The sequence below is a fragment of the Allobosea sp. CCNWLY174 genome (assembly GCF_037120455.1).
Lineage (GTDB): Bacteria > Pseudomonadota > Alphaproteobacteria > Rhizobiales > Beijerinckiaceae > Allobosea > Allobosea lupini.
Genome location: NZ_JBBBBQ010000001.1, coordinates 163,828 through 277,157 on the forward strand (window position 1 = coordinate 163,828; position 113,330 = coordinate 277,157).

Below are 113,330 nucleotides of genomic sequence, written 5' to 3' on the forward strand. Positions count from 1 at the left end.
CCCGAATTCTCCTATGAGCGGGTGCTGGACGGCGCGCTCGGCGAGGCCGAGGCACAGTGGGATTCGCAAGCCAGGCGGCTGCTGCTTCCGGAAGCGGTGTTCCAGGCAGCCGAACGCGGCGAGGGCAGGGCGCTGATGACGGTTGCGCACGAGGTCGGCCATGCGCTGCTCGGCCATGAGGGCAGTCTGAACCGGGGGCCGGCCGGCGGACGGGCCGAGCGGGTTTCGGCGAAGCTCCGGTCGATGGAATATCAGGCGCGGCGCTATGCGGCCGCCTTCCTGATTCCGGACACCCCGGCGGTGCGCCGGCTCGACGCGACCGCGCTCAGCGAGCGCTACCGGGTCAGCATGAGCGCCGCGATCGTGCGCCATAGCGAGCTGAAATCCGGCGAGAGCGCACGAGCCCTGTCTTCGCGGCAAGGCTCGCTCGACCTCTGAGCCGCTTGCGGTCGGCGCGCCCGCAGGGCATGGCTCGGGCAACGTGACTGCTATCGAGGACGCCATGACCATCGCCGCTACCGGCCTGCCGCCGGCGCCGAAGCCCGCGCAACGCGCGCAGGGCGTTTCGCCCTTCATCGTCATGGACGTGATGAACGCGGCCGAGGCGATCGAGCGGCGCGGCGGCTCGGTCGTGCACATGGAGGTTGGTCAGCCTTCAGCGGCGACGCCGGCCAGCATCCGGGCCGCCGCGGCGCGGGCGCTGGAGCATGGCCGCATCGGCTATACCCAGGCGCTCGGCATCGGCTCGCTCCGGGCCCGGATCGCGCGGCACTATCGCGACACCTACGGCGTCGAGGTGCCGCCCGAGCGCGTCGTGGTGACGACCGGGTCCTCCGGTGGCTTCATCCTTTCCTTCCTCGCCTGCTTCGAGCCGGGCGCGCGCATCGCGATCACCGCGCCGGGCTATCCGGCCTATCGCAACATCCTGATCGCGCTCGGGCTCGAGCCGGTCGCGATCCCCGTTGGACCGGAAACACGCTATGCGCTGACACCGGAGCTGATCGCCAAGGCCCATGCCGAAAGGCCGCTCGCCGGCGTGCTGACGATGAGCCCGGCCAACCCGACCGGCGTGGTGATGACGCCAGAGGCGATCGCTGCGGTGGCGGCCGAATGCCGGCGGCTCGGCCTCTGGTACATCTCAGACGAGATCTATCACGGCCTGACCTATGAGCGGCCGGCGACGACGGCGCTTGCCGCCGACCCTGACGCGATCATCGTCAACTCCTTCTCCAAGTACTACTGCATGACCGGCTGGCGCGTCGGCTGGCTGGTGGTGCCGGAGCGGCTGGTGCGGGTGATCGAGCGGCTGCAGCAGAATTTTTCGATCTCGGTGCCGATGCTGAGCCAGGTCGCAGGCGAGGCCGCCTTCGACGCGCCCGATGAATGCGAAGCGATCAAGGCTGGCTACGCGGAAAACCGCGCTTACCTGCTGAAGGCGTTGCCGGAGATCGGGCTGGGCGATTTCCTGCCCGTCGACGGCGCCTTCTACATCTATCTCGACATCGGGCGATATTCGAACGATTCCATGAGCTTCTGCCGCGATGCTCTCGAGAATGCCGGCGTTGCGATCACGCCAGGGCTGGATTTCGACGAGGAGCGCGGGGCGAGGACGGTGCGGCTTTCCTTCGCCGGGTCGCTGGCCGAATGCGAGGAAGCGGTGGCGCGCCTGGGGCGCTGGTTGAAGGCGCGCTGAAGCGGGCGCTTGCCAAGGCGAAGCGGTGGACTCAATCTGATCCGGCTTGGGGGCAGGACATGGTCGCGATGCGGAACTGGCTCAAAGCCATGGCGTTGTGCGCGGCGGCGCTGCTGGCTGGCGTCGCCGCGGGCCCGGGCGCTGCGCAGCAGGCCAAGACGGATGCTGCGCCGGTCCTGACGCTGCGCGGCGACGAGACGCCCGAGACGGTGCGGAACCTGGTCGATGCCCTGTCGACCGGCGGACGCAAGGTCGAGATCAGGATCGCAGGCAAGGACGAGGTCAAGGCCCCAGCCGCGCCGGCCGCCGCGGCAGCGAGTTCTGGTGCTACACCGCCAGCCAGTGCTCCCGCCGAAAGCGAAACGCCAGCCGAGGCGTTCTGGGATCATTTCGTCGATGGGGTGTCGCAAGGCCTCGGAGCCTTGCCGCGCCTTGCCCAGATACCGGACGCCTGGCGTGCTGCCTGGGCGCAGAACCGCAATGGTTCGGCCGGCTGGTGGCTTTCGGTGGCCGTTGTACTCGCGTTTGCCGTAGCCTGGCTGTTTCGGCTCGCGACCAAAGATTGGTTCACGCGCCGGCTGCAGCCGCAAGGGCCGGAGTTCACGCCGCGCCTGATCGCGTCGTCCTGGGGCTTGCTGCAGGACCTGGCGACACTCGGGCTCTGGCTTGCAGTGCTGCATGCGGTCCGCAAATTCTGGCTGCCGGAGCCCGACCTTGCCCATATGGTGCTGCGCACGATCGCCAACGGCCTCACCATTGGCTCCGGATATCTGATCCTCGGACGCTTCCTGCTCGCTCCCGGGGCCTCGGAACGTCGGATCATGCCGCTGCCGCGGGCCGAGCGGGCTTTCAAATTCCTGATCTTCTTCGGCATTCTCACACCCGTACTGCTGACGGCGACGGTGTCGATCCAGCATGCCACCGGCCCTGCAACCGTCGTCGGGCTGTTCGCCCTGGTCAGCATTGTCTCGACCTTGTTCAAGGTCTGGTGGTTCATCGATGCACGGCACGATCTTGCGGCGCTCATCCTTGCCTCGGCCCATGAGCCCGGGCCGGCGCGCCGCGTGATCGCGTGGACGACGGGTTGGCTCTATGCAGCGCTCGCCGTGCTGATCTGGATGGTCGGCAATGCCTCCTCGATGATGGAGGGGGGCGCGCGCTGGGCGGAGGCTGCCGCACTGACGCAGTTCATCATCGTGCTGGCACCGATCCTGGCGGTCGGCGTTACCAGCCTGATGGCCTGCCGGCAGGCACATGCGGCGGCGATGGGCGAGAAGGCGCCGCTTTCGCTCGCGGTCGGACATGCGCTGCGGGCTGCCGCCGGCGGCGCGATCTGGGCCGGCGGCTTCTATTTGCTGGCGCGGCTCTGGGCCGGCTTCCTTTTTGGCGTCAGTTCCGATCAGTTCGCCGTGCTGATGCGCCAGGCGGGGGGCGTTGCCGTGCTCGCCTTCGCGGGCTGGGTCGCGATCGTTTTCCTGCGCAGCTTCTTCGACGCCTATGCGCCGCCCCGGGCTGCGGCTGGCCCGGCCGATGAGGATGCGGTTTCGCACGACCATGTGCCGTCACGGCTGGCGACTGTGATGCCGATCCTGCGCGGCGTGGTACTCACCGCCGTGTTCGGTCTGACCGGGCTCGTCCTGCTGTCGCGCCTGGGTGTCGATATCGGTCCGCTGCTGGCGGCCTTCAGCATCCTCGGCCTCGCGATTTCGTTCGGTTCGCAGGCGCTGGTGCGCGACATCGTCTCCGGCTTCTTCTTCATGCTCGAGGACGCTTTCCGCGTCGGCGAATATGTCGATACCGGCCGGCTCAAGGGCACGGTCGAGAAGATCTCGTTGCGTTCGATGCAGCTCCGCCATCAGAGCGGCCAGGTCCACACCGTGCCGTTCGGCCAGGTCCAGTCGCTGACCAATGCCAGCCGCGACTGGGCGACGGTGAAGTTCAACGTCCGCCTCGACCATTCCGCCGACATCGAGAAGGCGCGCAAGACGATCAAGAAGATCGGGGCGGCGCTGCTGGAGGATCCGGAATACGGGCCGCATTTCATCGCCCAGCTCAAGATGCAGGGCGTCGCCGACATCACCGAAGCGGCGATCGTGATCAGGCTGAAATTCACCGCCAAGCCGAACCAGGCCTCGATGCTGCAGCGCGAGGCGCTGAAGCGGGTCTATCGCGGGCTGATCGAGGCCGAGGTGCCCTTCGCTTCCAATGCGGTGACGGTCAAGGAAGGCAGCGGCAAGAGCGCTGCCGCGGCGATCGCGACCATCCCGCCGCCGACGCCGCTCGCACCGGCGGCGGAGTGAAGCAAGTCCCGCTCAGCCGGTCTGCTGCCCGAATTCCAGGATGAGGAAGAAGCCGAAGCCGACGAGAGCCAGCAGAGTCCCCATGCCGGCGGCGAGGCGGGCGGCCGAGAGCTGGCGCTGCCATGCATGGCGCCGATCGGCGCGCTCGGCGTCGTGCTCGCGGCCGTGCTTGCCGAACTGGCTGGCATAGAGATCAGGCGTCATCTGCGGGCCGACCGGCAGATTCCCCTCAAGCTCGTAGCGCACCGCAACGAAAAGGGTGAACAGGCCGATGAGGCCGACGCCGAGCCAGCCGATCGCCTGCTGGGCGATGACGGCCACGCCGATCAAGCCGGCGCAGGCAAGGGCGGCGATCACGACTCGCTCGGCGTTTCGCGGTGGCCGCATATGCTCTCCGCCTAAGGAAAAGGCCGCCGCGATCGCTCGCGACGGCCCTGATATCACTTGCGTCCGGCCAGCTTGTTCCACCAGCCACCGCGCTTAGGCCGGTCCGGATCCGGTGGCGTCAGCACGACCGCGACGGGCTCCTCGACGACCCGTGGAGCAGGCGCCGCTTCGACGACCGGTTCGGGGGCCGGAGCGGCAACGGCTTCAGGCGTTGCCGGCTCGGGAGCAGGCGCGACCTCAGCCGGGGCGGCGGCGACGCCATCTTCGCTGATCGGCACGACCTTCTTGCGCGAGCGGCTCCGCTTGGGCTTTTCCGCCGGCTCGGCGACGCTCTCCGCTGCGCTCTCCACTGCCTTGGCAGCTTCCTTCACAGCCTTCTTGGGGGCTTCGGCGGTTTCAGACTGTGCCTCTGTCTCTGCCTCCGCCTTCTTGGCACGGCCGCGGCGCGCCCGCTTCGGCTTGGCATCGGCCTCCGGCTCCGCAGCAGGCGCTTCGGTCACGGCCGGAGCTTCCTCCTCGGGGGTAGCCGCGACAGGAGCCGAAGCAGTGTTCTCGTCCTCGCCGGAGTCGTCTTCGTCGCTTTCGGCCTGGTCGTCGCCCTCGGCAGCGCCTTGCTGGTCCTGCCCGTCACGCTCGCCACCACGCCGGCGACGCCGGCGCCGACGCCGGCGGCGCCCGTCGCGACTCTCCTGGCTTTCGCCCTCGGCAGCGGCGCGCGGCTCAGCCGCGGTCTCACGTTCGGCCCCGCTTTCAATCTCTGCCTCGGCCTCAACCTCGACTTCGACGATGTCCTCGTCCTCGGGCTCGTCGATGATCGCTTCGGCGCGCATGCTGGAGACCGGCACGACGCGGTTCTCGTTGCCGACGAACTCGCCGCGCTCGACCTCGAAATAGCGGGTGCCGAGCAGGGCCGCGTCGGCCGAGACGGTGATCGTGATGTTGAAGCGCTCCTCCAGGTCGCGCAGATGGGCGCGCTTCTGGTTGAGGACATAGAGCGCGACCTCGGGCCGGGTGCGGACCTCGAGATTATGCGAGGCGCTCTTGATCAGCGCCTCTTCGAGGGCGCGCAGGATCTGCAGCGCGATGGAGGGCGTCGAGCGGACGAGGCCGGCGCCGGCGCAATGCGGGCAGGGCACCGAGGAGCTCTCGAGCACGCCGGTGCGGATGCGCTGGCGCGACATCTCCAGCAGGCCGAAGGCGGAGATGCGGCCGACCTGGATGCGGGCCCGGTCGTTCTTCAGGCACTCCTTCAGCTTCTTCTCGACCGCGCGGTTGTTGCGGTTCTCCTCCATGTCGATGAAATCGATCACGATGAGGCCGGCAAGGTCGCGCAGGCGCAGCTGGCGCGAGATTTCCTCGGCCGCTTCGAGATTGGTCTTGAGGGCGGTGTCCTCGATATTGTGCTCGCGGGTCGAGCGCCCGGAGTTGATGTCGATCGCGACCAGCGCCTCGGTCTGGTTGATGACGATATAGCCGCCCGATTTCAGCGTCACCGTGTTCGAGAACATCGCGTCGAGCTGGCTCTCGACGCCGAAGGCGGCGAAGAGCGGGGTCTGCTCGCGATAGGGCTTCACACTCTTGGCATGGCTCGGCATGAGCATGCGCATGAAGTCCTTGGCCTCGCGATAGGCGCTCTCGCCGGCGACGTGAACCTCGTCGATGTCCTTGTTGTAGAGGTCGCGGATCGAGCGCTTGACGAGGTTGCCCTCCTCATAGACCAGCGCCGGAGCGACCGAGCCGAGCGTCAATTCGCGAACGCTCTCCCACATCCGCATCAGATATTCGTAGTCGCGCCTGATCTCCGGCTTGGTGCGGGAGGCGCCGGCGGTGCGCAGGATGATGCCCATCCCCTCCGGCACCTCCAGCTCCTGGGCGATCTCCTTGAGGCGCTTGCGGTCCTCGGCATTGGTGATCTTGCGCGAGATGCCGCCGCCCTTGCCGGTGTTCGGCATCAGCACCGAATAGCGGCCGGCGAGCGAGAGGTAGGTGGTGAGGGCCGCGCCCTTGTTGCCGCGCTCCTCCTTGACGACCTGGACCAGGATGATCTGGCGGCGCTTGATCACCTCTTGGATCTTGTACTGGCGACGCAGATTGCGCGGGCGCTCGGGCATGTCGTCGAGAGCGTCGCCGCCGCCGAGCTGCTCCGGCTCTTCCTGGGCTTCGTCGCCGCTGTTCTCCTCGCCGTCCTCGTCGTCCTGCGACGGGCGGCGCGCTTCAGCCGCTTCGTCTCCATCCTCGGAGGCCGGCGCCTCGGCGGTGGTCTCGAAGGTCAGCGGCGCGGAATTCTCGGCCGCGTCCTCATTGGCGGATTCGGCGATCTCGGGCGCGAAGCTCTCGCCGAAGGCGGGGGCGCCTTCGTTGACCATGGCCGCTTCCTTGCCGTTGGTCTCGACCAGGTCCCCAGGCTGGGCGGCGCCGGCATCGACCTCGGCGCTGACGGTCTCGCCGCTCTCGGCGGCACGCTTGGGCCGGTTGTCGCGGTCGCGGCGGCCGCGGCGGCCACGGCGCTCGCGCTTCTCCTCGTCGCGCTCCTCTTCGCGCTCGGCGCGCGCTTCCTCGGCGAGCAGGGCCTGCCGGTCGGCGACCGGGATCTGGTAGTAGTCCGGATGAATCTCGGAGAAGGCGAGGAAGCCGTGGCGGTTGCCGCCATACTCGACGAAGGCGGCCTGGAGCGAAGGCTCCACCCGCGTCACTTTCGCCAGATAGATATTGCCGCGGAGCGGCTTGCGGCTGGCTGATTCGAAATCAAACTCTTCGATACGCGAGCCGCGAGACACCACGACCCGGGTCTCTTCCGGGTGGGTGGCGTCGATGAGCATCTTGTTGGCCATGGCACAATTCCATTGGCGCGGCGGCCTCGGCAATCCGCCGGGCCGCGGACATGCGTCCACGGCCGCGGGCAGGGGCACCGCGCGTTTGCCGGCTGAAGCCGGCCTGTTGCAGGGAGAGGAGTTCGGTCTGGGACGGACGACGGAAGCGAGTGGCGGAGCGGGCAATCAGCCCGTCGCCACCTGAGAGGTTTCGACGAAACACCGAAAAGGAGAACGGCGTCGTTTGCTCCGACATCTTACCTTTGACCTGCAGCACGCCTCGAACGGGGCGCACCGCGTTGACACGCTCGCGGACAACAAGACCGGCGCCGATTGCTGCCTGGCGCAAGCCCGTCCGCGGACGATTCCGTTGCTGGCTGCCTTCGCGCCGGCCTGGATCGGGATGATCCGGTCGTTCGGCCAGTTCGCAGGGCGTCAGCGGGCCAGGGACCCGGTTTGCGCGCTGCGGTAGCCTTCGCGATGCAACCGTCTCCATTACAGACAGGCGATGCATTTTTGCAAGCGCGTTAACGGTGGGTGATCGGGCAGGCGCGGTTTCCGCTGTCGGTCGGCCGTGGTAACGGGTTGTCAACGATTGGCGACGCTATGGTTAAGTCTTGTTAAGCGTCGAACCAGCGAATCGAGGAGCTTCCTCCTGCTTCACCGGCTTCGCCTCTCCGCAAAGGGCGTCCCGCACCGCATCGCCATGCCGGCCTTGCGGCTTCTCGCATGTGCGGCACTGCTTCTATCGTCACTCTCTCTCGCAGCTGCGAATTCGCCGGCGCGTCTTGCCGCCACCGACCTTCCGGTCGCCACCGACGCGCGGCTCGAGGTCAATGGCGAGAATGTCCGGTTGAGCATGGCGCTGTCGCGGCCGGTGAGCGCGAGCGCCACGGTCATGGCAGGGCCCGATCGCGTCATCGTCGAGCTGCCCTCGATCAACTTCCAGGTCGACCCGAAACAGGGGCGCAAGTCCGCAGGCTTCGTCTCCGGCTTCCGCTACGGCCTGTTCATGGCCGACCGATCCCGCATCATCCTCGATCTCGCCCAGCCAGCCGCGGTAGCGAGCGTCTCGGTCAAGCCGGTGCGCGGCGGCTTCGGCGAGCTGGTCGTCGAGTTGAAGCGGACGAGTCGCGAGGAGTTTGCCGCGCTCGCCCGCGAAGCGACGGCGAAGACGCAGCTGCCGAGTATCCCTGTCGAGCGCAAGGCCGAGGGCGATTCGCGCCGGATCGTGGTGATCGATCCCGGACATGGCGGCATCGACCCCGGCACCCAGGTCGCGGCGATCGCCGAGAAGGCGGTCGTCCTCGCCTTCGGGCTGAAGCTGAAGGAACAGCTCGAGGCGCAGGGGCGCTACCGGGTGATCATGACCCGCTCGGATGACACCTTCATTTCGCTGAACGACCGTGTCCGTATCGCACGCGGCGTCGAGGCCAGCCTCTTCATCTCGATCCACGCCGATTCGCTGGCGCAGGCCCAGGACGTGCGCGGCGCCACCGTCTACACCGGCTCGGAGCGCGCAAGCGATGCCGAGGCGGCGCGGCTGGCGGCCAAGGAAAACCAGGCCGATGCCGTCGCGGGCCTCGACTCGAGCGAGGACGTGCATGATGTCGCGGGCATCCTGATGGATCTCGCCAAGCGCGAGACCCGCAGCTTCTCGACGATCTTCGCGCGAAACCTGGTCGAAAGGCTCGGTGGCTCGGTGAAGATGCACAAGGTGCCGTTGCGTTCGGCAGGTTTTCGCGTATTGACCGCGCCTGACGTGCCGTCGGTGCTGATCGAGCTCGGCTACATGTCGAGCCCGAAGGATGCCGAGCTCCTGAATTCCGAGGGCTGGCGCACGCAGGCTTCCGCGGCCGTCCAGCAGGCGATCGACCAGTATTTCGAGCGCCTGCAAAGCCCCGGCAAGGCCGCGCAAAGCAAGCCTTGACTGTTCGACGGTCGAAGATGGCGATTTGTGGTCGCAAAGCCACGGTTCCGCCATTTCTGCCGTGATATAGGAATGAGTTGAAAATCAGCCGGGCAGGTCGCGACGCCAAAGGGGGAGGGCGCCGATACTGCCGCTAGCCAGGGTCAAAATTCTCGATGCGGTTCATACTGCGCCTTTTCGGATGGGCGTTCGCCGTCGGTACGATCCTGTTCGTGATCGGCGTCGCGGGCGCGGCCGGCGTGATCTGGCACTACTCCAAGGACCTGCCCGATTCGGCGCAGCTGCGGAATTACGAGCCGCCGGTGATGAGCCGCGTCCATGCCGGCGACGGCAGCCTGATCGCCGAGTTCGCGCGCGAACGGCGGCTCTATCTGCCGATCCAGGCGGTGCCGAAGCTGATCATCGACGCCTTCCTCTCGGCCGAGGACAAGAATTTCTACAAGCATTTCGGCGTCGACCCCGAGGGCCTGGCCCGCGCCGCGGTCTCGAACTTCCGCAATCGCGGCTCCGGCCGCCGGCCGCAGGGCGCCTCGACCATCACCCAGCAGGTGGCGAAGAACTTCCTGGTCGGCTCCGAGCAGAGCATCGAGCGCAAGATCCGCGAGGCGCTGATCGCGCTGCGAATCGAGTCGACCTATTCGAAGGACAAGATCCTCGAGCTCTACCTCAACGAGATCTATCTCGGCGCGCCGGCGCCGGGGCAGGGCAGCTACGGCGTCGCCGCTGCGGCGCTGAATTATTTCGGCAAGTCGGTGCATGAGCTCAACGCGCAGGAGGCGGCCTATCTCGCCGCGCTGCCGAAGGCGCCGACCGACCTGCACCCGTTCCGCAACCGCGAGCGCGCGATCGAGCGCCGCAACTACGTGCTCGACCGCATGGCCGAGAACGGTTTCCTCAAGCGGCCGGATGCCGATGCTGCGAAGAAGCAGCCGCTCGGCGTCAACCCGCGCACGGTCTCGCCGAACCAGATCGCCGCCGGCTATTTCGCCGAGGAAATCCGGCGCGAGCTGCAGGACCGCTATGGCGAGAAGAAGCTGCTCGAAGGCGGCCTCTCGGTGCGTGCCACGGTCGATCCCAAGATGCAGCTGATGGCGCGCAAGGCGCTGGTCGACGGTCTCGTGCGCTTCGACGAGGCGCGCGGCTGGCGCGGCGCGATCCAGAAGATCGACGCCGCGAGCCGCGAATGGGGCCTCGCCATCGCCGAGCTGCCGGTGCTCGGCGACGTCAAGCCCTGGCGCCTGGCCGTCGTTCTCGACGCCAGCGGCGACAGCGCTCGCCTCGGCCTGCAGCCTGTCCGCGAAGCCTCGGGCCAGCTCCGTCCGGAGCGCGAGACGGTGACGCTCGGGCCGGACGGCATCCGCTGGACGCGGCGTACACGCGTGTCGCAGGCCGTCTCGCCGGGTGACGTCGTCTATGTCGAGCCGATCGACGGCAAGCCGGGCCAGGTTCGCCTGCGCCAGATGCCCGAGGTCAATGGCGCGATCACCGTGATGGACCCGTTCTCGGGCCGCGTGCTCGCCATGGTCGGCGGCTTCTCGCATGACCAGTCCGAGTTCAACCGCGCGACGCAGGCGCTGCGCCAGCCGGGCTCGTCCTTCAAGCCCTTCGTCTATGCGACCGCGCTCGACAACGGCTACACCCCGTCCAGCATCGTGCTCGACGCGCCGATCGAGGTCGACCAGGGCGGTGGTCTCGGCATGTGGACGCCGAGCAATTACGACGGCAAGTTCACCGGCCCACGCACGCTGCGCTACGGCATCCAGTTCTCGAAGAACCTGATGACGGTGCGCCTCGCCAAGGATGTCGGCATGCCGCTGATCGCGGAGTATGCCCGCCGCTTCGGCATCTATGACGACATGCTGCCGGTGCTCTCGATGTCGCTCGGTGCCGGCGAAACCACGGTCATGCGGATGACTGCGGCCTATTCGATGCTGGCGAACGGCGGCAAGCGCATTCGTCCGACGCTGATCGACCGCATCCAGGACCGCTGGGGCGCGACGATCTTCAAGCACGACCAGCGCACCTGCGAAGGTTGCGAGGCCGAAAAGTGGAGCAACCAGCGTGAGCCGCGCCTGATCGACAATCGCGAGCAGGTCCTCGATCCGTTGACCGCCTACCAGATGGTCTCGATGCTCGAAGGCGTCGTCAATGCCGGCACCGCGACGGTGGTCAAGTCGGTCGGCAAGCCGCTCGCCGGCAAGACCGGCACGACCAACGACGCCAAGGACGTCTGGTTCGTCGGTTTCTCGCCGGACCTCGCCGTCGGCGTCTATATGGGCTTCGACAAGCCGAAGTCGCTCGGCAACTCGGCGACGGCCGGCCAGTACGCCGCGCCGATCTTCCGCGACTTCATGCAGGTCGCGTTGAAGGACAAGCCGGCGACGCCGTTCCGCGTGCCGCCCGGCATCAAGCTGATCCGCGTCGATCCCCGCACCGGCATGCGCGCCGGCGGCGAGGGCGGCATCCTCGAAGCCTTCAAGCCGGGCACGGCGCCGCCGGACAGCTATTCGGTGATCGGCGCTTCGGACGGCACCGGCGGGGCGATGAGCGTCGCGCCGGCGGGCGGGCGCTCGGTCGGCTCGGGTACCGGCGGTCTCTACTGAGCCGCCGGGCCGAGCGCGGTACAGTCGATCTCAAGATCGAAGGGCTTTGGCCAGGACGCGACCGGGACGAAGGTTCTGGCCGGTGGATCGACCGGGAAGAATTGAGCGTAGACCCGGTTGATCGTGTCGTAATGGCCGGCGTTCGCGGCGTAGACCCGGATCATCAGGACGTTTTCGGCACGCGATCCGGCCGCCGTCAGGCAATGCAGCAAAGCCTCCAGACAGGCCTTGGTCTGGGTGGCGATGTCGCCCTCGCGAAGCTTGCCGCTGTCGAGATCCAGCGGCGGCATTCCCGAGACGAAAACCAGACCGCCTCCGGCCGTCACCGGCGACAACGGCACGTTCATATCCCGGAGTGCCGCAGAGAGTACCGGTACTTTGACGATGCGCCGCGCGCTCACCGGTCCTCTCCCATTGCATGTCGCAACGCCGCCCGAGCGAGCAATCGAGTCGAATCGAGTGTCGGCAGCGCGGAATTATCGTCATCGATGATGAGCGGGATTTCGGTGCAGCCGAGAATGACGGCATCGCATCCCTGACTCTTGAAGTCGTCGATGACGCGCTGGAACGTCAGGACTGAATCCCGGCAGAATTTTCCGTAGACCAACTCGTCCATGATGATCCTGCTTGTCAGGTCGCGATCGGCGGCGGACGGCCTGCGGCACTCCAGGCCGATACGGTCGAGGGCCTCAGGGTAGACTTCGCTGTCGACCAGCCACGCCGTCCCGGTGAGGCCGAGGCGACGACAGCCGCGCCGCTGCGCTTCTGCGGCCACGACTTCGGCAATATGCAGCCATGGACGCGGTGAGCGCCCGGCCAACAGCGAAAATGCCTGATGGATCGTGTTGTCGGGGCAGATCAGAAAATCCGCACCGGCGGACGCAAGCTTATGCGCCGAGGCGAGCATAAGGTCGGCAACGCCGACTAAGTCGCCATGATCGAGGTACGCGACATACTCCGCGAGGGAGGGGGTGTGCAGCGATACTTCCGGGTGGGCATGCGGGCCAAGCAACGCTGCTCCTTCTGAGCAGATCGTGCGGTAGCACAGTGCCGCCCCCTCGGCCGAGCAGCCGACAATACCGATATGCAGCGTCATTCTCCGATCTCCAGACTGGCGCCGTCAAAGTGGTGCCTTGTGTTGCATTATATCGAACAACAGTACAATATAATGCTATTGGTGGGATGCCGGTCAAGAGAATCGGCGGAGCCGCCGGTCAAGAGGGTGTGTCTCATGTCGATCGGAGCCGAGAAGGGGCCGCATCACGGCCCGGCAGAGGACGCAACCGGACCGAGCGCGCTTGTCGCACTCGCCGTACGTCGCGAGCGTGAGCGTCTGGGGCTAACGGCAAGCGATTTGGCGAAGCGCGCTGGCCTTTCGAAATCGACGCTGTCGCAGCTCGAGGCCGGCAACGGTAACCCGAGCATCGAGACTCTCTGGGGACTGGCTGGCGTCCTCGGCGTGCCGGTCAGCCGCTTGATCGAACCGCCGCGACAGGGTGTGACCGTGGTGCGCGCCGGGCAGGGAGCGACGGTACGCGCAGAGCAATCGGATTATGCTGCGACGTTGCTCGCGACGTGCCCGCCCGCGGCGCGACGAGACATCTACAGGCTCGTCGTGCAGCCTGGTCAGCCGCATGAATCCCAGCCGCATCGGCCTGGCACGGTCGAGCACCTTCTGCTCTGTCAGGGGCGTGCCCTGGCCGGCCCGATCGGAAGCGCCGTCGAATTGTCCGCGGGCGATTTCATCAGCTACCCGGCCGACGTCCCGCATCTGTTCGCAGCTCGCGAGCCAGATACCAGCGCGATGCTCATCATTGAAACCATCTGAGGGCCAAGCGATGTTGACCGAAGAGCAATCCCATCAGGCCGCCGAGCTGCTTGTCGAAGCGGAGAGGACGCGCCAGCGCATGCCCCAGCTCAGCATGCTCCATCCCGAGATAACGCTCGACGAAGCCTACCGTATCCAATCGTCATATGTGCGCCAACGCCTCGATGGAGGCGCTCGTATCGTCGGACACAAGATCGGCCTGACGTCACGGGCCATGCAGATCGCTGCCGGGATCGCCGAGCCGGACTATGGTTGCATCCTCGATGACCGGCTGTTCCGCGATGGCAGCCAGATCTCCGCGGCGATGTTTCTGGCGCCCAAGATCGAGGTCGAACTCGCCTTCGTCATGGGCGAGGATCTGACCGGGCCGGGATGCGCGGTTCACGATGTGCTGCGTGCGACCGAGTTCGTCATGCCGGCGCTCGAGATCATAGATTTTCGCACGGAGGCGCCACTCGTCGTGACTGATACGATCGCCGACAATGCCGCATTCGGTGCACTCGTAACCGGCGGGAGGATCGTGCGGCCATATGAGGCCGACCTGCGCTGGATCGGTGCTACGCTGTCGCGCAATGGCGTGATCGAGGAATCGGGCGTGTCGGCGGCGATTATGGGACATCCCGCAGCTGGCATCGCTTGGCTCGCCAACAAGCTTGCAGCTCACGGCGTCACGCTCCGACGGGGCGAGATCGTGCTCTGCGGCTCCTTCACGCGCGCCGTCGACGTGGTGGCCGGCGATGTCTTCCACGCCGATTTCGGCCGACTCGGCGCAATCGGAGTTTCGTTCGCCTGAAGCTTGCTCCGCCGGTTACCGTCGACGATTGAGCATTTACAGCTGGCATCATCCCCCCTATCTCCAGCTGCCAACAGCGACCGAAAGCGGACAACGCGAACCAATCATGCGACCCGAAATCCAGACGCAACTCGACAACGCCAAGCAGTCGATCGGACTGCTGAGGAGGCATCTTTGACTGGGATGTCGCACAACGACGCCTGGCGGAGCTGAACGCGCTCTCCGAAGGCCCCGATTTCTGGAACGACGCGGAAGCCGCGCAGAAGCTGATGCGCGAGCGTACCCAGCTCGAGACGCAGATCGAGGGCATCACGCGGCTCGAGCGTGAGGTCGAGGATGCGCTGACCCTGATCGAGCTCGGCGAGATGGAAGACGACGCGGCCACGATCGCCGAGGGCGAAGCTGCGATCAGGACGGTCGAGGTCGAGGCTGGCCGGCTGCAGGTCGAATCGCTGCTCTCCGGCGAAGCCGACATGCTCGACACCTATGTCGAAATCCACCCCGGCGCCGGTGGTACCGAGAGCCAGGACTGGGCCGAGATGCTGCTGCGCATGTATCGGCGCTGGGGCGAGCGGCGAAAGTTCAAGGTCGACATGCTGGAATACCAGGACGGCGACCAGGCCGGCATCAAATCGGCCACGCTGCAGTTCAAGGGCCATAACGCCTATGGCTGGCTGAAGACGGAGTCGGGCGTGCATCGGCTGGTGCGCATCTCGCCGTTCGACTCCAATGCGCGGCGACAGACGTCCTTTGCGTCGGTCTGGGTCTACCCAGTCGTCGATGACCGCATCGTCATCGACATCAAGGAATCCGACTGCCGCATCGACACCTACCGGGCCCAGGGTGCCGGCGGCCAGCACATCAACACCACCGATTCGGCGGTGCGCATCACCCATATCCCGACCGGTATCGTGGCGGCCTGCCAGCAGGAGCGTTCGCAGCACAAGAACCGGGCCAAGGCCTGGGACATGCTGCGCGCGCGCCTCTACGAGGCGGAGCTGAAGAAGCGCGAGGAGAAGGCCAACGCCGAGCAGGCTTCCAAGACCGATATCGGCTGGGGCCACCAGATCCGCTCCTATGTGCTGCAGCCCTATCAGCTGGTGAAGGACCTGCGCACGGGCGTGACCTCGACGGCGCCCTCCGATGTGCTCGACGGCGATCTTGACCCGTTCATGGAAGCGTCGCTGGCGCAGCGTGTCTACGGCACGAGCGTCGAAGTCGAAGACATCGACTGAGAGCGGGCTCGCTTCGACTGGCTTATCGAATCAAAACAACCGGTTGCAGGTCAATGCTGCAGCCGGTTGTCAGGAGTTGCGCTCGTCGGTCGCGGACTGTCAGAGCTGCCCGGCCAGCTTGTCGCCGGCACGCAGGAAACGATTCGGATCGGCAGGCTCGCCATCGATGCGTGTCTCGTAGTGCAGATGAGGGCCCGTCGAGCGGCCGGTGGAGCCGACGCGGCCGACCAGCGTGCCGGCCGTCACCATCTGCCCCTCGCTGACCAGGATCGCCGACATGTGGGCATAGCGGGTGCTGAGGCCGCCGGCATGCTCGATCTCGACCAAATTGCCGTAACCGCCGGAATACTCGGCCGTCACGACCTTGCCCGGGCCGGTCGCGCGTACCGGCGAGCCGTGCTCGGCACGCAGGTCCATGCCGGTGTGCAGGGCCGCGCCACGCGTGAAGGGATCGGCGCGATAGCCGTAATTGGAGCTCAGCTCGAGTTCTCCCGCGAGCGGCCGGCGCAGCGGCAGCTGCTCGACGAGGCCGCGGAGGCGGAAGACGGTCGCGATACGCGGCTGCAGCGAACTCAGGGTTGCCTCAAACGGCCCCGCTGACGGATCGAGATTGACCGGGACCAAGGGGCCACCGACGCCCTTCGGGGCCTGGACGGCGACAGCGAGCTTGTCGGTGTCCAGGCGGGTTTCGGCAAGGGCGCTGCGCAGCGTCTTCTGGGTATCGCCGAGATTCCTGTCGAGTTCGCGCAAGGCTGCGAGTTGCGTGACCGAGCTGCGCTCGATCGACTGGTCGAGCTGGGTCAAGGCCTCGGCGACGCGCTTGGCCGGCGCGACCGGCGCTTCGGCCTCGCCCGACTGCCAGGGCGCCGGGCGGTCGTCGGCGCCGCGCAGCGGCAGGGTCTCCGGCGCCGGAGTCGGCTTGCCCGGGGCGAAGGGCGCGAAGCTGGTGACGCCGGAGGCGCGGACCGGTTCCTCGGGCTTGATCATGCGCTGGCGCAGCGGGTTCTTGGCCGCCTGCGACACACCGATCCCTGCCGATTGCAGGCTTTCGGCGACAGCGCTGACCAGAGATTGTCGCGATTCGAGCTCGGCCTGGCGCGCGGCGATCTCGCCGACGCGGGCCTCGACGCCGTCCTGGTCAAGCAAGGCGCGGCTGGCGAGCCGGTCGACATCGGCGCGCAGGGCGGCGATCCGATCCTCATAGGCGTATTGGCGGGAGGTCTCGCGGCTGATCAGCCGCGCGGCGAGGTCGTCCTTGCGCAGGATGTACCAGCTCGTCGCGCCGCTCCAGGCAGTGGTCAGCGCCAGGAGGCTGAGACCGAGCACCGCGGTCGAGCGGCGAACGGTGAAGCTGCGGCGGGCAAGAATGCCAGTCACTGCAAGCTCGTGGCCGGCGGCCTGAGCACGGGAATCCAAGGAGGTCATACGCAAAACCGGGAGTGACGCTGCGATAGGATGATTAGACCTCGTTAGGGTTAACCAATCGCAAATCGCAGCGGGTTTTGCGGATCTCCGCGAGCCGGCCTCAGAGCTCCCGGGCGGCCGCGAGCACGGCCTCGGCATGGCCCTTGACCCGGACCTTGGCCCAGACGCGGACGATCTTGCCTGCCTCGTCGATCAGGAAGGTGCTGCGCTCCACGCCCATATAGTGGCGGCCATACATCTGCTTCTCGACCCACAGGCCGTAGGCTTCGATCGCCTGGCGTTCCTCGTCGGAGACCAACGTCAGCTTCAGGTCGTATTTCTGCTTGAACTTGTCGTGGCTCTTCACCGAATCCGGCGAGATGCCGATGACGGTTGTGCCGGCGGCGGCGAAATCGTCCAGCAGCGCGTTGAAGGACAGCGCCTCGTTGGTGCAGCTCGTCGTGTTGTCCTCCGGATAAGCATAGAGCACGACCTTGCCACCACGCAGGCTGGACAGCGTCAGCGAGCCGCCACCATCTGTCGGCAAGGTGAAGTCGGGGGCCTGGATGCCTTCGCTCAATGCCATCTTCGCCTTCCTTTGGTCGCGATCACATGTAACGGCCGGTAGAGCGGTACGCCGCAAGCCGGCTTAGATCACAAACCGGACCCGCTGGGAACGAATCAGCTAGCCTGCCGTTGCTGTACCGCTCCCGGGATCAGGCGCATCATGCGAATGGCTCGGCGGCCCTCGCACCAGCCATCGCATCGATCCGCACGATTCGACCAACAAGACAAGAAGCGATTCGTTGAGCAAGGACAGCAAGATCGACGCGGCCCCAGCACCCGCCAGGACCTCCGAGGCGGAGTGCCAGGAGGTCGCTGCCGTAACCAGGCGCGCCTGGCGTGGGATCGTCGTGGTCGCGGCTGCGGTCTGCATGGCCATGGTGGCCCTAGGGCTCGGCGGCGTCGCCTTGCTGGTGACCGGCGTCGTTCCTCTGCCGGGACTGGAGGGGCGGATCTCGGCAGCGATAGAGGAGCGGCTCGGCCCGAACTGGAAGGTCGAAGCGGGGAATGCCGAGCTCGACCGCGTCGATGGCCGCTCGCGCCTGCGGGTCCGCGAAGTCTCGTTCCGGCATGCCGGCGGCGCATCGTTCCGGGCGCCCGAGGCGGTGCTGGGCTATGAGCCGATGGCGCTCCTGCGCGGCGATATCCGCCTGGTCTCGCTCGACCTGCGCGGCGTCAACATCCGGCTCGGCGTGAGGCAGGACGGCTCGCTGCTGCTGGAGCAGGACGCCCAGCCGGAGCAGTCTCCGAAGGCGCCGGTTGCAGGCGACCCCGTCGATTGGGACGCTTTTGCCGGGGCGATGAACGCGATCGGCGCGCTGGTCTCTAATGAGGGGCTGCTCGGCTCGCTCGAGGTCGCCGGCATCGGCGGGGCGCGGGTGACGCTGATCGACCCGGCCGGACGGCAACGCTCCGGCCTGGAGGATGTGGACATCAAGCTCGAGCGGTTCGGCGGCGGCCAGGCCCGGCTGTCGATGAAGGGGCGGATCGGTCCGCGCTGGAAGGAGCTGGCGATCGACCTTGCGAGCGCGCCGGACGGGACGCGCAGCGCGACCATCGAGATCCAGCGCTTCGAACCGGCGGAGGCGGTAGCGCTGGCCTTCGGCAACGCCATGGTCGCTCTCGATGGCCTGGCGCTCAGTGGCAAGATCTCGATGACCCAGACCGGCGGCGGCGAACGCAGGATCGCCGCAGGGCTCTCCGTCGCGCCGGGGGTGGTCAAGGTCCCCAATGCCGGGTTCGCCCCGGTCGAGATCCAGGGCGCCAAGCTCGACTTCACCAGCGAGGACGGCCTCAAGACGGTCAAGATCGCGACCGCCCAGCTCCAGGCTGGCGAGACCAGGCTCGCCAGCCGCGGCGAGGCGCGCAACGAGAGCGGCATCTGGCGTTTGGCGCTTGAGGGTGCCGGGCAGGTCGCCGGCATCGACAAGGATCCCGCTGTCGTCATTTCGACCTTGCATACGCAGCTGGAGGTCGACCCCGGCGCGGGTGAGATCAGAATGGGCCAGCTCTCGTTCAAGGGGCCGCTGATCAACGCCGAAGGCTCGGGCATGGCGCGCCGGCGCGACGACAAGAATTCGCATCGCTTCCAGATCAGGGCCGTCGATACCGACATGCGCGCGGCGCTCGCCGTCTGGCCGGCCGTGACCTCGCCCGGGCTGCATGGGGCGCTGGTCGAGATGGTGAAGAGCGGGCGGGTCGAGGAGATCGACGTCAGGCTGGCGATGTCACCGGAGGCGAACGCCCGGCTGGCGGACGGCAAAGGCATGGATGACGACGCCGTCGCCGTGAGCCTCAAGGCCTCGCAGGTCAGTTTCCTGCCCAATCCCGGCTTGCCGCTCCTCACCGATGCCCGTGTCGTCGGCTCGACGACCGGCCGCACCGTCGATCTCACGATCTTGCAGGCCACGGCTGAGGTCGGCGAGGGCCGCAAGCTCCAGCTCGGCGAAGGCACCTTCGCCATGTCCGACACCTGGGCGGACCGGCCGCAGGCGCGGATCGGCTTCAAGTCGACAGGCCCGGCCGATGCGCTGGTCGCGCTCCTCAATTTCCCGTCGCTGCGCGAATTCTCGCCGCTCAAGATCGAGCCGGGTGCGCTGCGCGGCTCGATCGATCTCACCAACCAGCTCTCGCTGCCGCTGGTCAACGATCTGACGTTCAATGACGTGCTGATTCGCAGCACTGGCACGCTTTCGAACGTCGCCTCCGACAATCTGCTCGGTGGCGAAAAGCTCGAGGGCGCCAATCTGGCGCTGAACTACGACCGCGGCCAGCTCGCGATCAAGGGCGAAGGCAGGGTCGGCGGCGACAGGGCGCCGATCGAGCTGAGGCAGAATGCAAAGGGCCAAGGCGAGGCGACCGTTTCGCTCAATCTCGACAGTGCCGCGCTGAAGCGGCGTGGCCTCGGCCCCGAGACTGGCCTCAGCGGGGCGATGCAGGTCAAGGTCGTGAAACCGCTCGGCAAGAGCCCCGAGGCGCCGCCGCGCATCGAGGTCGACCTGACCAAGGCGGCGATCGACACCGGCGTGCCCGGCATCAGCAAGCCGGCCGGCCGCGCAGGCAAGGCAGTCTTCACCTATGTCGTCGACGATGACGGTCCGGATCTGGAGGATCTGACGATCGAGAGCGCGCCGCTCCTGGCCAAGGGGCGAATCTCGCTGACCAGGCAGAACGCGTTCGAGAGCGCGAGCTTCTTGCAATTGCGCCTGTCGCCGGGCGACAACCTGACCAAGGTCGAGATCGGCCGCGATGGCGGCCTGACCAAGCTCTCGGTGCGCGGGGCGGTGCTCGATGCCCGGCCCTTCATCCGCGAGCTGTTCGATGCGCCTGCCGCCCCCTCCAGAAGCGGCGCACGCGGCGGCCAGAACGCCGCGTCCGGCCCCGATTTCGACCTCGATCTCGATGTGCCAATCCTGACCGGCTTCAACAGCGAGGCGCTCGGCAATTCGCAGCTCAAACTCTCGCGCCGGAACGGTGCCGTCCGCTCGATCGCTTATCAGGGCCGGATCGGCAAGGCAGACCTTTCGATCAAGCAGGTCAGGCAGGGTGAGGGGCCGGGTTCGATCGTGGTGCAGTCGGAGAACGGCGGCGCCACCTTGCGCTTCCTCGACCTCTATCGTCGTGCCTATGGCGGCGACCTCGTGCTGCAGATCGGGGCCGCCGAGGGGCGCCAGCCGGGCGAGCTGCTCCTGCGCAACTTCACGGTGCGGGACGAGCCGGCCCTGCGCCGCGTCGTCGGCCCGCCGGGCTCTCAGGCGCCGGGCGCGCTCGACAGCACTGGCGCACCAGCCCCGCGCATCGATGCGAGCGATGTCGCCTTCACCAAACTGCGCGCCGAGTTCGTGCGCAGCGCCAGCCGGATCGACATCAACGACGCGGTGCTCTGGGGCCAGCAGGTCGGCTTCACGATCCAGGGAAATGTCGATTATGGGCGCGACCGCGTCGATATCGGCGGCACTTTCGTGCCCGGCTATGCTTTCAACAACGCCTTCGCTCAGGTGCCTGTGGTCGGCATGATCCTTGGTGGTGGGCAGTATGGCGGGCTATTCGCAGTCAACTTCCGCGTCTCGGGCTCTGCCAGCCAGCCGACCATGACGGTGAACCCGCTCTCGGCCATTGCGCCCGGTATCCTACGCCGCTTCGTCGACCCGCTCGGCGGCGGACCGGTGGGGCAAGGGCGACCCGGCGGCAACGCTACCGTGCCAGGAACTCCGGAGCGCTAGAATAGGCGCTCGGTTCGCGATGTGAACCGAGAGCTCCAGCTCGCATTTGCCAAGTGTAGCGGTCACACCGGCCGCAACAGGACGTGCTTTTTCTTGCCGAAAGAGAGCTTGACCGCGCCGTCGACCAGATCGGCCGGCGTCAGCGTCGCGCGCTCGTCCGAGACCTGCGCATCGTTGACGCGCAGGCCGCCGGCCTTGATCTGGCGGCGGGCCTCGCCGGTCGAGGGCACGAGACCGGCGCTGACGAAAGCGCTGAGCACGCCGAGGCCGGCGTTCAGCTCGGCTGCCGGTACCTGGACGCTCGGCAGGTCCTGGGCGGCTCCGCCTTCCTCGAAGGTCTTGCGGGCGGTCTCGGCCGCCGCCTCGGCCGCCTCGCGGCCGTGCAGCAGCGCGGTGGCCTCGGTCGCCAGCACCTTCTTGGCCTCGTTGATCTCCGAGCCGCCGAGCGCGGCAAGCCTGGCGATCTCGGACAGCGGCAGGCGTGTGAACACCTTGAGGAAGCGGCCGACATCGGCGTCCTCGGTGTTGCGGAAATACTGCCAGAACTCATAGGGGCTGAAGAGGTCGCCATTGAGCCAGACGGCGCCGCTGGCGGTCTTGCCCATCTTGGCGCCCGACGAGGTCGTCAGCAGCGGCGTCGTCAGCGCGAAGAGCTGCTTGCCCTCCATGCGGTGCGAGAGGTCGACGCCGTTGATGATGTTGCCCCACTGATCGGAACCGCCCATCTGCAGGCGGCAATCATAGCGGCGGCTGAGCTCGACGAAGTCGTAGCCCTGCATGATCATGTAGTTGAATTCGAGGAAGGACAGCGACTGCTCGCGATCGAGCCGCAGCTTCACCGAGTCGAAGGAGAGCATGCGATTGACCGAGAAGTGCCGGCCGACATCGCGCAGGAACTCGACATAGTTGAGCTTGAGCAGCCAGTCGGCGTTGTTGACCATCAGCGCGTCGGTCGGGCCGTCGCCATAGCGCAGGATGCGCGAGTAGACCTTCTTGATGCTTTCGATATTGGCGTTGATCTCCTCGATCGAGAGCAGCTTGCGCTGGTCGTCGCGGAAGGACGGGTCGCCGACCATCGAGGTGCCGCCGCCCATCAGCGTGATCGGCCGATGCCCGGTCTCCTGGAACCAGTAGAGCATGGTGACCGAGATCAGGTTGCCGATATGCAGGCTGGTCGCGGTCGCGTCATAGCCGACATAGGCCGTCTGCGGCCCCTGCAGGCAGAGCTTGTCCAGCTCCTCAGGATTGGAGATCTGGTGGATCAGGCCGCGCTCGTCGAGCACGCGGAGGAAATCGGACTTGAAGGCGTTCATGACGGGACTCGATGGTTTGGCGGTTCTCGCGTCATGGTCGGGCTTGTCCCGACCATCCACGTCTTCTCTGGTCGCAGGCAGTGTGCAAGACATGGATGCTCGCCACGAGGGCGAGCATGACGGCGTTGGCGCTCAGGCCTTTTCCTGCTCGCTCTTGAGGATCTCGGGGCCGACCTTGCGGTCGAGATAGACGCCGACCTGTTCCATCAGCTGGTCGACGCGGCCGTCGAAGAAGTGGTTGGCGCCCTCGACCACGGCATGCTCGATCTGGATGCCCTTCTGGGTCTTCACCTTCTCGATCACCGCCATCACCTCCTTCACCGGGGCGACGCGATCTTCCGAACCATGCACAAACAGGCCGGAGGACGGGCAGGGCGCGAGGAAGGAGAAGTCGTAGCGGTTGGCCATCGCGGCGATCGAGAGGAAGCCCTCGATCTCAGGACGGCGCATCAGGAGCTGCATGCCGATCCAGGCGCCGAAGGAGACGCCGGTGATCCAGCAGCTCTTGGCCTCGGGGTTCAGGGCCTGCATCCAGTCCAGCGCGGCTGCGGCATCCGAAAGCTCGCCGGCGCCGTGGTCGAACTGGCCCTGGCTGCGGCCGACGCCGCGGAAATTGAAGCGCAGCGCCGAGAAGCCGCGGTTCACGAAGGTGTAGAACAGGTTGTAGACGATCTGGTTGTTCATCGTCCCGCCGAATTGCGGGTGCGGATGCAGGATGATCGCCAGCGGCGCGCCGCGCTTCTTGGCGGGCTGGTACCGCCCCTCGATCCGGCCGGCCGGTCCGTTGAAAATCACCTCTGGCATCACATCTCGCCTTTTGTCGGGCGAGGCACGCAGGCAGCGGGCTGAAAAGCGGCTTTGCTGCCGCCGAAAAGCCTGCCTACCCTTGACGACCCCGCCGCTCGCGCCCTACATCAAGCGCTTAGAATGGTTCTAACAGCCGTGAACAGAACCGGAACGTGCGAGCAAGGTCTGCTTGCGGTTCCGGTTCATCGCGGCTCGGACGGGCGGCTATAGCACGGCGCGGGGGTGCGATTTCAAGCATTTCGTGCCGCGTGTTCGGGCAAACCCGCCAGAGCGGAGCATGAGCGCAGGTGTTCGCGACGACCCGCAGCTATCTCGACCACAACGCCACGACGCCGGTTCGCCCCGTCGTGGCCGAGGCGATGCTGCGGGCCTTGCAGATGCCGGGCAACCCGTCTTCCGTCCACAATGAGGGCCGAGCGGCCCGCGGCGCGATCGAAAAGGCGCGCGAACAGGTTGCGGCGCTTTGCAGCGCCAAGGCGAGCAATGTCGTCTTCACCAGCGGCGGCACCGAGGCCAACGCGACGATCCTGTCGCCCGGCCTCAGCGATTGCAGCGGCGCGCGCGATTGCGTGCGGGCGCCGGTGACGCTGCTGCTCTCCAGCGCCAGCGAGCATCCTTGCGTGCGGGACGGTCATCGTTTCCCGATCGGCCAGGCCGAGACGATCCCGGTCGATGGCGATGGGCTCGTCGATCTCGGCTGGCTGGATGAGCGGCTGTCCCGTTTCGCGGCGGAACGGCCGGACGAGCGTGCGCTGGTCTCCGTCCATCTCGCCAACAACGAGACGGGCGTGCTGCAGCCGATCACCGAGATCGTCGCCATCGCCAGGCGCCATGGCGCGCTCGTACACTCGGACGCAGTCCAGGCCGCCGGCAAGATCGCCATCGATATCAATGCTTTGGGCGTCGATGCTCTGACGCTGTCCGCCCACAAGATCGGTGGCCCCAAGGGCGTCGGCGCGATCGTGTTCCGCACCGGCGCACTCGAACTCGTCGACAAGCCCCTGCGCGGCGGCGGCCAGGAGCGCGGCTGGCGCGCCGGCACCGAGAACATGCCGGGCATCGTCGGCTTTGGCGTCGCGGCGGAAGAGGCGAGCAAGGCGCTCGCCGGGGAAGCGGCACGTCTGACGGCGCTGCGTGACCAGCTGGAGGCACGGCTGATACTGCTCGCGCCCGATACGGCAATCTTCGGCGCTAAGGCTCCGCGCCTGCCCAACACGTCCGCCTTCGCCACGCCCGGCATCAAGGCCGAAACGGCGCTGATCATGCTCGATCTTTCCGGCGTCGCCCTGTCCTCGGGCTCGGCCTGTTCCTCCGGCAAGGTCAGGCGCTCGCACGTGCTGACGGCCATGGGCGTCGACCCTGTCATGAGCGAAGGGGCCTTGCGCGCCTCGCTCGGATGGACCACCTGCGAGGCGGACATCGACCAATTCATCGCGGCCTATGCCAAGGCGCTGGCCGCGAACCCGAACCGGAAGGTTCAGGCAGCCGCCTGAGGCCTTGCGCAAGACCAAGACCGAACCGGCGGGCCTTGAACCCGCGACAGGAGTGTAGACATGGCAGCGGTCCAGGAGACCATCGATCAGGTCAAGTCGATCGACGTGACCGAGTACAAATACGGCTTCGTCACCGAGATCGAGGTCGACAAGCCGGCCAAAGGCCTGACCGAGGACACGGTCCGCTACATCTCGGCCCGCAAGGGCGAGCCGGAATGGATGCTGGAATGGCGGCTCGATGCTTTCCGCCGCTGGAAGACCATGACCGAGCCGACCTGGTCGCGCGTCAACTATCCGCCGATCAATTACCAGGACATCTATTATTACGCCGCGCCGAAGAAGGGTGCCGATCCGAAGTCGCTCGACGAGGTCGATCCGGCGATCCTGGAGACCTACAAGAAGCTCGGTATCCCGCTGCGCGAGCAGGAGATCCTGGCCGGTGTCGCGCCGGAGAACCGCGTCGCGGTCGATGCCGTGTTCGACTCGGTTTCGGTCGTCACGACCTTCAAGAAGGAGCTGGCGGAGGCCGGCGTGATCTTCTGTTCGATCTCGGATGCGATCAAGGAGCATCCCGAGCTGGTGAAGAAGTACCTCGCCACCGTCGTGCCGGTGACCGACAATTACTTTGCAACGCTGAACTGCGCGGTCTTCACCGACGGCTCCTTCGTCTACATCCCCAAGGGCGTGCGCTGCCCGATGGAGCTGTCGACCTACTTTCGCATCAACGAGCAGAACACCGGCCAGTTCGAGCGCACGTTGATCATCGCCGACGAGGGCTCCTATGTGAGCTATCTCGAAGGCTGCACGGCGCCCAAGCGCGACGAGAACCAGCTGCATGCGGCGGTGGTCGAGCTGATCGCGCTCGACGATGCCGAGATCAAGTACTCGACCGTCCAGAACTGGTACCCCGGCGATGCCGAAGGCAAGGGTGGCATCTACAACTTCGTGACCAAGCGCGGCGATTGCCGCGGCAGGAACTCGAAAATCTCATGGACGCAGGTCGAGACCGGCTCGGCGATCACCTGGAAGTACCCGTCCTGCATCCTGCGCGGCGACGGCTCGCGCGGCGAGTTCTACTCGATCGCGGTGTCGAACGGGGCTCAGCAGGTCGATAGCGGCACCAAGATGCTGCATCTCGGCAAGAACACGACCTCGAAGATCATCGCCAAGGGCATCGCCGCCGGAAAGTCGGACTCGACCTATCGCGGCATGGTCTCGGCCCATCGCAAGGCGACCGGCGCGCGCAACTTCACCAATTGCGACTCGCTGCTGATCGGCGACCAGTGCGGCGCGCACACCATCCCCTACATCGAGGCCAAGACCGCGACCGCGATCTTCGAGCACGAGGCGACCACGTCGAAGATCGGCGAGGACCAGATGTTCTACTGCCAGCAGCGCGGCCTCTCCGAGGAGGAGGCGGTGGCGCTGATCGTCAACGGCTTCGTCAAGGAGGTGCTGCAGCAGCTCCCGATGGAGTTCGCCGTCGAGGCGCAGAAGCTGATCACGATCTCGCTGGAAGGCTCGGTCGGCTGAGCCCGTCATGGTCGGGCTTGTCCCGACCATCCACGCCTTTTGTTTGCAATGCGCGCGTCGCGGACGCTCGGCACAAGGCCGAGCCTGACGTGGCAGGAAATCGGAACTGAACGATGCTCGAAATTCGCAATCTCACCGTCAAGATCGCCGACGAGGACAAGCAGATCCTCAATGGTCTCAACCTCACGGTGAACGCAGGCGAAGTCGCCGCGATCATGGGGCCGAACGGCTCCGGCAAGTCGACGCTGAGCTATGTCATCGCCGGCAAGGAGGACTACGAGGTCCTCGACGGCGAGATCCTGCTCAATGGCGAGAACCTGCTGGAGATGGAGGCCGATGCCCGCGCCGCCGCCGGCATCTTCCTGGCCTTCCAGTACCCGCTGGAGATTCCCGGCGTCGCCACCATGACCTTCCTCAAGGCGGCGATGAACGCGCAGCGCAAGGCGCGCGGCGAGGCCGAGCTGCTGACGCCGGACTTCATCAAGCAGGTGAACGCTGCCGCCGACAAGCTCGGCATCAACCGGGACATGCTGCGCCGGCCGCTCAATGTCGGCTTCTCGGGTGGCGAGAAGAAGCGCATGGAGATCCTGCAGATGGCGCTGCTGGCGCCGTCGATGTGCATCCTCGACGAGACCGATTCCGGCCTCGACATCGACGCGCTGCGCATCGTCGCCGACGGGGTGAACGCGCTGCGCGCCCAGAACCGCGGCTTCCTCGTCATCACCCACTATCAGCGCCTGCTCGACCATATCGTGCCCGACACCGTCCACGTGATGTCGAAGGGCCGGATCGTCAGGACCGGCGGCAAGGAGCTGGCGCTCGAGCTCGAGAAGAGCGGCTACGCCGCCTATGGCGAGGCGGCGTGATGGCGATCATCACCCCGCTCAAGACCGCGGCCGAGCAGCAGCTCGTCGAGCAGTTCGCCAGCGTCAAGGCCGAGCTGCCGGGCGCCGGCGCGATGCGCAAGGTGCGTGAGGATGCCTTCGCCGGCTTCGAGGCCAAGGGCCTGCCGCATCGCCGGCTCGAATCCTGGCGCTATACCGATCTGCGCGCGCTCTGGCGCGAGGCGAAGCCGCTGGCGCGCCGCCCGACCCGGCCGCAGGCGATCGCCGACCGGCTGGCGCTGCAGACCATCGCCGGCCGGCGCTTCGTCACAATCGACGGCGTGTTCAGCGCTGCCGATTCCGATCTGCAGGGCCTGCCTGCCGGCATCACGGCGCGCAGCCTTGCCGAGGCGCTGACCGAGAGCCCGGAGGAGATCGCCGCGGCCTTCACGGCGCCGGAGGTGGCACGCGACGACAGCGCCCTGATGCTGAACGCCGCTTTCGCCCAGGACGGCGTCGTGATCGACGTGGCCGATGGCACCGAGCTCGATCAGCCGATCGTTCTCCTGGCGCTCGGTACCGGTGCGAGCGAAGCCTCGATCGTCTCGCGCTCGCTGGTCAGGATCGGCGCCGGCGCCAAGGTCACCGTGGTCGAGCTGCAGGAAAGCGTCGGCCCGGCGCCGGTCCAGGTCAACCATGCGACCTCCTTCGTCATCGGCGAGGGCGCAGAGGTCGAGCATGTGCGCATGGTCTCGCGCCAGCGCGCCGAGACCGTGCAGGTGCAGTCGTTGCTGGTCGAGCTAGGCGGCCATGCCGCTTTCGATTCCGTCGCGGTCGCCGTGAACTGTGGCGTGCTGCGCCAGCAGAGCTTCCTGCGCTATGGCGGCGAGCACAGCCGCGCGGCGCTGCGCGGCATCAACCTGCTGCGCAAGCAGGAGCACTCCGACGTCACGCTGGTGATGGACCATGCGGCGGCCCATGGCGAGAGCCGCGAGCTGTTCAAGACCATCGCCGAGGGCGAAGGCACCGGCGTCTTCCAGGGCAAGGTCATCGTCCGCCAGCATTCGCAGAAGGTCGACGGCAGCATGAAGAGCCATGCGCTGCTGCTGAACGACGGCGCCACCATGTTCAACAAGCCGGAGCTCGAGATCTTCGCAGATGACGTGGTCTGCGGCCATGGCGCGACCGTGGCGCAGGTCGACGCGGAGCAGCTCTTCTACCTGATGGCGCGCGGCCTGCCGCGGCCGCAGGCCGAGGCGCTGGTGCTTGCCGCCTTCGTCGGCGAGGTCTCCGACATGGTCGGCGACGAGGGCGTTCGCGAGATCGTCGGCCGCGAGATCGATTGCTGGCTCGGCCAGCGCGAAGGTGCACCCAAGCCCGGAGCCGCCTGATGCCTTACGTCAACCTGCAGATGACCAAGGGCGCGACCCGCGCGCAAAAGGCCGAGATCGTCAAGGAGTTCACGCAGACGCTGGTCCGCGTGCTCGGCAAGAACCCGCAGGCCACCCATATCGTGATCCAGGAGATCGAGCGCGAGGATTGGGGCCATGCCGGGATCCTTGTTGCCGATCGGCCCACAGAGCCCGCCGGAAAGGCCTGAGATGAACGCGATCGCGAAGCCCTACGACGTCGAGACGATCCGCAAGGACTTCGCGATCCTCTCGCGCGAGGTCTATGGCAAGAAGCTGGTCTATCTCGACAATGCCGCCTCGGCGCAGAAGCCCGAAGCGGTGATCGAGGCGATGACGCGGCTGATGCGCGAGGATTACTCCAACGTCCATCGCGGCCTGCACTATCTCGCCAACGCTTCGACCGAGGCCTATGAGGCGGCGCGCGAGAGCGCCCGGCGCTTCCTCAACGCCGCCCATATCGAGGAAGTGCTGTTCACCCGCTCCTCGACCGGGGCGCTGAACACGGTCGCCTCCTCGCTCGGGCAATATCTCAAGATCCAGGATGGCGACGAGATCATCCTCTCGATCCTGGAGCACCATTCCAACATCGTGCCCTGGCACTATTGGCGCGAGCGCCACGGCGCCGTGATCAAGTGGGCGCCGGTCGACGAGGACGGCAATTTCCTCATCGAGGAATTCGAGAAGCTGATCACGCCGCGCACCAAGGTGGTGTCGCTGACGCATATGTCGAACGCGATTGGCACCATCGTCCCCATCGCCGAGGTCGCGAAGATCTGCCAGGCCTATCGCATCCCGCTGGTCGTCGACGGCTCGCAGGGCGCGGTTCACCTGCCGGTCGACGTGCAGGCGCTCGGCTGCGACTTCTACGCCTTCACCGGCCACAAGACCTATGGACCGACCGGCTCCGGCATTCTCTGGGGCAAGCGCGAATGGCTGGAAAAGCTGCCGCCCTATGAAGGCGGCGGCGAGATGATCGCGACCGTGAGCGAGGATGCGATCACCTATAACGATCCGCCGCATCGTTTCGAGGCGGGCACGCCGGCGATCGTCGAGGCGGTCGGCCTGGGTGCGGCGCTCGATTATATGATGGCGCTGGGACGCGAGAACATCGCCGCGCATGAGGCCAGGCTCAACGCCTATGCGATGGAGCGGCTCGGGCAGATGAACTCGATCCGCATCTTCGGCAAGGCGAAGGAGAAGGGCGCGATCATCGCCTTCGAGCTCGCCGGCGCCCATGCTCATGACGTGGCGACGGTGATCGACCGGGCCGGCGTCGCGGTTCGGGCCGGCACGCATTGCGCCATGCCGCTGCTCGCGCGCTATGGCGTGACCTCGACCTGCCGTGCGTCCTTCGGCCTCTACAATACGCTGGAGGAAGTCGATATATTGGTGGAAGCCCTGCGCAAGGCGGAAGAGCTGTTCTCATGATGCTCCGCCGGGCTGCCAAGCCAGCCTTGCGCCGAATGGAAGTTTTGCGATGACCGAGACCGTTGCCGAAGAGTTCAAGCCGAACGCACCGACCATGGGCGCAAGCTCCGGCCTGCCGCCGGAGGAGATCGACAGGCTGACCGACGACATCGTCGCGGCGCTGAAGACCGTCTATGACCCGGAGATCCCGTCCGACATCTATGAACTCGGCCTGATCTACCGTGTCGACATCGCCGACGACCGGCAGGTGGCGATCGACATGACGCTGACCGCGCCAGGATGCCCGGTGGCGGGCGAGATGCCGGGCTGGGTCGAGAATGCGGTCGGCGCCGTGCCGGGCGTCTCTGGCGTGACGGTCAACATGACATTCGATCCGCCCTGGGACCAGTCGCGCATGTCGGACGAGGCCCGGGTCGCGCTCGACATGTGGTGAGCGCGGGAGCCTCACCCTCCTTGCAGAATAGAAAAGGCCGCTGCGATGCAGCGGCCTTTTTCGTTGTCGTGACGTCGGTCAGAAGCCGAAGTTGAAGCCGGCCTTGACGATGTCGCCAGCGGTGCGGAGCCGCATCGCGGCATACTGGTCCGGCGCCAGCCCGGTATAGTCTTGCAGGAGCAGGCGCTTCTGGCCGAGCTCGTAATGGGTGTAGTCGAGCCGTACCGTCATGCCGGGGGCGATCGCGTACTCGACGCCGCCGCCTACAGCCCAGCCGCCGATCAGGCCCGAGCGCGAGCCGCTGGCGGCCGAGGTGGTCTGGGTGTTGTCGGGCGTGATCGAGCCCTTCTGCTCGACCAGGCCATAGGCATAGCCGCCCGAGCCGTAGATCAGGAAGTTGCCGAGCACGACGCCGGCGCGCACCCGCACCGTGCCGAGCATCGAGAGTTCATTGCTGGAGCGGGTCGTGAACTGCGTGCCGGGATTGATGGAAGTGCTCTTGCTGCCGCCGAGGCGGGTGGCGGAGAGGTCCGCCTCGGCGCCGATCACGATCGCGCCCATCTGGTAGTTGAAGCCGAACTGAGCGCCGCCGACCGCGCCGTTTCCTTCCGGCGTCAGGCTGCGCGGCACGGCGGATGGGTCGATCGCCCAGGAGGCGGCGGTGGGCGTGCCGGGGACGGTGGTGCTCGACGAGTTCGTCGAGGTGTTGGTGGTGGTCGTCGTCGTGTTGGTCGTCGACGTCACGGTCGTCGTCACCGGGATCGAATCCTCGGTCGTCGTAAACGTGTTCGTCGTCGTGGTCGTGGTGTTCGCGACACCGGTCGTCGTGGTGGTCGTGCTGTTGGTCGTGGTGGTGCTTGGCGTGATCGTCGGGGTGCCATAGGGCCCCTGTACGCTCGTGCTGCCGCTCTGGCGGCCGCCACCGAGCGAGCCGCCGACATAGAAGCCGGTCCAGCGCGGTTGGCTGGGCAGGATGACCGGAAGCGGTGGGGCATAAACGGCCGGCGCGGACTGGACCGGGCGCGGCTGCCGCGGTGCGCCCGGCTGGCCCGGCGAACGCGGCGTGTAGTAGGCCCGCCGGACGCGCGGCTCGCTGGCCGGGCAGATCGGACAGGTCTGGGCGACCTGGACACGATTGCGGCTCGGGGCGCTCGTGGCCAGGCGCAGCGCCTCGTTTTCATGCTGCGAGCCGGGATAGAGGCGGGCGAAGAGCTTGAGCGATTCCGCGTCGCCGGCGAGAACGGTCTCGGCCCAGGCAGTCTCCTCGGTCCGCTGCGACAGGAGGCGATGCAGCCTCAGGGCGCTCTGGTCGTCCGGGTTGCTGGCGAGGGCGCTGCGGTAGATGTCGCGGCGATCCCAGGCGATGGCCGTGCGATAGGCGTCAGCTGGCGACATGGCGCGCAACGCCGCTGCGGTCGGGCGAGCCGCGAGCGGGACGGCGCCCGCGGCGGCGGGAGTGCCTGTGGGCTGTGCAGGGGCTGCGCCGGCGGGGCGCTGGAAGAAGCTGACATCGGTGATCAGCGAAGAGGTATCCCAGGGGACCTGGATGCCGCTGGTGGCGTCGTAGACGGCAAGCCGGATGCGGCGGAAGACCTGCTCGATCGGCAGCCCCGGCTCGCGCGCCTCGCGCAGGAAGGCGGTGGTGAACGGGCTGTTGGGGCCGGTGCCGTCGGCCGCGGTCGAGCCGGGCGAGGTCGCGAAGGCGACGAAGGTGCCGCTGCTGGAATCGACGCGGGCGAGGCCCGCTTCGCTGCGAATGCCTTCGTTGGCGCCGTCGACCATCTGCAGCGCCAGCCCGCGCGACAGTTCACGCCCGGCAAAGGGGTTGTTGCGGCAGGCGTCGAGGATCGCGATCTTCGATCTGGCGCCGGCTGCGTCGAGCTTGCGCAGGATCTCGGTCAGGGAGAGCGACTGGTTCGGGATGTTGGCCGAGGTTTCGACGCGGACATCCGTCGGCAGGATGTAATTGGCGCCGTCGAGCTGCACCGCGTGGCCGGCATAGTAGACGAGGGCGGTCGCACCGGTGCCGCTCTGCTTCACCTTCTCGACGAACACGTCGAGCGCGCTGCGAAGGCCGGCGAGCGAGAGATCGGTCGCGGCGGTGACGTCGAAACCGGCTTCCTGCAACATCCCACGCGTCGCATTGGCGTCGCTGAGGGCGTTCGGCAGCTTGGCGATGTTCTGGTAAGCGCCATTGCCCATAACGAAGGCGAAGCGCCGTTGCTGGGCCATGGCAGGGGTTATGGCGAGAGCGAGGGCGCTTGCGAAGGCGGCGAGCGCCAGCAGGATGCAGATAGGTAGCCGCAGGCCGGTCCGCATGGCGCCTCCTCGGCGGCCTGGCCCGAAGCTCGGCCGCTGCTGATTCGTCTGTTACGCTTACCCTTAGCAAGGCAGAGATTAGCGGCGGCGCAGCCATGAAGAGAACAACAAATTGCCGCCTGGCGGCCTTCGTTCCGCATCTGTGTGCAAATTGCCACCTGGCTCAGCGCTCGGCCCGCTTCGCCGCGCGGGGTCAGGGCTCGCGCACGACGCGGAAGCCGTTGGTGTAGAAGCGCACATCGCTCTCGTATTTGAAACGCGCCGCCGAGCGCAGATAGCGCGGGTCGTTGTTGAAGGAGCCGCCGCGCAGCACGCGTTCGCGGCAGCCGGCGGGCGCGTAGGCGCTGCCGTCGCGGGGGGCGGAGCGATAGTTCTCGCTCCAGCAATCTGCGACCCATTCGGCAGCATTCCCGGCCATGTCGCGCAGGCCGAAGCGGTTCGGCGGGAACTGCCCGACCTCGCTGGCCTGCCGGCGCGGCTGCGCGTTGCAGCCGAGGCAGTTGGCCATCTCCTTGTCGGCCGCATTGCCCCAGGGATAGCTGGTCGTCGTGCCGGCCCTGGCGGCATATTCCCATTCCGCCTCGGTCGGCAGCCGGTATTTGCGCCCGGTCTTGTAGGACAGCCAGACCAGATAGGCGTTGGCGTCGTTCCAGTGGATGTCAGTCACCGGGCGCTTGCCGCGGCCGAGATTGCGGTCACTCGGCCGGTGGCTGCAGCCGCCCTCGGCGACGCAGGCGTCCCATTGCGCAAAGGTGACCTCGTCGGTGCCGATATAGAACGGCCGGCCGATGGTGACGGCGTGAACCGGCTTCTCGAACTCGAACATCTCGTTCGAGCCCATCTCGAAGCTGCCGGCCGGAATCAGGCTGAGCTCAGGGCAATCGTCGCAATCGCGCACGTTGCGGGCTTGCGTGGCGCTCGCGGGGACCGGCGTTGGAGACGGCGCGGGCGGCTGCGTCGCTGCTGCCCGCTGGGCCCTGAGGGATTGCTCGCGGGTGCGGGCGAGCCCGGCAAAGCGGCCGTTCGGATAGGCCTCGAGATAGGCGCGGTACTCGTCCGGATTCCGGCTGTCCTTGATGGTCTCCCAGAAGGAAAGCTCGTAGGGGCCGAGCTGGTCGGATTGCGGACCCGGGGCGGGCGGCGCGCTGATGATGGCGCGAGTGGTGTTGAGGGCAGTCGCGACTGGCCGGCCCGGCGGCGTGACGACGAGCCCGGCCGGCGGCATCGAGGACAACCAGAGCTGCTGCGAGCGCCTTGTCGCGCGGCTGACGGCGTCGCGCGTGCGGGTCAGTGCCGTTGTCATGTCGAGCCCTGGCGTGCGGATCGCCTTCAGCCATTCGTCGATCGCCGGATCGGTGCGACCTTGCGTCTCGGCCACTGTCTTTCCCGGCGCCGTCGGGGCCATGATCGCGATCGTCTCGATCGGCTCGATCGGGGCGAGCCCCTTGCCGCCGCCGAGCCCGGCCTGCCAGGGATTGTCGCGCGCAGCGTCGAGCACGACCACGGCGCTGGCGGGCCGGCTGACGATCAGAGCATCGAGGAGCTGGTCGAGATCGATGGCGTCGCGTGCGACCTCGGCCGGGCCGCGCGGCGTGGCATCGACCGGAACGAGGAAGTTGCGGCCACGCGATTGCACCGCATGCCCGGCATAGAAGACGATGATCTGGGCGCCGCGCGTAAGCTTGCCGCGGAAGGTCGCGATCGCGCTGTCCAGGGCGGGCCGGTCGGCGTTCTCGATGCTGACGAGATCGAACTCGCCCTGGCGCAGCACATCGGCGACGGCGCGTGCATCGACAGCCGCGTTGGCCAGAGGCGCCGTGCGATAGGCGGCGTTGCCGACGACCAGCGCGATGCGTGGCGGCTGGCCGCTGCTGCCCTGGGCGAGGGCTGGAGCGAACGGCGCGAGCAGGGCCAGCACGGCCGCGGCGAGGCACCGATACCAGGACATGGCGTTCATCCTTCGCTGCGGCCTTTCGCTTGGCGATGCGGCCGAGCCGCATCGATCCCTCATCTGACGTAGACTGTGATCTTCTGAGACATAACCGGCGGCCGGTGCGGCGTGTGGGTGTGATCGCCGAGCAGCAATTGCAGCGTATGCGTCCCCTTCGGGAGTGTGACCACCACCTCGGTCTGGCCGTTGCCGAGATGGATATTGTTGTAGTCCGACGGGATCGGCTGGTCCGGCGGCCCAGGATCGGTGTCGATCAGCAGATGATGGTGCCCCGTTCCTGGCCTGTCGATGCCGGCCGGGGCGACGCCCATCTCCTTCAGCCCGATCCGCACGGTGAAGCGCTCGGGCACGCGCAGGCCGTCTAGCGGGTAGTGGAAATAGACAAGGGCGTTGCGCGGTGCCGGCTGGCGCGGGCTGGCGGTCTGGGCCCAGAGCGTCGAAGGCGTGAGAAGAAGCGCGGCGAGCAGTGCGAGCCCGGGCCGAACAGCGGCCAGTCGCTTCGTACCGGCAGTCATCGGCGTGCCCTCCGCTTGGCGGGAGCGCCGATATAGACGGTGATGCGCTCGGACATGATCGGCGGATCATGCGGGACATGCTGATCGTCGCCGAGGATGAGCTGCAGCGTATGCTCGCCCGGCGGCAGCGTGATCTTGCGTTCGGTCTGGCCGTTGCCGAGATGGATGTGGTTGAGATCGGCGGGGATCGCGGCGTCGAGCGGCGGCGTCGGCACGTCGACCAGGAGATGGTGGTGGCCGGTATTGGGCCTGACGACCCCGGCCGGGGCGACGCCCATATTGCGCAGGCCGAAGCGGATCGTCGAGGTCGCGAAGATGCGCGTGCCGTCGCGCGGATAGATGAAATAGACCGCCGCGTCGTTGGGCGCCGGCGTCCGGCCGGAAGCTGTGCGGGCAGGCGGGGGCGCAGCCGGCGGCGGGCTCGCGGCCGAGGCCTGCTGCACGCGCACCCTGATCTTTTGGGACATGACCGGCGGATCGTGCGGGACATGCTCATGGTCGGCGAAGAGGAGCTGGAGCGTGTGCTCGCCGGGCGGCAAGGTGAGCTCGGTTTCCGTCTGGCCGCGGCCGAAATGCAGATGGTTGAAATCGCTGGGGATCTCGCGGTCGAGCGGCGGCAGGTCGGTGTCGACGAGGAGATGGTGATGGCCGGCATTGTCCTGCCTGGTGCCGGCGGGGACGAGCCCGATGTTCTCCTGGCCGAAGCGGACGACCGAGCGTGGCGGGATGACGGCGCCGTCCTGCAGGCCGACGAAGAACACCCGGGCATTTGGAGCGGCGACCGTTCGCGGCTTCTCCTCCGGCGCGGCCATGACCTCGACGGTGATCTTCTCCGAGATCACCGGTGGATCGTGGGGCACATGATCGTGATCGGCGAAGAGAAGTTGCAGCGTGTGGCGGCCGGGCGAAAGCAGGATCTCGGCTTCGCTCTGGCCGCCGCCGAAATGGAGATGATTGAAATCGCTCGGGATCGGCTGCCCGAGCGGCGGCAATTCGGTGTCGATCAGCAGATGATGATGTCCGGTGTTCCGTCGCGCCGTGCCGGCGGGCGCGATCTCCATGCCCGATATCGCGAAGCGGATCGTCGCCTTGCCGGGAATGCGGGCATTGTTCTGCAGATCGATGAAGGAGAGTTTCGCGCCGGCGGGGGCAGGGCTGCGCGCCCGGGCGCGCTCCTGCGCGACGCCCATGGAAATGGTCGCGGCGAAAACGGCCGTAACCCCGACAATGAGCTTAAGTCGAAGTCCCCGCATCGACGCTCTTCCTTGCGGCGCGTGACCGCCGTAAAGTTAGCAGCGGGTTGGGTGGGGAGCAAGCAAACCGCCTGTCATGACAGGCGGATAAATCTGGATTTTCACGGTCACTTTCTTTAGGGTGACGCAGGGAATGGTGCCATGATCGTAGCCGTCAGATTTTGTGCACTGATCGCTCTTCTTGCGCAGCTTGTCGGCATGCCGGCGGTTGCGCAGACGCAGGATCGCCGCGTCGCCCTGGTGATCGGCAATTCCGCCTACAAGAACGCGCCTCCCTTGCCCAATACGCCGAACGATGCCCGCGACACCGCCGAAGCGCTGCGCAAGGTCGGTTTCGAGGTGGTCGACGGCATCGATCTCGACAAGCGCGGCATGGATGCCGCCGTCTCGCGCTTTGCGCGGCTGGCGCAGGATGCCGACGCGGTGATGTTCTACTATGCCGGCCACGGCTTCCAGTTCAACGGCGAGAACTTCCTGGTTCCGGTCGAAGCCAAGATCGACGACGAGGTCTCGGTCCAGTACGAGACGGTCAAGCTCAGCGAAGTCACGACCGCGCTCGGCTTCGCCAAGGGCGTCAAGATCATGGTGCTCGACGCCTGCCGCAACAATCCCTTCCTCGCCCAATTGTCGAAGAAGTCCGCGACCCGCAGCATGTCGATCGGCACGGGCCTCGCGCCGATCGCCAAGGCGCAGGGCATGGTCACCGCCTATGCGACGCAGGCCAACGACGTCGCCGCCGATGGCGCCGGCCGCAACAGCCCGTTCACCGCGGCGCTGGTGCAGGAGATCCAGCAGCCCGGCCTTGAGATCGCGACCATGTTCCGCCGCGTCCAGAAGGCGGTCTACGATTCCACGGGTGGCAAGCAGACGCCGGAGCTTTCGCTCTCGCTGCTCGGCGACTTCTACCTCAACCGCGAGGAGACCGACGCCGACATCTGGAAGCGCCTGCGCAGCAGCGACAACGCCGCCGAGATCAAGGCCTTCATCCAGCGCTTCCCGACCAGCTTCTTCGCCGTCGACGCCAAGACGAGGCTCGACCTGATCGAGCGCCGTGGCCTCGGGGCTGGCGAGCGCGAGAAGCTCGAGCAGGAGTTCGCGGCGAGGGAGAAGGCGCTGCTGGATCGCGTCCAGCAGGCCGAGAAGGACCGTTCCAAGGCGGCGACGGATCTCGCCGGTCGCGATGCCGGCAAGACCGCCGACACCGAGCGCGCCGTGCCGAAGCCGGGCGAGGTGACGCCGACGAAGCAGACTGATGCGAACGAGCGCGAGCGGCTCGCCAAGGAGCTGGCCAAGAAGGAGCAGGAGCTCGCTGCGCTCGAAGCCGAGAAGGCCAAGCTCTCGCAGGAGCGCGAGGAGCGCGAGAAGGCGGTGGCGACGCGGATGAATTCCGGTGGCGTGACCGAATTGCCGGCCCCGCAGAAGCCGCTGCTGCCGGCAGTTCCCAGCACGCGCCCGCAGCGGCAGGAGCCGCGCGAGGTCCAGCAGCCGCGCGTCGTCCTCGACCGCAAGTCGACCGGCATCCTGACCGGCGGCGTCGAAGCCGCTCCGGAACCGCGCAACAGCAAGCGCCGTCCGGCTGGTGGCGCAGCGACGGACTGCACCGACGCGCTGATGCGGGCCCAGCTCGGCGATGGCGGCAGCGTCCCGAAGAACTGCCGCTGACACAGGTGCGAAGCGGCCTTCGCCTTCGGCGAAGGCCAGACATCGCCTCGGACATGATGCAATTGGGGGCTTCGATGCGTCGTTCTCCGCTCGCCTGCATGGTCTTGCTGGGGCTGCTGGCCGTTCCGGCCCTGGCCCAGACGCAGCCGGCCCCGAGCCCGCCGCCGGCTGCAGCCCCGACGCCGATCCCGTTTCCGCAGGCGCTGGAGCGGGCTGCCAACGATCTCTTCTCCAAGGCGCAGATCGAGGGAGAACGCATCACACTGGTGATCGACCCGTTGATCGACGGCATCTCCGGCGCGCAATCGACCTCGACCCGCTCGATGCAGCAGAGCCTGATCGAGCTGGTCGGCAAATCCTATCCGCGCTTCCAGGTGCAGCCGTTCTCGGCCGAGGCGCTGGCGCGCAATCCGGCGGTGCTGGTCGGGACCTTCACTGCGGTCAACAATGCCGGGGACGCGAAGGGCGCGCGCGACGCCTACCGGATCTGCCTGACGCTGCTGGACATGAAATCGAAGCGAGTGGTGTCGAAGGGCGTCGCTCGGGCGAAGCCGGACGGCATCGACGCCACGCCGACGACTTATTACCGGGATTCGCCGATGTGGTCGAAGGACCCGGCGACCGAAGTCTATATCAAGACCTGCCAGGGCACGAAGCTCGGCGACGCGATCGATCCGCTCTATGCCGAGCGCCTCAACGTCGCGGCGCTGATCAATGACGGCATCCTCGAATACGAGGCGCGGCACTATCGCGAGGCGCTCGCCTTCTACCGGACGGCGCGGGCGCTGCCCGGCGGCGACCAGCACCGTGTCCGCATCGGCGCCTACCTCGCCAGCAGCAAGCTCGGGCGCAAGGACGATGCTGTCGAAGCCTTCGGCGATCTCGTCGATAGCGGCCTTGCCGGCAACCAGCTGATGGTCAAGCTGCTGTTCCAGCCGGGCTCGACGCAGTTCATCGCCAACCCCGAGATCACCGAGCCCTATCCGATGTGGTTGAGCCAGATCGCGACCCGCGCCCAGCAGAAGGGCGCCTGCATCGAGATCGTCGGCCACACCTCTCGCACCGGCCTGCCGCAGGTCAACGAGCGGCTCTCTGTGCTGAGGGCGCAATATGTGATGGACCTGCTCCAGGCGGGGGCGCCCGACAGCCGTGGCCGGATGATCGCGAGCGGGCGCGGCTACAACGAGAACCTGGTCGGAACCGGCAAGGACGATGCCAGCGACGCGCTCGACCGCCGGGTCGAGTTCAAGGTGATCGGCTGCTGAGCGCGTCTCACAATCTACAACGATACGAACGGGATAGACGGAATTCCTCGATGAACGACATGGCCATGAAAGACTTGGCGATGAAAGACTTGGCGACGAACCCCTATGACGCGGTCGCCTATCCTGGTCACGCCTTCTCGCAGACGCATCCGGCGCATCTGGCGACGATCGCGCATATCCACGGCATGACCCCCGCGCCGACCGCGACGATGCGGGTGCTGGAGCTCGGCTGCGGCAGCGGTGGCAACCTGATCCCGATGGCGCTGCAATGCCCGGGAGCGCAGCTCGTCGGCATCGACCTGAGCGGCCGGGCGATCGCGCACGCCAAGGCGGAGGCGGCGGAGCTGGGGCTGGGCAATGTCAGCTTCGAGCAGCGCGACATCATGGCGGTGACCACGGGGCTCGGCGAGTTCGACTACATCATCGTCCATGGCGTCTATTCCTGGGTGCCGCAGCCGGTGCGCGAGCGGATCCTGGCGCTCTTCGGCGAGCTGCTGGCGCCGCAGGGCATCGCCTATGTCAGCTACAACGCCCTGCCGGGCTGCCGCCTGCGCGACCTCGCCCGCGACGTCATGCTGTTCGAGACGCGCGAGATCGACGATCCCATCGAGAAGGTCAGGGTGGCGCGGGCGGCGATCAGGCGCTTCGCCGAGGCGACCGATGCGGAGACCTTCTACGGCGTTGCGCTGCGCGAGCGGGCCAAGCAGATCGAGGATATCCCCGACAATGTCCTCTACCATGACGACCTCAACCCCGGGGCGCGCGCCTTCGCCCTGCACGAGGTGCTGGCGGCGGCCGAGCCGCATGGGCTGCAATTCCTGTCCGAGACCTCCTTCCCGAACAATTTCGGCGGGGCGCGCGGGCCGGCCCAGCAGGTGTTGAATGCGATCCCGGTCTCCGAGCCCCTGCGGCAGGAGCAGGCGCTCGACCTGCTGATCGGCCGCTGCTTCCGCCAGACCCTGCTCTGCCGCGCCGATATCGCGCTGCATCGCGGCCTCGCCGGCTTCAGCTTCGCGCCCTATCATCTCGCCGCCAATGTCCAGGAAGAGGTGGACAGGGTGGATGAGAAGCGCCCCGGCGCAGCGAGCTTCCTGTTCGCCGACGGCGTTCGCCTCGCCGTCGACCTGCCGGCGGCCAAGGCGGCACTGCGGGCCCTCGGGCGGACGTGGCCGGGCAATATCCACCATGACGAGCTGGTCACCCTGGCGCTGCAGGAGGCCGGTCCCGACCACGAGCATGAGATCGAGCGCCTGAACGAGGCGCTGACCGCGATCTACCGGGCCGGCCTCATCGAGGTCAGCCTGGAGCCGCATCGGCTGGCGACTGGGATCAGCGAGCGGCCGGTCGCAAGCCTCCTGGCGCGGCGCCAGGCGCTCGCCAGCCACGAGGTCACCGATCTGCGCCATCGGGCCGTTGCGCTGGATGGCGTGGTGGTTCGCAAATTCGTCAGCCTGCTCGACGGCACTCGCACGCCGGCAATGCTGCTCGACGCGCTCAATGCCTTCCTGGCCGAAGCGCATGCTTCGGGGCACGGCGGCCCGGCTCTGCCGAAGCAGGCGACGGCGGCGGAAGTCGACATGCATTTGAGGGATGTCGCACGGCTGGCTCTGCTGGCAGGTTGAGAGCAAGGCTTGTCGAGGCCGCGCCGGCTGCGTATGGCGGGGCACGGCAGCAGCGGTAGCGAAGGATGGGGCAGCGCTTCAAGCAGTTTCAGGCCGCATTCCAGGAGGATGCTTGCCTCGAAACCATGATGCGGGCGCGGCGGGGCGGCACGACGCTCGCCTGCTCGGCCTGCGGCAAGACCTCGGCCTTCGCGCCGCGGGTGAAGCTGCGCGCCTATGCCTGCCCGCATTGCAATTTCCTGGTCTCGCCCTGCCAGGGCACGCCGCTGGAGAGCAGGCGCATCTCGCTGCAGCTCTGGTTTTTCGCGCTCAAGGCGTTGACCGAACAGGGCGCGCGCAGTGCGGCCACGACGCTGGAGCGCGATGCTGATGTCCCGGCCCAGCAGGCGCGCCGGATGGTCTCCGAATTGCAGGAGGCCGCCAGCAAGGACGGCAAGCCGCCGGACTGGCTGGTGCTGGCGCAAAGGGCTGTGGCCGGTGGCGCCAGCGCGACCAATGTTGCCGCCGGAGTGCCCTTCGCGGTTGCCGATGACGGTTCGCGGCTGCGGCTCGTCTCCCTGATCGGCGGCGGCGCGCTGGTATTGGCGATCGCCGGCGGTGTCGCGGTTGCGACGCTGAAGCCCGGTTCCACCGAGGTGACCGGCGGCTTCGAGCCGATCGAGAGCGTCGAGGCGCCAGCGCTGAAGGCGCCGACCCGGCCATCGCTGATCCTGTCCTCGGTCGAGGGCGATCTCGAGGCTGCCAGGCAGGCGACGCAGTTCGCGCTGAACGCCGATCCCTCGCTCGCGGCGATCAAGGAGCAGGTCGCGGCGGAGATGCCGAACCCGCCGGGGCTGCCGATCCCGGTGATGCCGCCGTCGAACATCATCCTGGTGCCGCCGACCTTGCCGGGCAAGCCGGGCGCACCGGCGGCGGCACCGCGCAGCCAGCTGCCGCAGGCGCCGATCAACTATACCGGCGACCCCAATCAGATCCTGACCTTCGGGCCGATCAAGATCCGCCGGCATCTGGTCGAGATGATCGTCAGGGCAGGGCGCGTCGTCGGCGCCGACCCGACCCTGCTGATGGCGGTTGCCGACAAGGAGTCCTCGTTCGCGACGGAGGTGAAGGCGAAGACCTCTTCCGCGACCGGGCTTTACCAGTTCATCGAGCAAACCTGGTTCGGCGTGATCTTCGAGTTCGGCCGCAAGCATGGACTCGTCGCCGAGGCGGCGCTGATTTCCCGCAGCGGCCGACAGTTCGTCATCGCCGACGCCAACGAACGCCAGCGCATCCTCGATCTTCGGCGCGAGCCCTATCTCTCGGCCCTGCTGGCCGGCGAGATGCTGAAGCGCGATACGCTCAGGCTGGAAAAGGCGATGGGGCGCCATCTCACCGGCGGCGAGATCTACCTGATCCATTTCCTCGGGCCGGATGCGGCGCAGACCTTCATCGAGACGATGGAGGAGACGCCCGGCGCGAGCGCAGCAGCCCTGCTGCCGAAGCCGGCCGAAGCCAACCGGCCGATCTTCTACGCCCAGGCCGGCGGCGAGACCAAGACGCTCTCGGTCTCCGAGGTGCACAAGAAGTTCGACGAGATGATCAAGGTCAGGCTCGACCGCTACAAGGTGGTGCGCGGCGGGCCGGCTGCGGCTCCGGCGCGGCAGCCGCAGAAGTAGGTGCTCAAGGCGAATACCGGCCAGGCCCGGCCAAAGCGACCACGGGTGCAGCGCATTTGCCGCGATGGCAGCGATGGCCCATGATCCAGTGATCCCGAGGGCGAGGAGACGACGATGGGGAAGAACCGGTTCGAGCAGGTCGATGAGCCGCAGCCCGACGCCATCACGCTGAGCCTTGGTCAGCGCGACGGCAAGACTTTCGCTCGCATCGCCTGCCCGGCGGAGCTGGCGGGAGGCCATCTCGTCAATGATTTCGTCAGCGACGAGCTCGAACCGGTCGAGGGCTTTCGCTCGGCGGTGCGCCTCGCCAACGAGATCAAGGCACCGATCGTCGTCGAGGACACAGACGGCCTCTGGCAGGACGACTGGGGCGAGCTCTACCGCGAGGACTGATGGCTCTCGTCGTTCCCGGCTCTGCGCTTCGATGCGCCCGAGCGTGACGAGTCCGACAATCACTCGATCCGGAAATACTTGATGCCGATGCCGACCTTGCCGCCGGCGCGGGCGAGGTCCTGGTGCAGCCCGGGGAAGACATCGCCGGCCGGGGCCGGGTTTGGGCCGGAAAGGCTCGGCAGCGGTGCCGGGCTCACCAAGGCCAGCACGGTCTGCGGCCGCACGGGCGCGCCTGAAGCCGCCGTCGATTCAAGCTTGAGGTTGAAGCTCGCCTTGCCGCCTTCGCGGCGGGTGTAGTTGGCGAGATTGTAGACCAGTCCGTCATCGCCGATCAGCAGGATATCGAGATTCTTGCTCGGGTCGCTTTCGACCGTGCCGGACAGCGTGTCGCCGCTCCGCATGGTGAAGGCGCCGATCTGCATGACCGGGCTGCGGTCGATGCCGCGGCCGAGCTGGCGCAGGAAGTCGACCATCGGGCATTGCGCCGTGGTGACGGTGCGCAGGCTGATCTGCGCCTCGTAGCCCTGCGCCTTCTTGAAGGCGGCATCGAAGCCGACGAAGGGCTCGGCCGTGCTGCCGAAGCCCTCGACCGTGGTGCGTTTGTCGGCGATCGCCGTCGGCCACAGGAAGAAGCAGGCGCCGCCGTCATAGTCGGCGATATAGCGTGCCGTCCGCTCGGCGGCGGTGCGCGGCTCGGGCTCAGGTGCCGTTGAGGCTGGCGGCGGAGCGACCGGGGTCGATTTCGGGCCGGTCGTCGAGGTTGGGGTGGCCGGCGGCGGTGTCGGCGCCGGCTTCAATTCCGGTGTCACGGGCGCAGGGGATTGCGAAGACGGGGCCGGCTGCGTCGGCGCTGCCGGGGTGGAAGGCGGCGGAGATTGCAGCGCGGGCGGCTCGGTCTGGGTCGCCGGCTGTAGCGACGGTGCCGGGTTGGCCGGCGGAGGCGGTGCCACGGGCGTAAGCTCCGGCACGGGGGCGCTCGATCCCGCGCTAGGCGAGGGCGCTGGGCGATCGTCGCTCAAGGCTGGCGGCGGGCTGTTCAGCGCCTGCTGGACCGGAGTGCCGCCGCCCAGCATTTTCCAGGCGAAGAACCCACCGCCCGCGAGGAGGGCGATTGCCGCAACGCCCGCGACCAGCGGCCAGGGAAAGGCGCGTCCGCCGCTTCCAGCCGGGCTCGCGCCGCCTTTCGCCTGCCAGGAGGCCACCTCGGCCATGTCGGCGGGGCGGTCCTTCGGATCGGGCGCCAGCATGCGCGCCAGCAGCGGGCGGATGCGCTTGTCGATGGCGGAGAGATCGGGAACGCGGCGGCGCTTCTCCAGGATCTGCATCTGGGTGCCGCCCATGTCGAGCGGGCGGCCGCCGAGCGCTTCGGCGAGCACCAGGCCGAGGCTATAGATGTCCGACTTGCCGGTGACCTCGGCGCCGTAAAGGCCGAGCTGTTCGGGTGAGACATAGTTGAACTTGCCGGCAAATCCGGAGCCGATCACCGTCTTCTCGGCCAGCTTCGACTTGGCGATGCCGAAATCGATGATCTTGGCGCGCGTGACCTGGCCGCCGGGCAGGATGATGTTGTCGGGCGAGACGTCGCGATGGGTTATTCCCAGCATATGGGCGGCATGCAGGCCGGACGCGATGCGCCGGCGCAGCAGGTCGACCTGCTCGAAGGGCAGCGGGCCCTGCTTCAACAGGTCGGACAGCGACTTGCCGTCGACAAACTCCATGGCGAGATAGGTCGCCTGCGTCGCCGGGTCGACGGTGAAGACGTAATAGCGGACGATCGCCTCGTTGTAGAGGTTGTGCAGCGCCGACGCCTCGTTGCGAAAGAGAGCGATGACGTTGGCGTCCTGCGCCATGTCGGAGCGCACGATCTTGATCGCGACGGCATCGCCCGTCTGGATGGCGCGGCCCTGATAGACCTCGCCCATGCCGCCGGTGGCGATCAGGCGCTCGATCTCGTAGATGCCGTTCAGCCGCACGCCGGGCGCCAGCCCCGTGCGCGGCAGGAAGACGGTGCGGTCGGAATCGCTCATGGCGCATCGCTCCTGCGCTGTCGCATGTTCGGCACCCAGCGCGTCTTTTCGCTTCCGCCGTCGTGATGATAGCGCACCACGATCACGGTGACATTGTCGGTGGCGCCGCGCTCCAGCGTCAGCGCGAGCAGGGCGTCGCAGGCGGCCTGGGCGCCGGTCGCCGCCGTCGCGCGCAGGATCTCCTCGTCGCGGACATGGTCGGTGAGCCCGTCCGAGCAGAGCACGAAGACGTCGCCGCCTTCGAGTTCGCCATGGTCGATATCGAGCTCGGGCCGGTCATGCACGCCGATGGCGCGGGTGATGACATGGCGCCGCGGCCAGGTCCGCGCTTCTTCGATTGTAAGCAGGCCGCGCTCGATCATGTCCTGGGCTTCGGTGTGGTCGCGGGTGACCTGCGTGATCTGCCCGCTGCGGACGAGATAGACCCGGCTGTCGCCACACCAGACGCAGGCGAAATGGCGGTCATGGGCGAGCAGCACGGCGAGCGTCGCGCCCATGGTGGCGCCATCATGCTCGCGGATCTTGCGGCGCAGTTCCGCATTGGCCTCGACCACGCCGCGTTCGAGCCGGTCGAGCAGCTCGGCGGCGGAGCTGGCCGCGCCGATGGCCGACAGGCTCGCCGCCACGGTGGCGCTCGCCATGGCACCGTTCTGATGGCCGCCCATGCCGTCGGCGACGGCCCAGAGCCCGTGTTCGGGCCGGACCACCAGGTTGTCCTCGTTATGGCTGCGCACGCGCCCGGCGTGGCTGACCGCGCCCGTCTCGAAACTGGAGCCGGTGCGGTGCTCGTTCATGCTGTCGATCCTGCGCCGAGGAAGGCGTCGAAGCGCCCGGTCAAGAGACCGGTGTAGAGATAGGGGCTGGGCAGGCCATGGCCGACCAAGGCAAGCGGCTCGAAATCGTCGCCGCCGATGGTCCAGAGATAGCTGGCATGGGCATAGGCGCGGGTATGGTCCTCGACGCGCAGCGCCGAGAGCCTGGACGGGAAGGTCGCCGAATCGAGTGCGCTGACGATGGTGCCGTCGGAAAGGCGCACCATATCGGCGGGTGGAGCGGCCTTGAGATCGTCATTGGGCAAAGCGAGCCCGCCCAGCGCATGCGAGACGGCCTCGAAGCTTGCCTCGGGTTCGAGCGCGCGCAGGAGGAAGTCCTCGGCCTGGGCGAACCATGCATCCTGCGGATCGAGCTCGGGCGGCGGGATCGCGGCGCCGGGGCCGGCGAGGGCGAAGACGGTCAGCGGGAAATAGCGGCCGATGCCGTCGACCGAGGGCATGAAGGCGCCGGCGACGGTGGTGCCGCAGAAGGCGCTGCCGAACCAGAAGCGCCAGATCGGCGCGTTGAGGAAAGCATCCTGCCAGCCGCCGCCTAGCTCGACCCGGCTGGCGGTGAGCCCGCCCTGGAGCCAGCGCTCATAGGCCGACAGAAAGGCCGTCGGCGCATTCAGCGCGATGAAATCCCGCTTGCCCGGAAGCTTCCCGAACAACCCACACGCCATCTCAAATCCCCGCCGGACAACGGATTTCACGCAGCGCCGGCAGCACCAGCGGGTTCTTCAGCGAGCCGACGCCGAACTGGTAGCCGATCTGACGACCGCCGGCCGCGAGCGTGAAGACGACATTGTCGCCCTGGCGCAGGACCGAGCCGGCATCGAGCAGGCGGAAGAAGGACCAGACGCCGGTGCGGTCGAACATCTTCACCTCGGTCGGCGCCGCCGGCGTCGGGCTGTTGGAGAAGAAGCCGCCACCGAAGATGCCACCGGCATTGTTGTTGGCCGCTGCGCCGCCGCCGATCGTCAGCGTGATCGAGGTCTTGGCAAGGCCGCCGCCCGGCCACATCACCGGCGTCGGCGTGTTGACGCCCTGCTGGCTCGCCACGGTGAAACCGTTGATCTCGAGCTTGGCGCCGGAGGCGTCGGAGGAGAGGGTGGTCGGCACCACCACCATCTGGAAGTTCGGCAGGTTGCCGCCGGTCGGGAAGAAGGCCTCGCGGATGTCGTTGGCGCGCTGGAACTCGCGCAAGGTCGTCGGCGAGAGGGCGCGGGCGACGCGGCTGTCCTGGCGCCAGCTCCAGTTCTGGCCGGACTTGTCGATATAGGGGTCGAGCCGCTCCTTCATGAACTTGTCCATCGCACCGGTGCCGGGCGCGAAGAGCTGGGCGAAGTCGGCAAGACCGATCTCGCTCGTGCTACCCTTGGCGAAGGGATAGCGATTGGCCAGCAGGCTGGAACAGCGGCCGGTGACCTCGCTGGCCAGCGCCTGGCGCAGCAGCGAGACGGTCGCGCCGGTGGCGTCGCCCTCGAAATCGTTGACCGCTGCGACGATCATCGCGTCGAACGGCGCCGGATAGCGCGAGGAGTTGCCGCGCAGCGAGGCGATCAGCGGCACCAGCGCGGCATTGGCCGCGGCGGCCTGCGCCGGCGTGGTCGCAGCCATTGCGAGGTTCTGGTTGATCTCGGCGAAGATCTGCAGCGCCTGGTCGACCGGCCGCTTGCCGCCATCACCCTCGACCAGGACGTGGAAGGCCTTGAACTGCGCCTCGATATTGGCGCCGAGCGCCTCACCGCCGCCACCGCCGGCAATGACGCGATCGACGCCGGGGGCGCTGAGCGGCAGGCTGGTGCCGAGCCGGTTCAGCGAATAGTTGGCACGCTCCTCCAGGGTCTTGGCCGCCTTGTCGGCGACCTGGCCCGCCATCTTCTCGGCGGCCTGCGCCGCAGCAGGCCGTTTTGCCGCCCGCTCCTTGGTCAGCTGCGTCTCGTCGCGGATCGATTCGAGCAGCTGCTTGAAGGGCGAGGTCGGTGCGGAGATGGCCGAAAGCGCGATGTATTTCGGCTTGTCGGCGTTGAGCGGCCGCAGCTTCAGCCGGCGCAGCGCCTTCTGCCAGGAGGCCGTGAAGTCGCGCGTGTAGAGCTTGAGCAGATCCTGGAAGAGGCTGGCATATTGCGAGGTGATCGCTGCCTGGTCGGCATTGTCGCCGAGGACCCAGCGCTCCTTCTCGATGCGCTCGCCGATGTCGCCGAGACGGTCGACGAAAGCGCCCTGGAAGCCGTCATAGGTGTAGAAATACGGCACACGGATCGAGTCGAGGTCCTCGCCGGAAACGCCCTCGAAGACAAGGCGCGCATCCGAGCCGCCGCGGATTGCCGCGACCCAGTCGCGGCTGGCGTTGCGCCCTTGCGTGCGCAGCAGTTCGTAGGCGCGCTCGGCGATGCTGAGCCGGCGCAAAGTGCGCTGGCTGCTCTCGATCAATGGCTGGTTGAGCTTGACCACCGGCTCGCCGCCGTCGTCGAGGTCGAGCAGGGCGACGAGGTGCTCCTCCAGCGCCTCGCGGCCCTTGGCGTTGGCGGCGCCTGGGAAGAGGTTCTCGGCCCAGTCCTGGCGCATCCAGGCGAGGACGAGGTCACGGTCGAGCGGGGCACGGCCGCCGACCATCAGATAGACCTTGAGCGCCTCGTAGATGAAGCCGGGATTGTTGACGTTGGCCTCGAGCTGCTCCTCGAGCCGGAAGATGATGCGCGAGCGCAGCAGCCGCTCCAGCGCCTGGTGATAGCTCTCCTGCGCCGCCGATTGCAGGCGCTCGCGCTGGCTGAGGCCGAAGGTGGCAGCGACCGGCGTCGGCTCGTCCTTGTCGGCATAGCCGGCCGGCATATGACGCAGCTTGTGCAGCAGCGGCAGGACGCGGCTGAAATTGCGGTCGGAGAGAGTGGTCTCCTGCAGCACGGGTGCGGCGCTCGACCGATAATCGGCGAGGCCGTAATTGGTCTGGTTGATCAGGTCGCTGTTGCGGGCATAGCTCGTCCACCACATGCCGCCGAGCGCGATCGAGACCAGCGCGATCGCGCTGAAGCCGGCGACGCGCAGCAGGGTCGAGCGGCGCGCGGCGCGCAGGTCGGTCGAGACCCAACCGGATTCGCCGATGATCACCTTCTGGATCAGGTCGGTGAGGAAGAAGCTCTTGCCACGGCCGGAATAGGAACCGGAATCGGCGTGGTCGCTGCCGAAATTGCGCGAGAGTGCACCGATCAGCTGGTCGATCGGCGTGCCTTCCTGGGTGCCGGAGGTGAAGTAGAAGCCGCGCAAGGTCGCGCTCGACTGATAGCGCGTCGGCTCGAAGACGCGGCCGAGAAAGTCGATGATCAAAGGCTTCAGCGTCGCCATCTGGCTCGGCAGGCCGAAAAGCTTGGCGCGCGAGGTCGGGTTGTGCTCGTCCTGCAGACGATCCGAGAGGCGCTCGTTCAGCCGCTCGATCAGCGCGTCGAATTCGGGCGGGACGTCGCCGATCATGTTGCGGGTCTTGTCGACCGTCTGGAAGGTATGGCCCCAGACCATGCGCCGCTGCGGCTCGGAGAGCGCGGCGAAGAACTCGTTGAAGCCGGCGATCAGGTCGGCCTTGGTGAAGACCGCATAGACCGGGAAATCGACCTTGAGCCGCTCGTTGAGTTCGAGCAGGCGGGCGCGGATCGCATCGCCATGGGCGACGATCTCCTCCTGCGATGAGGTCAGCAGGTCCTCGACGCTGATCGCGACGATGACGCCGTTGATCGGCTGGCGCGGCCGGTTGGTCTTGAGCAGATCGAGGAAGGCGAGCCAGCTCGTGCGCTCGGCTTTCGTATCGGTGTCCTGCGTGGTGTAGCGCCCGGCGGTGTCGATCAGCACCGCATCCTCGGCGAACCACCAGTCGCAATAGCGGGTGCCGCCGGTGCCGGCCACGGCGGCCGGTGTCTGGCCGCCGCGGGCGAGCGGGAACTTCAGCCCGGAATTGACCAGCGCCGTGGTCTTGCCGGCACCGGGCGGGCCGATGATGACGTACCAGGGCAGGTCGTAGAGATAATCGCCGCCATCCTTGCCGCGCGTGCGCCGCAGCGTCGCGAGCGCATCGCGCATGGAGGCAGCGAGCGCGGCGCCGTCACCCGTCTGGACTTCCTCCTTGGCCATCGCGTCGGAGAGCGCGGCGACGGCCCTGCGCCGCTTGATCACGATCCAGGCGCTCCAGCCGAGCGCACCGAGCATCAGGACGAGCGCGATCGGTAGCCTGACCCAGAACGATTCGAACGGGCGCACTTCGCCGAAGGCGACGAAGGGGCCGCCGAACCAGATCAGCAGCGTCAGCGCCAATGCGCCGACGAAGATGGCTGCGATCCTGAGCCACGTCGCGAGATTCATCGTCTACCCGTCTCCTGCATCGCCACCCGGTCCTAGCTGTTGCGCTGGATCAGGATCTCGACACGTCGGTTCTTCGCCTTGCCGGCCGCGGTCGCGTTGGTGTCGATCGGCACGTCGGGGCCCTTGCCCTCGGTGCTGATGCGATCCGGCTGTTTCAGTCTGGTCTTCAGCAGGTCGCCGACCGCCACGGCGCGCGCCTTCGACAATTCGAGGTTGTTGGGGAAACGGGCGGTGCGGATCGGGTCGGAATCGGAGTGGCCGACGACCTTGATCGCGCCGCCTTCGTCGTTGAGCACCGCGGAGATGCGCTCGATCAGCGGGCGGAACTCGTCGCGCACCACGGCCTGACCGGGTTCGAAAAGGGTGATCCCCATCAGGCGCACGATGATCAGGTTCGGCGTCACCTGGCAGGTGATCGGCGGCTGCACCGTGCCGCAGACCTTTGGCTGCTGCGCCGGCGGGGGTGGTGGCAGAGGCGGCGGCGGCCGGGCCGCGACCCTGCGGATGATCTCGATGTCACCCTTCGGGTGCACCGAGAGAAGGGCGCTGGCCGAAGCCTCGGCATTGCCGCCGAGCAAAGCGCGGAAGATGAAATAGAGGCCGAGCACGGCGACCGCTGCGACGGCGGCGACCGACCAGACCGGGATCTTGAAGCCGGCGAGCCGGGCGGTCAGGGCCTGGCCCTGCCAGCGCGGCGACAGTTCCGGATCGGGCTGCTTCACCCGCCGCAGTGTCTCGAACAGGTTCCGCTGGATCATCTGCAGATTGGCGGCGCCGCCGGCCGAGGTGCGGTGCACGCCCTCGAAGCCGAGCGCCAGGCAGAGATGCATCAGCTCGAGCAGGTCGTAATTGACCGATGGATCCTTCCTGGCGCGCTCCAGCTCCTCGAAGAAGCGCACGCCGCCGGTGCGCTCGCCGAAGAAGCGCGAGAGCATGCTGTACTGCGTCCAGACATGGCGGTCCTCGCCCGGGATGTTCTGGACGATGTCGTCGGCGAAGGCGCAGATGATGTATTTGGCGGTGCGCGTCTGCTCGGCGGTGAAGCCGGCCGCCCTGACCTCATGGTCGAAGGCCTCGATCGTCTCGCCGACCTGGCCGATCATCTGCGTCGCCGGCGCCCTCGACAGATTGGCGCGCAGGCGCCCGAGCAGGAGCAGGAGCGGGCCGGCGGCCTTCAGCAGCGGGTTGGTGTTCGGCGTGAGCATCTGCTCGCGCTTGGGCAGCGCCTGCGGCACATAGCCCTGCGGCGGGGGCGGCGGTGCGCTTTGCCGCGGTTGCGGCTGCGACATCCATTCCTCGCCGCCGGGCACGCCGGGTGAAGGAGCCGCATGGGGATATTGCGGCGCGCCGGAGGGCGCATAGGGCGAGCCCTGCGGCGGATAGCCGGCAGGCGGAGGCGGGTAGGGCGCGTTCGGAGGCGGGTAGGGCGCGTTCGGGGGCGGGTAGGGCTGCCCATGCTGCGGGTAGCCCGGGGCTGCTTCCGCTGGGCGTGAGGGCTGCGGTACGCGCCGTCCGGCCGGGTTCGGCCGGATGAAGGTCCGGTCCGAACGGCCGAACGGATCGGAGCCGTCATTGCTCATCGCCTGCCCTCGAGCACGGCCCAGAGCTCCATTTCGAGATCGGGCCAGTCACCGGAGAAATGCATACCGATCGAACTCGCCGTGCTGAATTCCGGCCAGAGCGGCGAGGTGCGGTCGAGATAGAAATAGACGTGGTCGGTCAGTGCCCGGATCTGGGGCGGCGGCGTCGGCAGGTGGACGAGATTGATGCCCGGCAGGTGGGCATGGACGATCTCGTTCATCTTGGTGTTGGGGCCGATCTTGAAGAGATGCGGGAATTGCGACTGGATCTCGGTGAGGGGCCGGCGTGCGGCCACTTCCAGGACCAGCGTCGCGTTGCGCATCAAGGCGCGGTCGCGGATCGTCGACATGAAGGCGTTCTGCGCCCGCTCGACGATCTCGAGGCGGATGGCGCGGCGGCCGAGCTGGGCCGAGAGGAAGTCCTGGATGTCGCGCACCACCGGGGTGAAGCAACCTTCCAGGTCGTCATGATCATAGGCCGGATAGTCGCGGGCGCGGCGTTCGGCGGTGGTGAAGGTCGCAAGCTCGCCGGCGATGGCGAGCAGCGTGATGAACAGGCGCTCGGGATGGACGAAGCGCGAGCCGCGCATGTGCTTCAGCACCGGGATGTGCCGGTTGAGCAATTGCAGGATGAAATAGTCAGCGCTCTGCAGGCCGCCGCCGGCAGTCGGGTCGGCGGCGTAGCGGGCGAGCTCCTCGAGCTTGTTGTCGATCCAGCCGATGACGCGATCCATCCAGCCGTCGACCACCGGATGCGCCGAGCACAGCAGCACCGGTGGGGCGAACTTCTCGTCGAACAAGATGGCGCGGTCGCGGACTTCGAGGATGCGCCCGAGCGCGAGGCCGACATAGCCGGGCTTGCTCGTCTTGCGCAGCTCCAGGCCGAAGCGCGGATGGGCGATGTCGATCTCCTCGTCGACGCGCAGCGAGGCGGTCGAATCGATCAGCATCTCGGTCGCCGGATAGAAGCGGCTGGCGGAGCCGTTGAGGCTGTCCTCGACCTCGCGGGTGTTGGAGGCGGCGAGCGGCAGCGAGAGCCAGGCGATCTGGCCGGCGGCGTTCTCCGGTACCTCGATGGCGGGCGGCAAGGGCGAGTTGTCCGGCATGGCGAAGGGCGTGCCGTCCGGCATCACGCCGACGGCGCGCCTGAGCCCGATGCGGCTCTGCTGCGCCAGGTCGCGGTCGATCTCGAGCACCGAGAACCCCCACGGATAGGGCGTGACGTGCCGGACGCGATTCTCCAGCAGATTTTCGAGATAACGATCGTTCTGCTGCAGATGATGCGGCCTCAGGAACAAGCCTTCGGACCAGACGACCTTACTGTACCACGACATCCAGTTCTCGCTATCTCAAGGCCTATCCCGGACACTATACGGCTCGTTCCCGAGCGTCACCATTGCAATGTCATCTCTGCTTTGGCCATTGCTGGATTCAGGGCGGATTTCGCGGGGGCGCTGCGAAACGATCGCAAGTGCGCGCAGATGGATGTAGCGTGAGGCGCAGCCGACCGACCGTCGCCTATCGAGGCAGCAGGATGAACCAGAACCAGGCGCCAGATTACGACCGCAGCGGCCGTTTCCCGATCGACGAGGATGGCTGGCAGGTCGTCGATCTCAACCGGATGCTCTATCCGGGCGGCCCGCATGCGCTGCGGGTCCATGCGCCGGGGCTTCCTGCCTTCCATTTCGGCTGGCGGTTTGCGAACAGCAGCCCGGCTCCGACCGACAACCGCATCGTCGCTTCGCATATCGGCGCCAAACTCGGCGGGTCGCCACTGCCGCCGGTGAACTTCAGCCCGGCCATGCTTGCGCGGATCCAGGAACGCTTGCGCATCTACGCCATGCTCCATCCGCTGCCGCTGTTCGGGGAGAGGATCAGCGGCGTCGATTTCGTCGTCGAGGATCCGATGGTCGAGATCTTCTGACATGGCCAAGCTCAGCCCAGCGGATGCGATTGCGCAGATCAAGCCGGGAGCGACCCTGGACGAGCTGCGCGCCTTGGCGCGTCAGGTCTCGGCCGCGCCCGCAGGCCCCGATGTCATCCTCTATTCCGCCGTCTCCGATGCGGCCAAGCGAGCCTGTCAGGCCGGCACCGGCTATGCGCTGATCGACGATACCGAGCGCGCCACCTTCCTGTCGGACGGCGATTTCCTGCTGGCGGTCGCGCGTGCGGCAGGAATCACCGAGCCCAATCCGAAGCGCGCGGTCGACAATCTGATGCAAGGCGGCCGCCTGCCGGATGGGCATCCCGACAAGGCCGCGGCGATCATCGGTAACGCCGCCATGTTCGGTGTCGAGAGCGACGCGGCGGCGCTGCAGAGCTCGTTCTGGGGCGAGGCTTCGCGCGAATTCGCCGAGGGGGCGTCCGGGCATGTCGTCCTGCTGCTGGGGCGCCCCGTCCAGAAGGTGTTCTGGGCTGTTGAGCTCCCGGCACTTCAGGCTGCCTGCGCTGCCGGCAAGCTGCCGGGTTCGACGATCAACGGCATCCCGATCGCGTCGCTGCCGCCCAATCCGAACGTGGCGCTCAGCACGCTTTGGCCCTCCGCCGAGGCGCGTGCAAAAGTCTTCACGCCGCCAGCGCCACCCTCCGCATCCGCGCCGGGTGGAGGCGGCGGCGGGGGCGGGGGAGGCGGAGGAGGCGGAGCCGGTCGGCCCGCCGCCCGCGTTCTCGACCCCGTTATCCATCCGCTGCCCGGCATGCTGAGCATCGGCCCTGGTAGCCCCAATGTGATCATCGGCAAGAAGCTCGCCTGGCGCGGCGTGCCGGCCGGTGCCGCCGCGGCGATCCAGGCGGCCAAGACCATTTCGGACACCACGATCCAGGTTGCGGAGGCCGCGACGCTCGCCGGGGCGGGCACGCCCGCGGCACCCGGCTTGAAAGCAGCCGAAGAAGCGACCAAAGCGGCTGCTGCCAGCACCATGGGCTCGATGATCTCCGGCGCCGCCGGCGGGGCCGATATTCATACCTGCGCCACGCCGCTGCCGATTCCGCCGCACGGGCCGGGCGTCGTCATCGACGGCTCCCAGACCGTGCTGGTCAACGGCCTGCCGCTTTGCCGCATGGGCGACACGATCATCGAGGCGGTCGGACCGCCGAACAAGATCGCTATGGGCGAGCCAACCGTGCTGATCGGCGGCTGAGATGGGGCGTCGCCGTTCTCCCGACCGTGCCGTGGCAGCGCAGGAGCGTTTCCGCCTGCTCCGGGTCCAGCGCTTCTCCTCCGACACCGAGAAGGCGCTCTGGCATGGGCGCTCGCGCAACACCCGCGTCGCCAAGGTGCTCGTCTACATGGCGGCGATCCGGATGCCGGACCGGCCGGGATTGCCGCTGACGGCCAATCCGAACGTGACCTGCAAGGGCGCGGAGCAGCAGTTCTTCAGCGCGTCGGGCGAGGACCAGGCGGCGCATCTGCTGCCAGGGCAGATCCTGATCGACAACACCTATCCCTGGCTCTTCCTGCAGGGCGAGCCGGCACGGCTGCTGCAGAACGAGTTCGCCTATGTCGATCCGATCCACGCCAACTATAACGCGGCCGACCGGCTGGCCGAGCGCAACGGCATGGTCGAGGCCTTCGCCGCCGCCTGCCGTGCCGTGCTGACCGGCACGGGCGAGCCTGAGCGCGACGTCTCCAACGCCTATCATCGTGCCTGGGTGCCAGGCGCGCTCGCCGCGATCGCCGCCGCCGAGAACGAATTGCGCACCGAGCCGCTGCCGCCGCCTCTGACCTACGGCACCGGCCCCGAGGACTACGGCATGATCCTCAATCTCGAGGAACGCGGCCAGGCGATGAATGACGAGGACACCTGGAACAGTTTCGAGCAGCTGAGCATGCTCGACTATTATCGCGTCGCCTTCGACGAGATGCCGCGCGAGATCGAGCCCCGGGCCATCGTCGCGGCGTTGAATGCGCTGGTGAACTGACCGTTCTGCGGTCTCAGGTCGAGGTGTGCCGTGCGGCCGAGGGCGCCGTCGCGACGATCAGCCCGGCCGCGACGATCACCGCGATCCCGGCCCAGGTCATCGGCGATGGCAGGTCGCCGAACAGGACAAAGCCGAGGGCTGTCGCTCCGATCAGTTCGAGATAGACGAAGGGCGAGAGCGTCGCGACCGGCGCCAGGCGGAAGGCGCAGATCGTCATCAGGTTGCTCAGCGTCGAGACGAGGCCCATCAGCAGGATCAGCAGCAGGCCCTCGCGCGTCGGTGTCGTCCATTGCAGCACCGCCAAAGGCATCAGCATCAGGATCCCGAGCACGAGCTGGATCGTCAGTGTCGAAACTGGCGATCTCCCCTGTGCCGTCGCCCGCGTCAGAACGAGGTAGCAGGCCATGCAGACGCCGGAAGCGAGCGCGATCAATGTATCGGTACTTGTCTCGGCACCGGGGCGTACGACTAAAATGGCGCCGACAAAGCCGAGCGCGACCGCAAGCAGCCTGCGCCGATCGAGCCGCTCGCGCAGTGCGATCGTAGCGAGCAGCGTCGCTGCAATCGGCGCGATGAAATAGGCGCCGAGCGCATCGGCAAGTGGAATGCGCGCGATCGCGACGAAATAGAGCGTCATCGCCGCGACCAGGAAAGCGGTGCGCACGACCTGGGCGAGCCAGTATCGGCCACGAGATGCCGGGGCGTGCTCCAGTTCCCGCGCTCGCCCACGCTGGAGCAAGGCGACCGGCAGGATGAAGCCGAGCGCAGCGACATAGCGCACCCAGCTCAGGAAGGCCGGTGAATGTGCGCCGCTGAGATATTTGGCGATGGCGTCGGAGCTCGGGATGATCAGCATCGCGATCGCCATGAGCACGACGCCGAGCGTTTCGCTGCGCGGTTCGCGATGCGCCTGATCGGGGGGCGTAGTCATGCCGCGACGCTATCTGATTCTGGCATCGCAACAGCGTCGCCGTTAACGTTTCGGCAGTCTCGGTAAATCCGGGTTAACTGTCCGACGCGTCTTCCGGCATCAGCTGACCTTGCGATATTGACGTGAACAAAGAGGGAATTAAACTGAACATATAGAGAACATAGGAGATCGGACATGCTGATTGCCCGCAAGCTGATGGCCGGAGCCGTGGAGTTTCTGGCGCTCGCTCTCTTCGTCGGAATGATCTGGGTCTGGGCCGCGCTGGCCTCCGCTCCGCACGTCTGAGCGGGCTCGGAAGCCGTAATCGAATGCCATGCGCGGACGTGTCCACAGCCTGGCGGATGGATCGGCTCGACCGCGGAGGGGTGGCGCGCAATAACCGGTTCTGAGCATGCTCTTGGGATCAAGAATCGGCGCAGGTCCTCTCACTCGGCCCATTGGTTGAGCGGGCGGCGCGCCGGAGGGCGCGATGACCGACCGCAAACACGATACACAGGTTCAGGACGAGGTCGGCTTCGTCCACCTCCATGTCCATTCGAGCTATTCGCTGCTCGAAGGCGCGATCCAGGTCGGCGCGCTCGCCAAGCTCGCCGCCGGTGACGGCCAGCCGGCCATGGCGCTGACCGACACCAACAACCTGTTCGGCGCGCTCGAATTCTCGGAAAAGCTGGCGAGCTCCGGCATCCAGCCGATCGCAGGCGTGCAGCTCTCGGTCGATTTTGCCGATGAGGATGCCGGCGGGCGCAAGCCTGTGCAGAGCTTGACGCCACATGTCGTCCTGCTCGCGACCAGCGAAGCCGGCTATGGCAACCTGATGAAGCTGGTGACGGAAGCCTGTCTCGCTGCGGCCGGCAGCAGTCCGGTCGCGAGCATCGAGCATCTTTATGCCTATCATGCCGATATCATCGCGCTGACCGGCGGCGCGGGCGGGCCGCTCGACCTCGCCTTGCGCGCCGGCCAGCCGGCTCAGGCGCAAGCACGGCTGCGGCGCCTCGCGGCCATCTTCGGCGACCGGCTCTATGTCGAGATCCAGCGCCATGAACGCGAGGACGGGCCGGCGGTCGAGGCCGGTCTGCTCCGGCTCGCCTATGACAACGATCTGCCGATCGTCGCGACCAACGAGCCCTTCTTCGGCAAGCCGGCCGATTTCGAGGCGCATGACGCGCTGCTCGCGGTGGCGGCGGGCCGGCTGCTCTCCGATGGCGAACGCCGGCGTGTGTCGCCGGCGCACTTCTTCGCCAGCCGCGACGAGATGAAGCGCCGCTTCGCCGACCTGCCGGAGGCACTGGCCTCGACGGTCGAGATCGCCCGGCGCTGCTCGTGGCGGGTCGGCACGCGCAAGCCGATCCTGCCACGCTTCGGCGAGGAGGGCCGCGATGAAGCCGATGAGCTCGAGAGCCAGGCGAAGGCGGGGCTCGAGGCGCGGCTCGCCAAGCATGGGCCAGCGGCGGGTTTCACGGTCGACGATTACGAAAAGCGGCTCGCCTTCGAGCTTTCAATTATCACCCGGATGAAATTTCCGGGCTATTTCCTCATCGTTGCCGACTTCATCAAATGGGCCAAGGATCATGATATCCCGGTAGGCCCCGGCCGCGGTTCGGGCGCAGGTTCGCTCGTCGCCTATGCCCTCACCATCACCGATGTCGACCCGCTGCGCTTCGGCCTGCTGTTCGAGCGTTTCCTCAATCCCGACCGCGTCTCGATGCCGGACTTCGACATCGACTTCTGCCAGTATCGGCGTGAAGAGGTGATCGAGTACGTCAAGCATCGCTATGGCGAGGAGCGCGTCGCCCAGATCATCACCTTCGGCACCTTGCAGGCGCGCGGCGTGCTGCGCGACGTCGGCCGCGTGCTGGAGATGCCCTACGGCCAGGTCGACAAGCTGACCAAGCTGGTACCGCAGAATCCGGCCAAGCCGATCACGCTGCCGGAAGCCATTGCCGGCGAGCCGAAGCTGCAGGAGGCGGCGGCCGAGGAGCCGGTCGTCGGTCGTCTGCTCGAAATCGCCCAGAAGCTCGAAGGCCTGCACCGCCACGCCTCGACCCACGCCGCCGGCGTCGTCATCGGCGACCGGCCGCTGGAGCAGCTCGTCGCGCTCTCGGTCGATCCGCGCACCGGCATGCGCGTCACCCAGTTCAACATGAAATGGGTCGAGCAGGCCGGGCTGGTGAAGTTCGACTTCCTCGGCCTGAAGACGCTGACGACGCTGACCATCGCGGTGCAGCTCATCGCCCAGCGCGGCATTTCGGTCGACCTGGCGCAATTGCCCTTCGACGACCCGAAGACCTACGAGATGCTGGCCCGCGGCGAGACGGTCGGCGTGTTCCAGGTGGAATCGGTCGGCATGCGCAAGGCCCTGGTCGAGATGAAGGCCGACCGGATCGAGGACCTGATCGCGCTGGTGGCGCTCTATCGCCCCGGTCCGATGGACAACATCCCGACCTATTGCCGCCGCAAGCTCGGGCTGGAGGAGCCGACCTATCTCCATCCCGGCATGGAGCCGTTCCTGTCCGAGACGCATGGCATCATCGTCTACCAGGAACAGGTGATGCAGGTGGCGCAGGCGCTGTCGGGCTATTCGCTCGGCGAAGCGGACCTGTTGCGCCGCGCCATGGGCAAGAAGATCAAGGCCGAGATGGACGCCCAGCGTGACCGCTTCGTGAAGGGCGCGATCGAAGGTGGGCTGAAGCAGGACGTCGCGTTCGAGATATTCGACCTGCTGGCGAAGTTCGCCGATTACGGCTTCAACAAGAGCCACGCGGCGGCCTATGCCGTCGTCGCCTTCCAGACTGCCTATCTGAAGGCCAACTACCCTGTAGAGTTCCTCGCTGCGTCGATGACGCTCGACATCGGCAATACCGACAAGCTCTCGGAATTCCGGCGCGACGCGGAGCGTCTCGGCATCAAGGTCGAACGGCCCTCGATCAACCGCTCCGGCGTCGATTTCGACGTTGCCGACGGGGCGATCCGCTATGCGCTCGGCGCGATCAAGGGCGTCGGCCGCGCCGCGGTGGAATCGATCGTTGCGGCGCGCGCCAAGGATGGCCCGTTCCGCGACCTTGCCGATCTCGCTCGCCGGATCGATACGCGCCTGGTCAACCGCCGCACGATCGAGGCGCTGATCTCGGCCGGTACGCTCGACGAGATCGAGCCGGAGCGGGCGAAGGCGATGGCGGCGGTCGACGGCATGCTGGCGCTCTCGAACCGCGTTCGCGACGAGGCCGCAGCCGGGCAGCTCGACATGCTCGGCAGCAGCGGGAACTCGGAAGCCTTCCGTATCCCGCCCTTCGAGCCCTGGGCCCCGGCCGAGCGACTGAAGCGCGAGCACGAAGCGGTCGGTTTCTTCCTCTCCGGCCACCCGCTCGACGAATACGAGCATGTGCTCAAGCGCCTGCGGGTGCAGAGCTATGCCGACTTCGCCCGCAATGTGCGCGCCAGCGGCACCTCGATCGCCAAGGTCGCGGCCTCCGTCATCGACCGGTCGGAGCGGCGGACCAAGTCCGGCAACAAGATGGGCATCGTCCAGCTCTCCGATCCGACCGGCCAGTTCGAGGCGATCCTGTTCTCGGAAGGGCTGCAGCGCTATCGCGAGCTGCTCGAGCCGGGCGCAGCGCTGGTGATCCGGCTCTCGGCTGTGCTCGACGGCGAAGAGGTTAGGCCTCGCATCGAGGACGTGGAGCGGCTTGATGATCTCGCCGGCCGGCAGAAGCAGGACCTCTGCATCTTCCTGCGCGACGACAAGGCGCTGTCCTCGATAGCCGAGCGGGTGAAGCCCCGCGACGGCGTCCGCTCCGATGGCAAGATTTCGCTGGTGATGATCCTCGACGACGGCGCCCAGGAGATCGAGATCGAATTGCCGGGGCGCTATCCCGTCAACCAGCAGCTCGCCAATGCCGTGCGCGCCGCGCCGGGGGTGGTGAACGTCGAACTGCGCTGACCGGCCTCGTCAGCGCAGAGCCTTGCGCTGCCGGCGGCCAAGGCATCACAGTGCGCGCGAGACAACGATGATGTCCGGGGGGACGATGAAGCAATATGTCGCGCGCATTCCGATGAGCCTTGCCGTGCCCGAGGCAATGCACTGGGCGATCAAGGACGTGCTCGAAGGCGAATACGAATGTGGTTTCGATGGCGTCGGCCTCGACATTCTCGACATCGGGGCGAATGTCGGCTCGTTCGCGCTCTGGGCGAGCGCGCGCTGGCCGGGCAGCACCGTGACCTCCTATGAGCCGCATCCCGGCACCTACGAGCTCTTGAAGCGCAACACCGACCGGCGCCGCGATATCGTCACGGTCAACGCGGCGCTGTTCCCCGGCGGCCAGACAACCGCGACCTTCCTCAGCCGCTTCGCCGGCGACGGCGAGTCCGGGCTCGCCTCCTATGCTGGCGACACCTTCGTCGCCGGGGCCATGGTCGAGCGCTATCAGGTCGCGGTCGTCGACCCGGCGAGCCTGCCCTCGGCGGATATCGTCAAGATCGACATCGAGGGCGGGGAAGGCGACGTGCTCGACCATCTCGACCTGTCGAAGACCTCGCTGGTGCTGCTCGAATACCAGAATCGCAAGAATCGCCTGCAATTGGAGGCGCGTCTTGAGGCCGATTTCGAGTTGATCGACACGGTCGAGCACATCTGGGACCCGCTGCTCGAACAACGGTGCTATCGCCCCGATCTCGCCGGCGACGTCTATGGCCGCATGTTCGCCGCGCGCAAAGGCATCACCCGGATGGCGCGGACCGCAGCGGCGTCAGGGTGAGGGCAAGCTCGTGATCGATGCCTGGACCGCGCTGATCGTCGTCGACGTCCAGAATGATTTCTGCCCCGGCGGCAGCCTGGCGGTCGCCGGCGGCGACGAGATCGTTCCGCTCGTCAACGACCTCGGCAAGCGCTTCGCCACGGTCGTGCTGACGCAGGACTGGCACCCGGCCGGGCATTCCTCGTTCGCATCGAGCCATCCCGGGAAGTTGCCGTTCGAAAGCATCGCCATGCCCTATGGAACGCAGGTGCTGTGGCCGGATCATTGCGTCCAGGGCAGCGCGGGCGCGGCCTTCCATCCGGGGCTCGACCTTTCCATGGCGCAGGCGGTCATCCGCAAGGGTTGCCACAGCAAGGTCGACAGTTATTCGGGCCTGGTCGAGGCCGACCGTACCACGCCGACGGGCCTTGGTGGCTATCTCAGGGAGCGCGGCATCGCCCGTGTCGTGCTCGCGGGCCTCGCCACCGATTTCTGCATCAGCTGGACGGCACAGGACGCAGTCCGGCAAGGCTTCGAGACCGTCGTCGTAGAGGAAGCCTGCCGCGCCATCGATCTCGACGGCTCCCTGGATCGGGCATGGGCCGAGATGATGGCGCTCGGCGTCAGGCGGGCGCGGCTCACCGAGCTGAACGGCTGAGCCATGTCGCGTTCCGAGCGCCTGCTCGACCTCGTTCAGGTGCTGCGCCGGCATCGCCGGCCGGTCAGCGGTCGGAAGCTCGCTGAAGAGACCGGTGTCAGCATCCGCACGCTCTATCGCGACATCGCGACCTTGCAGGGGCAGGGCGCCCCGATCGAGGGCGAGCCCGGGCTCGGCTATGTGCTGAAGCCCGGCTTCATGCTGCCGCCCCTGATGTTCGACGAGGACGAGATCGAGGCGCTGGTGCTTGGCTCGCGCTGGGTCGCGGGGCGGGCGGATGACCGTCTCGCCGGCGCGGCGCGCAACGCCATGGCCAAGATCGTCGCGGTGCTGCCGGCCGATCTGCGCGAGAAGGCAGACGCCTCGGCCCTGCTCGTCGGCCCCGGCGCCAGGATCGCCGACACATCCGGCGTCGATCTCGTGCTGGTGCGCAAGGCGATCCGCTCCGAGCGCAAGCTGGCTCTGACCTATCAGGACGGCAAGTCGGCGGCTTCGCAACGCCTGATCTGGCCGTTCGCCCTCGGCTTCTTCGACCATGTCCGCGTCGTCGTCGCCTGGTGCGAGTTGCGCAACGACTTCCGACATTTCCGCGCCGACCGCATCGCGCAGGCCGAGCTGGTCGACATCCGCTATCCGCGCCGGCGTCAGGCGCTGCTCAAGCAATGGCGCGAGCGCGAGGGAATACCATCGCCGGCTTGAGATACGCTGCCGGAAATTGGCAGCATCTGCAGCGATCATGCACCGGTCCTCAAAACCGGAGACCGCCCCCATGCTCGATGCCAACTTCATCATCCTCTATGTCGACAGCCCCGAAGCCAGCGCCCGCTTCTATGCCGACCTGATCGGCTCAGAGGCACTCGAGACCTCGCCGACCTTTGCCATGTTCGCGCTGCCGTCAGGGGCGAAGCTCGGCCTGTGGTCGCGCCATACCGTCGAGCCGGGCGCGCAAGCCGCCGGAGGTGGTGGCGAGATCGCGATGGTGGTCGGCAGCGGCGAGGCTGTCGATGCGACACATGCCGACTGGCAGCGGCGCGGCCTTGCGATCCTGCAGGCGCCGACAGATCTCGACTTCGGCCGAACCTTCGTCGCGAGCGATCCGGATGGCCACCGGCTGCGCGTGTTTCACCCGTTCGAGCGGTAGCGTCCTCACCGCGCCAGGGCGCGAATCTGCACTTGGACCCGGTCGCGGCCGAGGCGCTTCGAGCGGTAGAGCGCTTCGTCCGCCTGCTCCAACAACGCTTCGAGCTCGTTGCTCGCGGTATTTCCCTCGGCGACGCCGATGCTGAGCGTCGGCTGGAGGGTGACGCCGTCCCTGCCGGCGAGGGCGCGTCCGAAGGCGGACCGGATCCGGTTGGCGACGCGCACCGCGTCCCTGGTCGACATATGCGGGAGGAGGGCGACGAACTCGTCGCCGCCATGGCGCGCCAGGACGTCGCTGGCGCGCAATTCGCTTCGGGCCGCCTCGGCGAAGAGCTGAAGGATGCGGTCGCCGGCGGCATGGCCATGCGTGTCGTTCAGGCTCTTGAAGTGGTCGATGTCGATCAGCAGCAGGGTCAGCCGGCCCGGGCGCTTGCCTGCATCGGTTGCGATCCGGGCCATGGCGCGCTCCAGGCCGCTGCGGTTCATCGCGCCGGTGAGCGGATCGTGCTGGGCGATCGCGACCAGCGTGTTGCGGTTGCGCTCGGCGGCGAGCAGCAAGAGTGCGCTGCCGCGCAGGAGCAGGAAGGCGGTGCCTGTGGCGGCAACCCACTGGTTGGCATCGTTGGCGGGGAATAGCTCGGTTCCAAGCTGCCCTGTGGCGGCGAGATAGCCGCGGATGGCGAACAGCACCACGGTCGGCGCGAACAACGCCGCCAGGATCGCGCCGGAGGCCAGACGCTCGCGCCGCCATAGGAACAAGCCTTCCCGGACCAGCAACATGTCGCAAGCCATGACCAGGACGGCGACGAGAACGACCCGTTTGACGAAGCCGTCCGGCTCGTTCCACAGGAACAGCGGGAGGGCGGCGGCGGCGACCGCAAGAAGATAGAGCGGCAGGCGCGCCGGCCGCCCGGCGAAGCTCCTCACCCCGAACAGGATCAGCAGATAGCCGATCCAGCTGACGGTGTTGGCGAGCGGGATCGAGAGGATGTCGGGGATGATGCCGCGCAGGCCCACGCCGATCAGGCCGAGGCCGATCAGGATGTTGCTCAGACCCCACCAGAGCGGCCAGCGCTCGAATCGGCCGGTGGCATAGGCGGACAGCTGCACGAGGCCGAGAATGACGCAGGTGAGAGCCCCTGCCAGATAGATTGTCCTCAGATCGAGCAACACGTCAGGCCATCCAAGTCGACTGGCTCGAACGCCTAGCAGGTCGGCGTGAACGGAGGGTTCACAGACCGGTTGCGTCGGTGCGACCAGCCTGGGCTTCGGCCAGCATGTCCATGAGCCAGCCGCGGAACAGCCGTGCCTTGCGAGGCAGCTCTCCGGCCGGGTAGTTCAGGAAGTAATCCGCACCGATATGGACCTTCACGGGAAAGGGTTGTGCCAGCCGGCCCTGCGCCAGATCGTCTTCGACCAGCGCGGCGAAGAACAGCGCGACGCCATGTCCGTCGCAGGCGACGCGGCGCAGAGCGTGAGAATCGCTGAGCCGCAAGCTCTCGCCCAGCGTTGCATCGGCCCTGCCTGCGGCCTGCGCCCAGGCACGCGCCACGGCGGTCGGCGAGGTTCGCTTCAATGCAAAGGGCGACAACCTGCAACCAGGCTTCGTCGTCTATCGCTGGCAGGGTGGTAAGTCGGACTATGCAGAGGGCATGGGCCGGCAAGGCAACTGACACGACCTGTCACCGCTCCGACGGACCCAGGTCTTGACCTCAACCGTACTCGAGGTTGCATAGACCCGGCTCCTGCATCTGCATCGAAGGAGCCGGGCATGCCCGATCAACCGGTCGTCAACATCAGCGTCATCACCCCGAAGCCCGAGCGCTTCGCCGAGTTCATGGAGCTGCAGCTCGCCCAGCACCATGCCGTCCGCGGCAAGGTCGAGGGCTTGATCGGCGGGCGATTGTTCCGCTCGCGCGAGGATCGCGATGTCGTCCTGGTGACGATGTTCGAATCCGAGGAGGCGGCGCTGCGCTTTGCCCGCGACGAGCGCTTCACCAGCCATCTGGCACGCGTTCGCCCCCTGCTGGAACGCGCCGTGCCGGGAGCCTATGACGTCGCCTACGAGGTCGGGTCGCTCTGACGAGCCGACTGCAAGCCTTGCATTCCGGCGCTATGGCGTGTAAGGCGCGCCTTATCCCACATGGGGAGCATCACCTCGACACCGAGGCGTTCCGGTGACCGGCCAGCTTATGGCCGGCTCATTCGCTCCCCAGAGGCTCAACCGGAAGGACAAGAATACCATGGCTCTGCCCGATTTCTCCATGCGTCAGCTGCTCGAGGCCGGCGCCCATTTCGGCCACCAGTCGCACCGCTGGAACCCGAAGATGTCGCCGTTCATCTACGGGACCCGCAACAACATCCACATCCTCGACCTGTCGCAGTCGGTGCCGATGCTCTCGCGCGCCCTGCAGGCTGTCAGCGACACCGTCGCGCGCGGCGGCCGCGTCCTCTTCGTCGGCACCAAGCGCCAGGCGCAGGACGCCATTGCCGATGCCGCCAAGCGCTCGGCCCAGTACTATGTCAACTCCCGCTGGCTCGGCGGCATGCTGACCAACTGGAAGACCATCTCGGCTTCGATCCAGCGCCTGCGCAAGGTCGACGAGCTGCTCTCCGGCGGTGGCTCCGGCCTGACCAAGAAGGAGCGCCTGATGCTGGCGCGCGAGCGCGACAAGCTCGAGAAGGCGCTCGGCGGCATCAAGGACATGGGCGGCACGCCCGACATGATCTTCGTGATCGACACCAACAAGGAAGCGCTCGCGATCAAGGAGGCCCAGCGCCTCGGTATCCCGGTCGCTGCCATCATCGACTCCAACAGCGATCCGGACGGCATCACCTTCCCGGTCCCGGCCAATGACGACGCCGGCCGCGCGATCCAGCTCTACTGCGACCTCGTCGCCCGCTCGGCCATCGACGGCATCTCGCGCGCTTCGGGCGACCATGGCATCGACCTCGGCGCCGCCGAGACCCCGATCGTCGAGACGGCGATTGACGAGCCGGTGGCTGTAGAAGGCCAGGCTCAGGCCTTCGAGCTGCTGACCGGGCCGCGCGGCGCGCCGGACGACTTCATGAAGCTCTCGGGCATGGGCCCGGAGATCGTGCAGAAGCTCAACGATGGCGGCATCTTCCACTTCTGGCAGCTCGCTGCCATGAGCCCGGCGGATGTCACCAAGGTCGATCACGACCTGAAGCTCGCCGGCCGCATCGAGAGCCAGGGCTGGGTTGCCCAGGCGCGCGATCTCGCCGACGCCTGATTGGTCGAGACCGCGGCGCGTCATCGGCGCGTCGCAGTTCGATATCTGATTGAAGCTCAAGCAGCGCCGACGCCGGAAACGGAGCGTCGGCGTTTGCCGATCGAGGCTTCGCTTTTTCGACGATGCGGCGCGCCGACGGGTGAAGGCCGCACGAGCGGGATGCGGGAAAGTGGGAACCGGTTTTCCGCGTCAATCCCGCTCTCATTTTTGGAATCGATCACGTTCATGGCTTTGGATCGATCCGATCCACAATCATCGTGATCCAAGACAGCAAGGACGACGCAAATGGCTGCGATCACCGCCGGCATGGTGAAGGAACTCCGCGACAAGACGGGCGCGGGCATGATGGACTGCAAGACCGCGCTCTCGGCCACCGACGGCAACATGGAAGCCGCCATCGACTGGCTGCGCGCCAAGGGCCTGTCAAAGGCCGCCAAGAAGGCCGGCCGCGTCGCCGCCGAGGGCCTCGTCGCCGTCACCGTGCGCGGCCATAGCGGTGTCGTGGTCGAGGTCAACTCCGAGACCGACTTCGTCGCCCGCAACCTCGAATTCCAGGCTCTGGCCCGCACCATCGCCGATGTCGCGCTCGAGCGCGGCGGCGATGTCGAGGCGCTGGCTGCCCATCACTATCCGGGCGGCGGCACTGTCGCCGACGCGATCGCCAACGCCATCGCCACGATCGGCGAGAACATGACGCTGCGCCGCGTCGCGCAGGTCTCGGTTTCTGCCGGCGTGATCGGCTCCTATGTCCACGGCGCCGTCGCCGACGGGCTTGGCAAGATCGGCGTCATCGTCGGCCTGGAGACCAGCGGCAAGGGTGACGAGCTCGCCGCGATCGGCCGGCAGATCGCCATGCACATCGCCGCGACCAACCCCATCGCGCTCGATCTCGCTTCGGTCGATCCGGCGGTGCTGGAGCGCGAGAAGGCGATCCTGGCCGAGAAGAACGCCGGCAAGCCCGAGCATGTGCTCGCCAAGATCGTCGAGAGCGGCCTGAAGAGCTACGCCAAGGAGTACTGCCTGCTCGAGCAGGCCTATATCCATGACGGCTCGAAGTCGGTCGCCCAGGTGCTGAAGGAGGCCGAAGGCAAGGTCGGCGGTCCGCTCAAGCTCACCGGCTTCGCTCGCTTCGCGCTTGGCGAGGGCATCGAGAAGGAAGAGACTGACTTCGCTGCCGAGGTCGCGGCCGCCGGCGGCACCACGGGCTGACAAGCCCGTTGATAGGACACAGAAAGGCCGCGCCTCGCGCGGCCTTTTTTGTAAGTAGAGAAGGTCGGCCCGCCGATTCGGTTGGGCTGGACGATGTGGCAAGGAGTGGAGAGCCCCGATGAGACCTAAACGCGTTCTCGTGAAGCTCTCCGGCGAAGCCCTTGCCGGACCTCAAGGAAACGGCCTCGACGGCGCGACGCTCACCGCGCTTGCCGCCGACATCTCCCATGCCTCGCGCGAGGGTGTCGAGATCGGCATCGTGGTCGGCGGCGGCAATTTCTTCCGCGGCGTCCAGGGGCTCACCAAGGGACTGGACCGCACCAGCGCGGACTCGATCGGCATGCTGGGCACGGTGATGAACGCGCTCGCGCTCGAACATGCGATCGAGAGCGCCGGTGCTCCGGCGCGCGCCATGTCGGCGGTACCGATGCCTTCGCTCTGCGAGAGCTATGCCCGCAAGCGGGCGCTCGACCATCTCAGCAACGGCAAGGTCGTCATCCTCGGCGGCGGCACCGGCAATCCTTATTTCACGACCGATACCGGCGCGGCCTTGCGCGCGGCCGAGCTCGATTGCAGCCATCTCCTCAAGGCGACGCAGGTAGACGGCGTCTATTCGGCCGATCCGAAGAAGGATCCGAGCGCGACCCGCTACGACACCCTGACCCATGAGGACGCGATCAAGCGCGACCTCAAGGTGATGGACACCGCCGCCTTCGCATTGGCGCGCGACGCGGCGCTCACCATCGTCGTCTTCTCGATCGCCGCGCCCGGCATGCTCGCCGCGGTGCTGCGCGGCGAGGGCAGGGCGACCTACGTCACGCCTTGACGGATCAATAGTTCGGCCAGTTGCCGGGCGTCATGATCTCGAGCAGATGGCCGTCGGGATCGCGGAAATAGAGGCTTGTCCCGCCGCGATTCCAGCGCATGCGGCCCTCGATCGCGACGCCGTGCTGCCCGAGCCGTTCCTCCCATGAGGCGAGATCGTCGGCGTCGACGGCAAAGCAGATGTGGAGCGGGCCAGTGCCGTCATGCGGCGGGATGCTGCCGCGCTCCGACACTTGCGTCTCGACCGAGGCTCCGCGCAGAAACAGCAACAGGACGTTCTGGCCGCCGATGTCGTAGGCGAACAGCGTCCTGGTCCTGAGCATGGACGAGAGTCCGAGCTTTCCCTCGTAGAACGCGGCGGCGCGGTCGAGATCGTCGACATAGAGCGCAGTTTCGACGATGCGGTTCAGCCGGGGCATGGGATCCTCCTAGCGGGGCCGGGACCGTTCGTGCGGCCCTGAGCTTGAGCTAGGATGTGCTTCTGGTCTCGGCCAGAACTCAGGCGATCCTGCCGGCCATGCGAAAGCCGCGGAATTCCGATTCCGCTTGCGGACCAGTCGAGGAAAATGCTGTTGACGCATAAATCCTTGACCCTGCGGCGGCTGCTCGCCATGGTCGCGCGCATTTCCGGCGTTGCGTTTGCCGGGTTTCGACAAGGTTTTGAAGACGATGGCCCAGACCACTTTCGATCTCGCCGACATCAATCGCCGCATGGACGGCGGCGTGCAGAAATTTAAAAGCGACCTGGCTTCGCTGCGCACCGGCCGCGCTTCGGCCAATGTGCTCGATCCGATCACGGTCGAGGCGTATGGCGCGCGTACGCCGCTGAGCCAGCTCGCCACCGTCAGCGTACCCGAGCCGCGCCTGCTCTCGGTGCAGGTCTGGGACCGCAGCATGGTCCAGGCGGTCGAGAAGGCGATCCGCGAATCCGATCTCGGCCTCAACCCGCAGACCGAGGGGCAGGTGCTGCGCATCCGCATCCCGGAGCTCAACGAGCAGCGTCGCAAGGAGATGGTCAAGGTCGCGCACAAATATGCCGAAGACGCCAAGGTGGCCGTCCGGCATGTGCGCCGCGATGGCATGGACCTGATCAAGAAGCTGGAGAAGGACGGGCATATGCCCAAGGACGACGTCAGCAAGCAGACCGACCTCGTCCAGAAGGCGACCGACAAGCATATCGGCGATATCGACCAGGCGCTTGCCGCCAAGGAAAAGGAAATCCTGCACGTCTAAAGTGCGAGGCAAAGCGCTGTCCTGTATCATCGACGCATGAACGTTCGGCCCAGAAGAGGCATTTGATGTCAGACGGCGCGCGCCCGGCAGTTCCCGCCCATGTCGCCATCATCATGGACGGCAATGGCCGCTGGGCGCAGATGCGTGGCCTGCCGCGACAGGAAGGGCATCGGCGCGGGCTCGAAGCGCTGCGGCGGACGGTGCGCAACGCAGCCGATCTCGGCATCGGCGTCCTGACGCTCTATTCGTTCTCGACCGAGAACTGGCGCCGGCCGATCACCGAGGTCTCCTTCCTGATGGGGCTGCTGCGCCGCTTCGTCGAGAACGACCTCGCCGAGCTGAACGAAGCCGGCGTACGCGTGCGGATCATCGGCAACCGTGAGAATCTCCCGCCCGACCTGCGTGCGCTGGTCGAGCGGGCCGAGACGATGACCGACGGCAATACCGGCCTCACCCTTGTCGTCGCCTTCAACTATGGCTCGCGCGACGAGATCGTGCGCGTGGCGCGGCGTTTGGCGCAGGAGGTGGCGGCTGGCCGGCTCGCTCCCGAGACGATCGACGAGGCGATGCTGTCCTCGCATTTCGACACCGGCGCGCTGCCGGATCCTGATCTGGTGATCCGGACCTCGGGAGAGACCCGCATCTCGAACTTCCTGCTCTGGCAGGCGGCCTATGCCGAGTTCATTTTCACGCCGGTGCTCTGGCCGGATTTCGACCGCAAGGCGCTGGAGGATGCGCTGGCCGAGTTCCATAGCCGCGAGCGCCGCTATGGCGGCGTCGGCCAACCGGCCGAAACCAAGAAGGTGGGGGTCGCGTGAATGCGGCCGGCGCCGGCGCGGGCGCATCCGAGCTTCGCCTGCGGGTCATCTCGGCGCTGGTGCTCGCCGTGGTCATTCTCGGCGTCACCGTGCTCGGTGGCTGGCCCTTTCGCCTGATCTGGACCGCCGTCGCCGGCGTCGTCGCCTATGAATGGCTGACCATGGTCGGCCGCACGAACGCTGTCGCGGCTGGGATCGGCGTCGGGCTGGCCGGGCTCGCGCTCGGCTTCCTGCCCGTGAGTGGCGCGGCGCTCGCGGGGGTGTCGGCCTTCGCCGGTCTGATCGCCGCGATCGTGACGACGCAGACCGGCAACCGGCGCCTGCTCGAAGCCTGCGGCGTCGCCTATGCGCTCTGCTTCGCGCTGGTGACGCCGGCGCTGCGCGAGGCGCCCGGGCTCGGGCTCGCCTTGATCATCTGGACCTTCGCGGTGGTCTGGCTCACCGATATCGCCGCCTATTTCACCGGGCGCGCGCTGGGCGGGCCGAAGCTGCTGCCGCGCGTCAGCCCGAAGAAGACGTGGTCGGGCGCGCTCGGCGGCGCCCTGGCGGGGACCTTGTGCGCCACGGCGGTCTGGGCCTGGTTCTTCCCTGGGCTGCCATCGGGCCTCTGGCCGGTGCTCGCGGTCTCGCTCGCCGCCTCCGTCGCGAGCCAGGCCGGCGACCTGTTCGAATCGTCGATCAAGCGGCGCTTCGGCACCAAGGATTCAAGCCACCTCATTCCCGGCCATGGCGGCTTCCTCGACCGGCTCGACGGCTACTGGGCCGTGCTGGTCTTCGCCGGCCTGCTGCTTTTTCTGGCGCGCCTGGGACACTGAGCACCAGATGCCTCGCACAGTCACGATATTGGGGGCGACCGGCTCCATCGGCCGCTCGACGCGCGCCGTCATTGCCGAGAATCCGGGGCGGCTGCGGATCGCTGCGCTGGTCGCCGGCCGGGATGCGGCCGGGCTGGCGCGGATCGCCCGCGAGACCGGTGCGAGCTTCGCCGCGATCGCGGATGAAGGGCAGGCCGCGGCGCTCGCCGCAGCGCTGGCCGGCAGCGGCATCCGTCATGGCGCCGGCCGTGAGGCGGTGCTCGAGGCGGTTTCGCTCGATAGCGACATCGTGGTCAGCGCCATCTCGGGGGCGGCCGGGCTGGAGGCGACCTTTGCGGCGCTGACGCCGGGCCGGGTCGTCGCGCTCGCCAACAAGGAGAGCCTGGTCTGCGCCGGTGCCGCGGTGATGGCGCGGGCAAGCGCCGTCGGCGCCCGCATCCTGCCGCTCGATTCCGAGCACAATGCCCTGTTCCAGGTGCTGGGGGCCGAGCCGATCTCGGCCATCCGCACGATGACGCTGACTGCCTCGGGCGGGCCGTTCCGGACCTGGCCGGCGGAGAAGATCGCAGCCGCCACGCCCGAGCAGGCGCTGGCTCATCCGAACTACGCGATGGGCGCCAAGATCACGATCGATTCGGCCAGCATGATGAACAAGGGGCTGGAGCTGATCGAGGCCTCCTTCCTGTTCGGGTTGGGCGCTGACCAGCTCGACGTGCTGGTCCATCCGCAGCAGATCGTGCACGGGCTCGTCACCTTCCGAGACGGCTCTGTCAGCGCCGGCATGGCCGTGCCGGACATGCGCGTCGCGGCGGCCCATTGCCTCGGTGTCGATGGCAGGCTCGATGCGCCGCCAAGCCGTTTCCTCGATCTGGTCGCGGCCGGCCCGCTGGCTTTCGAGCGTGCCGATCTCGCCCGCTTCCCGGCATTACGCCTCGCCATCGCGGCCCTTGCGGAAGGGGGCGCCATGCCGGCCGTGCTGAACGCCGCCAACGAGATCGCCGTCGAGGCCTTCCTCGAGCGACGCATTGCTTTTCCTGCCATTCCGGCTCTGGTCGAGGCCGTCTGCGAGCAGATGGCGGGTGCCTTCCTGTCGCCGCCTTCCGATGTCACGGAGGCGCTCGCCGTTGACCACGATGCGAGAAACCGGACCCGCTCGCTCTTGTCCGGGGGCCGCTTCACTGTCACTTAGTGGCGGAAACCCGGAGAGTTTTATGGATATCGTCGGATCGGTCTGGCACGCGGCGAGCTTTCTGCTGGGCTATCTGCTGCCGTTCCTGTTCGTGCTCACCCTCGTCGTGTTCGTGCACGAGCTCGGCCATTTCCTGGTCGGGCGCTGGTGCGGCGTCGATGTGAAGACCTTCTCGATCGGATTCGGCCGCGAACTGTTCGGTTTCAACGACCGGCACGGCACGCGCTGGCGCTTCGCGATGATCCCGCTCGGCGGCTACGTCAAATTCTCGGGTGACGCCGACGCCACCAGCTCGACCACATCGGATTCGCTTGCGACCATGAGCCGCGAGGAACATGAGCGTACCTTCCCGGCGCAGTCGATCGCGGAGCGGGCGGCGATCGTCGCCGCGGGGCCGATCGCCAATTTCCTGCTCGCCATCCTGATCTTCGGCGGGACAGCCTATTTCGTCGGCAAACCGGTGCTGGCGCCGCGCGTCGATGCGGTCACGGTGGGTGGAGCCGCGGCGCGCGCCGGCCTTCAGTCGGGCGATCTGATCCAGCTGGTCGATGGCCGCGAGGTGAAGAGCTTCGCCGATCTGCAGCGGGCGATCTCGATCCGCCCGGGCGAGACCTTTCCGGTGACGGTCGAGCGGGGCGGCGCCGCGGTCGTCCTCTCGGTGACGCCCGATCTGGTCGAGACCTCGTCGCCACTGGGCAAGCAACGGCTGGGGATCATCGGGGTCCAGGCTTCGGCCAAACCCGAGGACTGGACGACGCAGCATTTCAGCCTCGGCCAATCCGTGCTGCTCGGCATGAGCGAGACCTGGTTCGTGGTCGAGCGGACCTATGACTACATCGCCAAGCTGATCAAGGGGAAGGAATCGACCGATCAATTGTCGGGGCCGATCCGTATTGCCCAGGTCTCGGGCATGGTCGCTTCCAGCGGCGGGCTCCTGGCGCTGATCAACCTGGCGGCGCTGCTTTCGGTCTCGATCGGGCTGATGAACCTGTTCCCGGTGCCGATGCTCGATGGCGGGCACCTGCTGTTCTATGCGATCGAGGCGCTGCGGGGAAAACCGCTTAGCGAGCGCGCGCAGGAACTCGGATTCCGGCTCGGACTCGGGCTCGTCCTGATGCTGATGCTGTTCGTGACCTGGAACGACCTCGTCCACGTCCGCTCATTGCTGTGAGCCCCGTCAGCCTCGTGCAAACCAGCTTGCACGGGGCTGACGCGATTGCCGGCCAAGGCCGCCTGAAGCGATGGATTGTGGCTTTTTATGGCCTGTTTTCGCAGGCTGGGGCGGTTTTTCGGCCCGCGCGCGTGACCTACCAGCAACGACCCCCGCAAAAATCTTTTGTTAACGACAATGGCGGTTTGCACCCCGCGGGAAACTTTGTAGAAGCGTTTGGTCTTCAATGTCACCGAACCTCGCCCGTAGCGGGGTTCCCCGTTCGCGGGGAGGTGACCCAAAGAATGGAATAGGCGACCCGATGACGTCGACGCTTCAGAGCCGGTCCTTGCGCATGCGGCTCTCTCGATCAGTCGGACTTGCGGCCGTCATGGTGGCCGTCAGCGGCGGCGTGGTGTTCGCGCAGTCCGTGATTGTCCAAGGCAACCGTCGTGTCGATGCGGAGACGATCCGCTCCTATGCGACAGGTCAGGGATCGGGCAGCCCGCAGGAGATTCGCCAGAGTCTCATGGCGACGGGCCTGTTCTCCAACGTTCAGGTCAGCCGCCGCGGGGCGCAGACCGTCGTCTCCGTCCAGGAGAACGACACGATCAATCGCGTCGCCTTCGAGGGCAACCGTCGCCTCAAGGGCGAGGTGCTGCTGGGTCAGGTCCAGTCCAAGGCGCGTGGTCCGCTGAGCCAGCAGCTCATCGATGCGGACGTCGAGCGCCTCAAGGAAGTCTATCGCCGCGCCGGCTATGGCCTCGCCACGATCAGCGGCCGCATCCAGCCGCTGCCGAATGGCCGCTCGGACGTGGTCTTCACCATCTCTGAAAGCGGCAAGACCGGCATCAAGTCGATCAATTTCAGCGGCAATGGCGTCTATTCGTCGTCGCGCCTGCGTGGCTTGATGACCTCGACCGAGTCGAATTTCCTGAGCTGGATCAAGACCTCCGACGTCTATGATCCCGATCGGATCAATTCCGATCTCGAGCTGATTCGCCGCTATTACCTGAAGAACGGCTATGCCGACTTCCGCATCGTCTCGAGCGATGCGCGTTTCGACGATGCGGCCGGCGGCTGGGTCGTCGACGTCACCGTCGATGAAGGCCCGCAGTACAAGGTCGGCAATGTCGCGGTCGATTCCCGTCTGCGCGACGTCGATCCGGCTGCGCTGCAGTCTCTGGTCAACACCTCTGCCGGTGACACATACAACGCCGAAGCCGTCGAGCGCTCGCTGGTCACCTTGACCACCGAGGTGGCCAAGCGCGGCTATGCCTTCGCGCAGGTCCGCCCGCGCGGCGAGCGTGACGCGGCCGGTCAGCAGATCGGCATCACCTATGTCGTCGAGGAAGGTCCGCGGGTCTATGTCGAGCGCATCAACGTGCGCGGCAACACCCGGACCCGTGACTATGTCGTTCGCCGCGAGCTCGATCTCGGCGAAGGCGACGCCTACAACAAGGTCTTCGTCGACCGCGCCGAGCGTCGCCTGAACAATCTCGGCTTCTTCAACAAGGTCCGCATCACCAACGAGCCGGGCAGCGCGCCCGATCGCGTGATCGTCAACATCGACGTCGAGGACAAGCCGACCGGCTCGTTCTCGATCGCCGGCGGCTACTCGACCTCGGACGGCATCATCGGCGAAGTCTCGCTCTCGGAGTCGAACTTCCTCGGTCGCGGCCAGTTCGTCCGCATCGCCGGCACGCTGGGCCAGCGCACCCAGGGTGTCGACTTCTCGTTCACCGAGCCGTATTTCCTCGGCCATCGGATCGCGGCGGGCTTCGATCTCTTCTCGAAGTTCAACGACAATACCAATATCGGCTATTTCGAGAGCCGGGTGACCGGCGGCCAAGTCCGCTTCTCCTTCCCGATCACGGAGGAGTTCTCGATCACGCCGCGCTATTCGATCTACACGACCGAGATCAAGATCCCGAACACCGCTGCGAAGCCGTATAACGACTGTTCCATCCCGCTCGAAGGGGTTACCCCCGGGACGACGGGCGCCTCAGCGGCTTCTGTGAACGGTTTCAACTGCTTGACGAACGGCGAAGCGACAGTCGCGGTCAAGGAGGCTCAGGGCTCGACCCTGACCTCGCTGGTCGGCCTGAACTTCAACTACAACTCGCTCGACAACTACCAGAACCCGCGCAATGGCTTCGTTGCCGAGATCAAGCCGGAGTTCGCGGGTGTCGGTGGCGACTCGAAGTTCCTGCGCGTCAGCGCCGATGCCCGCTACTACAGGGAGTTCCTCGAGGACTTCGTCGGTATCGCTCGCATCCAGGGCGGCCACGTCCAGGCGACCAGCGGCGATCTGCGCATGATCGACCACTACTTCCTCGGACCGACACTGGTGCGTGGCTTCGCGCCGTCCGGTATTGGCCCCCGCGACGTCTCGAACGACCCGACCGCGAACGCACTCGGTGGCACTACCTATTTCGGTGGCTCGCTCGAGGTTCAGTTCCCGATCTTCGGTCTGCCGCGCGATCTCGGCCTGAAGGGTGCGATCTTCGCCGATGCCGGCACGCTGTTCAACTATGACGGCGGCTCGAAGAGCATCACCAACGGAGCTTTCCTGGGCTGCCCGGCCGGTTCGGAGGGGCGTCAGTTCAACGTGTCGACCAACTCGGTCTACCAGAACAACATCGCTTGCGTGCGTGACAAGAACGTCATCCGCTCGTCGATTGGCGTGAGCTTGCTCTGGCAGTCGCCGCTTGGCCCGATCCGCTTCGACTACGCCTACGCGCTGTCGAAGGATGATGGTCAGATCGGAACCGATCCGCGCACTGGCATCACTGCCAAGTACGGCGGCGACCGCACCCAGGCTTTCCGCTTCTCGGGCGGCGCCCGCTTCTGACCGGCGGGGCGCTTCCGCGCCCTGCAACGGATCAATTTATGGCAGATCCCAACTTCTTTCCGATTGCGACCTCGCTGTCCTTCAGCGAGGTCGCTGCCTTGTCGGGTGTCGCCTTGCCCGAAGGCGTCGATCCCGAGCGCCGGATCGAGGGCATCGCGCCGCTCGAAACGGCGGGTGGCAGCGATGCTGCCTATATGGACAACCCGAAATATGTCGCGGCGCTGAGCGCGACAGCGGCCGGGCTCTGCTTCGTCTCCCAGCGTTTCGCCGAGCGGGTGCCGGCCGGCACCGTCGCGCTGGTCACGCCGACGCCCTACCATGTCTTCGCCAAGCTGCTGTCGACCTTCCATCCGCAGGCGCTGCGGCCGGGCTCGATGTTCGGCTCGGCCGGTGTCGCTCCCGGTGCCTTCGTGCATGCGACGGCACGGCTCGAAGCCGATGTCACGGTCGATCCCGGCGCGGTGATCGGCCCGGGCGCGGAGATCGGCGCCGGCTCGGTGATCGGCCCGGGCGCCGTCATCGGCCCTCAGGTCCGGATCGGGCGGCAATGCTCGGTCGGCGCCGGCGTGGCGCTGCAGGCGGCCTTGATCGGCAACCGCGTCATCATCCATCCCGGCGCACGGATCGGTCAGGACGGCTTCGGCTTCGCCATGAGCCCGAAAGGGCACATGAAGGTGCCGCAGGTCGGCCGCGTCATCATCCAGGACGACGTCGAGATCGGCGCCAACACGACGATCGACCGCGGCGCCAGCCGTGACACGGTGATCGGCGAGGGCAGCAAGATCGATAACCTCGTGCAGATCGGCCATAACTGCGTGGTCGGGCGCCATTGCGTGATCTGCGCCCAGGTCGGCATGGCCGGGTCCAGCACGCTCGAGGATTTTGCCGTGCTCGGCGGGCAGGTCGGACTGGCGGGCCACCTGACCATCGGCATGGGCGCGCAGATCGCGGCCCAGAGCGGTGTTGCCGGCGACGTCCCGCGCGGGGCGCGGTATGGCGGCTATCCGGCGCAGCCGGCATTGAGCTGGGCGCGCGAGGCTGCCTTGCTCAAGCAACTCGTGGCCAAGCGCGGCAAAGGGCCGAGCGGCGGCGAAAACGCTTGATCTCACGCCGACTTCCGGCAAAAGCAGCTTTGCATGACAGGTGACGTGCTTTTAGCGCGGGGCGCAGGGCGTTCGAGGAGAAACGACACGATGACGGATGCGACCAAAGCGCTCGGCGTGGCCGATATCCAGAAGATCATGGCCTGCATCCCGCATCGCTATCCGTTCCTGCTGGTCGACAAGGTCGTCGAGATCGACGGGGACGCGTCCGGCGTCGGCATCAAGAACGTCACGTTCAACGAACCCCAGTTCACCGGGCATTTCCCTGGCCGCCCAGTCTTCCCCGGCGTATTGATGATCGAGGCGATGGCGCAGACGGCGGGCGTGCTCGTCGTCAGCGCGCGCGGCAGTGATGATCTCGCGGTCACGACCGTGCTGTTCACGACGATCGACAAGGCGAAGTTCCGCAAGCCCGTCATTCCGGGCGATACGCTGCGCTTCCACCTGACCAAGCTGGCGCACAAGCGCAACATCTGGTTCTACCGCGGCGAGGCCAGGGTCGACGGCGTGCTTGTCGCCGAGGCCGAGCTGTCGGCCATGGTCGTGTGAGCGGGGGGACCGCGATGCACGCTCCCGCTTCCGACCAGCCGCAGGATTTTGCCATGAGCACCTCGATCCATCCGATGGCGATCGTCGACCCGTCCGCCAAGCTCGGGGCCGGCGTCAAGATCGGCCCGTTCTGCACGGTCGGTCCCGATGTCGCCCTTGGCGACGGCGTCGAGCTGATCAGCCATGTCGTCGTCGCCGGCCGCACCACCATCGGGCCGCGCACCAAGATCTATCCCTTCGCCTCGATCGGCCATCCGCCGCAGGATCTGAAGTACAAGGGCGAGCTGTCGACGCTGACGATCGGCGCCGATTGCGTGATCCGCGAAGGCGTGACGATGAATCCGGGCACCGAGGGCGGCGGCATGAAGACCGTCATCGGCGATCGCGGCCTGTTCCTGGCCAATTCGCATGTCGGTCATGACAGCGTGATCGGCAACAACGTCATCTTCTCGAACAACGTCATGTGCGCCGGGCACGTCACGGTCGGCGATTTCGTCATCGTCAGTGGCGGCACCGGGCTGCAGCAGTTCGTCCGGATCGGCGATCACGCCTTCATCGGCGGCGGCTCGGGTGTCCTGCTCGACGTCATCCCGTTCGGGATGGTGCGCGACAATCCGGCCCATCTCGCCGGGCTCAATCTCGTCGGCCTCAAGCGCCGTGGCTTCTCGCGCGAGCAGATCCACGAGCTTCGCCGGGCGTATCGCCTGCTCTTCGCCGATGAAGGCACGCTCTCGGAGCGGGTCGAAGACGTCGCTGCCGAGTTCGCCGAGCATCCGCTGATCCACGAGATCCTCGACTTCATCCGCGCCGGCGGCGATCGGGGCATTTCCGTGCCGCGCGACGTGAACGCGCCCGAGCGGTGAGCACAAAGGCGGCCGATGCGGCAGGACGGCCGCAGGGGCGGCGTATCGCCCTCCTGGCCGGTCGTGGTGACTATCCGGTACGGGTTGCGGGCGCGGCCGTGGCGCAGGGCGCCAGCGTCTATGTCGCCGTGCTCACCGGTGCGGGCGATCCGGCCGACTATGCCGCCTACGATGCCAGGGAGTACCGCCTGGGTCAGCTCGGGCGCTTCCTCGACGAGATCAAGCGCCGCCAGATCGACGAGATCGTCATGGTCGGCGCCTTGCCGCGGCCGAGCTTCGGCTCGCTCGCGCCGGAACTGTCAACGCTGAAATATCTGCCGCATTTTGCCCGCGCCTTTCAGGGCGGCGACGACCATCTGCTGCGCGGCGTCGTCTCGTTCTTCGAAGGCCAGGGGCTGCGTGTCGTCGGGCCGGCCGATCTCGCGCCCGATCTCGTCGCGCCGGTTGGAGCGCTCGGGCGCCACAAGCCATCTGCCGTCGCGCGCGAGGCGATTGCGACCGGCTTCAACCTGCTGGCGGTGCTCTCGCCCTTCGACATCGGGCAGGCGGCGATCATCGCCGACCATCGCGTCGTCGCGGTCGAGGCGGCGGAAGGAACCGATGCGATGATCGAGCGCGTCGCTGGTCTGGTTCAGGCGGGGCGCCTCAAGCCTGGCAAGGGCGACGGGGTGCTGATCAAGGCGCCCAAGCTCGGGCAAGACCTCAGAGTCGACATGCCGGCGATCGGCCCGGAGACGGTGGCGCGCGTCGCCGCCGCCGGCCTGGCCGGCATTGCGGTCAAGGCCAGCAGCGTGCTGATCGGCGATCGCGAGCGCCTGGCGACGCTGGCGGATGCCTCGGGCCTGTTCATCGAGGGCGTGGCGTGACCCGCCCGTTCAGGCTGTTCGTCGTGGCCGGCGAAGCCTCTGGCGATGCGCTGGGCGCGCGTTTCGTGGCACGGCTGCGCGACGTCCTGGGCGAGCGATCGCTCAAGCTTTCGGGCGTCGGCGGCGAGGCCCTGATCGCGGAGGGGCTGCATAGCGCCTTTCCGCAGGAAGATATCGCCGTAATGGGCTTTGGCCCGGTGGTGGCGCGCCTGCCGCTGCTGTTGCGCCGGATGGCGGACGCCGCGCGCGCCGCAGCCGCCTTCGAGCCCGATCTGCTGCTCACCATCGATGCGCCCGATTTCAGCCTGCGCGTCGCGAGAAAGGTCAGGCGGGTCGCTCCCGCCGTGCCGATCGCGCACTGGGTCTGCCCGAGCGTCTGGGCCTGGCGGCAGGGCCGGGCCAAGCGGATGAGGCCGCATGTCGACCGGATCCTGGCGCTCTTGCCGTTCGAACCCGCCGCGCTCGAGCGGCTTGGCGGGCCGGAAACCGTCTATGTCGGCCATCCCTTGATCGAGCGGTTGCAAGAGTATCGCCCGGGGACGGACGAAGCCATACGCCGCGACGATCTGGACGCTCCGACAATCCTGATCCTGCCAGGCAGCCGGCGTTCGGAGATCCGGCATCTGCTGCCGCCCTTCGGCGAGGCGGTCGCACTCGTAGCAGAGCGGCTGCCGCAGGCTCGCTTCGTACTGCCCGCCGTGCCGCGTCTGGTCGAAGCGATCACGCAGCTCACCGCCGATTGGCGGGTCAAGCCGGAGATCGTGACGGGCGAGACGGCCAAGCTCGCAGCCTTTCGCAAAGCGAGAGCGGCCTTGGCGGCCTCCGGGACCGTGACGCTCGAACTGGCATTGGCGCAGGTGCCGACGGTCGCGGCCTATCGCGGCGCGGCCTGGGAGGCCGCGCTGGCGCGGCGCCTGATCAAGCTGCCGAGCGTGATCCTGCCGAATCTGATTATCGGCGAGAGCGTGGTACCGGAATTCATCCAGGACGAGGCTTCGCCGCAGGCCCTGGCAGGGGCGCTTCTCGCCGCGATCGCTGAAGGCCCGGCACGCCAGCGCCAGCTCGATGGCTTCGCGAACGTCGAGCAGAATATGCGCAGCGCCGGCCCGAGCCCGGCGGCGAACGCCGTCAGCGCGGCGCTCGCCCTTGTTCGTCAGCCGACAGGCGGCTGACAGCCGACTACTCGACCACGGCGCCAGACGCCTTGGCGATCGGCGCCCATTTCGCCAGCTCGGCCTTCACGTGCTCGCCCAGCGCCTCCGGCGTCGAGCCGACGATCACCGCGCTGACGTCTTCCAGGCGCTGCTTCACATTGGCGTCCTTGAGCGAGTCGTTGGCGGCTGTGTTGATCTTGTCGACGACCGGGCGCGGCATGTTGGCCGGGCCGAACAGCGCGTTCCAGGTATAGGTCTCGTAGCCGGCGAGGCCGCCCTCGGCGATGGTCGGCAGGTCGGGGAAGGACGAGACGCGCTCCTTGGTGGTGACGCCGATGGCGCGCAACTGGCCGCTGCGGATGAACTGGGCCGAGGAGGGCAGGTTGTCGAACATGATCGGCACGGCGCCGGAGACGACGTCGTTCAGTGCCGGGCCGGCACCGCGATAGGGCACATGGTTCATGCTGACGCCGCCGAGCGACTTGAACAGCTCGCCGGAGAGATGCAGCGGCGTGCCGACGCCGGACGAGGCATACGAGTATTTGCCCGGATTGTCCTTCAGTAGCTTCAGCACCTCCGGCACGGTCTTGGCCGGGAAGCTCGGATGCACGACCATGACGTTGGGCACCACGGCGAGCAGCGAGATCGGTGTGAAATCCTTGACCGCGTCGAAGGTGACGGTCTTCAGGATCGCCGGGTTCAACGCATGGGTCGAGATCGTGCCGAGAAGCAGGGTGTAGCCGTCGGGCGTGGCACGGGCGACCGCGGTCGAGCCGATATTGCCGCCGGCGCCGGCGCGGTTGTCGATCACGATCGACTGGCCGAGCAGTTCGCCCATCTTCTGGCCGACAAGGCGCGCGACGATGTCGGTCGAGCCGCCGGCGGCGAAGGGGACGATCAGCGAGATCGGCCGCGTCGGGAATGGGGCCTGGGCGAAGGCGGTGCCGGCAAGAGGCAGGGCCGATGCACCGGCCAGGAAGCCGCGGCGGCTGAGACCTTCGGTTTTCGACATGGGCGAGGACACTCCATTGTGGGTCGGCGACTGTAGCGCTCTGCGTGCAACCGTCATCTGCATTGGATGCATCAATCTCGGGAAACAATAAAGGCCGCGACGGGGTTCCGTCGCGGCCCTTATTATTCCAGCGTTGCGCGTGTCGCTGATCAGCGACGGCCGATCGGCGTGTAATCGCGCTTGGGCGAGCCGGTGTAGAGCTGACGCGGGCGGCCGATGCGCTGGGACGGATCCTCGATCATCTCCTTCCACTGCGCGATCCAGCCGACGGTGCGCGCGAGCGCGAACAGCACGGTGAACATGGATGTCGGGAAGCCCATCGCCTTGAGGGTGATGCCCGAATAGAAGTCGATGTTGGGATAGAGCTTCTTCTCGACGAAGTACTCGTCGTGCAGGGCGATACGCTCGAGCTCCATGGCGACATCGAGCAGCGGATCGTCCTTGACGCCGAGCTCGGCCAGGACCTCATGCGTGGTCTTCTGCATGATCTTGGCGCGCGGGTCGTAGTTCTTGTAGACCCGGTGACCGAAGCCCATCAGGCGGAACGGATCGTTCTTGTCCTTGGCCTTGGCGATGTATTTCGGGATGTTGTCGACGCTGCCGATCTCCTCGAGCATCTTCAACGCCGCCTCGTTGGCGCCGCCATGCGCAGGGCCCCACAGGCAAGCGACGCCGGCGGCGATGCAGGCGAAGGGGTTCGCGCCGGAAGAGCCGGCGAGCCGGACCGTCGAGGTCGACGCGTTCTGCTCATGGTCTGCGTGCAAGGTGAAGATGCGGTCCATCGCGCGCGAGAGAACCGGATTGACCTTGTAGTCCTCGGCCGGCACGGCGAAGCACATGCGCAGGAAGTTCGAGGTGTAGTCCAGCGAGTTGAGCGGGTACACGAAGGGCTGGCCGATCGTGTACTTGTAGGCCATTGCCGCCAGCGTCGGCATCTTCGCGATCATCCGCATCGAAGCGATCATGCGCTGCTGCGGATCGGAAATGTCGGTCGAGTCGTGATAGAACGCCGACATGGCGCCGACCGAGGCGACCATCACGGCCATCGGGTGCGCATCGCGGCGGAAGCCCTGGAAGAAGCGGGCCATCTGCTCGTGCACCATAGTATGGCGCGTGACGCGATAGTCGAAGTCAGCCTTCTGCGCCGCCGTCGGCAGCTCGCCGTAAAGCAGGAGATAGCAGGTCTCGAGGAAGTCGCCGTGCTCGGCGAGCTGTTCGATCGGGTAGCCGCGATGGAGCAGGACGCCCTCGTCGCCATCGATATAGGTGATCTGCGACTCGCAGCTGGCGGTCGAGGTGAAGCCGGGGTCGTAGGTGAACATCCCGGTCTGGCCGTAGAGCTTGCTGATGTCGATGACCGACGGTCCGATCGAACCCGCTTTGACCGGCATGTCGACGGTCTTGCCTTCGACAGCCAACTGGCTGGTATTTCCGCTCATGGGTCCGATCCTTTCAGGCTCGTTCTTCAGTCATGTGCCCGGTCGAACGGGGGCACCGGCTGCGTGTCGCGTTCCGGCGTCATCCGAACGGCCCACGATGACGGCCCCATGACGGGAATGTCGGGACGTCCGGGCGGGCAGGGTTCATCAAACTGATTTTGAAGCATTTTTTATGCCGGACCGGCAGCGGGAGCTGCCAGTCCGCAGCGCGTTGCTAGACCAATTCCGCGAGGGGTTCAACCGAGCGGTCATTAGCCTTTCCGACGCGTCAGGCCGCGTCGGCGAGGCGCGCCAGCACCTCGTCGCGGCCGAGCACCGCCATCACGTCGAACAGGCCGGGCGAGGTGGTCTTGCCGGTCAGCGCCGCGCGCAGGGGCTGCGCCACCTGGCCGAGCTTGACGCCGCTCTCCTCGGCGAAATCGCGGATCGCGCTCTCCAATGGCGGCGGCGCCCAATCCGCCACCGCCGCGAGCTTTTGCGCCAGTTTCGGCATACGCTGGCGCGCAGCCTCGTCGAGCAGGGCGGCCGCCTTGGGCTCGAGCGCCAGCGGGCGCTGGGCGTAGAGATAGGAGGCGCTGTCGATCAGCTCGATCAGCGTCTTGGCGCGCTCCTTCAGGCCGGGCATCGCCGCCATCAGCTTGGCCTCCAGCTCGGGAGACGGCTCGGTGCCGATGCCGCGCGGCGGCCCGATTTCCGACCAGATCGCCTTCAGCGCCGTCATCAATTCGTGATCGGCGGACTCGCGCATATAGAGGCCGTTGAGGTTCTCGAGCTTGGCGTAGTCGAAGCGGGCCGGCGAGCGGCCGATCGAGGAGAGGTTGAACAGCGAGATCATCTCTTCGGGAGAGAAGATCTCCTGGTCGCCATGGCTCCAGCCGAGGCGCAGCAGGTAGTTGCGCAGTGCGATCGGCAGATAACCCATCGAGCGATAGGCCTCGATGCCAAGCGCGCCATGCCGCTTCGACAGCTTGGCGCCGTCGGCCCCGTGGATCAGCGGGATATGCGACATGCTCGGCACGGTCCAGCCGAGCGCCTGGTAGATCTGCGTCTGGCGGGCGGCATTGGTCAGGTGGTCCGAGCCGCGAATGATGTGGGTGACGCCCATGTCGTGATCATCGACGACGACGGCGAGCATGTAGGTCGGGTTGCCGTCCGAGCGCAGCAAGACGAGATCGTCGAGATTCTCGTTCTGCCAGGTGACGCGGCCCTGGACCTCGTCCTCGACTACGGTCTCACCGGTCTGCTCCGCCTTGAGGCGGATCACCGGCTTGACGCCTTCGGGCGCGGTCGACGGGTCGCGGTCGCGCCAGCGTCCGTCATAACGCCACTGCTTGCCCTCGGCGCGTGCCGCTTCGCGCTCCGCATCGAGCTCCTGCGGCGTCGCATAGCAGTAATAGGCCTTGCCGGCGGCGAGCATCTGTTCGGCGACCTCGCGATGGCGGGCGGCGCGCTGGAACTGATAGACGGTCTGCCCGTCCCAATCGAGGCCGAGCCAGGCGAGGCCGTCGAGGATCGCGGCGATTGCGCCCTCGGTCGAACGTTCGCGGTCGGTGTCCTCGATGCGCAGCAGCATCTTGCCGCCATGGCGGCGGGCATAGAGCCAGTTGAACAGCGCGGTGCGGGCGCCGCCAATGTGCAGGAATCCGGTAGGCGACGGCGCGAAGCGCGTGACGACCGTGTCACTCATGAAGGAAGGCTCCGGCGGAACGGGTAAGCGTGAGGCGAGGGCGATCGTGATACGGGCCTCGGCCGGGGCTGACATCCGGCGCCGCCGCTGTAACATGGCTTGCCGGCTGCCGTTAAGAGCCTCCTGCGGGGAGGGGGCGCGATCATCGCGCGGCCGCGACGGGGGATGGATGCTCTCCTACGGGCCAGAACAGCGCCGTAGCAGGGTGGGCGTGCTGGCTCTGCCTGCGCGCTTGCGGCGCGGCGCCCATTTTTCCCAGCCATTATCTGCTTTCCTGCCCGATTGGGGCGGCCGCCTCCGCCAGGCGTTCGAAGCCGAGATCGAGCGCCGCCGCCTGTTCAACTGGCTTCCGGTCTGCATGGGGGCCGGCGTGCTGCTCTATTTCCTGGCCGATCGCGAGCCAGGGCTGGCCGCGCCCCTGGCCGGGCTGGTGCTGTGTGCGCTCGCCGCGCTGCTGATGCGGCAACGGCGGGCCATCATGGCGATCTGCATCGCGACCGCGGCGGCCTTTGCCGGCTTTACGGCCGCGACCTGGCGGACGGCGAACATCGCGGCGCCGGCGCTCGCCCGCAATCATGTCGGCAAGCTCACCGGCTTCGTCGAGGCGCTGGAGCAGCGCGAGAAGGGCGTGCGCATCGTCATCCAGGTCACGGACCTGCCGGGCGTCGATCCCGGGCAGCGGCCTCGGCGGGTGCGCGTCACCACGCCGGTGACCACGCTGAAGCCCGGCGACCATATCAGCGCGACCGCCCGCCTGTTGCCGCCGCCAGGCCCGGCGCGCCCAGGCGGTTACGACTTCGCCCGCGATGCGTTCTTCCAGGGCGTCGGCGCCGTCGGCAACATCGCCGGCAAGATCGCGCTCGCGCCGCCTCCCGTGCCGATGCCGCGCCGGCTCGCCCTGGCGGTCGCGATCGACCAGGCCCGTAACGCGCTGACCGAGCGCATCGCGACCAGTGGCGGCGGGCAGGCGGGAGCGATGGCGGCGGCCCTCGTCACCGGCAAGCGCGGGCTGATCAGCGAGCAGACCAACAACGACCTGCGCGCCGCCGGCATCTACCACATCGTCTCGATCTCCGGCCTGCACATGGTGCTGGCTGCCGGCACGATCTTCTGGCTGGTGCGGGCCTTGCTCACGCTGTCGCAGACGGTGGCGCTGCACTGGCCGGTGAAGAAGCTCGCGGCGCTCGTCGCCATGCTCGGTGCCACCGCCTATTGCATCTTCTCCGGTGCCGATGTCGCAACCGAGCGCTCGCTGATCATGACGCTGGTCATGCTCGGGGCGATCCTGGTCGACCGGCCGGCGCTTTCCATGCGCAACCTCGCTCTGTCCGCGATCATCGTGCTGCTGCGGGAGCCGGAGGCGCTGCTCGGGCCGAGCTTCCAGATGTCGTTCGGAGCGGTCGCGGCGCTGATCGCCTTCGCCGAGCGCTGGCAGGAGCGGGCGCCCGATGCCGCCGCCGCCGCATGGCCCTGGCCGCTGCGCCCGCTCTGGCTCTCGGCCGTGGGAATCCTGACCACCACCATGGTCGCGACCGCGGCGACGGCGCCCTATGGCGTCTACCATTTCCAGACCTTCAACCCGTTCGGCCTGCTCGGCAACGCGCTGGCGCTGCCCTTCGTCTCGCTGATCGTGATGCCCGCCGCGGTCTTCGGCGTGCTTGCCTATCCGTTCGGACTCGACTGGCCGGCCTGGGCGCTGATGGGCTGGGCCTCCGGATATGTACTCCAGCTCGCCCATTGGGTCGCCGGCATCGACCGCTCCACCGTGGTGCTGCCCGCTTTCGGCTCGACCGCGCTGATCCTGTTCTCGCTGTCGTTGCTCTGGCTGACCTTGTGGACGACGGCGCTGCGCTTCCTTGCCGCGCTGCCCTTGGTCGGCGGGCTGGCGCTGGCCTCGGCCCCGTCGCGGCCCGACATCCTGATCGAGCGAGACGGCTCGGGTGTGCTGGTGCGGGGGCCGGAGGGCAAGATGGTGCTGGCCGGCAAGCCGAGCCGCTTCGTGCTCACGCAATGGCTGCATGCCGACGGCGATTCGCGTGCGCCCGACGATGCGGCGCTGCGCAATGGCGCCGCTTGCGATCCGCGTGGCTGCGTCATCCGCCTCCCGGATGGCCGCTCGGTAGCCTATACGCGCGACCGGATCGCCTTGGTCGAGGACTGCCTGCGCGCCGATCTCGTGGTGACGTCGCTCTACTGGACAGCACCTTGCGCAGCCCGCCTGATCGACCGCAGCGCGCTCATGCGCGACGGCGCGACGGCGTATCATGCGGCCCGCGGCGGCTGGCGCGCCTATACGGCCGACGAGGTCACGCGCCTGCGCCCCTGGACCCGGGCGCGACCGGAACCGAAGCCGGCGTCAGAACCAGCGCCTGCTCCGGCAACTGCAGCCGCAACTGCGGAGCCGGCACAGGATGCCGAGGCGATTCAGTAGCGCCGCATCAGGTTGACGAGCCGGCCCTGGATCTTGACCCGGTCGGGCCCGAGCACGCGCGTCTCATAGGCCGGGTTGGCGGCTTCGAGCGCGATCGAGGAGCCGCGCTTGCGCAACCGCTTCAGCGTCGCTTCCTCGTCGTCGATCAGGGCGACGATGATGTCGCCGGTATTGGCGGTGTCCTGCTTGCGGATGACGACGGTGTCGCCGTCGAGGATGCCGGCCTCGATCATCGAATCGCCGCGGACTTCCAGGGCATAATGCTCGCCGCCGCCGAGCATGTCGGCCGGCATCGTGACGCTGTGGCTGCGGTCCTGGATCGCCGAGATCGGCGTGCCGGCGGCGATGCGGCCCATGACCGGGATCGAGACGGTTGAGCGCCCGCTGTCTTCCGCAGCCGATGGTCGCGGCTTCGTCAGATTGGCTGCCGGCGTCGGGGAAGGCGGGGTCTGACCGAGGCCGCCCTGGACAACGGAGGGGCTGAAGCGGCCGCGCTGTGCCTGCGGCCCGCCGATGCCGTCCGGCATCTTGATGACTTCGAGCGCACGTGCCCGGTTCGGAAGCCGGCGAATGAAGCCGCGCTCCTCCAGCGCCATGATCAGCCGGTGGATGCCGGATTTGGAACGCAGATCGAGCGCATCCTTCATCTCGTCGAAGGAGGGCGGCACGCCGGATTCCCGCAGGCGCTCCTGGATGAAGCGAAGCAGTTCAAACTGTTTGCGTGTCAGCATGGTCGCGCCGCTCGCCTCTCGGGCTAGAATCGAAACAAAGCACGAACACCATACGCGTTCGCCTTGTGTTCCGCAAGGGGAGCGCTGTGATGAGAACTGATCCTATTTGAGACATGCCGTCCCGGGCGACTGCATGGAGACCGGGATCCCGAAAGAGGTTCCGGAATGGATCCCGGATCGGCGCCGCTGCGCGGCTTGTCCGGGATGACAACCTGAGAGCGGGAGAGTTGACTAAAGCAACTCCGCAATTCTCCGAACCGCGGAATTGCTTTAGGTCTTCGCTTTATCGCATTTTCTTCACGCGAACCGGTGTCCACTTCGCTCGAAAATGCTCTAGCGCAGCCGGATGACGCGGCAGGGATCGCCGGCCTTGGCAGGCTCGGCGAAAGCCGGGCGGATCACCAGCGCCTCGGCCCGCGACAGGTTCGCCAGCATCGAGGAATCCTGCTTGGCGAAGGGCCTGACCCGTCGCTCGCCCTCAATGATCTCGGTGGTGGCACGCAGATAGTCCTGGCGCTCGTCATTGGCCGGCAGGTCGACGGCCAGAGTGGCGGGCTCGCTGCGGTCGCGCTCGGGATCGGCGATGCCGAGCAGCGCCTCGACCAGCGGCATGGCAAAGAGATGGCCGCAGACGATCGAGGAGACCGGGTTGCCGGGCAGGCCAAGCGCGACCATCGGGCCGAGGCGGCCCATCATCATCGGCTTGCCCGGGCGCATTGCGATCTTCCAGAAACCGAGCGCCATGCCCTGCGCCTTCAGGGCCGCCTGGACGAGATCGTGCTCGCCGACGGAAGCACCGCCGAGGGTGATCAGGACATCGGCGCCGGCGGCGCGCGCCGCCTCGATCTTGGCGGCCAGATTGGGGTGGTTGTCGCGGGCGATGCCGAGATCGAGCGCCGTGCCGCGGGCCTCCTCGATCAGCGCGGCGAGAGCGAAGCTGTTCGAGGCGACGATCTGGTCGGGGCCGACCGGCTCGCCCGGCAGGACGAGTTCGTCGCCGGTGGCGAGGATCGCGACCAGCGGCTTGCGGCGGACCGAAAGCGTCGGGTGGCCGGCAGCGGCGGCCAGACCGAGCGCAGCGCTATCGAGGCGACGACCGGCCTTGAGCAGAATCTCGCCAGTCTGAAAATCCAGCCCGGCCGGGCGGATGAACTGGCCCTTGCCCGCTGGCTTGACGACGCGGATGACCTGGCCGCCGACGCCCTCGGCATGCTCCTGGATCAGGATCGCATCGGCACCGTCGGGGATCGGCGCGCCGGTGAAGATGCGTACCGTCTCGCCGGGCCCGACCTGGCCGGAAAAGCCGCGGCCGGCGGCGGATTCGCCGACGACCTTGAGCTCTTTGCCCAGGGTGAGATCGGTGGCGCGGGCGGCGTAGCCATCCATGGCCGAATTGGCGAAGGGCGGCTGGGTCCTGAGCGCCGCGACGTCCTCAGCCAGCACCCGGCCGGCGCAGTGCGCCAGCGCCAGCGTCTGCGCCGGCGTCGGGCCGGGCACGCTGTCGAGCAGCGCCTTGAGCGCGACCGGGACGGGGGTGAGGCTCATGCCTATGGTCCTGCGATCTCGTAGGTTCCGGACTTCCCGCCGGATTTATGCACGAGTCGGACGCCTTCGATATGCATGGCGCGATCGACCGCCTTCACCATGTCGTAGACAGTGAGGCAGGCGACGCTGACGGCGGTCAGCGCCTCCATCTCGACTCCGGTCTTGCCGGTCAGCTTGACCTCGGCGCGGACGCGCACGCCCGGCAGGGTTTCGTCGATCGACAGGTCCACGGAAATCTTGCTGAGCAGCAGCGGGTGGCAAAGCGGGATCAGTTCATGGGCGCGCTTGGCCGCCATGATGCCGGCGAGGCGGGCGGTGCCGAGCACATCGCCCTTCTTGGCCTCGCCGTCGCGGACGATCGCCAGGGTCTCGGCTTGCATCACCACATGGCCTTCGGCGATCGCTGTGCGGACAGTCTCGGCCTTGTCGCCGACATCGACCATATGGGCCTCGCCCTTCTGGTCGAGATGGGTGAGGCGGCTCACGCCGCCGCCTCGGCAGTCTTGCCGGTCAGAAGCTGGCGGGTCGCGGCCGCCACGTCCGCCTGGCGCATCAGGCTTTCGCCGACCAGGAAGGTGTTGACGCCGCAGGCCTGCAGACGGGCGATGTCGTCATGCGTGAAGATACCGCTCTCGCCGACCAGCAGGCGATCCTTGGGCACGCGCGGCGCCAGCCGCTCGGTGACGGCGAGGTTGAGCTCGAAGCTGCGCAGATCGCGGTTGTTGATGCCGACGAGCCGGGTGTCGAGCTTCAAGGCGCGCTCCAGCTCGGTTTCGTCATGAACTTCGGCGAGCGCGGCCATGCCAAGCGCTTTCGCCGTCGCGACGAGCTCGCGCGCGGCGGCATCGTCGAGCGAGGCCATGATGATCAGGATGCAGTCGGCACCCCAGCTGCGCGCCTCGAAGACTTGGTAGGGCTCGAACATGAAGTCCTTGCGCAGACCAGGCAGGCCTGAGGCGGCGCGCGCTTCGCCAAGATATTCCGGCCGGCCCTGGAACGAGGGCATGTCGGTCAGCACCGAGAGGCACGCGGCACCGCCTGCGGCATAAGCCTTGGCCAGCGCGGGCGGGTCGAAATCGGGGCGGATCAGCCCCTTGGAGGGCGAGGCCTTCTTGATCTCGGCGATCAGGGCCGGGCCGCCGGCGCGGTGCTTGGCTTCGAGCGCACCGACGAAGTCACGCGGCACGGGCTCAGCCGCTGCGCGCTTCTCGATTTCGGCCTGAGGAATCGCCAGCCGAGCAGCCGCGATCTCCTCGCGCTTATAGGCCTCGATCCGCCTGAGAATATCGGACATGGATGGCCTCACGCATTGGAACTGGCGACGAGGGCTGCGAGCGCGGCCTTGGCCTTGCCATTGTCCAGCACCGCATAGGCCTGCGCCAGCCCTTCGCCGAGCGTAGCCGCCTTGCCGGCGACGACGAGCGCGGCGGCGGCATTGAAAGCGGCGATGTCGCGGAAGGCGCTCTTCGCACCGCCGAGCACCTCCTGCAGCGCCTGCGCATTCTGCGCCGGCTCGCCGCCGCGCAGATCCTCGGGCTTTGCACGCGGAATACCGACATCCTCGGGCGCGATATTGAAGCTCTCGATCTTGCCGTCCTTCAGCGCGACGACGCGGGTCGGGCCGGTGGTGGTGATCTCGTCGAGGCCGTCGGAGCCGTGGACCGCCCAGACGGTATGCGAGCCCAGCGATTGCAGCACCTTGACCATCGGCTCGAGCCAGGTCTCGGAGAAGGCGCCGATGAGCTGCTGCTTGACGCCGGCCGGGTTCGAGAGCGGGCCGACCAGATTGAAGATGGTGCGGGTGCCGAGCTCGGTGCGCACCGGCGCGACATGGCGCATCGAGGCGTGGTGGGTCGGTGCGAACATGAAGCCCACGCCGGCCTGCGCGATGCAGCGCTCGGTGCCGGCCGCCTCCAGCCCGACCTTGACGCCCAGCGCGGTCAGCACGTCGGCGGCGCCGGAGCGCGAGGAGGCCGCGCGGTTGCCATGCTTGGCGACCGGGACGCCGCAGGCCGCGACGATGATCGAGGCGAGCGTCGAGACATTGTAGGAACCGGATGCGTCGCCGCCGGTGCCGACGATGTCGATCGCGTCGGCCGGCGCCTCGACGGTGAGCATGCGGGCGCGCATGGCGGTGACGGCGCCGGCGATCTCCTCGGTGGTCTCGCCGCGCACGCGCAGCGCCATCAGGAAGGCGGCCGCCTGCGCGTTTGTCACCTCGCCGGAGAGCATCGATTCGAAGGCGTCGCGGGCTTCCTCGCGCGACAGCGAGGCGCCGGTCGCGACTTTGGCGATGAAGGGTTTGAAGTCGTCCATGGGAACTCGATCGATCAGGCTGTCGCGGAAAGGGCGGCTTTGGCGTTCTGGCGCGACCATCGCTCGGCGAGATCGAGGAAATTGCGCAGGATCGTCGCGCCATGCTCCGAGGCGATGCTCTCGGGATGGAACTGCACGCCGTGGACGGGCAGGTCGCGATGCGACAGCGCCATGATCATGCCGTCGCCGGATTCGGCCTCGATGGAGAGCTCGGTCGGGCAGGTCTCGCGGCGGACGACGAGCGAGTGATAGCGCGTCGCCTCTAGCGGCCCGTTGATGCCGTGGAACAGGCCTCGCGCGCGGTGGGTGATGGTCGAGACCTTGCCGTGCATCGGCAAAGGCGCGCGCACCACTTCGCCGCCGAAGACCTGGCCGATCGTCTGCAAGCCAAGGCAGACGCCGAAGATCGGCTTCCTGTCGGCGCCCTCGCGTACGAGATCGAGGCAGATGCCGGCCTCGTTCGGTGTGCAGGGGCCGGGCGAGAGCACGATCGCGTCATGGTCGCCGGCGAGGGCGTCATTGACCGAGAGCGTGTCGTTGCGGTGCACGTCGACCTCCGCCCCAAGCCCACCGATCAGGTGGACCAGGTTCCAGGTAAAGCTGTCGTAATTGTCGATCAGCAGGATGCGCATCGTCTTGGGGCCGTCCCCACCCAGTTTCTTAAGGCTTGCACATGCCCCCGAACGCTCGTGCCGGTCAAGCGCGAGGGCGCGAAGCTGCTCGCTCCGCGCCCTCGAACGATTGTCGTCGGTATCGACGAACGAGGTTATTTCACTCGGCGATAATGCGCCGTCATGAACTGGACCCACTGGCCATCCTCGCCCTTGGCGCGCGAGGACAGGATGTGATGGTCCGGGCTCTTGACCTCGACGATGTCCTGATAGGCCGCCGTCTGGCCGGGCTTGGTGAAGTCGGGGCCTTCGGTGTCGAGGGTCAGCACTGTGCCATCGGCGCTGCGCGTGCCGGAGTAGACCCATTGACCGCTCATCATCGAGCCGATGAAGGAGCCGACATAGCGTTCCTTGAGCGGATCGTAGCCGAGCGTGATCCGGGTCTTCGCCGGGCTGCCATCGGGCATGCAGCCGGTGCCGTCGCCGACGAGCCAGAGCTCGCCGATCGACGAGTAGGACTGCGTGCCGGTCGATTTCATCGGAGGCTGGTCCGGACCCATCATGCATTCGCTCTCATAGGTCCATTCGCCGATGAGCTGGAGGAGCCAGTCATGCTCCGCCTGGGGCTTGGATGGCATGCAGCCGGAAAGGTCGCCGGCCTGCGGCTTGTCGAGTTCTGCTGCGTTGCTCATGGTTCTTCCTCCTTGGCTTTGCTTCTCTGGGGTGGACAGTCGAATGCGCCGTGGTCAGGCGGCGGCAGCAACCAGCTGCGGGCGCTCCGTGGCCTGCTTGAGCGCGGCGAGGCCCTTCTCGAAATCGCCGCCGACCATGCGGTCCATGTTGAAGATCGTGCCCATGACCTTGCCCATGAACGGGCAGGCGCCCTGCATGTGCCAGGTCACCAGCGTGCCGCCCTCTGCCGGGGTGAGGCTGAATGTGATCAGGTTGTGGCAGGCCATGGGCTTGGTCATGTCGAGCGTGATGGCGAGCTTGGTCGGCGCCTGGACCTCGACGATCGCAAGTTCGCCGGTGCCGGCCTGCTTGTTGCCGTCGAAGGCGTAGACGGCGCCGACGCCGGAGGTCTCGCCCTTGAAGCTGCGCTTCATCGCTGGATCCTTCTTCTCGTAGGGCGACCAGGCGCCCCATTTCCGGAAGTCCGAGAGCAGGGCGAAGATACGCTCGGGCGTCGCCCGGATCGTCGCGGAACGGCTGACCTCGAAGAGATCGGGCTTGCGTGCGGCGACAATGAGGAGGCCGGCGACAAGGGCGAGCACGGCGATGGCGAGATAGGTAAGCATGGCACTCTCCTGTGTGGGGTGGGTTCGCGGGTCAGGCGCCGAGACGGACGGGGATCAGGCGGCGCAGCCGCGGATCGCGCAGGTAAAGGCCGCCCCAGGCCAAGAGGCCGAGATAGAGGCCGAAGAGGAGATGGCTGAAGAGCGGGCTGCCGACGCGCAGATGCGTCGCCATGGCGCCGCCGAGCAGGCCGGTCAGCAGGATGGCCCCGAGCACCGACGTGCGCGGCAGCGCATACAGCAGCGCGATGACGAGCGTCATCAAGCCGAGCCCGCGCGCCAGCTCCTGCGAGCCGGAATAGCCAAGCTGCTGCATCGTCTCGGTGACGATGGCGAGTGGCGCCAGCTTGATGCCGCCGTCGAAGATCAGAAAGGCGACGATGATGCCGCTCATGATGCGCCCGGTCCAGAGCTGTCCGGCGGGCGTGGTGGGCAGGGTGGTGGACTGCATGGAAGCTCCGATTTGATAGGGCTCCGCCGGCCCGGATGTGCGGGCAGGTTTCGTCCGAGGTTCGGGGCCGGCGTATCCGGTATCTGCCACGAGGACGTTGGCGGTCCGGACGTACCGACAGAGCGAGATGAATTTTTTTCGAGCCGTCGGTTTGGTATTTATCTTGATGACAAGATAAATCTGACGTTGTCTCGATGTCAAGATATATTCATGATGCCCGCCACATGATCAGCGGAGGCCGCGATGAGCGATGATGCAGGGCAGGGCAGCGACCATATCGACCGGTTGCGCGGACAGTGGCAGCGCGAGTTACCGGAGCTGGATACCTCGCCCATGGCGGTGCTCGGCCGGGCCCGGCGGATCACGCTGCGGGTGCGGCCGGGGATCGAGGCGGTTTTCGCTCGCCATGGTCTCGATACCGGCGAGTTCGACGTGATCTCGACCTTGCGGCGGGCCGGAGCGCCCTGGCGGCTGACGCCGACCGAACTCTACCGCACGCTGATGATCTCCTCGGGCGGGCTCACGGCCCGCCTCAATCGTCTGGAGGCGGCCGGCCTGATCCGGCGGCGCGAAGCGGAGGAGGACAAGCGCAGTCTCCTGGTCGAATTGACCGAGGCCGGCCGCGCCAAGGCCGAGGCCACATTCCGCGAGGACATGGCGCTGGAGAAGCGTCTCCTCGCAGGCCTGAGCGCCCATGAGCAGGAGGATCTGGCGGCGCTGCTGCGCAAGCTCGCGCTCAGCCTGGAGGACGATGGCGCTGGCGCGAGCTAGCGTGGCCCGCTTCAGCCCGCCGCGGCCTGCCCGCTCTCGCGCATCAGCCGGTCGATATGCTGGCGGATATGGGCGGCCTCACTGGCCGAGCCTGCGAGCGCTATGGCGCGGTCGAAAATGGTACGCGCCTCGCGGTCGCGGCCGAGCTGCATCAGCAGCCAGCCCTTGAAGCCGAAGAAGTAGAAATAGCCCGAGAGTTGCTGTTCCAGCGGCTCGACCATGGCGAGCGCAGCTTCAGGCCCTCGCAGCTTGGCGACAGCGACGGCGCGGTTGAGCGTGATGACCGGCGAAGGCTGGATGTGCTCCAGCGTGGCGTAGAGGATGTCGATCTGGGCCCAGTCGGTCTCGCCCGGCCGCGCTGCGCGACTGTGGACGCCGGCGATCGCTGCCTGGAGCTGGTAGGGGCCGGGCCGGCGATGGCGCATCGCCTTGTCGACCAGCGCCAGACCCTCCGCGATCATCTCGCGGTCCCAGAGCGTCCGGTCTTGATCGTCGAGCAGGACGATCTGGCCGTCGGCGTCGAGCCTGGCCGGCGCACGGGCGTGCTGAAGCAGCATCAGCGCCAGCAACCCCATGATTTCCGGCTCGGTCGGGAACAGTCGCAGCAGCAGCCGCATCAGCCGGATCGCCTCCTCGCTGAAGGGGCGCCGCCGGTCGGCCTCGGCGCCGCTGGCCGAATAGCCCTCGTTGAAGACGAGATAGAGCATCGCCGCGACCGCTGCGAGCCGTTCGGCGCGCTCGATCGGGCCGGGAGTCTCGAAGGGGACGTGGGCTGCGGCAACCCGCGCCTTGGCACGGGTGATGCGCTGCTCCATCGCGCTCTCGCCGACGAGGAAGGCGCGGGCGATCTGCCTGACGCTGAGCCCGGAGACGATGCGCAAGGCCAGCGCGACCTGCTGCGTCGACGGCAGGTCGGGGTGGCAGCAGATGAACAGGAGGCGCAGGATGTCGTCGCGGTAATGGCCGCCGTCGAGCCGCTCGGCGACCTCGCTCTCGGCATCGCCGAGATCGGAGAGCCGATCCTCGTCAGGCAGCGCTTCCTGCTTCTTCTGGCGCCTGACCTGGTCGAGCGCGACATTACGACCGACGAAGATCAGCCAGGCGGCGGGATCGCGCGGCGGGCCGTTCTGCGGCCAGGTCTTGAGCGCCCGGAGGCAGGCCTCCTGATAGGCCTCCTCGGCGATGTCGAGATCGCGGAAATAGCGCAGCAGGGCGCTGATCGCCTGAGGGCGCGCCGACGTCAGCGCCGCATGGATCCAGGCGATCTCCGCCATGATCAGACTCCGGCCGGATAGTAGACAGCGAGCGGACGGACCTCGAAGGCCCCGCCCGGATTGGCCTCGCCGAGCTCGCGTGCGATGCCGAGCGCCTCGTCGAGATCGGCGACGTCGACGATGTAGAAGCCGAGGAACTGCTCCTTGGTCTCGGCGAAGGGACCGTCTAGAATCAGCGGCGGATCGCGATCCTTGCGCAGGGTCGTCGCGGCCGTGGTTGGCAACAGGCGCGCGACCGGGCCGAGCTTGCCTTCCTTGGCGATGCGCTGGCGGACCTTTTCGAGGCGGCCCATGACCTCCTCGTTCTGCTCCTTCGACCAGGCCGTGACGACCTCTTCGGAATGATAGCAAAGGATGGCGTAGTGCATGCGCAGCGCTCCGGTTCAGGCCAAGGACGTTCGGCCGGGCCGGCAGCCGACAAGGCCGCGCGAAAAAAATCAAGCTGCGAGCGCAGCGCATTCAAGCCATCTTCCCTCCCTCAGCCCTCATCCTGAGGAGCGATCGCAGATCGCGTCTCGAAGGATGCTTCAGCAGTGTCGAGAGCTTCCTGGAGCATCCTTCGAGACGCCGCTGCGCGGCTCCTCAGGATGAGGGCTGACGGATTTGTTGGAACGTTGCGTCACACCACCGGCGGGTTGAGCCGGGCGAAGCCCTCCTGGCGATGATAGGGGAAGGCCGGGTAGGGCGGCACCGTCACGCTCGCCTTGTCGAGCCCTTCGATCTGCTCCGGCGTCAAGGCCCAGCCGACAGCGCCGAGATTGTCGCGCAATTGCTGCTCGTTGCGGGCCCCGATGATCACCGAGGCGACGGTCGGCCGCTGCAGCAGCCAGTTGATCGCGATCTGCGGGACAGTTCTCCCGGTCTCCTTGGCGAGTTCGTCGAGCACGTCGACGATATCGTAGAGCTTCTGATCGTCGACTGGCGGGCCGAAATCGGCTGTCTGGTGCAGGCGGCTGCCTTCAGGCAGAGGCTGGCCGCGGCGGATCTTGCCGGTGAGGCGTCCCCAGCCGAGCGGGCTCCAGACGAGGGCGCCGACGCCCTGGTCGAGGCCGAGCGGCATCAGGTCGAACTCGTAGTCGCGGCCGACCAGCGAATAATAGACCTGATGGGCGACATAGCGCGGGAAGCCGTGCTTCTCGGCGATAGCGAGCGACTTCATCAACTGCCAGCCGGCGAAGTTGGAGACGCCGACCTGGCGGATCTTGCCGGCGCGGACCAGCGCATCGAGCGTCGACAGCACCTCCTCGATCGGCGTGAAGGCGTCGAAGGCGTGGAGCTGGAGCAGATCGATATGATCGCTGCCGAGCCGGCGCAGCGCGGCCTCGGTGCCGTCGATCAGCCGGCTGCGCGAGGAGCCGGCATCGTTCGGGCCATCGCCCATCGGCAGGGTCATCTTGGTCGAGATCAGGACCTTGTCGCGCCGGCCCTTGATCGCGGCTCCCAGGACCTCCTCGGAGGCGCCGTTCGAATAGACGTCGGCGGTGTCGAACAGGTTGACCCCGGCTTCCAGGCAGATGTCGACGAGGCGCGTCGCCTCCTTGGCGTCGCTGGTGCCCCAGTTGCTGAAGAGCGGGCCCTGGCCGCCGAAGGTGCCGGCGCCGAAGCTGAGTGCCGGGACCTTCAGACCGGAGCGGCCGAGATATCTGTAGTCCATGGTCGAAGTCCTTCTGTGAAGTCGTTGATATTCAAGCCTGCGGGCAGGAGGCGGGGGCCGGCTGCAGCGCCGCCTGCGGGCGCCTGTCGAGGCGCAGGCTGATCACGGCCAGGACCAGGCTCGCCAGCGGCACCAGGGCGGCGACCCAGGTCACGGCGCCCAGTCCCGGCCCGTGCTCGATGGTGACGCCGCCGAGCCAGGCGCCGAAGGCATTGCCGAGATTGAAGGCAGCGATGTTGAGGCTGGAGGCGAGATTACGCCCGGCAGGCCCGGCCTTGTCGAGTACGCGCATCTGCAAGGGTGCGACGGTGGCGAAGGCAGCGGCACCGATCAGGCCGACGAAGATCGTCACCGCGATGGGCGAGCGCAACGCCGCCGTCATCGCCAAGAGCACGATGGCGAGGGTCGCCGTGGTCGCAAGCAGGGCGACCGGCAGGTTGCGGTCGGCGAACTTGCCGCCGAGCATGTTGCCGACGATCAGGCCGAGGCCGAAGAGCAGCAGGATCGGCGACACGGCCTCCTGCGAGAAGCCCGTGATCTCGACCAGGATCGGCTGGATATAGGTGAAGACCGCGAAGACCCCGCCGAAGCCGAGCACGGTCATGGCGAGGCCGAGCAGCACCTGCGGGTCGGCGAGCGTCGCGAGTTCCCGGCGCAGCGGCGCGACCTCGACCTTGCCCTTGTCGGCCGGGACGAGACGGGCGAGCACCAGCATGGCGACGACACCGATGCCGGCGATGGTCCAGAAGGTGGCGCGCCAGCCGAAGTTCAGGCCGAGCCAGGCGCCGGCGGGCACGCCGAGCAGGGTCGCGATGGTGAGGCCGGTGAACATCACGGCGATGGCCGAGGCCTTCTTGTCCTCTGGCACGAGGCTGGTCGCGACGACCGAGCCGACGCCGAAGAAGGTGCCGTGCGCCAGCGAGGTGACGATGCGCGCCGCCATCAGCAGCCCGTAGCTCGGGGCGAGCGCACAGGCGATATTGCCGAGAGTGAAGATCGCCATCAGCAGGATCAGCACCTGCTTGCGCGGGAGCTTGCGGGTGGCCAGCGTCAGGACGGGCGCGCCGACGAAGACGCCGAGCGCATAGCCGGAGATCAGCAGGCCGGTCATCGCGACCGAGACCTGCAGGTCGGCGGCGACCTGCAGCAGCAGGCCCATGATGACGAATTCGGTGGTGCCGATGCCGAAGGCACCGGCGGTGAGGGCATAGACGGCAATGGGCATGGCAGGCTCCGGGCCAGGGGAGAGGAGATGATGCCCAGCCAGATGGTGCAATGCAGCGGATTGAACTAGGATGCCGCCCGTAACATCACTTGTGACTTGAGTTCACCATGGCAGCCCTGCTCAGCAACCGCTCCGGCGAGATGGAGGTGTTCGCGGCCGTGGTCGAGCGCGGTGGCTTCTCCGCCGCGGCCAAGCTCTTCGGCATGACGCCGTCGGCCGTGAGCAAGCTGGTCACGAGGCTGGAGGCAAGGCTCGGCGCCAGGCTGGTCAACCGCTCGACGCGCAAGCTGCAGCTGACCGCGGAAGGACAGGCCTTCCACCAGCGCTGCGTCACCATCCTCTCCGATATTGCCGAAGCGGAATGCGAGGCCGCCGCCGGGCGGGCGCCGCGCGGACGGGTGCGGGTCAACGCCAATGTCGCCTTCGGCAACCAGGTTCTGCTGCCGCTGGTGCCGGCCTTCCTGGCCGAGCATCCCGAACTCTCGGTCGATCTCGTCTTCACCGACCAGGTCGTCGACCTGATCGAGGAGCGGGCCGATATCGCGATCCGCGTTGCGCCCGGGCCCTTGCGCGGCAACCAGCTGATGGCGCGCAAGATCGGCGAGAGCGGCGTTGCCGTGGTCGCTTCCCCCGACTATCTCGCGCGCCATGGCGAGCCGAGGACGCCGGCCGATCTGGCGAAACACAACCTGATCGGCTTCAACTTCGCCCGCTCGGTCGAGGGCTGGCCGTTCCGAGTCGACGGCGCGCTGATCTCGATCGCGGCCGTCGGCAACACCCAGGTCGGCGACGGCGAGATCGCGCGCCAGCTCGCGGTTGCCGGAGTTGGCCTGGCACGGCTGGGACGCTTTCATACCCAGGCCGAAGTCGCCGCGGGCCGGCTGGTCACGGTGCTGGAGGACTTCAATCCCGGTGACATCGAGGTCATCCACGCCGTCTATCTCGGGCAGGGCGGATTCGTGCCGGCGCGGATGCGGGCCTTCATCGATTTCCTGGCCCGGAATGTGAATATCCGGGCCTGACAGCCTGAAACCTCAACTCAGCAGCAGGCTGTCGTCGGAGAGTTCCTCGCCGCGCACCTGCTTGAACAGGCGCAAGAGGTCGGGAACGTCCATCGCCTTGCGGCGCTCCCCGGCGATGTCGAAGACGACCTTCCCCTCGTGCAGCATCACGGTCCGGCTGCCATGGTCGAGCGCGTCGCGCATCGAATGGGTGACCATCAGCGCGGTCAGCTTCTGATCGTCGACGATGCGCCGGGTCAGGTCGAGCACGAAGGCGGCGGTGCGGGGATCGAGCGCGGCGGTATGCTCGTCGAGCAGCAGGGTCTTGGTTCCCGCCAGCGTCGACATCAGCAGGCTGACCGCCTGGCGCTGACCGCCCGACAGCAGGCCCATCGAATCGCCGAGGCGGTTCTCGAGGCCGAGGCCGAGGACCGCCAGCTTGTCGCGAAACAACGCGCGCCGCGAGCGGTCGAGCGCCGCGCCGAGGCCACGGGCGCGGCCGCGCGCCTGAGCCAGCGCCATGTTCTCCTCGATCGTCAGGCGTTCGCAGGTGCCTGCCATCGGGTCCTGGAAGACGCGCGCGATCAGCCCGGCGCGCTTTGGTGTCGGCCAGCGCGTCACGTCGATGCCGTCGACTTCGACCGTGCCGCGCTCGGCCCGGGCATCGCCGCTGAGGACGTTGAGCAATGTCGACTTGCCGGCCCCGTTCGAGCCGATCACGGTGATGAACTCGCCCTCGGGCACGGTGAGATCAAGGCCGCGCAGAGCGCGGTTCTCCAGCGGCGTGCCGCGCCCGAAGGTGACATGGACGTCCCGGACGCTGATCATGGCGCGCTCCGCTTGAACAGGCTGCGCAGCGGATTGGCGACGCCCGGCAGCATCAGGGCGATTCCGACCAGCACGGCGGTGACGAGGTTGAGGTCGGAGGCGCGCAGGCCGAGCCAGCCGGCGTTCAGCGCAAGCGCGATGGCGAGGCGATAGGCGATGGCGCCGATCAGGCAGGAGAACACCGCAACGACGATCGATCTGGTGCGGAAGATGGTCTCGCCGAGGATGACGGCGGCGAGGCCAGCGATGATCGTGCCGGTGCCGATGCTGACGTCGGCGAAGCCGGCCGTCTGCGCGAACAGAGCGCCAGCCAGGGCGACGAGGCCATTGGAAAGGGCGACGCCGACATAGATGTACATGTCGGTGCGGATGCCCTGCGCCCGCGCCATGCGCGGATTGGCGCCGGTCGCGCGCATGGCGAGCCCGAACTCGGTCTTGAGGAAGCGGGCGAGCAGGGCGGCGATCACGGTGACGATGATCACCAGCGCGAGCACGCGCAGGGTCGGGCGGGCTGGCAGCCCCATGGCAGCGATGAACGGGTTCAGCCAGGTGAAGAAATCGATCACCGTCGGCCGGTTCATCAGGGGGATGTTGGGCACGCCCATGACCCTGAGATTGATCGAAAACAGCGCCGTCATCGTCAGGATGCCGGCAAGCAGATGCAGGATCGAAAAGCGAATGTTGAGCCAGGCGGTGACCGTGCCGGCGAGGCAGCCGGCGACGATCGCCGCCAGCGTCGCAAAGACCGGATTGACGCCACCTGCGATCATCGCCGCCGCGACGGCGGCGCCGAGCGGCAAGGTGCCGTCGACCGTGAGGTCGGGAAAGTCGAGGACGCGGAAGGTGATGTAGACGCCGAGCGCCACGAGAGCGAACACCAGTCCGATCTCGATGGCGCCCAGGGTGGCGATGAGACTCATCGGTCGCCCTGCTTGCTCTGTTCCGGAAAGATTAGGCGGCCGAAGAGAGCGGCGGCGCGGGAACGCCGCCGCGCCTCAGATCAGTTGATCACCTGCTTGGCGCGGGCCTGCACGGCCGCCGGGATCGTCACGCCCATGGCGGCGGCCGCCTTGGCGTTGATGACGAGGTTGCTGCCGCTGGCGTTCTTGACCGGGATCGTGCCGGGCTTCTCGCCCTTGAGGACGCGCACGACCACAGCGCCGGTCTCGACGCCGACCTGAAAATAGTCGAAGCCGATCGAGGCGACCGAGCCCTTCTGGACCGACTCGGTGTCACCGGTGAAGACCGGCAGCTTGTTGTCGGTGCCGACGGCGAGCACGGTGCCGAGCGCCGAGATGATGGTGTTGTCGGTCGGCAGGTAGATTGCGTCGACCTTGCCAACGAGATTCTGCGCTGCGCCGGAGACATCGGCGGTGCGGCCGGCCGAGGCCTCGACGATCTGGAGGTTGCGGGCTGGCGCCAGCGCTTTCACGGCGTTGAGCAGCGCGACACTGTTGGCCTCGCCGGGATTGTAGACGACGCCAATCTTCTTGGCAGACGGCACCAGCTCCTTGATCAGGTCGAACTGGGCCTCCAGCGGCGAGAAGTCGGAGATGCCGGTTACGTTGCCGCCGGGCGCCTGCCTGTCCTTGACGATCTGGGCGGCGACAGGATCGGTCACGGCGGTGAAGACGACGGGAATCGTCTGCGTTGCCGTGACCATCGCCTGGGCCGAAGGGGTCGCGATCGCGACGATTACGTTCGGGTTCTCGCCAGCGAATTTCTGGGCGATCTGGGCTGCCGTCGCCGGCGAGCCCTGCGCCGATTCATAGCGGAAGGTCAGGTTGGTGCCGTCCTTGTAGCCGGCCTCCTCCAGCGCCTTCTTGACGCCGTCGCGGGCGGCGTCGAGCGCCGGGTGCTCGACGATGGCGGTGACGGCGACCGTCACCTTCTGGGTCTGCTGGGCGATGGCGGCCGTGCCGGCCAGAAGCGCCAGGGCAAGACCGCTGCCGATCATGGTTGCGCGCAAACGCATGGTTTCCTCTCCATTTGTCGCCGAGCCCTGTCTGTCCGCGTCAGGCATCCGAGCGAACGGGCAGGGCCGGTTCTGATTGCTGAGTGGCCACCCACGACAACCTTGAGGCTAGTGAGCGGCGATCTCGACTACCGGCAATATGCGCGGGCCAAAACACGCCGCGCAAGTGAGCGGACATGCGTCTTCGGGGTGCGCGTATGCAGGCTATTGCTACAGGATCATTGGCCTCGCCGGCTACGGGCGGCGAAGCGCACGGCCTCTTCGGCCGCCTTGAACAGGGCTTTCGCCTTGTTGATGCATTCGAGCTGTTCGGAGGCCGGGTTCGAATCGTAGACGATGCCGGCGCCGGCCTGGACCTGCATGCGGCCGTCCTGGACGACCGCCGTGCGCAGGACGATGCAGGTGTCCATCTCGCCATTGGCGCCGAAATAGCCGATGCAGCCGCCATAGGCGCCGCGTCCGTCCTTCTCCAGCTCGTCGATGATCTCCATGGCGCGCACCTTCGGCGCGCCTGAGACGGTGCCGGCAGGGAAGCCGGCAGCGAGGGCCGAGAGCGCGTCGTGCTCGCCGGAGATGCGTCCCTCGACGTTCGAGACGATGTGCATCACCTGGCTGTAGCGCTCGATGAAGAAGGAATCGGTGACATTGACGCTGCCGATCTCCGCAACGCGGCCGACATCGTTGCGGCCGAGGTCGAGCAGCATCAGATGCTCGGCCCGCTCCTTGGGATCGGCCAGCAACTCGTCGGCGAGAGCCTCGTCGGCAGCGGGCGTTGCGCCGCGCGGGCGGGTGCCGGCGATCGGCCGGATGGTGACCTTGCCGTCGCGCAGGCGAACCAGAATCTCGGGGCTCGAGCAGACGATCTGGAAGGCCTCGAAATCAAGATAGCAGAGAAAGGGCGCCGGATTGACCCGCCGCAGCGCCCTGTAAAGCGCGAAGGGCGGCAATTCGAACGGCGCTTCGAAGCGCTGGGAGAGCACGACCTGGAAGATGTCGCCGGCACGGACATATTCCTGCGCGGTCGCGACCATCGCGTGGAACTCGGCCTCGCTGGTGTTCGATGTGGATTCCGGATGCGGGATCGCCGCAATGTCGATGCCGGCTTCATCGGGCAGGGGGCCTTCGAGCGCCCGTACCACCGCGTCCAGCCGCTCCTGCGCCCGTTCATGCGCCGCGCGAGCCGGGACGTTCGCCAGCGGGCGCACCGGCGTCACCACCGTGATCTCGTCGCGGATCGAATCGAACACGACCATCAGCGTCGGGCGGGTCAGGATCGCGTCGGGCACGCCGGGGCCGGTGGCTTTCGCTTCCGGCAGGCGCTCCATCAAGCGCACCATGTCGTAGCCGAGATAGCCGAAGACACCGGCGGCCATAGGCGGCAGGCCGTCGCGATCGGGGATGGCACTCTCAGCGAGCAGGGCGCGCAGCGACTCGAAGGCCGGGCGCGGATCGGCGACGAAATCCTCATCCTGAGCGAGGCGGCGAAGCGAGGCCTGCCCGCGATGGCAGCGCCAGATCAGGTCGGGATCGAGCCCGATCATCGAGTAGCGGCCGCGCACGGCGCCGCCCTCGACGGATTCGAGCAGGAACGCCGGGCCCCCATAGGTATGGCGCAGTTTCAGGAAGGCGGCGACCGGCGTCTCGCAATCGCCGACCAGCGAGAGCGTCAGCAATTGCGGCTCGCCGGCCTGATAGGCGGCGGCGAAGCGGGCGAAATCGGCGGCCGGATCCATGCGTCCTGCTTCAGTTCTGGCCGCCGGTGGCGTTGCGCAACGCCGCCTGGTTGAGCTGCACGCCGAGATCGTTCTGCAGCTTGCCGACATATTGGGCGAGGAGATCCTCGCTAATGCTCGACGTCAGCAGCCTGACGAAATTCTCGGCATCCTCGGTGGTGCGGGCATAGGGGCTGACCGTCGCCGACTTGACCTGGAAGACGACGCGGCCGGTGTTTTCGACCGCGGCCGAGCCCGCCTTGCCGGCCGGCGTGCCGAAGACCAGCGAGACGACATTGCGCGGCAGGGCGTCGCTCTGGTCCTGACGGCCGAGCGTCGCATCCTCCAAAGCAAGTCCCTGGGCGAAGGCGAGCGCGTCGAGCTTCTCGCCGGCGTCGAGCTTCTGCACGATCTCGCGGGCCTGGGCCGAGAGGCGCGAGGCGACCTCGTCGGAGCGCCATTGCTTCTCGACCTCCGCCTTGACCTCGTCGAAGCCGCGCTCGCGCGGCGGATCGATCTTGGTCACGTCGAACCAGACATAGCCGCCATTATTGGGCAGGCGCACCGCTTCGTTGTCGACGCCGATATCAGTGCGGAACAGCGCCTGCAGCGTCGTGTCGCCGCCGGGGAGGGAGGTCTCCTGCGTGCCGTCGGCCTTGCCGAGGCTGGCATCGGCCGGGCCGAAATTGCGCAGAGGGAGATTGAACTCCTTGGCGATCTCCGGCAGCGGCCTGGCCGAGGCGCGCTGGTCCTCGACCTTGTCGTGCAGATCGGTCAGCTGCTCGGCGGCGCGGCTCGTCGCGACATCGCGACGGACCTCGTCGGCGACCTCTTCGAAGCTCTTCAGACGGGCCGGCTCGATCGCCGGGACGCGCAGCAGCACGACGCCGAAGCCGCCCTGCACGGGCTCGCTGACCGCGCCCTGCGCCAAAGCGAAGGCGGCATCGCGCACGGCCGGATCGAACAGGCCCTCGCGGGTGAAGGTGCCGAGCGTCAGATCGGCCTCGGCGACATTGCGGCTGGCACCGATCGCCTCGAAGGTCTCGCCGGCGTCGATCCTGGCCTTGGCAGCCTTGGCCTCCTCCATCGAGGGAAAGCCGATCTGCTGGACGGTGCGGCGCTCGGCCGAACCGAAGCGCTGGGTCTTGATCTGCTCGTAGCGGGCGCGGGCGTCGGCGTCGCTGACCTTGCTCGGGTCGGCAAGGCTGGCCGCCGTCAGGACCAGTACGTTGGCGGTACGGTACTCGGGCGCGCGGAAGGCGGCCTTGCGTTCGTCGAAATACTTGCGCAGCACCTCGGCGCTCGGCGCCGGGATCTCGCCGGCGGCGCTCTCGGGCAGGGTGATATAGGCGATCTCGCGCTGCTCATGGCGCAGACGATGGCCGAGCTCCTGCAGTGCGACCGGGGCCGTGACCGCGCCGACGACCATCTCGGCGATCTCCTGGCGCATCGTCGCGGCGCGCTGCTCGCGCACGAACTGCTGCTCGGTCAGGCCGATCGCGCGCAGCAGCTCGTTGAAGCGGGCCGGATCGAACTGGCCGGCAGCGTTCTTCAGGTTCGGATCGGTGAAGAGGATCGTGCGCACGGTCTCGTCGGAGACGGCGAGACCCAGCTTCGCGGCCGTCTGGTCCAGCGTTGCGTCGGTGACGAGGCGCGAGAGCACGCGCTGGTCTAGGCCGAGCGCCCGGGCCAGATCGGGGCTGATCTGGCGGCGCTGCTGGCGCTGCAGCTGCTGGATCTCGTTCTGATAGGCCGTGCGCACCTGCTCGAGGCCGATCTCGGTCTTGCCGACGACGGCGACGGCGTTGCGGCCATAGCCGCGGAAGATGTCGCCGATGCCCCAGACCGCGAAGGAGATGATCAGGAAGCCGAACATCACGGCGATGATGAGCTTGCCGATCAAGCTCTGCCCCGCCTTGCGGATGCCCTGCATCATCATGGTCTTATCTTCCCGATCCTCTCGCGGCCGTGCCGCTGCGCGCCGCTTATAGGAAGAGCGACGCCTTCCGGCAATCGCTCTGGATCGCCTTGATTGCGATCGGGGTACGGCATTGCTAGAGCCAGATGGACAAGATTTGGAGAGCAGCCGTGACGCGAACGATCAAGCCGCTGGTGGCGGGCAACTGGAAGATGAACGGGCTGAAGGCCGACCTCGCCATCGCAGCCGAGGTCGCCAAGGGCCACGACGCCACGCTGCGGCGGGCCGTCGACCTCGCGATCTGCCCGCCCGCGACGCTGCTGTTCACGCTGACGGCTTCGCTGATCGGCTCGCGCATCGCGACCGGCGGGCAGGATTGCAGCGCCCATGCCAGCGGCGCCTATACCGGCGAGGTCTCGGCGCCGATGCTGGTCGATGCCGGCGCGACCTATGCGATCGTCGGGCATTCCGAGCGCCGGACCCTGCATGGCGAGAGCAATGCGCAGGTGAAGGCCAAGGCCGAGGCGGCGCTGGCTGCGGGATTGACGCCGATCGTCTGCGTCGGCGAGACCAAGGACGAGCGCGAGGCCGGCAAGGCGCTGGCGATCGTGAAGAGGCAACTGCGCGGCTCGGTGCCGGACGGCGCGAGCGCAGCTTCGCTGGTCGTCGCCTATGAGCCGGTCTGGGCTATCGGCACCGGCCTGACCCCGACAGCGGCCGATGTCGCGCAGATGCACGAGGCGATCAGGGCCGAGCTCGGGCGCATCCTCGGCAAGGCTGTGGCCGCCGGCGTCAGGCTGCTCTATGGCGGCTCGGTCAAGCCGAGCAATGCCGCCGAGCTGATGAACGTCGCCAATGTCGATGGCGCGCTCGTCGGTGGCGCCAGCCTCAAGGCCGAGGACTTCCTCTCGATCGCGCGCGCCTGCGCCTGATCCGAAGGGAGATTGAAATCGCAGGTGGCATGGGCGGAAAGCCCATGCTATGGCCAGCGCCGTTCCGCGGGATGCCGCCATCTTGGCAGGCGCCCGCGCCATACCCATTTCGAGAGCCATGCAGAACGTCCTCATCGTCATTCACCTGCTGATCGTGATCGCGCTGGTCGGCGTCGTGCTGCTGCAGCGCTCCGAAGGCGGCGGCCTCGGCATGGGCTCGGGCGGCGGAGGCGGCGTCGGCGGCTTCATGACCGGCCGCGGCCAGGCCAATGCGCTGACCCGCGCCACGGCCATTCTCGCCGGTCTGTTCTTCATCACCTCGATCGCGCTGGCGGTGATGGCGACGCATGGCCGCACGCAGCGCTCGATCATCGACGGCGCCCCGGCGCCTGCCGGCACGACCGCCCCGGCCGCCCCGAGCGGGCCTTCCGCGCCGAATGCCGGCGGGGTGCTCGACCAGCTCCGGCAGATGCAGAACCAAGGCGGGTCGCAACCGCCGCAGCCGGGAACCCCGACGCGGTGACCGGAACGAGACAAGGGCAGGGGCCGGGAAACCGGCCCTTCTCTTTTGTGGACAAGCGTAGAGTGCAGGATCGGTCTGCGCCGACCCGCTTAGCGAATCGAAATCCTAGCGTTAAAGGTGATCTCCCATGACGCGGTATGTTTTCATCACCGGCGGCGTGGTGTCCTCGCTTGGCAAAGGCCTGGCGGCGGCTGCTCTGGCTGCTCTCCTGCAGGCGCGTGGCTATAAAGTCCGCCTGCGCAAGCTCGACCCCTATCTCAATGTCGATCCGGGCACGATGAGCCCGTATCAGCATGGCGAGGTCTTCGTCACCGACGACGGCGCCGAGACCGATCTCGATCTCGGCCATTACGAGCGCTTCACCGGCCGGCCCTGCAACAAGGGCGACAACATCACCACCGGCCGCATCTACATGGACATCCTGACGCGCGAGCGCCGGGGCGACTATCTCGGCGCCACCATCCAGGTGATCCCGCACGTCACCAATGCCATCAAGGAATTCGTCCTCTCCGGGAATGACGGCTACGACTTCGTGCTGGTCGAGATCGGCGGCACGGTCGGCGACATCGAGAGCCTTCCCTTCCTTGAGGCGATCCGCCAGACCAACCAGCAATTGCCGCGCGGCCAGTGCATCTTCCTGCATCTGACGCTGCTGCCCTATATTCCGACCGCCGGCGAGCTGAAGACCAAGCCGACGCAGCACTCTGTCGCCGAGCTGCGCTCGATCGGCATCCAGCCCGACATCCTGCTCTGCCGCACCGACCGCGAGATCCCGGTCGAGGAGCGGCGCAAGCTCGCGCTGTTCTGCAATGTCCGCGAGACCGCAGTGATCGAGGCCCGCGACGTTGCCTCGATCTATGATGTGCCGCTGTCCTATCACGCCGAGGGGCTCGATACCGAGGTCCTGGCCGCCTTCGGTCTGGACGACAAGACCGCCCCCGACATCAGCAACTGGCGGCGTATCTCCGAGCGGATCAAGAACCCGGAAGGCGAGGTCACCATCGCCATCGTCGGCAAGTACACCGGGATGAAGGACGCCTATAAGTCGCTGATCGAGGCGCTGACCCATGGCGGCATCGCCAACCGGGTCAAGGTCAATCTCGACTGGATCGAGTCCGAGGTGTTCGAGAAGGAGGATCCGGCGCCGTTCCTCGAGCATGTCCACGGCATCCTCGTGCCCGGGGGATTCGGCCATCGCGGCGCCGAGGGCAAGATCAAGGCGGCGAGCTTCGCCAGGCAGCGCAAGGTGCCCTATTTCGGCATCTGCTTCGGCATGCAGATGGCAGTGATCGAAGCGGCGCGCTCGCTCGCCGGCGTCAAGGACGCCAATTCGACCGAGTTCGGCCCGACCGAGCAGCCCGTCGTCGGCCTCATGACCGAGTGGATGCGCGGCAACGAGCTGGAGCAGCGCTTCTCCGGCGGGGATCTCGGCGGCACGATGCGGCTCGGCGCCTACCAGTCGAAGCTGTCGGACGACACCAAGATCGCGCAGATCTACGGCTCGACCGAGATCTCCGAGCGGCATCGCCACCGCTACGAGGTCAATATGGGCTATCGCGAGCTGCTCGAGGCCAAGGGCCTGCGTTTCAGCGGCGTCTCGCCCGACGGACTGCTGCCGGAGACGGTCGAATATCCCGACCATCCCTGGTTCATCGGCGTGCAGTACCATCCCGAGCTGAAGTCGCGGCCGTTCGAGCCGCATCCGCTCTTCGCCAGCTTCATCGAGGCGGCAGTGGTGCAGAGCCGCCTGGTCTGATCCTTGGCGATCAATCGACCGGCACCGCGACCCAGGGGTGGCGGTGCTGGGTGTAGACCTGCTTGCCCGGCGCCGGAAAATCCGGGTCGGCGAAGGCGCCGACGGCGACCGCAATCATCTCCGGCTTGCGCAATGGCTCCCAATAGACCGTGCTGCCGCAGCGTGGGCAGAAGTGCTGCGTAACGTCGAAGCCGCTGTCGGCCTCGCGGCTATAAGATTTCGCTTCGCCGCTGATCTCGACATCTGATCGCGGGAAGAAGGCGGCGATGCCATAGGTGCTGCCGGTGCGCCGCTGGCATTCCCGGCAATGGCAGAGCGAGACGAGCGCCGGCTCGCCGCGGCAGATCAGGCTCAGAGCCCCGCAAGAGCATTGGGCATGTCTGTCCTTCATGGAGCGTCTCCGTGACGTCGTCCGCGTGTTCACAGCCCAGGCCGCGACAGTCTGGCGCGCCGGCGCCGCTGACGTATAGTGATCTCCTTGAGCATCATGGCATGCAAGGGGCGGCAGCATGACGATCTCGATGGCCGGGTTGCCGGCGTTCATTCTGTATTTCTGCGTCGGGTTCGCGCTGATCGCCGGTTTTGCCGCGGTCTACATGCGGCTCACCAACCATGACGAGATCGCGCTGATCCGCGGCGGCAATCTCTCCGCCGCGATCGCCTTCGGCGGCAATCTGGTCGGCTTCTCGGTGCCGCTGGAGACGGCGATCGAGCAGGCGGCGAGCATTCCCGACCTGGTGATCTGGGCGGTGATCGCCATGGTCGTCCAGTTTGGCGCCTATGGCTTTGCCCGCATCGTCATCCCCGATCTCTCGCGCAAGATCGAGGAGGACCGGATTCCCTCGGCAGCGATGCTGGCAGTGATCGCCGTGATCAGCGGCACGCTCGCCGCTGCCAGCATGAGCTTGTAGGAGGCCGCAATGAAGCGCTCGACCCAGATCGGGCTCGCCGCGGCAGGCGTGGTGCTTGTCGCGACCTACTGGTCGCTCTCCGGCGGCGAGACCGATGATTCGCTGGTCTACAGCAATCTCGCCGAGTGCCGGGCAGCCAATCTGCTCGGCTCCAGCCAGTGCGAGCAGCGCTTCAACGAGGCCTCCGCCAATCATCTGCGCGATGCCAAGAAGTTCACCAGCAGTGCTTCCTGCGAGCAGGAATACGGCGCCAGCGGTTGCCAGAGCGCGGTCTGGAACAATGCCCAGGTCTTCATCCCGGCCTTGGCTGGGATCATGCTGGCGCGGCAGTTCATGTCGGGCGGCGGCGCGGCGCAGCCATTGCTGCCGCCGACCAGCGCGGCCTGTCCGCCAGGTACGCGCCAGCCCGGCTCCGGGCGTCCCGAATGCGAGCAGCCCGCCCGGAGCTCGTCATCCTCTTCGTCGAGTGGCGGCTATTATGGCGGCAGCAGCAGCCGTTCGCGCGCCTATACGACCACCTCCGGCCAGGCGATGGTCGCGCGCAACATCTCCTCGACCGGCATGGCGAGCACGCCGAGCGTCGCCTCCCGCGGCGGCTTCGGCTCGACCTCGCGCTCCTTCTCCTCCTCGTCGTCGTCCTGACCGATGCAGCGCCTTCGCCCATCACCACGCAAGAACTGGCAGGGCGAGGCCGAGCGTCTCGGCTTCGCTTATCACACGCTCGACGGCGAGATCTATTGGGACGAGAGCGTCGCCTATGCCTTCTCGCTGAAGGAGATCGAGGAAGACATCGAGGCTCCGACCAGCGAGATCGAAGGCCTGTGCTTCGCCTTCGTCGAGCGTGCCCTCAAGGACGAGGCCATCCTGCGCCGGCTCGCGATCCCGGAGCCGCAATGGAGCCTGATCCGCGACAGCTGGCAGCGCGGCGATCGCAATCTCTATGGCCGACTCGACCTCGCCTATGACGGCAAGGGGCCCGCAAAGCTGCTTGAATACAACGCCGACACGCCGACCTCGCTGTTCGAGGCGGCCGTGGTGCAATGGGACTGGCTCGAGCAGGCGATGGCGCAGGGCCTGATCTCGCGCGGCTGCGACCAGTTCAACTCGCTGCACGAGCGCCTGATCGCCGCCTTCGGCCAGCTGCGCAGTCCGAAACCGGAACGCATGCACTTCACCTGCGTGCAGGGCAGCGTCGAGGACAAGGGTACGGTCGACTATCTGATGGATTGTGCCGGCCAGGCCGGAATCGACGCCCGTTTCACCTTCATCGAGGAGATGGGCCTGCTCGCCGACGGGCGCTTCTGCGATGGCGCCAGCCTGCCGATCGAGATGCTGTTCAAGCTCTATCCCTGGGAGTGGCTGTTCCGCGAGCAGTACGCCTCGGCGCTTGCCGGCTCGCGCTGCCAGTTCGTCGAGCCGCCCTGGAAGGCGCTCGTCTCCAGCAAGGGGCTGCTGCCCTATCTCTGGGAGATGGCGCCCGGCCACCCCAACCTCCTGCCTGCCTATTTCGAGGACGATCCGCGCTGCGCGGAGCTGGGCGCGAACCACGTCCGCAAACCGCTCTATTCGCGCGAGGGCGCCAATGTGACGCTCATCGAGGGCGGTACGGTGCGCGACAGCGATGATGGGCCCTATGGCGCCGAGGGCTTCATCCTGCAGGCGACCGCGATGCTGCCGAACTTCGACGGCAACTATCCGGTGCTCGGCTCCTGGCTGGTGGCTTCGCAGCCTTGCGGGCTCGGCATCCGCGAGGATACGACTCCGATCACCAAGAACACCTCGCGCTTCGTGCCGCATTTCATCGAGCCTTGACCCTCTGGAAAGCTCCCAGTCGTCCCGGGCGGAGCGAAGCGGAGACCCGGACCCATTCCGGAACGGTTCAGGCATGGATCCCGGATCGGCGCCGCTATCGCGGTTTGTCCGGGATGACCCTCAGGATGAGATCATAATGACCACGACCTCCGAACCACGCGGCCTCGATCACCTCGTCATCGGCGTCGCCGATCTCGATGTGGCCGGCGCCTTCTACGCCGCTCTCGGCTTCCGCGTCGGCGCGCGCAATCGCCACCCCTGGGGAACCGAGAACCGGATCGTCCAGTTTCCCGGCGCTTTCCTGGAACTGATCACCGTCGGCGACGCGACACTGATTCC

At 67.2% G+C, this 113,330-nt stretch carries 99 protein-coding genes (2 of these 99 only partly in view); 54 read left to right on the forward strand and 45 right to left on the reverse strand.

From position 1 onward, the window contains the following. The 3 genes from V7S63_RS00860 to V7S63_RS00870 all read left to right on the forward strand — a co-directional run. Positions 1-438, forward strand: partial view of an ImmA/IrrE family metallo-endopeptidase gene (locus tag V7S63_RS00860; protein WP_336528877.1) — the 3' portion only. Its footprint begins 129 nt before the window's first position; only the last 438 of its 567 coding nucleotides appear in the window; its start codon lies off the left edge, out of view; its stop codon occupies positions 436-438. Positions 439-502: 64 nt separating this feature from the next. Further along, positions 503-1,693: a pyridoxal phosphate-dependent aminotransferase gene (locus tag V7S63_RS00865; protein WP_336528878.1), complete on the forward strand. Its 1,191-nt coding sequence runs from the start codon at positions 503-505 to the stop codon at positions 1,691-1,693. Positions 1,694-1,761: 68 nt separating this feature from the next. Continuing rightward, complete coding sequence (locus V7S63_RS00870; RefSeq protein WP_336528879.1) at positions 1,762-3,993, forward strand: mechanosensitive ion channel family protein; 2,232 nt, start codon at positions 1,762-1,764, stop codon at positions 3,991-3,993. Between the two features lie 12 nt (positions 3,994-4,005). Here V7S63_RS00870 and V7S63_RS00875 read toward each other — a convergent pair whose 3' ends face one another. Both V7S63_RS00875 and V7S63_RS00880 read right to left on the reverse strand, forming a co-directional pair. Next, positions 4,006-4,350, reverse strand: a complete 345-nt coding sequence (locus V7S63_RS00875) for a hypothetical protein (protein ID WP_336528880.1) — start codon at positions 4,348-4,350, stop codon at positions 4,006-4,008. Positions 4,351-4,433: 83 nt separating this feature from the next. Beyond that, positions 4,434-7,211 (reverse strand): Rne/Rng family ribonuclease, encoded by a 2,778-nt coding sequence (locus V7S63_RS00880; protein WP_336528881.1) that lies wholly within the window; start codon positions 7,209-7,211, stop codon positions 4,434-4,436. 877 nt (positions 7,212-8,088) lie between these two features. Here V7S63_RS00880 and V7S63_RS00885 point away from each other — a divergent pair. Continuing rightward, on the forward strand, positions 8,089-9,120 hold the full coding sequence (locus tag V7S63_RS00885) for an N-acetylmuramoyl-L-alanine amidase (protein WP_442896394.1): 1,032 nt from the start codon (positions 8,089-8,091) through the stop codon (positions 9,118-9,120). 155 nt (positions 9,121-9,275) lie between these two features. Next, positions 9,276-11,723, forward strand: a complete 2,448-nt coding sequence (locus tag V7S63_RS00890; RefSeq protein WP_091828631.1) for a penicillin-binding protein 1A — start codon at positions 9,276-9,278, stop codon at positions 11,721-11,723. Here the strand turns inward: V7S63_RS00890 and V7S63_RS00895 are convergent. Further along, positions 11,717-12,124: a RidA family protein gene (locus tag V7S63_RS00895; protein WP_336528883.1), complete on the reverse strand. Its 408-nt coding sequence runs from the start codon at positions 12,122-12,124 to the stop codon at positions 11,717-11,719. The genes V7S63_RS00890 and V7S63_RS00895 overlap by 7 nt on opposite strands. Then, the gene (locus V7S63_RS00900) at positions 12,121-12,819 is read right to left on the reverse strand and encodes an aspartate/glutamate racemase family protein (RefSeq protein WP_336528884.1); all 699 of its coding nucleotides are present in this window, start codon (positions 12,817-12,819) and stop codon (positions 12,121-12,123) included. Before V7S63_RS00900 ends, V7S63_RS00895 begins: the two co-directional genes overlap by 4 nt. 135 nt (positions 12,820-12,954) lie before the next feature. Between V7S63_RS00900 and V7S63_RS00905 the strand changes: the two genes are divergently transcribed. From V7S63_RS00905 to prfB, 3 genes are all read left to right on the forward strand, one after another. Further along, entirely contained in the window at positions 12,955-13,551 is a 597-nt protein-coding gene (locus tag V7S63_RS00905) for a helix-turn-helix domain-containing protein (protein WP_336528885.1), read from the forward strand. Between the two features lie 10 nt (positions 13,552-13,561). Beyond that, on the forward strand, positions 13,562-14,344 hold the full coding sequence (locus V7S63_RS00910; protein ID WP_336528886.1) for a fumarylacetoacetate hydrolase family protein: 783 nt from the start codon (positions 13,562-13,564) through the stop codon (positions 14,342-14,344). Between the two features lie 106 nt (positions 14,345-14,450). Continuing rightward, positions 14,451-15,579, forward strand: a protein-coding gene (gene prfB / locus V7S63_RS00915; protein ID WP_100960621.1) for a peptide chain release factor 2 whose coding sequence is annotated in 2 segments (ribosomal slippage) — positions 14,451-14,519 and positions 14,521-15,579 — 1,128 coding nt in all. Because the reading frame shifts where the segments join, the coding sequence is not laid out codon by codon here. A 99-nt stretch (positions 15,580-15,678) separates the two neighbouring features. Here prfB and V7S63_RS00920 read toward each other — a convergent pair. After that, positions 15,679-16,956, reverse strand: coding sequence for a peptidoglycan DD-metalloendopeptidase family protein (locus tag V7S63_RS00920; protein ID WP_336528887.1), 1,278 nt, complete (start codon positions 16,954-16,956; stop codon positions 15,679-15,681). A gap of 148 nt (positions 16,957-17,104) precedes the next feature. Continuing rightward, positions 17,105-17,569 (reverse strand): peroxiredoxin, encoded by a 465-nt coding sequence (locus V7S63_RS00925; protein WP_336528888.1) that lies wholly within the window; start codon positions 17,567-17,569, stop codon positions 17,105-17,107. A 220-nt stretch (positions 17,570-17,789) separates the two neighbouring features. On the opposite strand from V7S63_RS00925, the gene V7S63_RS00930 reads away from it, so the two are divergent. Then, a complete protein-coding gene (locus V7S63_RS00930) occupies positions 17,790-21,269 on the forward strand; it encodes a hypothetical protein (protein ID WP_336528889.1) in 3,480 nt (1,159 codons plus the stop codon). Between the two features lie 62 nt (positions 21,270-21,331). Here V7S63_RS00930 and tyrS read toward each other — a convergent pair whose 3' ends face one another. Both tyrS and V7S63_RS00940 read right to left on the reverse strand, forming a co-directional pair. Continuing rightward, on the reverse strand, positions 21,332-22,582 hold the full coding sequence (tyrS, locus tag V7S63_RS00935) for a tyrosine--tRNA ligase (RefSeq protein ID WP_336528890.1): 1,251 nt from the start codon (positions 22,580-22,582) through the stop codon (positions 21,332-21,334). Positions 22,583-22,714: 132 nt separating this feature from the next. Next, on the reverse strand, positions 22,715-23,386 hold the full coding sequence (locus V7S63_RS00940) for an alpha/beta hydrolase (RefSeq protein ID WP_091828656.1): 672 nt from the start codon (positions 23,384-23,386) through the stop codon (positions 22,715-22,717). Positions 23,387-23,676: 290 nt separating this feature from the next. On the opposite strand from V7S63_RS00940, the gene V7S63_RS00945 reads away from it, so the two are divergent. The 7 genes from V7S63_RS00945 to V7S63_RS00975 all read left to right on the forward strand — a co-directional run bounded on the left by V7S63_RS00945 (position 23,677) and on the right by V7S63_RS00975 (position 30,512). Then, positions 23,677-24,882 (forward strand): cysteine desulfurase family protein, encoded by a 1,206-nt coding sequence (locus V7S63_RS00945; protein WP_336528891.1) that lies wholly within the window; start codon positions 23,677-23,679, stop codon positions 24,880-24,882. A 60-nt stretch (positions 24,883-24,942) separates the two neighbouring features. Further along, positions 24,943-26,415 (forward strand): Fe-S cluster assembly protein SufB, encoded by a 1,473-nt coding sequence (gene sufB, locus V7S63_RS00950; RefSeq protein ID WP_100960609.1) that lies wholly within the window; start codon positions 24,943-24,945, stop codon positions 26,413-26,415. Between the two features lie 113 nt (positions 26,416-26,528). Then, positions 26,529-27,281: a Fe-S cluster assembly ATPase SufC gene (gene sufC, locus V7S63_RS00955; RefSeq protein ID WP_091828660.1), complete on the forward strand. Its 753-nt coding sequence runs from the start codon at positions 26,529-26,531 to the stop codon at positions 27,279-27,281. Next, on the forward strand, positions 27,281-28,630 hold the full coding sequence (sufD, locus tag V7S63_RS00960) for a Fe-S cluster assembly protein SufD (RefSeq protein ID WP_336528892.1): 1,350 nt from the start codon (positions 27,281-27,283) through the stop codon (positions 28,628-28,630). Before sufC ends, sufD begins: the two co-directional genes overlap by 1 nt. Further along, positions 28,630-28,839: a tautomerase family protein gene (locus tag V7S63_RS00965; RefSeq protein WP_091828663.1), complete on the forward strand. Its 210-nt coding sequence runs from the start codon at positions 28,630-28,632 to the stop codon at positions 28,837-28,839. Before sufD ends, V7S63_RS00965 begins: the two co-directional genes overlap by 1 nt. Before the next feature lies 1 nt (position 28,840). Next, entirely contained in the window at positions 28,841-30,079 is a 1,239-nt protein-coding gene (locus V7S63_RS00970) for a cysteine desulfurase (RefSeq protein WP_336528893.1), read from the forward strand. Positions 30,080-30,173: 94 nt separating this feature from the next. After that, positions 30,174-30,512 carry an SUF system Fe-S cluster assembly protein gene (locus V7S63_RS00975; RefSeq protein WP_236846693.1) on the forward strand — a complete coding sequence of 113 codons (339 nt, stop codon included), beginning with the start codon at positions 30,174-30,176 and terminating at the stop codon, positions 30,510-30,512. Positions 30,513-30,590: 78 nt separating this feature from the next. Here V7S63_RS00975 and V7S63_RS00980 read toward each other — a convergent pair whose 3' ends face one another. The 4 genes from V7S63_RS00980 to V7S63_RS00995 all read right to left on the reverse strand — a co-directional run bounded on the left by V7S63_RS00980 (position 30,591) and on the right by V7S63_RS00995 (position 36,550). Then, positions 30,591-32,831 carry a caspase family protein gene (locus V7S63_RS00980; RefSeq protein ID WP_336528894.1) on the reverse strand — a complete coding sequence of 747 codons (2,241 nt, stop codon included), beginning with the start codon at positions 32,829-32,831 and terminating at the stop codon, positions 30,591-30,593. 193 nt (positions 32,832-33,024) lie between these two features. Next, the gene (locus V7S63_RS00985) at positions 33,025-34,779 is read right to left on the reverse strand and encodes an SUMF1/EgtB/PvdO family nonheme iron enzyme (RefSeq protein ID WP_336528895.1); all 1,755 of its coding nucleotides are present in this window, start codon (positions 34,777-34,779) and stop codon (positions 33,025-33,027) included. A gap of 59 nt (positions 34,780-34,838) precedes the next feature. Continuing rightward, on the reverse strand, positions 34,839-35,297 hold the full coding sequence (locus V7S63_RS00990; RefSeq protein ID WP_100960597.1) for a DUF4399 domain-containing protein: 459 nt from the start codon (positions 35,295-35,297) through the stop codon (positions 34,839-34,841). Further along, entirely contained in the window at positions 35,294-36,550 is a 1,257-nt protein-coding gene (locus tag V7S63_RS00995) for a DUF4399 domain-containing protein (RefSeq protein WP_336528896.1), read from the reverse strand. The genes V7S63_RS00990 and V7S63_RS00995 overlap by 4 nt, the downstream gene beginning before the upstream one ends. 141 nt (positions 36,551-36,691) lie before the next feature. On the opposite strand from V7S63_RS00995, the gene V7S63_RS01000 reads away from it, so the two are divergent. The 5 genes from V7S63_RS01000 to V7S63_RS01020 all read left to right on the forward strand — a co-directional run bounded on the left by V7S63_RS01000 (position 36,692) and on the right by V7S63_RS01020 (position 43,150). Beyond that, positions 36,692-38,212: a caspase family protein gene (locus V7S63_RS01000; RefSeq protein ID WP_336528897.1), complete on the forward strand. Its 1,521-nt coding sequence runs from the start codon at positions 36,692-36,694 to the stop codon at positions 38,210-38,212. A 74-nt stretch (positions 38,213-38,286) separates the two neighbouring features. Continuing rightward, complete coding sequence (locus V7S63_RS01005; RefSeq protein WP_336528898.1) at positions 38,287-39,477, forward strand: OmpA family protein; 1,191 nt, start codon at positions 38,287-38,289, stop codon at positions 39,475-39,477. Between the two features lie 50 nt (positions 39,478-39,527). Next, positions 39,528-41,099 (forward strand): methyltransferase domain-containing protein, encoded by a 1,572-nt coding sequence (locus tag V7S63_RS01010; protein WP_336528899.1) that lies wholly within the window; start codon positions 39,528-39,530, stop codon positions 41,097-41,099. A 65-nt stretch (positions 41,100-41,164) separates the two neighbouring features. Then, positions 41,165-42,757: a transglycosylase SLT domain-containing protein gene (locus V7S63_RS01015; protein ID WP_336528900.1), complete on the forward strand. Its 1,593-nt coding sequence runs from the start codon at positions 41,165-41,167 to the stop codon at positions 42,755-42,757. A 114-nt stretch (positions 42,758-42,871) separates the two neighbouring features. Next, positions 42,872-43,150 carry a hypothetical protein gene (locus V7S63_RS01020; protein WP_336528901.1) on the forward strand — a complete coding sequence of 93 codons (279 nt, stop codon included), beginning with the start codon at positions 42,872-42,874 and terminating at the stop codon, positions 43,148-43,150. Positions 43,151-43,209: 59 nt separating this feature from the next. On the opposite strand, the gene V7S63_RS01025 is transcribed toward V7S63_RS01020, so the two are convergent. From V7S63_RS01025 to tssK, 6 genes are read right to left on the reverse strand one after another with little or no spacing between them, the layout of a single operon-like run. After that, positions 43,210-45,177 carry a serine/threonine-protein kinase gene (locus V7S63_RS01025; protein ID WP_336528902.1) on the reverse strand — a complete coding sequence of 656 codons (1,968 nt, stop codon included), beginning with the start codon at positions 45,175-45,177 and terminating at the stop codon, positions 43,210-43,212. Beyond that, the gene (locus V7S63_RS01030) at positions 45,174-45,971 is read right to left on the reverse strand and encodes a PP2C family protein-serine/threonine phosphatase (protein WP_336528903.1); all 798 of its coding nucleotides are present in this window, start codon (positions 45,969-45,971) and stop codon (positions 45,174-45,176) included. The genes V7S63_RS01025 and V7S63_RS01030 overlap by 4 nt, the downstream gene beginning before the upstream one ends. Further along, positions 45,968-46,660: a type VI secretion system-associated protein TagF gene (gene tagF / locus V7S63_RS01035; protein WP_244543641.1), complete on the reverse strand. Its 693-nt coding sequence runs from the start codon at positions 46,658-46,660 to the stop codon at positions 45,968-45,970. Before tagF ends, V7S63_RS01030 begins: the two co-directional genes overlap by 4 nt. Positions 46,661-46,673: 13 nt before the next feature. Continuing rightward, positions 46,674-50,339 (reverse strand): type VI secretion system membrane subunit TssM, encoded by a 3,666-nt coding sequence (gene tssM / locus V7S63_RS01040; protein WP_336528904.1) that lies wholly within the window; start codon positions 50,337-50,339, stop codon positions 46,674-46,676. Positions 50,340-50,371: 32 nt separating this feature from the next. Further along, positions 50,372-51,919 (reverse strand): type IVB secretion system protein IcmH/DotU, encoded by a 1,548-nt coding sequence (gene icmH / locus V7S63_RS01045; RefSeq protein ID WP_336528905.1) that lies wholly within the window; start codon positions 51,917-51,919, stop codon positions 50,372-50,374. Further along, positions 51,916-53,253, reverse strand: a complete 1,338-nt coding sequence (gene tssK, locus V7S63_RS01050) for a type VI secretion system baseplate subunit TssK (RefSeq protein WP_091828709.1) — start codon at positions 53,251-53,253, stop codon at positions 51,916-51,918. Before tssK ends, icmH begins: the two co-directional genes overlap by 4 nt. A gap of 200 nt (positions 53,254-53,453) precedes the next feature. Between tssK and V7S63_RS01055 the strand changes: the two genes are divergently transcribed. The 3 genes from V7S63_RS01055 to V7S63_RS01065 are packed head-to-tail and all read left to right on the forward strand — an operon-like array spanning position 53,454 to position 55,840. After that, positions 53,454-53,843, forward strand: coding sequence for a hypothetical protein (locus V7S63_RS01055; RefSeq protein ID WP_100960566.1), 390 nt, complete (start codon positions 53,454-53,456; stop codon positions 53,841-53,843). Between the two features lies 1 nt (position 53,844). After that, positions 53,845-55,059: a PAAR domain-containing protein gene (locus V7S63_RS01060; protein WP_336528906.1), complete on the forward strand. Its 1,215-nt coding sequence runs from the start codon at positions 53,845-53,847 to the stop codon at positions 55,057-55,059. Between the two features lies 1 nt (position 55,060). Then, positions 55,061-55,840, forward strand: coding sequence for a hypothetical protein (locus V7S63_RS01065; protein WP_336528907.1), 780 nt, complete (start codon positions 55,061-55,063; stop codon positions 55,838-55,840). A 13-nt stretch (positions 55,841-55,853) separates the two neighbouring features. Here the strand turns inward: V7S63_RS01065 and V7S63_RS01070 are convergent, their stop codons facing one another. Further along, positions 55,854-56,771, reverse strand: a complete 918-nt coding sequence (locus V7S63_RS01070; RefSeq protein ID WP_336528908.1) for a DMT family transporter — start codon at positions 56,769-56,771, stop codon at positions 55,854-55,856. 469 nt (positions 56,772-57,240) lie between these two features. Between V7S63_RS01070 and dnaE the strand changes: the two genes are divergently transcribed. The 5 genes from dnaE to V7S63_RS01095 all read left to right on the forward strand — a co-directional run bounded on the left by dnaE (position 57,241) and on the right by V7S63_RS01095 (position 63,300). After that, complete coding sequence (dnaE, locus tag V7S63_RS01075) at positions 57,241-60,708, forward strand: DNA polymerase III subunit alpha (protein ID WP_336528909.1); 3,468 nt, start codon at positions 57,241-57,243, stop codon at positions 60,706-60,708. A gap of 70 nt (positions 60,709-60,778) precedes the next feature. Beyond that, complete coding sequence (locus V7S63_RS01080) at positions 60,779-61,522, forward strand: FkbM family methyltransferase (protein ID WP_336528910.1); 744 nt, start codon at positions 60,779-60,781, stop codon at positions 61,520-61,522. A gap of 10 nt (positions 61,523-61,532) precedes the next feature. Next, positions 61,533-62,159 carry a bifunctional nicotinamidase/pyrazinamidase gene (gene pncA / locus V7S63_RS01085; RefSeq protein WP_336528911.1) on the forward strand — a complete coding sequence of 209 codons (627 nt, stop codon included), beginning with the start codon at positions 61,533-61,535 and terminating at the stop codon, positions 62,157-62,159. A gap of 3 nt (positions 62,160-62,162) precedes the next feature. Beyond that, a complete protein-coding gene (locus V7S63_RS01090) occupies positions 62,163-62,858 on the forward strand; it encodes a helix-turn-helix transcriptional regulator (protein WP_336528912.1) in 696 nt (231 codons plus the stop codon). A gap of 70 nt (positions 62,859-62,928) precedes the next feature. Beyond that, on the forward strand, positions 62,929-63,300 hold the full coding sequence (locus tag V7S63_RS01095) for a VOC family protein (RefSeq protein ID WP_336528913.1): 372 nt from the start codon (positions 62,929-62,931) through the stop codon (positions 63,298-63,300). A 5-nt stretch (positions 63,301-63,305) separates the two neighbouring features. Here the strand turns inward: V7S63_RS01095 and V7S63_RS01100 are convergent, their stop codons facing one another. Both V7S63_RS01100 and V7S63_RS01105 read right to left on the reverse strand, forming a co-directional pair. Beyond that, positions 63,306-64,472: a GGDEF domain-containing protein gene (locus V7S63_RS01100; protein WP_336528914.1), complete on the reverse strand. Its 1,167-nt coding sequence runs from the start codon at positions 64,470-64,472 to the stop codon at positions 63,306-63,308. 58 nt (positions 64,473-64,530) lie between these two features. Continuing rightward, positions 64,531-64,875, reverse strand: coding sequence for a LysR substrate-binding domain-containing protein (locus V7S63_RS01105; protein ID WP_336528915.1), 345 nt, complete (start codon positions 64,873-64,875; stop codon positions 64,531-64,533). A 195-nt stretch (positions 64,876-65,070) separates the two neighbouring features. On the opposite strand from V7S63_RS01105, the gene V7S63_RS01110 reads away from it, so the two are divergent. After that, positions 65,071-65,382 carry an antibiotic biosynthesis monooxygenase family protein gene (locus V7S63_RS01110; RefSeq protein ID WP_336528916.1) on the forward strand — a complete coding sequence of 104 codons (312 nt, stop codon included), beginning with the start codon at positions 65,071-65,073 and terminating at the stop codon, positions 65,380-65,382. Positions 65,383-65,542: 160 nt separating this feature from the next. Continuing rightward, the gene (locus V7S63_RS01115) at positions 65,543-66,553 is read left to right on the forward strand and encodes a 30S ribosomal protein S2 (RefSeq protein ID WP_091830447.1); all 1,011 of its coding nucleotides are present in this window, start codon (positions 65,543-65,545) and stop codon (positions 66,551-66,553) included. A 56-nt stretch (positions 66,554-66,609) separates the two neighbouring features. On the opposite strand, the gene V7S63_RS01120 is transcribed toward V7S63_RS01115, so the two are convergent. Further along, positions 66,610-66,780: a hypothetical protein gene (locus V7S63_RS01120; protein ID WP_167561483.1), complete on the reverse strand. Its 171-nt coding sequence runs from the start codon at positions 66,778-66,780 to the stop codon at positions 66,610-66,612. 58 nt (positions 66,781-66,838) lie between these two features. Between V7S63_RS01120 and tsf the strand changes: the two genes are divergently transcribed. Continuing rightward, on the forward strand, positions 66,839-67,762 hold the full coding sequence (gene tsf / locus V7S63_RS01125; protein ID WP_100960541.1) for a translation elongation factor Ts: 924 nt from the start codon (positions 66,839-66,841) through the stop codon (positions 67,760-67,762). A gap of 118 nt (positions 67,763-67,880) precedes the next feature. Continuing rightward, complete coding sequence (gene pyrH / locus V7S63_RS01130) at positions 67,881-68,588, forward strand: UMP kinase (RefSeq protein WP_091828728.1); 708 nt, start codon at positions 67,881-67,883, stop codon at positions 68,586-68,588. 4 nt (positions 68,589-68,592) lie between these two features. Here pyrH and V7S63_RS01135 read toward each other — a convergent pair whose 3' ends face one another. Continuing rightward, on the reverse strand, positions 68,593-69,006 hold the full coding sequence (locus V7S63_RS01135) for a VOC family protein (protein ID WP_091828729.1): 414 nt from the start codon (positions 69,004-69,006) through the stop codon (positions 68,593-68,595). Positions 69,007-69,256: 250 nt separating this feature from the next. Between V7S63_RS01135 and frr the strand changes: the two genes are divergently transcribed. From frr to lpxB, 11 genes are all read left to right on the forward strand, one after another. Then, entirely contained in the window at positions 69,257-69,820 is a 564-nt protein-coding gene (gene frr / locus V7S63_RS01140) for a ribosome recycling factor (RefSeq protein ID WP_091830448.1), read from the forward strand. Between the two features lie 62 nt (positions 69,821-69,882). Further along, positions 69,883-70,638, forward strand: coding sequence for an isoprenyl transferase (locus tag V7S63_RS01145; protein ID WP_336528917.1), 756 nt, complete (start codon positions 69,883-69,885; stop codon positions 70,636-70,638). Further along, entirely contained in the window at positions 70,635-71,453 is an 819-nt protein-coding gene (locus V7S63_RS01150) for a phosphatidate cytidylyltransferase (protein ID WP_336528918.1), read from the forward strand. The genes V7S63_RS01145 and V7S63_RS01150 overlap by 4 nt, the downstream gene beginning before the upstream one ends. Before the next feature lie 7 nt (positions 71,454-71,460). Next, entirely contained in the window at positions 71,461-72,642 is a 1,182-nt protein-coding gene (gene dxr / locus V7S63_RS01155) for a 1-deoxy-D-xylulose-5-phosphate reductoisomerase (RefSeq protein ID WP_336528919.1), read from the forward strand. Between the two features lie 22 nt (positions 72,643-72,664). Further along, positions 72,665-73,813: an RIP metalloprotease RseP gene (rseP, locus tag V7S63_RS01160; protein ID WP_336528920.1), complete on the forward strand. Its 1,149-nt coding sequence runs from the start codon at positions 72,665-72,667 to the stop codon at positions 73,811-73,813. 301 nt (positions 73,814-74,114) lie between these two features. Next, positions 74,115-76,646 carry an outer membrane protein assembly factor BamA gene (gene bamA / locus V7S63_RS01165; RefSeq protein WP_442896395.1) on the forward strand — a complete coding sequence of 844 codons (2,532 nt, stop codon included), beginning with the start codon at positions 74,115-74,117 and terminating at the stop codon, positions 76,644-76,646. Between the two features lie 38 nt (positions 76,647-76,684). Continuing rightward, on the forward strand, positions 76,685-77,749 hold the full coding sequence (gene lpxD, locus V7S63_RS01170) for a UDP-3-O-(3-hydroxymyristoyl)glucosamine N-acyltransferase (protein WP_336528922.1): 1,065 nt from the start codon (positions 76,685-76,687) through the stop codon (positions 77,747-77,749). Between the two features lie 90 nt (positions 77,750-77,839). Continuing rightward, on the forward strand, positions 77,840-78,298 hold the full coding sequence (fabZ, locus tag V7S63_RS01175) for a 3-hydroxyacyl-ACP dehydratase FabZ (RefSeq protein WP_091828735.1): 459 nt from the start codon (positions 77,840-77,842) through the stop codon (positions 78,296-78,298). A 53-nt stretch (positions 78,299-78,351) separates the two neighbouring features. Beyond that, entirely contained in the window at positions 78,352-79,161 is an 810-nt protein-coding gene (lpxA, locus tag V7S63_RS01180; protein ID WP_336528923.1) for an acyl-ACP--UDP-N-acetylglucosamine O-acyltransferase, read from the forward strand. Beyond that, positions 79,158-80,027, forward strand: a complete 870-nt coding sequence (locus tag V7S63_RS01185; protein WP_336528924.1) for an LpxI family protein — start codon at positions 79,158-79,160, stop codon at positions 80,025-80,027. The genes lpxA and V7S63_RS01185 overlap by 4 nt, the downstream gene beginning before the upstream one ends. Beyond that, on the forward strand, positions 80,024-81,199 hold the full coding sequence (gene lpxB / locus V7S63_RS01190) for a lipid-A-disaccharide synthase (protein ID WP_336528925.1): 1,176 nt from the start codon (positions 80,024-80,026) through the stop codon (positions 81,197-81,199). Before V7S63_RS01185 ends, lpxB begins: the two co-directional genes overlap by 4 nt. Before the next feature lie 7 nt (positions 81,200-81,206). Here the strand turns inward: lpxB and V7S63_RS01195 are convergent, their stop codons facing one another. The 3 genes from V7S63_RS01195 to gltX form a co-directional block, all read right to left on the reverse strand. Further along, the gene (locus tag V7S63_RS01195; protein ID WP_091828741.1) at positions 81,207-82,193 is read right to left on the reverse strand and encodes a Bug family tripartite tricarboxylate transporter substrate binding protein; all 987 of its coding nucleotides are present in this window, start codon (positions 82,191-82,193) and stop codon (positions 81,207-81,209) included. 149 nt (positions 82,194-82,342) lie between these two features. Beyond that, positions 82,343-83,632, reverse strand: coding sequence for a citrate synthase (gene gltA, locus V7S63_RS01200; RefSeq protein WP_091828742.1), 1,290 nt, complete (start codon positions 83,630-83,632; stop codon positions 82,343-82,345). A 268-nt stretch (positions 83,633-83,900) separates the two neighbouring features. Further along, the gene (gltX, locus tag V7S63_RS01205) at positions 83,901-85,415 is read right to left on the reverse strand and encodes a glutamate--tRNA ligase (RefSeq protein ID WP_442896396.1); all 1,515 of its coding nucleotides are present in this window, start codon (positions 85,413-85,415) and stop codon (positions 83,901-83,903) included. A 115-nt stretch (positions 85,416-85,530) separates the two neighbouring features. Here gltX and V7S63_RS01210 point away from each other — a divergent pair, with 115 nt between their 5' ends. Next, positions 85,531-87,750, forward strand: coding sequence for a ComEC/Rec2 family competence protein (locus V7S63_RS01210; RefSeq protein ID WP_336528927.1), 2,220 nt, complete (start codon positions 85,531-85,533; stop codon positions 87,748-87,750). On the opposite strand, the gene lexA is transcribed toward V7S63_RS01210, so the two are convergent. The 9 genes from lexA to V7S63_RS01255 all read right to left on the reverse strand — a co-directional run bounded on the left by lexA (position 87,744) and on the right by V7S63_RS01255 (position 94,699). Beyond that, on the reverse strand, positions 87,744-88,481 hold the full coding sequence (gene lexA / locus V7S63_RS01215) for a transcriptional repressor LexA (protein ID WP_091828745.1): 738 nt from the start codon (positions 88,479-88,481) through the stop codon (positions 87,744-87,746). The two genes, V7S63_RS01210 and lexA, sit on opposite strands and share 7 nt — an antisense overlap. Before the next feature lie 333 nt (positions 88,482-88,814). Continuing rightward, the gene (locus V7S63_RS01220) at positions 88,815-90,026 is read right to left on the reverse strand and encodes a molybdopterin molybdotransferase MoeA (protein ID WP_336528928.1); all 1,212 of its coding nucleotides are present in this window, start codon (positions 90,024-90,026) and stop codon (positions 88,815-88,817) included. 2 nt (positions 90,027-90,028) lie between these two features. After that, the gene (gene moaC / locus V7S63_RS01225) at positions 90,029-90,511 is read right to left on the reverse strand and encodes a cyclic pyranopterin monophosphate synthase MoaC (RefSeq protein WP_336528929.1); all 483 of its coding nucleotides are present in this window, start codon (positions 90,509-90,511) and stop codon (positions 90,029-90,031) included. Next, a complete protein-coding gene (trpC, locus tag V7S63_RS01230; RefSeq protein ID WP_091828752.1) occupies positions 90,508-91,320 on the reverse strand; it encodes an indole-3-glycerol phosphate synthase TrpC in 813 nt (270 codons plus the stop codon). Before trpC ends, moaC begins: the two co-directional genes overlap by 4 nt. An 8-nt stretch (positions 91,321-91,328) precedes the next feature. After that, positions 91,329-92,342: an anthranilate phosphoribosyltransferase gene (gene trpD / locus V7S63_RS01235; protein WP_336528930.1), complete on the reverse strand. Its 1,014-nt coding sequence runs from the start codon at positions 92,340-92,342 to the stop codon at positions 91,329-91,331. Between the two features lie 14 nt (positions 92,343-92,356). Beyond that, positions 92,357-92,974, reverse strand: a complete 618-nt coding sequence (locus V7S63_RS01240) for an anthranilate synthase component II (protein WP_336528931.1) — start codon at positions 92,972-92,974, stop codon at positions 92,357-92,359. 134 nt (positions 92,975-93,108) lie between these two features. Beyond that, entirely contained in the window at positions 93,109-93,645 is a 537-nt protein-coding gene (locus V7S63_RS01245; protein ID WP_199777381.1) for a DUF1579 domain-containing protein, read from the reverse strand. Between the two features lie 54 nt (positions 93,646-93,699). Beyond that, on the reverse strand, positions 93,700-94,251 hold the full coding sequence (locus tag V7S63_RS01250; protein WP_336528932.1) for an SRPBCC family protein: 552 nt from the start codon (positions 94,249-94,251) through the stop codon (positions 93,700-93,702). 31 nt (positions 94,252-94,282) lie between these two features. Beyond that, positions 94,283-94,699, reverse strand: a complete 417-nt coding sequence (locus tag V7S63_RS01255) for a DoxX family protein (RefSeq protein WP_091828758.1) — start codon at positions 94,697-94,699, stop codon at positions 94,283-94,285. A gap of 243 nt (positions 94,700-94,942) precedes the next feature. On the opposite strand from V7S63_RS01255, the gene V7S63_RS01260 reads away from it, so the two are divergent. Continuing rightward, positions 94,943-95,470 (forward strand): MarR family winged helix-turn-helix transcriptional regulator, encoded by a 528-nt coding sequence (locus V7S63_RS01260; protein ID WP_336528933.1) that lies wholly within the window; start codon positions 94,943-94,945, stop codon positions 95,468-95,470. 11 nt (positions 95,471-95,481) lie between these two features. Here the strand turns inward: V7S63_RS01260 and V7S63_RS01265 are convergent, their stop codons facing one another. The 4 genes from V7S63_RS01265 to V7S63_RS01280 form a co-directional block, all read right to left on the reverse strand. Further along, entirely contained in the window at positions 95,482-96,744 is a 1,263-nt protein-coding gene (locus tag V7S63_RS01265; protein ID WP_336528934.1) for an RNA polymerase sigma factor, read from the reverse strand. Positions 96,745-96,746: 2 nt separating this feature from the next. Beyond that, positions 96,747-97,112 (reverse strand): YciI family protein, encoded by a 366-nt coding sequence (locus V7S63_RS01270; RefSeq protein ID WP_336528935.1) that lies wholly within the window; start codon positions 97,110-97,112, stop codon positions 96,747-96,749. Positions 97,113-97,363: 251 nt separating this feature from the next. Beyond that, the gene (locus V7S63_RS01275) at positions 97,364-98,398 is read right to left on the reverse strand and encodes an aldo/keto reductase (RefSeq protein WP_336528936.1); all 1,035 of its coding nucleotides are present in this window, start codon (positions 98,396-98,398) and stop codon (positions 97,364-97,366) included. 31 nt (positions 98,399-98,429) lie between these two features. Further along, positions 98,430-99,623 carry an MFS transporter gene (locus V7S63_RS01280; protein WP_336528937.1) on the reverse strand — a complete coding sequence of 398 codons (1,194 nt, stop codon included), beginning with the start codon at positions 99,621-99,623 and terminating at the stop codon, positions 98,430-98,432. Between the two features lie 107 nt (positions 99,624-99,730). Here V7S63_RS01280 and V7S63_RS01285 point away from each other — a divergent pair, with 107 nt between their 5' ends. Beyond that, the gene (locus V7S63_RS01285) at positions 99,731-100,645 is read left to right on the forward strand and encodes a LysR family transcriptional regulator (RefSeq protein WP_336528938.1); all 915 of its coding nucleotides are present in this window, start codon (positions 99,731-99,733) and stop codon (positions 100,643-100,645) included. Between the two features lie 12 nt (positions 100,646-100,657). Here the strand turns inward: V7S63_RS01285 and V7S63_RS01290 are convergent, their stop codons facing one another. The 5 genes from V7S63_RS01290 to V7S63_RS01310 form a co-directional block, all read right to left on the reverse strand. Next, positions 100,658-101,452 carry an ABC transporter ATP-binding protein gene (locus V7S63_RS01290; protein ID WP_336528939.1) on the reverse strand — a complete coding sequence of 265 codons (795 nt, stop codon included), beginning with the start codon at positions 101,450-101,452 and terminating at the stop codon, positions 100,658-100,660. Then, a complete protein-coding gene (locus V7S63_RS01295) occupies positions 101,449-102,372 on the reverse strand; it encodes an ABC transporter permease (RefSeq protein WP_336528940.1) in 924 nt (307 codons plus the stop codon). Before V7S63_RS01295 ends, V7S63_RS01290 begins: the two co-directional genes overlap by 4 nt. 80 nt (positions 102,373-102,452) lie before the next feature. Then, positions 102,453-103,427: an ABC transporter substrate-binding protein gene (locus V7S63_RS01300; RefSeq protein ID WP_100960485.1), complete on the reverse strand. Its 975-nt coding sequence runs from the start codon at positions 103,425-103,427 to the stop codon at positions 102,453-102,455. Between the two features lie 218 nt (positions 103,428-103,645). Beyond that, entirely contained in the window at positions 103,646-105,160 is a 1,515-nt protein-coding gene (gene trpE / locus V7S63_RS01305) for an anthranilate synthase component I (RefSeq protein WP_336528941.1), read from the reverse strand. Between the two features lie 10 nt (positions 105,161-105,170). Further along, complete coding sequence (locus V7S63_RS01310) at positions 105,171-107,078, reverse strand: peptidylprolyl isomerase (protein WP_336528942.1); 1,908 nt, start codon at positions 107,076-107,078, stop codon at positions 105,171-105,173. Positions 107,079-107,203: 125 nt separating this feature from the next. On the opposite strand from V7S63_RS01310, the gene tpiA reads away from it, so the two are divergent. From tpiA to V7S63_RS01325, 3 genes are all read left to right on the forward strand, one after another. After that, positions 107,204-107,989, forward strand: a complete 786-nt coding sequence (gene tpiA, locus V7S63_RS01315; RefSeq protein ID WP_442896397.1) for a triose-phosphate isomerase — start codon at positions 107,204-107,206, stop codon at positions 107,987-107,989. A 118-nt stretch (positions 107,990-108,107) separates the two neighbouring features. Then, positions 108,108-108,512 carry a preprotein translocase subunit SecG gene (gene secG, locus V7S63_RS01320; RefSeq protein ID WP_091828792.1) on the forward strand — a complete coding sequence of 135 codons (405 nt, stop codon included), beginning with the start codon at positions 108,108-108,110 and terminating at the stop codon, positions 108,510-108,512. Between the two features lie 127 nt (positions 108,513-108,639). Beyond that, positions 108,640-110,268, forward strand: a complete 1,629-nt coding sequence (locus V7S63_RS01325) for a CTP synthase (RefSeq protein ID WP_091828794.1) — start codon at positions 108,640-108,642, stop codon at positions 110,266-110,268. A 10-nt stretch (positions 110,269-110,278) separates the two neighbouring features. Here V7S63_RS01325 and V7S63_RS01330 read toward each other — a convergent pair whose 3' ends face one another. After that, positions 110,279-110,659, reverse strand: coding sequence for a GFA family protein (locus tag V7S63_RS01330; protein WP_336528944.1), 381 nt, complete (start codon positions 110,657-110,659; stop codon positions 110,279-110,281). A gap of 118 nt (positions 110,660-110,777) precedes the next feature. Here V7S63_RS01330 and V7S63_RS01335 point away from each other — a divergent pair, with 118 nt between their 5' ends. The 4 genes from V7S63_RS01335 to V7S63_RS01350 all read left to right on the forward strand — a co-directional run. After that, complete coding sequence (locus V7S63_RS01335) at positions 110,778-111,179, forward strand: DUF350 domain-containing protein (RefSeq protein WP_091828798.1); 402 nt, start codon at positions 110,778-110,780, stop codon at positions 111,177-111,179. A gap of 9 nt (positions 111,180-111,188) precedes the next feature. Then, on the forward strand, positions 111,189-111,821 hold the full coding sequence (locus V7S63_RS01340; RefSeq protein ID WP_336528945.1) for a DUF1190 domain-containing protein: 633 nt from the start codon (positions 111,189-111,191) through the stop codon (positions 111,819-111,821). 3 nt (positions 111,822-111,824) lie between these two features. Then, a complete protein-coding gene (locus V7S63_RS01345; protein ID WP_336528946.1) occupies positions 111,825-112,991 on the forward strand; it encodes a glutathionylspermidine synthase family protein in 1,167 nt (388 codons plus the stop codon). 136 nt (positions 112,992-113,127) lie between these two features. Then, positions 113,128-113,330: the beginning of a VOC family protein gene (locus V7S63_RS01350; protein WP_336528947.1), read on the forward strand. 673 nt of this gene lie beyond the right edge of the window; 203 of the gene's 876 nt are visible here — the first part of the coding sequence; the start codon lies at positions 113,128-113,130; the stop codon falls past the right edge of the window.

What these genes read in the sequence shown, in the direction of transcription:
- V7S63_RS00865 (WP_336528878.1), top strand. Translation starts at nt 503, where the DNA reads ATGACCATCGCCGCTACCGGCCTGCCGCCGGCGCCGAAGCCCGCGCAA.
- V7S63_RS00870 (WP_336528879.1), top strand. Translation starts at nt 1,762, where the DNA reads ATGCGGAACTGGCTCAAAGCCATGGCGTTGTGCGCGGCGGCGCTGCTG.
- V7S63_RS00880 (WP_336528881.1), bottom strand. Translation starts at nt 7,211, where the DNA reads ATGGCCAACAAGATGCTCATCGACGCCACCCACCCGGAAGAGACCCGG.
- V7S63_RS00885 (WP_442896394.1), top strand. Translation starts at nt 8,089, where the DNA reads ATGGCAGGGCCCGATCGCGTCATCGTCGAGCTGCCCTCGATCAACTTC.
- V7S63_RS00890 (WP_091828631.1), top strand. Translation starts at nt 9,276, where the DNA reads ATGCGGTTCATACTGCGCCTTTTCGGATGGGCGTTCGCCGTCGGTACG.
- V7S63_RS00900 (WP_336528884.1), bottom strand. Translation starts at nt 12,819, where the DNA reads ATGACGCTGCATATCGGTATTGTCGGCTGCTCGGCCGAGGGGGCGGCA.
- V7S63_RS00905 (WP_336528885.1), top strand. Translation starts at nt 12,955, where the DNA reads ATGTCGATCGGAGCCGAGAAGGGGCCGCATCACGGCCCGGCAGAGGAC.
- V7S63_RS00910 (WP_336528886.1), top strand. Translation starts at nt 13,562, where the DNA reads ATGTTGACCGAAGAGCAATCCCATCAGGCCGCCGAGCTGCTTGTCGAA.
- V7S63_RS00925 (WP_336528888.1), bottom strand. Translation starts at nt 17,569, where the DNA reads ATGGCATTGAGCGAAGGCATCCAGGCCCCCGACTTCACCTTGCCGACA.
- tyrS (WP_336528890.1), bottom strand. Translation starts at nt 22,582, where the DNA reads ATGAACGCCTTCAAGTCCGATTTCCTCCGCGTGCTCGACGAGCGCGGC.
- V7S63_RS00940 (WP_091828656.1), bottom strand. Translation starts at nt 23,386, where the DNA reads ATGCCAGAGGTGATTTTCAACGGACCGGCCGGCCGGATCGAGGGGCGG.
- sufB (WP_100960609.1), top strand. Translation starts at nt 24,943, where the DNA reads ATGGCAGCGGTCCAGGAGACCATCGATCAGGTCAAGTCGATCGACGTG.
- sufC (WP_091828660.1), top strand. Translation starts at nt 26,529, where the DNA reads ATGCTCGAAATTCGCAATCTCACCGTCAAGATCGCCGACGAGGACAAG.
- sufD (WP_336528892.1), top strand. Translation starts at nt 27,281, where the DNA reads ATGGCGATCATCACCCCGCTCAAGACCGCGGCCGAGCAGCAGCTCGTC.
- V7S63_RS00965 (WP_091828663.1), top strand. Translation starts at nt 28,630, where the DNA reads ATGCCTTACGTCAACCTGCAGATGACCAAGGGCGCGACCCGCGCGCAA.
- V7S63_RS00970 (WP_336528893.1), top strand. Translation starts at nt 28,841, where the DNA reads ATGAACGCGATCGCGAAGCCCTACGACGTCGAGACGATCCGCAAGGAC.
- V7S63_RS00975 (WP_236846693.1), top strand. Translation starts at nt 30,174, where the DNA reads ATGGGCGCAAGCTCCGGCCTGCCGCCGGAGGAGATCGACAGGCTGACC.
- V7S63_RS00980 (WP_336528894.1), bottom strand. Translation starts at nt 32,831, where the DNA reads ATGCGGACCGGCCTGCGGCTACCTATCTGCATCCTGCTGGCGCTCGCC.
- V7S63_RS00985 (WP_336528895.1), bottom strand. Translation starts at nt 34,779, where the DNA reads ATGTCCTGGTATCGGTGCCTCGCCGCGGCCGTGCTGGCCCTGCTCGCG.
- V7S63_RS00990 (WP_100960597.1), bottom strand. Translation starts at nt 35,297, where the DNA reads ATGACTGCCGGTACGAAGCGACTGGCCGCTGTTCGGCCCGGGCTCGCA.
- V7S63_RS00995 (WP_336528896.1), bottom strand. Translation starts at nt 36,550, where the DNA reads ATGCGGGGACTTCGACTTAAGCTCATTGTCGGGGTTACGGCCGTTTTC.
- V7S63_RS01000 (WP_336528897.1), top strand. Translation starts at nt 36,692, where the DNA reads ATGATCGTAGCCGTCAGATTTTGTGCACTGATCGCTCTTCTTGCGCAG.
- V7S63_RS01005 (WP_336528898.1), top strand. Translation starts at nt 38,287, where the DNA reads ATGCGTCGTTCTCCGCTCGCCTGCATGGTCTTGCTGGGGCTGCTGGCC.
- V7S63_RS01010 (WP_336528899.1), top strand. Translation starts at nt 39,528, where the DNA reads ATGAACGACATGGCCATGAAAGACTTGGCGATGAAAGACTTGGCGACG.
- V7S63_RS01015 (WP_336528900.1), top strand. Translation starts at nt 41,165, where the DNA reads ATGGGGCAGCGCTTCAAGCAGTTTCAGGCCGCATTCCAGGAGGATGCT.
- V7S63_RS01020 (WP_336528901.1), top strand. Translation starts at nt 42,872, where the DNA reads ATGGGGAAGAACCGGTTCGAGCAGGTCGATGAGCCGCAGCCCGACGCC.
- V7S63_RS01025 (WP_336528902.1), bottom strand. Translation starts at nt 45,177, where the DNA reads ATGAGCGATTCCGACCGCACCGTCTTCCTGCCGCGCACGGGGCTGGCG.
- V7S63_RS01030 (WP_336528903.1), bottom strand. Translation starts at nt 45,971, where the DNA reads ATGAACGAGCACCGCACCGGCTCCAGTTTCGAGACGGGCGCGGTCAGC.
- tssM (WP_336528904.1), bottom strand. Translation starts at nt 50,339, where the DNA reads ATGAATCTCGCGACGTGGCTCAGGATCGCAGCCATCTTCGTCGGCGCA.
- icmH (WP_336528905.1), bottom strand. Translation starts at nt 51,919, where the DNA reads ATGAGCAATGACGGCTCCGATCCGTTCGGCCGTTCGGACCGGACCTTC.
- tssK (WP_091828709.1), bottom strand. Translation starts at nt 53,253, where the DNA reads ATGTCGTGGTACAGTAAGGTCGTCTGGTCCGAAGGCTTGTTCCTGAGG.
- V7S63_RS01055 (WP_100960566.1), top strand. Translation starts at nt 53,454, where the DNA reads ATGAACCAGAACCAGGCGCCAGATTACGACCGCAGCGGCCGTTTCCCG.
- V7S63_RS01060 (WP_336528906.1), top strand. Translation starts at nt 53,845, where the DNA reads ATGGCCAAGCTCAGCCCAGCGGATGCGATTGCGCAGATCAAGCCGGGA.
- V7S63_RS01065 (WP_336528907.1), top strand. Translation starts at nt 55,061, where the DNA reads ATGGGGCGTCGCCGTTCTCCCGACCGTGCCGTGGCAGCGCAGGAGCGT.
- V7S63_RS01070 (WP_336528908.1), bottom strand. Translation starts at nt 56,771, where the DNA reads ATGACTACGCCCCCCGATCAGGCGCATCGCGAACCGCGCAGCGAAACG.
- dnaE (WP_336528909.1), top strand. Translation starts at nt 57,241, where the DNA reads ATGACCGACCGCAAACACGATACACAGGTTCAGGACGAGGTCGGCTTC.
- V7S63_RS01080 (WP_336528910.1), top strand. Translation starts at nt 60,779, where the DNA reads ATGTCCGGGGGGACGATGAAGCAATATGTCGCGCGCATTCCGATGAGC.
- V7S63_RS01090 (WP_336528912.1), top strand. Translation starts at nt 62,163, where the DNA reads ATGTCGCGTTCCGAGCGCCTGCTCGACCTCGTTCAGGTGCTGCGCCGG.
- V7S63_RS01095 (WP_336528913.1), top strand. Translation starts at nt 62,929, where the DNA reads ATGCTCGATGCCAACTTCATCATCCTCTATGTCGACAGCCCCGAAGCC.
- V7S63_RS01110 (WP_336528916.1), top strand. Translation starts at nt 65,071, where the DNA reads ATGCCCGATCAACCGGTCGTCAACATCAGCGTCATCACCCCGAAGCCC.
- V7S63_RS01115 (WP_091830447.1), top strand. Translation starts at nt 65,543, where the DNA reads ATGGCTCTGCCCGATTTCTCCATGCGTCAGCTGCTCGAGGCCGGCGCC.
- V7S63_RS01120 (WP_167561483.1), bottom strand. Translation starts at nt 66,780, where the DNA reads ATGAACGTGATCGATTCCAAAAATGAGAGCGGGATTGACGCGGAAAAC.
- tsf (WP_100960541.1), top strand. Translation starts at nt 66,839, where the DNA reads ATGGCTGCGATCACCGCCGGCATGGTGAAGGAACTCCGCGACAAGACG.
- pyrH (WP_091828728.1), top strand. Translation starts at nt 67,881, where the DNA reads ATGAGACCTAAACGCGTTCTCGTGAAGCTCTCCGGCGAAGCCCTTGCC.
- V7S63_RS01135 (WP_091828729.1), bottom strand. Translation starts at nt 69,006, where the DNA reads ATGCCCCGGCTGAACCGCATCGTCGAAACTGCGCTCTATGTCGACGAT.
- frr (WP_091830448.1), top strand. Translation starts at nt 69,257, where the DNA reads ATGGCCCAGACCACTTTCGATCTCGCCGACATCAATCGCCGCATGGAC.
- dxr (WP_336528919.1), top strand. Translation starts at nt 71,461, where the DNA reads ATGCCTCGCACAGTCACGATATTGGGGGCGACCGGCTCCATCGGCCGC.
- rseP (WP_336528920.1), top strand. Translation starts at nt 72,665, where the DNA reads ATGGATATCGTCGGATCGGTCTGGCACGCGGCGAGCTTTCTGCTGGGC.
- bamA (WP_442896395.1), top strand. Translation starts at nt 74,115, where the DNA reads ATGACGTCGACGCTTCAGAGCCGGTCCTTGCGCATGCGGCTCTCTCGA.
- lpxD (WP_336528922.1), top strand. Translation starts at nt 76,685, where the DNA reads ATGGCAGATCCCAACTTCTTTCCGATTGCGACCTCGCTGTCCTTCAGC.
- fabZ (WP_091828735.1), top strand. Translation starts at nt 77,840, where the DNA reads ATGACGGATGCGACCAAAGCGCTCGGCGTGGCCGATATCCAGAAGATC.
- lpxA (WP_336528923.1), top strand. Translation starts at nt 78,352, where the DNA reads ATGAGCACCTCGATCCATCCGATGGCGATCGTCGACCCGTCCGCCAAG.
- V7S63_RS01195 (WP_091828741.1), bottom strand. Translation starts at nt 82,193, where the DNA reads ATGTCGAAAACCGAAGGTCTCAGCCGCCGCGGCTTCCTGGCCGGTGCA.
- gltA (WP_091828742.1), bottom strand. Translation starts at nt 83,632, where the DNA reads ATGAGCGGAAATACCAGCCAGTTGGCTGTCGAAGGCAAGACCGTCGAC.
- gltX (WP_442896396.1), bottom strand. Translation starts at nt 85,415, where the DNA reads ATGTTACAGCGGCGGCGCCGGATGTCAGCCCCGGCCGAGGCCCGTATC.
- lexA (WP_091828745.1), bottom strand. Translation starts at nt 88,481, where the DNA reads ATGCTGACACGCAAACAGTTTGAACTGCTTCGCTTCATCCAGGAGCGC.
- V7S63_RS01220 (WP_336528928.1), bottom strand. Translation starts at nt 90,026, where the DNA reads ATGAGCCTCACCCCCGTCCCGGTCGCGCTCAAGGCGCTGCTCGACAGC.
- trpC (WP_091828752.1), bottom strand. Translation starts at nt 91,320, where the DNA reads ATGTCCGATATTCTCAGGCGGATCGAGGCCTATAAGCGCGAGGAGATC.
- trpD (WP_336528930.1), bottom strand. Translation starts at nt 92,342, where the DNA reads ATGGACGACTTCAAACCCTTCATCGCCAAAGTCGCGACCGGCGCCTCG.
- V7S63_RS01240 (WP_336528931.1), bottom strand. Translation starts at nt 92,974, where the DNA reads ATGCGCATCCTGCTGATCGACAATTACGACAGCTTTACCTGGAACCTG.
- V7S63_RS01245 (WP_199777381.1), bottom strand. Translation starts at nt 93,645, where the DNA reads ATGAGCAACGCAGCAGAACTCGACAAGCCGCAGGCCGGCGACCTTTCC.
- V7S63_RS01250 (WP_336528932.1), bottom strand. Translation starts at nt 94,251, where the DNA reads ATGCTTACCTATCTCGCCATCGCCGTGCTCGCCCTTGTCGCCGGCCTC.
- V7S63_RS01255 (WP_091828758.1), bottom strand. Translation starts at nt 94,699, where the DNA reads ATGCAGTCCACCACCCTGCCCACCACGCCCGCCGGACAGCTCTGGACC.
- V7S63_RS01260 (WP_336528933.1), top strand. Translation starts at nt 94,943, where the DNA reads ATGAGCGATGATGCAGGGCAGGGCAGCGACCATATCGACCGGTTGCGC.
- V7S63_RS01265 (WP_336528934.1), bottom strand. Translation starts at nt 96,744, where the DNA reads ATGGCGGAGATCGCCTGGATCCATGCGGCGCTGACGTCGGCGCGCCCT.
- V7S63_RS01270 (WP_336528935.1), bottom strand. Translation starts at nt 97,112, where the DNA reads ATGCACTACGCCATCCTTTGCTATCATTCCGAAGAGGTCGTCACGGCC.
- V7S63_RS01275 (WP_336528936.1), bottom strand. Translation starts at nt 98,398, where the DNA reads ATGGACTACAGATATCTCGGCCGCTCCGGTCTGAAGGTCCCGGCACTC.
- V7S63_RS01280 (WP_336528937.1), bottom strand. Translation starts at nt 99,623, where the DNA reads ATGCCCATTGCCGTCTATGCCCTCACCGCCGGTGCCTTCGGCATCGGC.
- V7S63_RS01285 (WP_336528938.1), top strand. Translation starts at nt 99,731, where the DNA reads ATGGCAGCCCTGCTCAGCAACCGCTCCGGCGAGATGGAGGTGTTCGCG.
- V7S63_RS01290 (WP_336528939.1), bottom strand. Translation starts at nt 101,452, where the DNA reads ATGATCAGCGTCCGGGACGTCCATGTCACCTTCGGGCGCGGCACGCCG.
- V7S63_RS01295 (WP_336528940.1), bottom strand. Translation starts at nt 102,372, where the DNA reads ATGAGTCTCATCGCCACCCTGGGCGCCATCGAGATCGGACTGGTGTTC.
- V7S63_RS01300 (WP_100960485.1), bottom strand. Translation starts at nt 103,427, where the DNA reads ATGCGTTTGCGCGCAACCATGATCGGCAGCGGTCTTGCCCTGGCGCTT.
- trpE (WP_336528941.1), bottom strand. Translation starts at nt 105,160, where the DNA reads ATGGATCCGGCCGCCGATTTCGCCCGCTTCGCCGCCGCCTATCAGGCC.
- V7S63_RS01310 (WP_336528942.1), bottom strand. Translation starts at nt 107,078, where the DNA reads ATGATGATGCAGGGCATCCGCAAGGCGGGGCAGAGCTTGATCGGCAAG.
- tpiA (WP_442896397.1), top strand. Translation starts at nt 107,204, where the DNA reads ATGGACAAGATTTGGAGAGCAGCCGTGACGCGAACGATCAAGCCGCTG.
- secG (WP_091828792.1), top strand. Translation starts at nt 108,108, where the DNA reads ATGCAGAACGTCCTCATCGTCATTCACCTGCTGATCGTGATCGCGCTG.
- V7S63_RS01325 (WP_091828794.1), top strand. Translation starts at nt 108,640, where the DNA reads ATGACGCGGTATGTTTTCATCACCGGCGGCGTGGTGTCCTCGCTTGGC.
- V7S63_RS01330 (WP_336528944.1), bottom strand. Translation starts at nt 110,659, where the DNA reads ATGAAGGACAGACATGCCCAATGCTCTTGCGGGGCTCTGAGCCTGATC.
- V7S63_RS01335 (WP_091828798.1), top strand. Translation starts at nt 110,778, where the DNA reads ATGACGATCTCGATGGCCGGGTTGCCGGCGTTCATTCTGTATTTCTGC.
- V7S63_RS01340 (WP_336528945.1), top strand. Translation starts at nt 111,189, where the DNA reads ATGAAGCGCTCGACCCAGATCGGGCTCGCCGCGGCAGGCGTGGTGCTT.
- V7S63_RS01345 (WP_336528946.1), top strand. Translation starts at nt 111,825, where the DNA reads ATGCAGCGCCTTCGCCCATCACCACGCAAGAACTGGCAGGGCGAGGCC.